Here is a 115,343-nt window from a genome sequence, read left to right as displayed (position 1 = left end):
GCCCGCCTTTAGCATCCGTCTCACCTCTGAAAGTGGTATCCAGTTCTAAACGTACTGGAAGCTGGAATGGATCATAAAAGTCATAACCGATAGCAACCCCGCCGCCAAAAACGCCTTTGGTACGGTCAGGTAACGTTGCATGACCATTGACTATCTCATCCTGGCTGAAGGTTGAGTTGATTCCATAGACATTGACTACGGATGTCCCCGCTTTCCCGGTGATATAGATCCCTTCTTTTGCTGATGCAGTAGCGGACCAGGTTACCACAAGGGGAATGATGCAGACTGCGAAAAAGTTTTTCATTTCAGAACCTGCCTTAACATTGGGCTAAAAGACAAGTTTCACGGTATAGGGGGTGATATAACGATTACATAAACGAAGCCCAAAAAACGGTCTATTGTAACGCTGGGTTTTCTGTAAGCGGGTAAAAAATGAGATGAAGATTTTAAATAACAATACGATAATCGTCGGTATGGAAATCCATCTCCTCGCCAAATTCCCCCACGTACGGTTTCACTTCTACGTTATGTAACGGGTAGTGTGAGATGGTGCGATGCTGTAAGAAAAAGATGAAGATGAATTTGTACCTGTCCTGGATAAAGCCCGTTATCCAGAAATAACGGGCAAAAATATTTACTCAAGTGCCTGGGCGAGATCTTGTTGTACCTGTTGACGCTGTTCTGGTGTTAAGACTTTGCTTAAATCAAAATAATATTTAACCCGATAATAGCGAGCCTGTTGTTCTATGTTACTGAAGGCTGCAAGCTGCTGTTTTACGGCGGCGTCATCCCATTTACCGGATTTAATCACCTCTATCAGCGCACCGTCTTTAATTCCCTTCATAGAAATCTGACTGACGTCGGTTTCCAGTTGTTGGTGAAGTTTTTTGATCCGGGTAATCTGATCGTTTGTCAGCTTCAGATGCTGGACAATAGGATCCTGGGCGGGCAGGGGAGGATTGGGAACAGCGGTGGCGAAAGCGCCAAAAGAAACGCCCGCCAGAGTCGCTGCCAGTAAAGTTGTGCGTACAAAGTTTTTCATGAAGATATCCTGATAAGGGAGTGATTAACCGTTTTTATTACCCACGAATGGCGAGCAATTATCTTAGAGCCTATCCCATTAGGGCTATTTTACTTGCCATTTTGGACCTGGGCAGTGCTCAAAATCCTCACGTACTACGTGTACGCTCCGGTTTTTGCGCGCTGTCCGTGTCCAAACTGGCTGCGCCAATAACGCCTGGTGGGATAGGCTCTTAGTCAGAATACGTTGCCTGCCACATTACGCCACGCGAATTTGTTTTACGGAGAGTTACGGAGTGAAACAATCCCGCCGCGGTGAGCGGCAGGTTGCTTACAAGGTGAATGGATCGGCATCGCGCCAGGCTGGAAATTTTTCGCGATAGTCCTGCAAGGCGACGAGAGAAAGATCGGCATCAATACGTGTCGCCTGGTGTGGTTCGGCGGTGGCGATAATATCACCCTGGGGATTAATGATCCGGCTATCGCCGCGATAATGTAACCCATTGCCATCGGTGCCAACCCGGTTGCAGCCTGCGACATAAGCCTGATTTTCAATAGCGCGCGCTGTCAGTAATGTTTGCCAGTGTAGCGAGCGCGGCGCAGGCCAGTTCGCTACATACAGCGCCAGATCGTAATCATTGCGGTTGCGCGACCATATCGGAAAGCGCAGATCGTAACAGATCAGCGGCAGGATGCGCCAACCGCGCCACTGCACGATGATGCGTTTATCGCCTGCGGCATAATGTTGATGTTCATCCGCCATACGAAACAGATGGCGCTTATCATAGAGATGAACCTTACCTTCCGGTTCAACCAGTAAGAAGCGATTTACGGCGCCGCGCTCAGTTTGTAGCGCCGCGCTGCCGGCAATCAGAGCGTCAGTTTGTCGGGCTTTGGCCTGCATCCACGTAATCACGCTATCTTGCGAAAGTGAGTTATTAGCGGCCTCCATCGCGAAGCCGGTGGTAAACATTTCAGGCAGAACAATCACATCCCGGCCAGATACGAGCTCTAGCTGTCTGTCAAAATGACGCAGGTTTGCCGGGCCGTCCATCCAGACTAAAGGTTGTTGCAACAGAGTAATTTTCAAACCAGACACGATCGGAGCTCCTCATTGAACAGCGTCTTTACACTGTAGCATGAGCAATAATAAAAAAGCGGCAAGAAAAAGCCCCGCGAAAGCGGGGCAGGAAAGATGCGAGACTGATTATGCGGCTTCGACTTTACGCACTTTCTCCGGCAGCTTTACCGGTTTGGTCGCCAGCGCTTCAGGTTCAAAATCATCAACGTTGATACTGCGCAGGCGGCTCTCTTCCGCTTTCGCCAGGATGGCGGCTTCATCTTTATCTATAAGCCCTTTCGCCAGCGCATTGCGCGCCAGTTCATCCAGACGAGTAAACGGCAGATTTTTACCCAGTTCTTTGCAGATGCGCTGGTGGATAGGGTCGGCAGCGATGACATCACGCAGCGCTTCTTCCAGTAAACCGACCGGATTATGTTCGGCGGGTGTCAGATACTGGCCGCGCCCAATGCGTGAACGTGTGGCGTTCGGCACCTGCAGGATCTTCGCCACGGCGTGATCCAGCTTATCAGACGGCGCCAGATAATGACGGCCAGTCGGGAAGATCATCGCGGTGAGCAATCCGGCCACGACGCGGTTCGGGAAGTTCTGCAGCAGATCGTCCATCGCTTGTTCAGCACGATACAGCGCATCCTGTACGCCCCAGTGCACCAGCGGCAGGTCGGCTTCGTGGCGACCTTCGTCGTCGTAACGCTTCAGTACGGCTGAGGCCAGATAAAGCTGACTCAACACATCGCCCAGACGCGCGGAGATACGCTCGCGGCGTTTCAGGCTGCCGCCCAGTACCGCCATTGACACGTCAGACAGCAGCGCCAGGTTTGCGCTCAGTCGGTTCAGATGCTGGTAATAACGCTTCGTGGCGTCGCCGGTTGGCGTATGGCTCGTTAATCCGCGGGTCAGGCCAAGCCAGAAACTGCGAACGGTATTGCTGCCGACATGACCAATATGTTTAAACAACAGCTTATCAAAGGCATTCACATCATTATTCTGCGCTGCGGCCATCTCTTCCAGTACATAAGGATGGCAGCGAATGGCGCCCTGACCAAAGATCATCATGCTACGGGTCAGGATATTCGCGCCTTCCACGGTGATCGCGATAGGCGCGCCCTGGTAAGCACGCGCCAGGAAGTTGCTCTCGCCCAGCATAATGCCTTTACCCCCTGTGATATCCATCGCGTCGATAATTGACTGCTGGCCGCGGTGGGTGCAGTGGTACTTCACGATAGCCGACAGTACCGCCGGTTTTTCGCCCAGCATAATGCCGTAGGTGATTAACGATGCGGCGGCATCCATCACATAAGCGTTACCTGCAATACGCGCCAGCGGTTCCTCAATACCTTCCATCTTGCCGATAGAAATTTTGAACTGACGACGAATGTGAGCATAGGCGCCGGTTGCCAGCGCGACGGATTTCACCCCGCCAGTGGAGTTGGACGGCAGGGTAATACCGCGTCCTACCGACAAACATTCCACCAGCATACGCCAGCCCTGTCCGGCCATTTTGGGGCCGCCGATAATATAATCAATAGGCACGAAAATATCGTTACCGCGGGTTGGACCATTCTGGAACGGAACGTTAAGCGGGAAGTGGCGACGACCAATTTCCACACCCGGCGTTGAGGTGGGGATCAGGGCGCAGGTAATACCCAGCTCTTCTTCTCCGCCTAACAGTCTATCCGGATCGGAAAGCTTAAACGCCAGACCCAACACGGTAGCTATCGGCGCCAGCGTAATGTAACGCTTGTTCCAGGTCAGGCGCATACCCAGCACCTGCTGGCCCTGCCATTCGCCCATGCAAACCACGCCGGTATCCGGAATGGCGCCTGCATCAGAACCTGCTTCCGGGCTGGTCAGCGCAAAGCAGGGGATCTCCTGGCCGCGCGCCAGTCGCGGCAGATAGTGATTCTTCTGCTCTTCCGTACCATAGTGCTGCAATAACTCGCCAGGGCCGAGTGAGTTTGGAACGCCGACGGTGATAGCCAGAATCCCGGAGACGCCGGACAGTTTTTGCAGTACACGGGACTGCGCATAAGCGGAGAACTCCAGCCCGCCATACTCTTTTTTAATGATCATCGCAAAAAAACGATGCTCTTTCAGGTAAGCCCACAGTTCCGGCGGCAGATCCGCCAGTTCATGGGTAATCTGAAAATCGTTCGCCATCCGGCACGCTTCTTCTACCGGACCGTCGAGAAACGCTTGCTCTTCGGCAGTGAGTTGCGGTTGCGGATAGTTGTGCAGTTTTTTCCAGTCAGGCTTGCCCTGGAACAGATCGCCTTCCCACCAGGTTGTACCGGCATCAATCGCTTCTTTCTCAGTGCGCGACATCGGCGGCATGACCTTACGGAAGCCGCGGAACACCGGTGCGGAAATCATTGATTTTCGCATCGGTGTGAGGTTAAACGGCACGAGGATAATGGCCAGAGGAACCAACAGCCAGATGGACCACAGGCCAGCGACGCCAAGTGCGGCGGTCCAGGCGAGCAGAATCAGGCTGCTGAGAAATAAACTCACGCGGTGATAGAACAATGCGCCGAGCAGAACAACCGTAGCGATAATACTCAAAATCATCATAACGAAAAGCTCCCTTGCTTGTAGGAGGTCTGACCACTTGTGATGATTAGGTTGTAGTAGATGTAAAATTTTTTAGCAATGTGTTTACAAAATAATTACAACAAAGCTCACATTGTTGCCGTTTTTGGGGGCACGAAAAATCAAAAGCGTGAGGCGTTAATTCGGCTTATGCTTCTCGCCTGTACTGCTATCCGGTACACTGCATACTGTCATTTACATTCATGCTGAAGGATATCCTCATGTACCAGGATCTTATTCGTAACGAACTGAACGAAGCGGCGGAAACGCTGGCTAATTTTTTAAAAGATGACGCCAATATTCACGCCATTCAGCGCGCGGCGGTCCTGTTGGCTGACAGTTTTAAAGCGGGTGGTAAGGTACTTTCCTGCGGTAACGGCGGCTCCCATTGCGATGCGATGCACTTTGCTGAAGAGCTGACAGGTCGTTATCGTGAAAATCGTCCGGGCTACCCGGCAATTGCGATTTCTGATGTTAGCCATATATCCTGCGTCAGTAATGATTTTGGCTATGACTATATTTTCTCTCGTTACGTTGAGGCGGTAGGGCGCGAAGGCGATGTCCTGTTAGGGATCTCGACGTCGGGTAACTCTGGTAACGTGATTAAAGCGATTGCCGCGGCCCGTGAAAAAGGCATGAAAGTGATTACGTTGACCGGCAAAGACGGCGGCAAAATGGCGGGAACGGCGGATATTGAAATTCGCGTACCGCACTTCGGTTATGCCGATCGTATTCAGGAAATTCATATCAAAGTAATTCATATTTTGATTCAGTTGATCGAAAAAGAGATGGTTAAATAACTATACCCGTCATACTTCAAGCTGCAGGTGCGTTGGTTGCGCTCAGAAACCCCAGTCACATAGTTATCTATGTTCCTGGGGATTTCCTCCCTTACCGCCTTCCTGCAACTCGAATTATTTAGGGTATAGCATATTGTTTTCTTTGATATTTTGAGTTTTGATTGGCTGTAAAAATTACGCCTTCCCGCTTAAGGCGTTTGTGGAGGTGATGTATGTGCGAACTGCTTGGGATGAGCGCCAATGTGCCGACGGATATCTGCTTTAGCTTCACCGGACTGGTGCAGCGTGGCGGCGGAACCGGGCCGCATAAAGACGGCTGGGGAATTACCTTTTACGAAGGAAAGGGCTGTCGCACGTTTAAAGATCCGCAACCGAGCTACCATTCGCCGATTGCGAAACTGGTACAGAATTACCCGATCAAGTCCTGCTCGGTTATCGCCCATATCCGTCAGGCTAATCGCGGTGAAGTGGCGCTGGAAAATACACACCCTTTTACCCGGGAATTATGGGGACGCAACTGGACTTATGCTCATAACGGTCAGCTCAACGGTTATAAGTCGCTGGAAACCGGTAATTTTCGTCCGGTGGGGGAAACCGACAGCGAAAAAGCGTTTTGCTGGCTATTGCATAAATTAACGCAGCGTTATCCCCGCACGCCGGGCAACATGACAGCGGTATTTAAATATATTGCGACACTGGCGACGGTATTACGTGAAAAAGGCGTTTTTAACATGCTGCTGTCAGATGGGCGATATGTGATGGCGTTTTGCTCAACCCATTTGCACTGGATCACTCGCCGGGCGCCGTTTGGCGTAGCCACGCTGGTGGATCAGGATATGGAAATTGATTTCAGTTCACAGACCACGCCAAATGACGTGGTTACCGTGATTGCTACCCAGCCGCTAACGGGGAATGAAACCTGGCAAAAGATTATGCCAGGCGAATGGGCGTTATTTTGCCTCGGAGAGCGTATAATTTGAGGCCAGCTGTGGCTGAACAACTTCGTGACTCAACGGTTTGCTCACGACGTAACGTCCATCAACGATAGAAACAGTTGGCGGCTTATGCGTCTGTTCAAAATAATCGTAGCCGGGTTTTAGCTGCGCCCAGAAATCTTTGTAATAAGAATATTTATGACGCTGCATATTGGCGTCGGTCATCCGGAACGGATAAATACTCACCTGCACGCTCGGCTGACCAAAGACCAGCGCGGCGGTGACAAACTGGAAAATCTCATCAATGCCGCTGTCGGTCATGGCATAGCAGCCGACGGAAACACAGGCACCGTGAATCATCAGATATTTACCATCATAGCCATGCGCGCGATCGTAGGCATTGGGAAAACCAATGTTGATGGCCTTATAAAAACGGCTGTCTGGCTTGAGTTGATTACGCTGAACGCTGTAAAACCCTTCCGGACTTTTAAAATCGCCCTGACGGCGTTTCGGGCCTAACCCGCCGGAATAGTTGCAAATTTTGTAGCTATCAAGCAACTGGTATTGCTCACCCATTTTGACGTAGAGATCAAGAGTGCGCTCTTCTTTAAAAATCTGAATATAGACCGGTGAGCCCATTAACTGCTGCTTATACTCTTTACTGACCGGCGTGACGGGGCTGCTGCTGCTCAGCAAACCGGCAAATGAGACGCACGGCATCAGAAGCATCGCAAGAAAAAATGCGATTTTACGCATACTGCTTGTTCCTTGATAAAACGGTTACACACGCCAGAACGGCAAAAGAGTCCCCAAATCGGAGTAATCTGGATTTGGAGCGCTCACATTAGCACCACGGCAGTTTTTCGCAAGTCCCCGTGTGTACGTTTACAATTTTCCCGCCGCTTTCGTCGTCATACCTTCGAATATGTCGCATTTTTAACGCGAATGTATCTTTGCGCGCAATAAAACATACTGTACACTTAAACAGTATTGTGGGGGCGAGCGATGCGCAAAATCATACATGTTGATATGGACTGTTTTTTTGCCGCGGTAGAGATGCGTGATAATCCGGCGTTACGCGATATTCCCATTGCCATTGGCGGGAGTCGTGAGCGAAGAGGCGTTATCAGTACCGCCAACTATCCTGCGCGCCAGTTTGGCGTACGCAGCGCGATGCCGACTGCCATGGCGCTAAAGCTGTGCCCCCATCTCACCTTACTGCCTGGCCGCTTTGACGCCTATAAAGAGGCTTCGCGGCATGTACGTGACATCTTTTCCCGCTACACTTCACTGATTGAACCGCTCTCGCTGGATGAAGCCTGGCTGGATGTGACTGACAGCCCGCACTGTTATGGATCGGCGACTCTGATCGCCAGGGAGATTCGTCAGACTATTTTCAATGAACTGCAACTCACCGCCTCTGCCGGCGTTGCGCCAGTGAAATTTCTGGCGAAGATCGCCTCCGATCTCAATAAACCGAACGGGCAATATGTTATTACGCCAGCCGATGTACCCGACTTTCTTAAAACGTTGCCGTTAGCCAAAATTCCAGGCGTGGGGAAAGTTTCCGCCGCCAAACTGGAAAATATGGGGTTAAGAACCTGCGGGGATATTCAACAGTGCGATCTGGCGATGCTTCTCAAACGCTTTGGTAAATTTGGCCGGGTATTATGGGAGCGTAGTCAGGGTATTGACGAGCGTGATGTTAACAGCGAAAGGCTGCGTAAATCGGTAGGCGTTGAGCGTACTCTGGCGGAGGATATTCATGAATGGTCGGACTGCGAGGCCATTATTGAGCATTTATATCCGGAGCTGGAGCGTCGTCTGGCTATAGTGAAGCCCGATTTACTGATTGCCCGACAGGGCGTTAAATTAAAATTTAATGATTTTCAGCAAACCACTCAGGAACATGTCTGGCCGCAATTAAATAAAGAAGACTTAATTACCACCGCCCGTAAAACCTGGGACGAGCGTCGCGGCGAGCGCGGCGTACGGTTGGTGGGGCTACACGTAACGCTGCTCGACCCTCAATTGGAACGACAGTTGGTGTTAGGGTTATAAGTCAGGCCATTAAGATTTTATCACTATTACGATTGCGCCATCTAAATTTCAGTATTACTATACCCGCGTTTTCTCATTCTCAATAACTGCAAAGGAGGTTCATCATGACACTTTATTCTCTGAACGCACTTTGCAGACATTTCCAGGATTAATTTTCTCTTATTGCTCTGGATTAGTCTGCCATTTCCTGATTTTTTAATTCATATATGGAATGGTATATGGGCAATTATATTCGTCCTTTATCAGATGTGGTATTTTCTATCGCATCAGATAACCTGTGGATCGAAGATTCCGCGATCCAACAATTATATACGACGGCTAAGTTAACCGGTATGAGACGCGTTATCGGGATGCCAGATCTGCATCCGGGGCGCGGTTACCCTATTGGCGCAGCCTTTTTCTCGCGTGGACGTTTTTATCCGGCGCTGGTCGGCAACGATATCGGCTGCGGCATGGCGTTATGGCAAACGGATATTTTAGGGCGTAAATATAACGCCGATAAACTGGAGAAGCGGCTGGCGTCGCTGACTGACGTGGCGGACGCGCAGTGGCTGGAGGAGAATGTCCCCGCCGCAATGCAGCATCATTCGTGGCGCTCTGCGCTGGGTTCCATTGGCGGCGGCAATCATTTTGCCGAGCTGCAGCAGGTCGATCGCATCGTCGATGCTGATTCGTTCGCTTTGTCGGGGTTGCAAAAAGCGCAGTTATTACTGCTGGTACACAGTGGTTCACGCGGTCTGGGGCAAGCTATCCTGCGTCGTCATGTGGAGGCGTTTTCGCATAACGGTTTGCCGGAAGATAGCGACGATGCGCGCCGCTACCTTGCAGAACATGACGATGCGCTGGCATTTGCCCGCAGTAATCGCGCGCTGATTGCCCGCCGGATACTGCAACAGCTCAAGGCTGAGGGCGAACCGCGGCTGGATGTGGCGCATAACTTCGTTGAACCCTGTACTGTCGCGGGTGAGGCGGGGTGGCTGCATCGTAAAGGCGCTACGCCAGATGGGCAGGGACTGGTGATTATCCCCGGCTCGCGCGGCGATTATAGCTGGCTGGTGAAACCCGTCGTCAGCGAGGAGAGCCTCTTCTCCCTGGCGCATGGCGCGGGGCGCAAATGGATGCGTACCGAGTGTAAAGACCGGTTATCGGCAAAATTTACCCCACGACAGCTCTGCCATACCGGGATGGGCAGCCGGGTGATTTGCCGCGATCGCCAGCTCATTTATGAGGAAGCGCCGCAGGCGTATAAATCCATCGATAGCGTTGTGGATTGTCTGGCAGACGCCGGACTGATTACGCCAGTTGCCTGCCTGCGTCCGGTGCTGACGCTGAAAACCTCAGGGGAGAAAAGCGCATGATCTTACTGCAACTTTCTTCCGCACAGGGACCGGACGAGTGTTGTCTGGCGGTAAAAAAAGCGCTGGATTGTCTGACGAAAGAAGCCGCCAGAGAAAAGGTATCGTTGACACGGCTTGAAACAGAGCCGGGACGATTACCAGACACGCTACGTTCCGCGCTGGTCTCGCTGGACGGCGAAAAAGCTATGGCTTTCAGTAAACGTTGGTGCGGCACGTTACTGTGGATTTGTACCAGCCCGTATCGCCCGCACCATGGGCGAAAAAACTGGTACGTCGGCATTGGGCGCTTTTCCGCCGACGAACACATACAGTCTGATGAGATTCGTTTCGAGACTCTGCGCTCTTCCGGTCCGGGTGGGCAGCACGTTAATAAAACCGACTCGGCAGTGCGGGCCACGCACCTGGCGAGCGGGATTAGCGTGAAGGTTCAGTCGGAGCGCAGTCAACATGCGAATAAGCGTCTGGCCCGGCTGCTGATTGCCTGGCGGCTGGAACAGCAACGGCAAAATGAGTGTGCGGCGTTGAAGTCTGAAAGGCGTCTGTTCCATCATCAGATTGAGCGCGGAAATCCGCTACGGATATTTAAAGGAATGGCGTTTACGCCACAATAATTCGGTGTTACCGGCGCTGTTATCGGGCTGTCTGGCTATTCGCGTGTAGCCGCAGCGCTATTTCAGCGCATCCAGGAGAGCTTATCTGGCAATGGATACCCGATATTCCATATTGATAGCCCGTCCAGAAATGGGACGGGCATTTTAGCGCTTTCTTACTTCGCAGGAATCGCTTTCAGCAATTCGGTCAGCAGAGTCCAGTAGTGGCCGACGCTTTCGATATGTACCTGCTCATCCGGAGAGTGAGGTCCGGTAATGGTAGGTCCAATAGAGACCATATCCATATCCGGATAGGGTTTCTTAAACAGACCGCATTCCAGGCCGGCGTGGATAATCTGGATGTTCGGTGTCTTGTTGAACAGACGCTGATAGGTTTCCCGCACCAGGTGCATGACCGGCGAGTTCGCATCGGGCTGCCAGCCAGGATAGCTGCCTTTTGCTTCGGTTTTCGCGCCAGCCAGCTTGCCCAGCGAATCCAGCATACTCACCACATAATCTTTACCGCTGTCGATAAGAGAGCGAATCAGGCAGTGAATTTCGACATTCGCATCAGACATTGTGACCACGCCAACGTTCAGCGATGTTTCCACTACGCCTTTCGCCACGTCTGAATTGCGGATCACGCCGTTCGGCGTTGCGTTCAGCAGGCGCACAAAGGTATCGCGTGACGGCGCGGTCAATGCGGCTTTATCACTAGCAACCTCATTGAGTTGCAGCGTCAGGTTTTTCTCTTTTTCCGCCAGTTCGTTTTTCAGAATATCCTGGTAAGCATTCACTAATGTTTTCAGAGTGCCTACGTTGTCTGCGGCAACGGCGAGGGTAGCGAACGCTTCGCGCGGAATCGCGTTACGCAGCGTGCCGCCGTTGAAATCGATCAGACGCAGATCCAGTTCTTCTGCGTGCCCGGCCAGGAAACGCGCCAGCAATTTGTTGGCATTGCCAAGGCCGAGGTGAATTTCACCACCGGAGTGGCCGCCTTTCAGGCCTTTCAGGGTTAGCTTAAAGCATGCAAATCCTGCGGGTACAGCTTCACGGGTCAACGGCAGATTAGAGGTAAAATCGATGCCGCCTGCGCAGCCCATATAGATCTCACCTTCTTCTTCAGAGTCGGTGTTGATCAGGATGTCGGCCTGCAACCAGCCGGACTGGAGGCCGAACGCGCCATCCATGCCGGCTTCTTCGGTCATGGTCAGCAGCACTTCCAGCGGGCCGTGGACGACATTATCGTCAGCCAGTACCGCTAACGCAGAAGCCATTCCAATACCATTGTCGGCGCCGAGCGTAGTACCGCGCGCTTTAACCCATTCGCCATCAATATAAGGCTGGATAGGATCTGTAGTGAAGTCGTGAACGGTGTCGCTATTTTTTTGCGGCACCATATCCAGATGCGCCTGTAAAACGACCGGCTTGCGATTTTCCATACCTGCAGTGGCGGGCTTACGGATCAGAATATTACCGACCTGGTCGCGATCCACGTAAAGGCCTTTCTCTTTGGCCCAACTCACAATATGTTCCGCGAGTTGCTCTTCGTGATAGGACGGGTGAGGAATAGAACAGATTTTGGCAAAAATATCCCACAAAGGTTGTGGTGATAACTGAGACAGTTCAGACACGATAAGTCTCCTTGGCGGTGGTCTGAAAAACGTTCTTACAGGCCACAGGGTTAGCGGAATTGATAACTCTTACGAGATGCGACTGAGAATACCACTTTCTCCGCCTGCGGGTAGTATAAAGCATACAAAAAGAGGCGTGGATTCCGCTAAACACTGGTTTTTAGCGCGTCAGGTCTCTATAATCTCGCGCAACTATTTCCCCCTCGAACACTTTTTAAGCCGTAGATAAACAGGCTGGGACACTTCACATGAGCGAAAAATACGTCGTCACCTGGGACATGTTGCAGATTCACGCACGCAAACTGGCGAGCCGCCTCATGCCTTCAGAACAATGGAAAGGCATTATTGCCGTAAGTCGTGGCGGCCTTGTACCGGGCGCACTACTGGCGCGTGAATTGGGCATTCGTCATGTCGATACCGTATGCATCTCCAGCTACGATCACGATAACCAGCGCGAACTGAAAGTGCTGAAACGTGCAGAAGGCGACGGCGAAGGCTTTATCGTCATCGACGATCTGGTCGATACCGGCGGCACCGCCGTCGCGATTCGCGAAATGTACCCTAAAGCGCATTTCGTCACGATTTTCGCTAAACCGGCGGGCCGTCCGCTGGTTGATGATTATGTTATTGATATTCCTCAGAACACCTGGATTGAGCAGCCCTGGGATATGGGTGTGGTATTTGTACCGCCGATTTCAGGTCGTTAATCAGCAGCTTTTCAGAGCGCCCGGCAATGCCGGGCGCTGTTTTATTGGTTACAATAAGCCTCTATGAGTATCCAAGGAGGCTGCACGAATGACACAGGCTAACCTCAGCGAAACCCTGTTCAAACCCCGCTTTAAACATACTGAAACGTCTACCCTTGTCCGTCGGTTCAATCGTGGGTCGCAGCCGCCCATGCAATCCGCGCTGGACGGTAAGAACGTTCCGCACTGGTATCGCATGATAAACCGCCTGATGTGGATTTGGCGCGGCGTTGACCCACGAGAAATCCTTGATGTGCAGGCGCGCATTGTGATGAGCGACGCAGAGCGAACGGATGATGATTTATACGATACGGTCATCGGTTACCGCGGCGGCAACTGGATTTATGAGTGGGCAAAGCAGGCGATGGACTGGCAGCAGAAAGCCTGTCAGGAACAGGACGCCATGCGCAGCGGACGCTACTGGCTTCATGCCTCAACGCTCTATAACATTGCCGCCTACCCGCATTTGAAGGGCGATGAGCTGGCGGAGCAGGCGCAGGCGCTGGCGAATCGCGCCTATGAAGAGGCCGCGCAGCGGTTGCCCGGCTCGTTACGTGAAATGGAATTTGCCGTTCCTGGCGGTTCGCCTGTCACCGCGTTTTTACATATGCCGAAAGGGGATGGTCCGTTTCCGACGGTGCTCATGTGCGGCGGCCTGGACGCCATGCAAACCGACTATTACACCCTGTATGAACGCTATTTCGCGCCGCGCGGTATCGCGATGTTAACGCTTGATATGCCTTCGGTTGGATTTTCATCAAAGTGGAAATTAACCCAGGATTCCAGCTTGCTCCACCAGCATGTGTTAAAAGCGCTTCCTAATGTCCCCTGGGTGGATCATACCCGTGTTGCGGCGTTTGGTTTCCGTTTTGGCGCCAATGTTGCGGTGCGTCTGGCCTATCTGGAAGCGCCGCGTTTGAAAGCAGTGGCTTGCCTGGGGCCGGTGGTCCATGCGCTACTTAGCGATCCGCAACGACAGAGCACGGTGCCGGAGATGTATCTGGATGTGCTGGCCAGCCGTCTGGGTATGCATGATGCTTCGGATGAGGCGCTGCGTGTGGAGCTCAATCGCTATTCGTTGAAAGTACAGGGGCTACTGGGCAGACGTTGTCCTACGCCAATGCTTTCCGGCTTCTGGAAAAACGATCCTTTCAGCCCGGAAGAAGAGTCTCGCTTAATTACAACATCATCTTCAGACGGTAAGCTGATAGAGATCCCTTTTAACCCGGTGTACCGCAATTTTGACCACGCGCTGCAAGAAATTACCGACTGGATTAATCATAGATTGTGTTAATAGATTGATAAATTCTATTGATTTGGTAAAACAGTTGCTTCATTAAAGGAGATCGCAATGACGTTACCGAGTGGACACCCGAAAAGTAGATTGATCAAGAAATTTACCGCGCTTGGCCCCTATATCCGGGAAGGGCAGTGCGAAGACAATCGTTTTTTTTTCGATTGCCTGGCAGTTTGCGTCAACGTGAAGCCCGCGCCAGAGAAGCGTGAATTTTGGGGCTGGTGGATGGAGCTGGAAGCACAAGAGAAACGCTTCACTTATCGTTATCAGTTTGGTTTGTTTGATAAAGAGGGCAACTGGACCGCAGTACCGATTAACGAAACCGAAGTGGTGGAGCGACTGGAATACACGCTACGCGAGTTTCATGAAAAGCTACGCGACCTGCTGATTTCTATGGAGCTGGCGCTGGAGCCGTCTGACGATTTCAACGACGAGCCGGTAAAACTGTCGGCATAACCCTGCTGCCATGCCTGATGGCGTAGCGCCATCAGGCACAATGCGACTTATCAGAACTGGTAGGTCAACCCTATTGCCACAATATCATCGTCATTAATGCCTAACGTGTTATCGCTATCAAGCTGATTGATTTTGTAATCTACAAACGCGGACATATTTTTGTTGAAGTAATAGGTTGCGCCCACGTCAATGTAATTCACCAAATCCTCACTGCCGACGCCCTCAATATCTTTGCCTTTTGACAGCACATAGCCTAATGACGGACGCAGACCAAAATCAAACTGATACTGGATAACTGCTTCGAAGTTTTGGGTTTTATTGGCAAATCCGCCGGAAACTGGCGTCATGTTGCGGGTTTCTGAATAGAAGGTCGCAATATAAATATCATTCGCGTCATACTTTACACCCGTAGCCCAGGCTTCGGCTTTATCGCCCGTACCGCGGCGCTGCAGATTTTGCTCCCTGGTGCGATCGGAGAGAGTATAAGCGCCGCTGACGGCAAAATCGCTGCCGCCGAAATCATAGCTCACGGATGTGCCGAAGCCGTCGCCGTTTTGCTTTTTCACATCGCGATTTTCGTTTTTCCCCTGATACTGTAAGGTAAGATCCAGTCCATCAACGATGCCGAAGAAATCGGTATTGCGGTAAGTCGCCAGCCCGCTGGCGCGTTTAGTCATAAAATTATCGGTCTGGGCGGAAGAGTCGCCGCCGAATTCGGGAAACATATCCGTCCAGGCCTCAACATCGTACAGCGCGCCCAGGTTACGTCCATAGTCAAAAGAACCGATATCTTTTAATTTCAGGCCTGCAAAGGCCAGGCGGGTTTTTTGCTGGGACGAATCACTTTCGGCTTTATTAGCGGCAAACTCAGCTTCCCAGCGCCCGTAGCCGGTCAATTGATCGTTAATTTGCGTTTCGCCTTTAAAACCAAAACGAACGTAGCTTTGATCGCCATCTTTGCTGTCATAATCGCTCATATAGTGCATGGCTTTAACTTTTCCATACACATCAAGCTTATTACCGTTTTTATTGTAAACCTCGGCGGCGTGAACAGATGCTGATGCGATGATACTCACCACTATTGCCAGAGTGCTCTTATTCATTTCCATTCCTGTTTTAATTACGCGCTATGATTTGTCGGGAGACCCGGTAAAAAACAGGAAGGTTTTTAACGTTCGGTAATGAAAGATTTATGACAAAGTGAGAATTTTTTTAAAAAAATATGTTTAATTGTTGCGGTAATAAAATGGTCAAATTCTGCCGCTACGCTTGCTGATCCTGCACAACAAAATTTCACGCTACGCGTACAGGTTGTTGGCAACCGGAGCCAGTCCTGCTAAAACGTTCATTTGGTCTTTATTTCTTATTTTGAACGGCAGAGAATCATGAGTGACAGCCAGACGCTGGTCGTAAAACTCGGCACCAGCGTGCTAACAGGCGGATCGCGCCGCCTGAACCGTGCCCATATCGTAGAACTTGTCCGCCAGTGCGCGCAGCTACACGCCGCGGGACATCGTATTGTTATTGTTACCTCTGGCGCGATTGCCGCCGGACGTGAACATCTCGGCTACCCGGAACTGCCGGCAACAATTGCCTCTAAACAGCTTCTGGCGGCGGTAGGGCAAAGCCGCCTGATTCAACTGTGGGAGCAGTTGTTTTCAATTTACGGTATCCATATCGGGCAGATGCTGTTGACGCGTGCGGATATGGAAGACAGAGAGCGCTTTCTGAACGCCCGCGATACGCTGCGTGCATTACTGGATAACCATATTGTGCCGGTTATCAATGAAAATGATGCCGTTGCGACAGCGGAAATTAAAGTGGGCGATAACGATAACCTCTCCGCGCTGGCGGCGATCCTGGCAGGCGCGGATAAACTGCTGCTGCTGACCGATCAGCAAGGATTATTTACCGCCGATCCGCGTAGCAATCCGCAGGCGGAGCTTATCAAAGATGTGTATGGCGTTGACGATGCGCTGCGCTCTATCGCGGGAGACAGCGTTTCCGGACTGGGAACCGGTGGTATGAGCACTAAGCTTCAGGCGGCAGACGTGGCCTGTCGCGCGGGTATTGATACGATTATTGCCTCAGGCAGTAAACCGGGCGTGATCGGCGATGTGATGGAGGGGATTTCCGTCGGCACCCGTTTTCATGCGCAAGCCTCGCCGCTGGAGAACCGCAAACGTTGGATCTTCGGCGCGCCGCCGGCAGGCGAAATTACGGTTGATGAAGGTGCGACTGCGGCAATGCTGGAACGTGGCAGTTCACTTCTGCCAAAAGGCATCAAAAGCGTGACGGGCAATTTCTCGCGGGGGGAGGTCATCAGAATTTGTAACCTGCAAGGGCGTGATATCGCTCATGGCGTCAGCCGTTATAACAGTGATGCTCTGCGGCGGATAGCCGGCCACCACTCTCAACAAATCGATGCGATTCTGGGCTATGAATATGGCCCGGTCGCTGTTCATCGTGATGACATGATTACTCGATAAGGAACAGGCATATGCTGGAACAAATGGGCATTGCTGCTAAAGCGACGTCGTATAAGCTGGCGCTGCTCTCCAGCTGCGAAAAAAATCGCGTGCTGGAAAAAATAGCCGATGAACTGGAAGCGCAAATGGAAAGTATCCTCAGCGCGAACGTACAAGATGTTGAGCAGGCGCGAGCCAACGGCCTGAGCGAAGCGATGCTGGACCGCCTGGCGCTGACCCCTGCGCGTCTGAAAGCGATTGCTGACGATGTGCGCCAGGTCTGTAATCTCGCCGACCCGGTCGGGCAGGTGATCGACGGCGGTCTGCTGGACAGCGGGCTACGTCTGGAGCGCCGCCGCGTGCCGTTGGGCGTGGTTGGCGTTATCTATGAGGCGCGTCCGAATGTTACCGTTGATGTGGCTTCTTTGTGTCTGAAAACCGGTAATGCGGTGATTCTACGCGGTGGGAAAGAGACGCATCGCACGAATGCCGCAACCGTTCGTGTCATTCAGAAGGCACTGAAAGCTTGCGGTTTACCGGAGGCAGCGGTTCAGGCAATTGATAATCCGGATCGTTCGCTGGTCAATGAAATGCTGCGTATGGATAAGTACATCGATATGCTGATCCCGCGCGGCGGCGCAGGCTTGCATAAACTGTGCCGCGAGCAATCCACAATCCCAGTGATTACCGGCGGGATTGGCGTGTGCCATATTTTTGTCGATAGCAGCGCAGACATCGCCCCGGCGCTGAAGATTATCGTCAACGCCAAAACCCAGCGCCCGAGCACCTGTAACACGGTGGAAACCTTGCTGGTGCATCAGGACATCGCAGAACGCTTTTTGCCTGTGCTGAGCAAGCAGATGGCGGAGGGCGGCGTAACGTTGCATGGGGATGAAACCGTCATGCAGGCACTGCATGGCCCTGCCAAACTGGTGCCGCTGAAACCGGAAGAGCTGGATAACGAGTTTCTGTCTCTGGATCTGAACGTTGTGGTGGTCGAAAATATGGATGGCGCTATCGCCCACATTCGCGAACATGGCACTCAGCACTCCGATGCGATTTTGACGTGTGATATGCATAATGCTGCGCGTTTCGTGAACGAAGTGGATTCCGCTGCGGTTTATGTCAACGCCTCTACCCGTTTTACCGACGGCGGGCAGTTTGGGCTTGGCGCAGAAGTGGCGGTCAGCACGCAGAAATTACATGCCCGCGGTCCGATGGGGCTTGAAGCGCTTACCACCTATAAGTGGATCGGCTTTGGCGATGGTACGATTCGTGCGTAATTAATGTCGAGCGGTGCAAAAATAGCCGGTTGAGTAGCAAGGCTATTGACGCACCGCCCGGTTAGTTTTAACCTTCTATCCCGTGATTCACCCGCGTGAACACACCCTTCTCAGGGCCGATATAGCTCAGTTGGTAGAGCAGCGCATTCGTAATGCGAAGGTCGTAGGTTCGACTCCTATTATCGGCACCATGGACTGCCATCTCAATCAAGTAGTTACAAACTTTTCTTTCATAACAATCTTCTCATTTTCTTTCTCGCGTACTTGTTTTGCATGGTATAGATGTCTATGAGGACGTCAGTCCGGAAAGCATTCGTTCTGCATGGTATGCCTTTCGTTATTCTCAGGGGCTGCTAAGCCTGTGACAACGGGCATCGAAAATAATTTTCGCGGTTATATGATGCGTAATAATAATACGTTCTACACATTAATTGAGTCAGATAATGAAAACGTATGGGATATGTCTGTTGAGGAGAAGGAAACTCAACAGAACAAAGATGCCGTGCAAAAAGAAAAATATCAGCTTAATGCTATTTTTGACAATGGTACATGCTGAATTCTGGCTTGTCTCAGGGATACGACCGTATCCCTGAATATTTCCCATCAAAACTCAGGAATAAAATCACTCTTACTAATATATTTTTCCAGTATGGCGGTATATTGTCGCCAGTTCCCGGAGTCATTGATTACTGCATAATTTATCGATGCTCCCGGCGTTGGCGAGCGTGTTAGCGGCACATCAAGTGCTGTTTTCGGCGCAACCATGATATCGCCGATACTTTTCTTGTCATCCGTCGTTAGTGTTAAACTCATATACCACGAGGTGGGGTTAACTATCCGTATAGTATTTTCTTTAGCAATAAAGCGTAATTTTTTCTCCTCCGCTTCCGTTGGCGCTTTTAATCCGGTCGGGCGAATTAAAATTTTTAGCCGCAAACGAAGCGGTAATACCAGTTTTCGCGGGTGGTTTTTAATGTCATGGGGGAGTGGCGGTATCTGATAAATGTCTAGCCAGAAGAGACTCTCCCGGTCCGTTGCAAGCTGCTGGCGGGAACTCAGGAGCAGGCGAAGCGTTCTCAGTTCTCCTGGCTGCATTTTAAATACCGGCGGCAGCGCCACCAGCGGCGTTTTGCTGTTATCCGGAGAGGCGTCAATGTTTCCGGCGTCGGTCCATACCTGTAACAGCATCGGCGTTGTATTATCATTGGATAATGTCAACGATTGAGCGATATCATCTGAAGCAAAAATAATTCGGGTTCTGTCAATATTAACGGCGGCTTGTGCCGGGCCATACCATCCCGTCAACCCAAGTAGCGTTAATATGACTTTACTGAAAACTAACCACTGCCTGTAATTGCGCATTCACGCTTCCTGCCGTTACTGTTTGTCCGCCGATCGCCTCAAGCGAGGCAGTAAAATCACCGCTATAGGTTTCTACTGAACCGGATGATACCCGTGTGGTTAAATCTTTATAGCCATACCAGCCTCGGGCGTTGCCAGTGCCTGTCTTGATCCGATCGGGTAACAGGTTAATCGGCGTACCGGCATCGTTATAGATGCGGATACCCACTCCGGAGGCTACGCCAGGTTCGCCATAATGGGTGTCCAGTAGCCACGACAGACCACCTGCGGATGTGGTTAGCCCCAGGCGACGCGCCGCCGCCACGGCGGTGGGTTGATTAACGACAAACCCCATTGCGACATTAGCGGCGCTGGTGGACGGGAGGGCACTGGACACAGCGCCGGACTCACATTCCAGGCTGACGTGGAAAGGCGCCTGGCTATTGCCTCCGGCGGCTAATATGCCGACGGCGACAGGGGGAATTTTCACGATCGCAGGATAATCTGTGATTTTACATAACGCGCCGCGAACATAGGTGACGCTATTATATGTACTCCATGCCCCGGGCCAATAGCCGGGCCAACCATAATAATCGCTGGCATGATCCAGTCCCGCTTGGATCCGCTCGGTAATCAAGCCTGGGCCTTTAAAGGCGATATAACCCCGAGGCTGCGTCCAGGTATCTCGGTCCATTGGATTCTGGTAGGCAAAATATTTTCTTGAGTCAATTTTAAACATCTCATATAACACGTTGCTAAACGCGCTGGCAGGAATATAAATATATTTGTCATCCTGAAACCAACTATCTGCGGTAAGTTGGCGTTCTTTCCAGAAACGGCTGTAATATTCGCCGGTACTGAGGTTTGTCATACGGACAGCAACATTACGCTCCACATCATAATAGGCGCCTTCTACTTCGGGAGTAAAAAATGCCCCCGCAAAAGCGCTATCGCCATTTGTCGAATACATCTCATAGAGCTTCCCGGCATCGGCAGAATCGCAGCGGTAAAGTACCTGTTTACTGGAATAGGGCGTGCCGGTGGCGGCCGTCAGGAAGTTACCGATCCCACTGGCCAATAATGTGCCGGAGGGTTGAAATGTTTCACTATTACTGATGCTAATCACCGTTGGCAAACCGATATTACCGGTATTCGTGTCAGTTGCGCCGATCCAGTTTTGCGCCGTGTAGCCCGCTTTTATCGCCGCGGCAGAGAGCGCGCTCTTATCGGTGACTTTGATACATGACGACCATGTTCCGGCGCTGACGAACAGGCTGGTGATAAACAATAGCGTTCGGAAACTAAAAAGCATTGTGCTATTCCTTCTCGCAGATTTTGTTCAGATAGAGAAACGGTTCTTTGGTGTGAAGATCGAGTTGGTAGGCAACCCTGCAACGCTGGTTTGCCCCTGTTCCCCAGCGCACCAGTAGAGAACCCGACGGATGGGCGATACGGGCATAAATCTGCCCACTCTGGCCGACCATGCCGATGTTTGTGCCTTCACCGTTGAAAACATCAGCGCCCATTGGCGGTATGCCGCCATCCGGCATCTTCACGGAGATCAGCACCGCTTTGCCGTTAATAGTGGCGAAATTGACACGCGCGATGGCGCCAGCATAGGGCACAATCTGCTGACTTCCTCCCGTCAGTTCGGCATCGCTGCGCATCTTACGGGTGTCGAGCGTAACGTTATTGACGCGGTAAGGAGATAACGAAGGCAGAATGGCGTAACCAAAGCGATCAACCACAGCGCCCTGGCCATTTTGTACGATCGCGCCCTGCGCGCCATCGGCATGAATAAGCGCAAAGGTATCGCTGGTATAGGGGCCAGCCGTCAGACCTCCAGAGTGAAGTACCAGGGTGCCGGACGCGCCCAGCCCTTCCTGACGATAGTTATCACCCTGGTCATAGTTGGCGCGAAGTGCGCCAAACCGGGTGTTCTGTTGTAGATTACCGCCAAACGTCGTTGGCGCGCTGCTATCGCTATTACTATTGCGATAACGCTCGTAGCCGCCATAAACCGACCATGACAGGTCGCTGTTTTCACCGCTACTGCCGGTCATGGATACGGTTGAGGAACGGCTTTGACTGGACTGGTTATAATTCATGGCGACAGACGTTCTGTTTTCGCCCCAATCCAGCGGTATAGAGACATTAAACGACATTGTGGTTTCGGTATATTTTTGTCGGCTACTCACGTCCAGTGGTTCGTTAACGCCGTGATAAAAGCGATCGTAATCCCAGGTGGTGCGCTGTCGTGCGATATTCACCCCGTAGCTTATATTCCGCCACTGGTTGCTATATCCCATTTGTAGCTGTGTTATACGCGATTGGTTATTGTAGTAGTCTGCGGTGCTGGCGCTGAGGTTAAGCGTGCCAAGCTGTCCTAACGGCTGGCTTACCGTCGCGGACAGGCGATTGCGCTGATGCAGCGTGTCGGAGTAGTAATCAATCCCCGTTTTTGCTTCCCGGCGTACGCCGAGCACGTCCTGAAGATCGCGAAAGCCGTTGGTTGAATAACGATAAGCCGCCAGTACCAGGTTAGTGCCGGTGGTAAACGTTTTGCTGTAACTGAGTTCCGCGCGCCAGCCTTGCTGGCGATCGTTATGCTCTGCGCGCGCATTCGACCAGGTGGCGTTGAGGCCGAATGCGCCCATACCGGTGGCCCAGACGCCGCCCGCCAGCCATGCCTGGTAACGCTGCGCAATTCGTGAACCGAGGTTGAGGGTAATGGTGTTATTAACGCCGTGCTGGAACGTTCCCTCAAAGAAACGATTTTCAATATCGTAGTACTGACGAACCCTGCCGAAGGCCAGCGAATAGTGCCAGTTACCGGGACGTACCGAATCCGGCACGGAAGAATAAGGCACGGTGAAACGTGAGGTTTTACCGCTGGCCTCGATAACCTCTACCTCCAGATCGCCTTGATAACGGGTGTTGTACAGATCGTCAATATAAAATGGGCCCGGCGGAACGTTGGTTTCATAAATCACTTTCCCCAGTTGTTTTACTACCACGTGCGCGCTACTGGCCGCTACGCCCCGAACTTCCGGCGCATAACCGCGTTTGCCCTGCGGGCGCATCCGCTCGTCGGTGACTAGTTTAGCTCCGTTAAAAGACAGACTGCCGAATAAGCTGGAGTCCGTATAGCTATCGCCCAGCGACAGAATACTGTTAATAGACGCGACAGGTCTTTGCACCCAGGTTCGAACGCTATTATAGCGCCAGGCGCTTCCGCTCTGGTTGCTATTGGCATAGCGCAGATTACTTTGATGACGGACCTGCCAAAGTCCAAGGTTAACGCCCATGTTTAAACCGCTCCATAAGTATTGGTAGCGATAATGGCTGTCGGTATTTTCGGTGTGGGTCCAGTTTGTGTTATGGCGTAAAAACAGCGCCAGCGCGCCGCTATCCCACTCTGAAGGGGAGATATAACCGCGCGGTTTGTGCGTAAGTTCGGTCATTGGAATCGTCAGCAACAGGCGAAGCGTGGCGCTATCAAATTGCCAGCCGGCATGAGGTACCCACTCCCTGAGCGGGCGACACTCGGTCGCAGCGTCGGTCGCGGGGAGTGATTTTATCTGTGCCGCTTTCATCACCGATAAGGGCAGACAGGGTTCAGTCTGTTGTCCCTCTTTTACAGCATTAAATCGAATATTAGTGCTCGAGGTTACCAGCGTGCCATTAACGTAAACGTCGGCAAGATAGTCTCCGGAAGGCGTTTGCTGTTCATTAAAACGGGCAATATTTTGTCCGTAAGTGGCCCCCTGAAGTAGCGCAGGATCAAAATAATACTCTTCACCCTGCGCGGAGCCTGAGCAAACTATGGCGATCAATAGCGCAAGGCTTTTGCGGTTCAAATTAATGGTGGGGGACATCGTAGCTCTCGCTTATCCTTGCGCCCAGGTCGTTAACCAAAGTAACGGTGACTGTACCGGAGAAGGATTTGAGTGACCGTTTGCCCGGCAGCCACCAGGTTTGACTGGAAAAAGGGGCAATCATGTCAGCATCCAGGTTATACGAAGCGCCGTTCACTTTTACATTCAGGTTACTTAAAGAGGCAAACCAGGGCTGCGGATTAACAATAACAATACCGCTTTTTCCGGAACCCTTATTTACCGTTTTAATCTGTAGTTTTTTCGCCAGATTATCAGGTTTACCTAGCCCGTCAGGACGATAGAAAAGTTTTATTCTTGAGCGCAGCATCACCAACATTTTATTTTGCCCGCCGTCGCTGCCAATATTCGTTGGTGGTACCTGTAATACGTTAAACCAGAATACTGACTCACGATCCTGCGGCAATTTTTTCGTGTTGTTATAAATTACGCGTACAACCTGGCCTGCTTTGGGTTGAATACGAAATACCGGCGGCGTGGCAATGAACGGCATCGCGCTGCTATTTTCCGGGCTGGTATTCATATCGCCATCGTCAAACCAGGTTTGTACGATATAAGGTATTGCATCATTATTTTTTAACTGCACATCTACGGAGGAGGCTGTTGATGGGTAAATTATTCGGCTACCCAAAATAGTAACGCTCGCCCACGATGCTGTGGCGGGTAGGGCCAGCAATAGAAAAACTATTAAGTAATATAATGCGGAATGTCGGGTATCCATTTTCATCTCAACAACTCCCTGGCGATTGAAAATGGTCTGGCGTTTCAACGCCAGACCGTAGCGACAATTATTTATACGAAACGGCGTATTGAAGGGTGGCAGCGACTGTCCCAGCCTCTGCTTTCCCGGTAGAGTAATACCGCGCGGTATAAGTCGCGCTCGCTTCAGAAGCATTTGGTTCCAGCTGTAGGTCGCCGTCGCCAGTAAAGCCGCCGGTCAGATTGATTGGCTCCCCTGAAGTGTCGAGTAATTGGACTTCAACATTTTTCGCGCTGCCAGTATTACCCAGGTTACCGTTACTGGTGACCTGATTACCGACAAAGACAGTGGAAATTTTTGTTGTTTTGTCCTTAGAGCCGGTACACCCGGACAGCCCAATATCAAACGTTATTGGCCCCGCAGTTTTCCCTTGTTCTGATAAATCTTTAGTACTTACTGTTGGTAATAACACGACGGGTTTAGCCTGATTACCATTAATCACGACAGAGCATGTTTCATCAGAGACTTCCCCTTGAAAGGTGATGGTGTTATCAGAAACAGCCATCGCGCTGCTGGAGACAAGAAGTGAGCCTGTGATCATTGCTAAATACTTTTTCATAGACATATGATAATGTTCCTGTATTAATCTTTACTTTTTCAGGACGAGTGCAATTCGCCTGAATGTTTCGTGCTTATGGAGGAGTGGTAAAAATAACGATCATTAACTCTATTTTTGGATGTGAGCTATACCCTCCTGACTATTGATAATGCGATATAAAACAAACAGACTTATTTCTCTTATCATGAAATAGAGCGATAAGCGCTTTCGTCCATACATCTCATTAGTACAACTGATAGTGTTATCATTTGATTGAGTGTAATCCGATAACAATTCTCTCCGCGTCTGAATAGATAGACTATGTTGCAATACAAACCTGCACATTTTTGCTATGTAAAATCCGCATCAGTTAAACCTCCCGATGGATAATACGATGGTGAGATTAAGGTAAATTTTCTGAAATGTGCTTCTGAAACAGTATAATTAGTCTTACTTTTTTCTTACTTTTGGCCTTTCAGAAGTTTCCTGAGTTTGCGTTAAGGTAAAGAAAAGTGTTCAGATTTACCTATAACTGTTTGATTTGTAATGTGCGGGTAATACTTGTGTCAATTATTGTTTACTATAAGTGAGACTTATAAGTTAAACTCAGGTTAATTAGGGGGCTGAATTCTTTTTTGAGCATGATAATATGTCGTCTGAATGATGGATGCAGTTACCTTTAGGATTGTCATGAATGAAAGCATATTTTTACTTGATAAGCGTGTTGTATTTGATAGTACGAAGATGACCTTATCGCATGGTAATGAGATAATCAGAATATCAGAAGCTGAGACCCATCTGCTTCTTGCTTTTTGGCATGGTCTTTACAAAAAAGAAGATATTATTCATTTTGTTTGGGAAAATCGTGGAGGCTGCGTCTCAGAATCAAGTTACTATAAACTCATTAATCAAATGAGAAATGATTTTAGTAGCATCGGTCTACAGCCATCTGATATCGTAACTCGCCCTCGGGTGGGGGTGTCGCTGTCTGTTGCCATTGAACCTATAAAAAAAATCACCTCCCTCAAGGTGAGTGATGAAAACGTTAAGGGCACCCCGACTCGGGAGAAAATATTTTACAAAATTAAACGTCACAGCGTATTTGTGGTGTTAACAGGAGCCATTCTTCTGGCATTGCTCTATGGTGTATTTACTATATATAAAGCGCCTGTTCGTAACAGCTCTGATAGTTTTTTTACATATCTTGGCGAATATAACGATTATGCAATCTATAAAACAAAAGAGGATAAGGTCACATTAAGTGAAGTAGTTTTTGCTTTTAACTCTCTAAAAATTAAAATTTACCGGCAAAATGGACGCCATCTTTATTATATCAGGGAGCCTAACATGAATATTTTTCTGCAATGCTTAAATCCTGTTGAAATGGCGGTGCCAAAATGTATTACAGTAAAAGAACGTTACTGATTATATTTGTAATATTTATCGCCATTGTCTCAATCGGATCGGTAATAGCGCTTGAGTGGGTAAATCGTGACTCTTATAGAACCAATAATCTTATATGCACGACAAAATCAGAAGCGTATATTGCGCCACGAAAATTGTACATGGATGGTGGACTTGTGCTGGATCTTAAATCCGGCAGGATTACCCTACACTACGATGTTACTACCGATACGAAAGAAAAACGGCTTTTTTTTCGTGACATCTGCATCAGCAAACTGCGCAGAACGGGTATGAAAACATTTACTTTTAAAGTTAATTCAGTTAAGACTTTTGAGTCTGATACTGCTGGCGATTTGTTTTCCTGGTTGAGACTGTTACAGCCTGGTACGATTAATGAGTTAAAGATGGTAAAAATTGGGAAAAATACCTACATGTTTTCGCTTAATCGGCATTTGTATAATGTGTGTACCACCAGTAGTAACGTTGAGTTGTAGCCAATAATCCCTGTATTGATGGGAATTCGTTCCATGATGGTTACGCCTCATCAGGCAGCGAACCTGGTATCAGGCTAACATATTGAATGCGTCTGTATTTTAGATATCTGCTATCGCTTATTTTAACGATAGTATCCTGCACCTGTTGGGTATTGATATTTTCTTGTCTATTTTCGGCACAGGGAGTGCTATCTTGCTATCATTAAGAACGTATAACCTATCTCTCAATATTGCTTTTCTATATTAATGTTACTTTAGTTATCTTATAAAAGCGTACAGTGGCAAAAGGAAGGCCGGTAAGAGGGCAATGATTTGAAAGTAAGAAAGCTATTTCTGATGTTGTTTATTGCCGTTCCACTGATCGTCATGATATTGGTGGGGTTACTCGCGGGTATCTTCCAGCTAAAACGAGATATCGCCGTCAGCGCCAATACGCTGCTGCGGTTTAGCGCGGATATATCAGCCGCCTCCTGGCAAGTCGCCGGAAAAGCCGCCAGACTGGCTGAGAGTTCCTGTACTGACACGCTGAAAGAACTGTCCAGAACGCGGGCCTTCACTCCTTATGTCCGTGACATTGGGTTTCTGGAAAATGGTGATATCACTTGCTCCTTTGTCACAGGAACCGAACGCTATCATTTTTCCCGGCTGGCAGGGCTTTCTTTACCTGCTTCTTATCCGAAACGGTGGTTGCGATCTATCGGTAGTATGGCCGAAGGACCCAATCGCCTTGTTGTGGTTTATGTGAAAAAAGTAGCAGCGAATAAAGCGGCCTTCGTCATTGTGGACTCGCAGTATGTCCAGGAGCTCATGGAGATATTGGCTGCAGAGAGAGCATCAGCCTTTAGCCTGACATTCGGCGCAGGGGAGGCGATTACCAGCGCTGCGACGTTGCGCGGTAAGGCGTTTTTAACGCAGCGGTTCACCTCAACCGATCACACTATCCAGCTGATGGTGCGAACCCCTTTCTCAACGTTATCGGCATACTGGTTACAAAACCTTTTTATTTTTGTTCCGCTGTCATTGTGTCTTTCTGTAGGGATGATGTTGTTCTACAGGCGCTGGTATTTAAAACGTTTATCTCTGGCCCGGGAGATTGCCAGGGGAATAACGCACAATGAGTTTACGGTACATTATCAGCCTGTTTTTAATGTTAAACACGGTAGTTGCGGCGGCGTGGAGGCGCTAATGCGCTGGCCGCAACCGGATGGCCGTTTTATAACCCCGGATATTTTTATTACCGCCGCAGAAAATGAAGGCATGATTATTCCACTCTCTCGTCATCTGTTCGAACTGATTGCTCATGACGTAATAAACTGGACTGTACCGGATGATTTCTATATCAGCGTAAATATATCGCCTGCGCATCTTATGGATGACGGTTTTATACAAGATATAGAGGCGCTCAGGACTCGTTTGGGAACGATAACGCTTATGTTGGAGCTCACCGAGCGTAGCCTGATTGTAGAACCTTCACAGGTCGCAGAAAAACTTTCAACGCTCCGTGAAAAAGGCGTGTTAATAGCGATTGATGATTTTGGGACCGGCTATTGCTCACTCTCCTATCTCCAGCAATTACCTGTAGACTCTCTTAAAATAGACAGAACGTTTATCGATACCATTGATACCAGCAGCGATGATGTTCCTGTCCTGGATACTATCATTACGCTGAGTCAGCGACTGGGGCTTAATGTGGTTGCCGAAGGGGTCAGTACCCAGCACCAATTGCGTTACATCTTAAGCCACGGGGTAGGATTCGTTCAGGGATTTCTTTATGCCAGGCCGATGGGGGCTAATGACTTTATGAGCTGGCTTGGCAAGTCGGCCCAGAGGCAAAATGGTTTACTCAAGGGGGAAAACGGATCCGCGAGCGGCCTGGTGGCTGAATAATACAGGAGCTCGCTACGGAAAAAAATTCAATAGCGCGATATATCCTGGTAATATGTTTATGCCGTGAAGAAACGTGATAGCACTGGGGCGGATATTTTTATGAGTCAGAACAATTATCTGATTGACAAAAGAGTTATTCTTGATTGTGAACGAATGACGCTTTCCTGCGCCGGAGAGTCGATAACGATATCTGAATCGGAACGCAGTTTGCTTATCGCTTTTCATGAAGGCCTTTTTAAAAAAGATGATTTAATTAACTATGTCTGGGGGCGCAAAGGTGTCGTGGTCTCTGATGCCAGTTATTACAAACTGATTAACCAGCTACGAGGATCATTTGATAAAATTGGTCTTAAGGGGGCGTCTGTTGTGACTCGTCCCCGCGTGGGTGTTTTACTCTCAGTTTCCATTGAACCGTTGAGTGATGAGGCGCAAAATACGCCGTTGCCTGCTGTTGCTGAAACAGAATTATCGACGGTTGAAGTGCGACACGATGACACTATTATTACCCCAATACCGGGCGCTGTGAATAAAAAAGATTGGCTCTACTTTTGCCTGGCCGCGCTTCTGATGTTTTTTATGATGTATAAAGTTAAGGGTGAAAATATTGATTACTTTACCCTCCAGGGTTCGTATGATGGATACACTTTTTATAGTGTCGGGCATGATAAAACCCATCTGACGGATATCGTTGAAGCGTACTCTGAGATGAGTAATGAAATACATAAACAAAACGGCAAAATCATTTATTACATTCGCGTTCCTAATACAAATATTTTTGTCCAGTGTCTTAACCAACTTGATATAGCGGAGCCGAAATGCATTTCCATAAAAGAACGTTATTAAGCGTGGCGACGCTTGGTATGTTGGCTGTTTCAGTCGTACTGATGGTAGTTTGGGTACGAAACAGTAACCATAGTTCTATTAATACTAATGAATTTTTATGTACGACAAGAACGGTAACGACGATACAGCCTAAAGATATCCATGCCGATGGCAGTCTTGTTCTTGATTTTAAGATGAAGAGAATTACGCTTCAATATGAAATAAAAACAAAAGATAACGGTATAAAAATATTATACCGGGACGTGTATATGAAAAATTTACATCGAACAGCGCCTGGTGTTTATACGTTCGAAGTATCCCAGGTAAAAGTCTTTGCCACGGACACGGCTGGCGATCTGTTATCATATTTACGGGTTCTGCATCCGGACGCGGCTAATGAGATTCGAATATCTAAAGTGGGTGAGAAAACCTTTTTTTATTCTCTTAATCGGCAGCTTTATAACGTTTGTACCGCGCAGTAGATCTGAATGTTGTCTGAATGCGTCAGAAAGCGAGTTGCGAAATTGCCCTCCGCAAGGGTAAAGGTTAACTTGAATGTTAATTAAAATGTATATAAAACAGTTAGTTATGAATTTTTGACTCTTCGGGAAGGTGACTGATACTCGCTGATAACCTCTCGCAGTCCGCCTGACGGATGTGATGCCAGGATCGGGTCTGAAGCAACTATGAATCCGCCATTAATAAAAAAGTAAGAACTCTGTAAGACTGATTTCATATCCATTATCGAATATATCAGGTTATATTACCTCCGCAGTTGGCATGACTGGTAATAAGCGCATTAGGTGCTCTTAATCTAAATGCTATTTGTGTGCCATAAGTTCCGGTACCGCCTTAATTATATATCAAAAATGGAGTGGTTTTAATGAAAAGACGGTCTTCGTTCCTTGTTTTTTTAGGTTTATTATTAGCGTCACCTTTAGCTTTGGCTAACGATCAGCACACCGTATCGTTTGGTTATGCACAAACTCATCTCAGTTCATTGAAAAATAGCGATAGCAAAGATCTGCGAGGCTTTAATTTTAAATATCGTTACGAGTTTAATGAGACCTGGGGGATGTTAGGCTCATTCACCGCGACGCGCAATGAAATGGAGAACTACACCTGGAAAGAGGGGAAGTTGCATAAAAATGGTTCCGATTCTGTGGACTATGGTTCTTTGATGTTTGGACCAACATATCGTTTTAATGACTATGTGAGCCTGTACGGCAATGCGGGTATAGCGACGATGAAATTTAATAAACACTCAAAAGAAGACTCCTTTGCCTACGGCGCTGGCGTAATATTTAATCCAGTTAAGAGTATATCTATCGATGCATCATGGGAAGCCAGTCGTTTCTTCGCTGTGGATACCAATACATTTGGTGTCAGCGTAGGTTATCGCTTCTGATATTAAAAGTATAAGCGTTACGTTTATGGCAAGGAATTAAAAATAATATGGCGCTGCTACAGAATAGGGATGGTTATGATCGCTCAGGTAATCTTAAGAGGAAGATAAAACACTCACCGTAGCGTTATTCTATTGATGAAATTATGATAAATTCACTATCGGAACAACTTCCGTTAAAAACGATAGGTATAGTTTTAACGGATGATTATTATACTTATTTAGGCATCGCTTCACTCTTTGAGGATGGGAAGTGCTTTATGTTCCCACTCAATGGAGAATATAATTCGTGTCAGATATCAGCTAGCGAAGATATCATAATTATTATTGATGGACGAGTTTTGATTCAGGGGGTCTGGAAAGGTTTTAAGGCGCTCATGCAGCATTATCCACATGCTCGTCGAATCTGGCTCACGCGCAGAGATATTGGAAAACTTTATCCACATGGCTGCGATAGAGATCCTGATATCGATCCCGATTTGGCAAAGCCTGTTTTTATTGAGCATTTCATTAAATACGCTTGTGCAAACGATGTAGCGGTCGGTGAACTTGCGCCGTTGACAAAAAAGGAGGAGGAGTTGTTATGGCACTTTTTATATAAAAAGTCGATGAGTCAGATCGCCAGTAGCTATGGCATGAGTCGTAAGACTTTGTACATTCATAGATTGCGTATCTGTCGTAAATATGGCTTCAAACGCTTTTTCCATTTGCTATTTATTTACCAAAGAAGTCGCCATATCTTCGCATCTAAAATTTGCCGTGTAGACAAAAACGCCGATCAGGCTTGAAGCAAACAAGATGAAAAAGTTAACGATGAGAGAGTGTGAAAGCATCAATCCTACTTTGCTGCTTGCCATTAAGATACTTATCTCGGCGCTTGACGAAAAAACAAAAATAAGGCTCAGAGAGCATATTGAAAAAACTGAACAAGAAATAGCCTCAAGCATACATGATAGCATCATGACAGAGACTTTTCTTCAGCAAATGAAAGACATTCGTTACATCTTAAATATAGTTCCTTGACGGCGTTCAGAAGCAAGAACGCGTTATTATTTAATGATTAATAGACCAGGTATTAGTATGAAAAAGATCTTAGTATGTTTCGTCGGCTTGGCTTTAACCGCATGTAGTGCTAATTCGTTGAATTATGGCGCTGAACAGGTACGGGTGATGACCAGCGAGCCAGGTAAGGAATGCAGCTACTTAGGAGATATCACGGGCAGCCAGGGGAATTTCTTTACCGGTGGCTGGACTTCCAACAGTAACCTGGAAACGGGTGCCCGTAACGATCTGAAAAACAAAGCTTATAAAATGGGCGGCAATACGGTAGTCCTGTTAACCCAGCGTGCAGGCCAGACAGGAAGTTCATGGCACGGTTCGGGCTCAAGCAAACAAACGAATGTCACGTTAAGCGGGAACGTTTATCGTTGCCCTCGTTAACCTTATTTTGCAGGTAATATATGCCTGTTTAGCGCGCGCGCCGCACTGGCGACGCGCGCTATTTGGGCTAACCTTGCTTTTTCTCACTGTATTCCCGCCAACCGCCGCCTAATGCTTTATACAGGTTAATGATATTTAACTGTTGCATGAGACGTGTGCGTACCAGGCGCTGTTGCGCGCCATAAAGCATACGATGGGTATCAAGCAGCGTAAGGTAGTCATCGACGCCTTCCTGAAAACGGAGTCCGGCCAGCTCATAGGCGATTTGACTGGCTTCAACCGCGCGTTGTTCTGATTGCACCTGGTCATTCAGCGTACGCTGTCCCGCCAGACCATCCGCCACGTCGCGAAAGGCTTGCTGAATAACGTTTTCATACCTGGCGATTTCAATCTGTTTTTGGACATGCGCCCTGTCCAGGTCAGCGCGTAATGCGCCGCCGTGAAAGAGAGGCAAGGTGATTTGCGGTAGAAAACGCCAGCTTCCCGATCCCGGTTCAAAGAGCCCGCTAAGAGACGCGCTGGCCGTTCCCGCCGTGCCTGTCAGGCTGATTGTCGGGAAGAAGGCGGCGCGCGCTGCGCCTATTCGGGCGTTTGCGCCGCGCAGCCTGTACTCGGCGGCGCGAATATCCGGGCGGCGTACCAGCAGATCTGACGGTAATCCGCCTGGCAGAGTGGTCGGGATCGCGCCTTCCGTAAGCGTGACCGCCTCGTTTAGTCGACGCGACAGTTCAGGCGTGAGCGGCTGGCCCAACAGCAATTCCAGCGCGTTACGATCCCGCGCCAACTGTCGCGTATACGCCGCGCGATTGATTTCCGCAGAACGCAGCGCGATCTCCGTCATACGCAGATCGAGCTGTGTGGCGTTGCCTGTCCGGGCAAGCTGGGTTGTCAATGTGTATGAACTTTTTTGCGCGGCCAGCGTATCTTCGGTTAAGCGCAGCAGCTCCCGGTCAGCCCGTAGCGTCAGCCAGGCGCTGGCGACTTCGGAAACCAGGCTCATTCGCGCCGCAATGTACGTCTCATCAAGCGCCATATAGGCGGCTAATGCCTGGTCGCTAAGGCTTCGCACTCGCCCCCAGAGATCCAGTTCCCAGGCCGTCGTCGCCCCAGCCATCTCGTAGCGTCGGTTAATCTCAGGCTCGTCCGTGACGCTGAGATCGGCGGGAGTGCGACCGGCGTCCATGGCGGTGGCGATGCCGAGCGTCGGCAGCATCTCCGCGCGCTGAATACGGTATAACGCCCGGGCGGCTTCAACATTGAGCCCTGCCTTGCGTAAATCCCGATTATTGCGTAACGCGATCGCGATCAGTTCCTGTAGAAGCGGATCGTGGAAGAAATCACGCCAGCCAATGTCAGCGGCATCCGGCGCGCCAGAAACGGTTGACGTTGCGTAGGGATAGACCATCGCAGTCGGCGATGCGGGGCGTTCGTGTTTCGGCGCCATCGTACAGCCAGCAAGCGTGGTGACGAAAGCAAGCGTCGCCAGCGTGGCGGTCTGCCGATAGCCTGTAAAAGTGATCTTCATTATGCCATTCCCATCATTATGCTTGCTGATCATGCGAATCAACGCGGTTCTCACGCTTTAATGCCATCCTGCGAACCACCACGTAAAATACAGGCGTCAATAACAGGCCGAAGAGCGTGACGCCCAACATTCCGGCAAACACGGCGATGCCCATCGCATGTCGCATTTCCGCGCCGGCACCCGTCGCGAGTACCAGCGGTACTACGCCTGCGATAAAGGCGAATGAGGTCATCAGGATAGGACGCAGACGCAGGCGTGACGCTTCCAGCACGGCGGTCAGCGGGTCTGCGCCGTCGTGTTCTTTGGCGCGGGCAAACTCGACAATCAAAATGGCGTTCTTGGCCGCCAGGCCGACCAGCACCACGAAACCAATCTGCGTAAAGATATTGTTATCTCCGCCAGATACCCACACGCCGACAATGGCTGAGAGTAATGACATAGGCGCAATAAGCAGGACGGCGAAGGGCAGCGACCAACTGTTGTACTGCGCCGCCAGGATCAGGAAGGCCAACAGCACCGCCAGCGCAAAGATAGCAAGCGCGGAGTTGCCGGCCTGTTTTTCCTGATAAACCAGATCGGTCCATTCGAAGACCATCCCTTCCGGCAACGTTTCACGCACGATCTTTTCAATCGCGTCCGTCGCCTGTCCGGAGGAAAAGCCCGGAGCCGGTCCACCGCTAATATCTACCGAGGGGAAGCCGTTGTAATGGATGATTCTGTCCGGCCCCGACTGGCGCATAATCGTGACGAAAGCGCTAAGCGGGATCATCTCGCCCTTCGCATTGCGGACTTTAAGCAGGCCGATATCCTCTTGTTGCATACGGAATGGCGCATCGGCCTGCGCCATCACCCGCCAGGTGCGGCCAAATCGGTTGAAATCGTTGACGTAAAGCGATCCGAGGTTAATTTGCAACGTTTCAAAGATGTCGGTGAGCGATACCCCCATTGATTTCGCCTTCACCCGGTCGATATCCACCTGTAATTGCGGGGCGTTCGTCTGGAAACTGGCCAGCATATTGGCCAGTTCGGGCGTCTGCATCGCCTTAGACATAATCTCGCTTTGCACCTTTGTCATCGCTTCAAATCCCAGTTCCGCACGATCTTCAATCTGCAATTTAAAGCCGCCCGTCGCGCCAAGCCCTGGAACCGGCGGCGGCGGGAAGATGCCAATAAATCCGTCGGGAATGTGGCTAAATTTGTGCATTAGCTTTCCGGCGATAGCGTTAGCGGAAAGCGAAGGATCTTCACGCTCGTCAAAGGGTTTCAGCATGGCGAACATCAGCGCCGAATTTGGCACATTTACCGGGCCGTTAACCGACAGGCCGGGGAAGACGACGACGCTTTCAACGCCGGGTTCCGCCAGCGCGATAGCGGACATCTGTTTCACGACCGCCTCTGTGCGATCCAACGATGCGCCGCTTGGGAGCTGGGCGATGCCGACGAGATAGTATTTATCCTGCGCAGGCACAAACCCGTTCGGCACCTGATGGAAGCCAAGCCAGGTCAGCCCCACAAAGCCAGCATAGAGCACCATCACAATGACGCTGCTGCGCACGGCCCGACGGACGGCGCTAACATAGCGGTTCGACGCGCTGTCGAAGAAACGGTTAAAGCGATGGAAAAAACCGCCAGTGACCGTGCCCATCAACCGCGTTAGCCAGTCAGCCTTCGCAGTATCGTGGTGCGGTCTTAACAAAATGGCGGCCAGCGCAGGGGAGAGCGTCAGTGAGTTAATGGCCGAAAGGATGGTCGAAATAGCGATGGTCAACGCGAACTGACGATAAAACTCACCCTGCAGGCCCGCCAGGAATGCGGAAGGGATAAAGACCGCCGTTAGCACCGAGGTAATAGAAAGAATGGGACCAGTGACTTCATCCATGGCCTTCTTTGCCGCCTCTCCGGGACTTTTGCCCTGCGAGATATGCCGTTCCACGTTTTCGACCACAACGATGGCGTCATCGACAACGATACCTATCGACAGGACCAAACCAAACAGCGAAAGCGTATTCAGCGAAAAGCCAAACAGGTGCATCAAGGCAAAGGTGCCGACCAGCGAAACGGGAACCGCCACCAGAGGAATAATGGACGCCCGCCAGGTTTGCAGGAACAGCACCACGACAAGGACGACCAGCACGAGGGCTTCCAGCAACGTAATCGCCACCGATTGTAGCGATGCGCGCACGAAGACCGTAGGATCATAGGCAATCCGGTATTCGATATCCTGCGGGAAGTTTTGCTGCAACTCATCCATTTTGCCGCGAATCGCGTTAGAAACGTCAATCGCATTGGCGCCCGGACTTTGAATAATCTGTAACGCTGGCGCCGCTTCGCCATTCAGTAAACTGCGCAGCGTATAGGCATCTGCGCCCAGCGTGACGCGGGCGACATCACGCAGACGCGTCACCTCGCCGTCAGCGCCGATTTTTACCACAATCTCGCCGAACTGTTCTTCGCTGGTCAGGCGGCCCAGCGTGTTTACCGTCATCTGAAAAGCGGCGGAGGCCTCCGGCTGCTGCCCGACGGAACCGGCGGCGACCTGTACGTTTTGTTCCCGCAACGCCGTAACGATATCACTGGCGGTAAGACCGCGGTTGGCGATTTTCGCCGGGTCCAGCCAGACGCGCATGGCGTACTCGCCCGCGCCCCAGACGAGAACATCGCCGACGCCGGGTAAACGTGCCAGCTCGTCGCGAACCTGCCGGATGGCGAAGTTAGACAGGTAAAGCGAGTCATAGCGTTTTTGCGGCGAGACAAGATGGACCACCATCAACATATCGGGGGACGTTTTCTCCGTTACAACGCCAATTCGCTGGACTTCTTCGGGCAGGCGAGGCAGCGCGCGGGATACCCGGTTTTGCACCTGAATTTGCGCCATATCAGGATCGGTTCCCTGTTCGAAGGCGATAGAGATAACCATGCGACCATCAATGGCCATCTGGGTATTCATATACAACATGCCGTCAACGCCGTTGATTACCTGTTCCAGCGGCGCGGCTACCGTATCGGCAATCACTTGCGGGTTAGCGCCGGGGTAGCTGGCGCTAACCTGTACCGTGGGCGGCGTAACGGCCGGATATTCACTCAGCGGCAGTTTTAAAAAGGCGATAGCGCCAGCCAGCAGCATTAACAGCGACAGGACGATGGCGAAGATGGGTCGTGCGATGAAAAAGTGGGTGAATTTCATTGGCGCACCGCCTTCGGCGCACTGTCGCCGTCCGCTTTAGTCAATGTCGCGGTCTGTTTATCGGGCATATTCTGCCGCATCGGCACCAGACGCGGCGCAACGGTCATGCCAGGACGCACCAGCCCCTTGAGGATGATTTTTTCTCCCGGCTGTACTCCCTGTGTAACGACGCGGAGTCCATCGACCATTTGTCCCAGCTCAACCGGACGATACTCCACCTGATTCTCCTTGCCGACGATCAGCACATAGTTTTTGCCCTGATCGGCGCTCACCGCCAGATCGTCAATCAGCACGGTTTCCCGCGGCTCGCCGATGGGCAAACTGATTCGGGCAAACAGGCCGGGAGAAAGCATTCCGTCGGGGTCAGGAATCACGGCGCGCGCCCGGATAGTGCCGGTGCTGCGGTTCATCTGATTGCCCATAAAGTCGAGTACGCCCTGATAAGGCAGCCCGTTATCGGTGGTTAACCCCATGTTGACTACCGGTGGATTTTTGTCGGAGCGGGTATGCCGTAACGCCTTCAGCCAGGTGGCTTCGTCAATATCGAAATACACATACATGGGATTGTGAGACACGATAGTCGTCAGAAGCGTGGCGTTACCCGCTACGCCGCCGCTGACCAGATTGCCCCGGGTCACCAGTATGCGGTCAACGCGTCCGGCAATGGGCGCGGTAATACGGGTCCAGGAGAGTTCAAGGCGCGCTGCGGCGACGGCGGCTTTGGCCGATTGCATCTGCGCCTGTCGCGCATTACGCGTGGCGGTGACATCGTCAGCGTTTTTACGTGATACGGCGCCGCTGGCGACCAGTCGTTGAATGCGATCGAAATCCGCCTGCGCCTGGCGGGCCAGTACTTCAGCCTGACGTAATTGCGCGACGGCGGTGTCGAGGGCGACCTCGAACGGGCGCGGATCGATCTGGAACAGCAGTTGTCCGCGGCTTACCAGACGTCCTTCCGGAACGCTGACGGCGTCAAGGGTTCCTCCCACGCGCGAACGCAGCTCCACGGTCTCCGGCGCGGCCAGAAAACCGGTGAATTCCGCCGTAGGCGCGAGTGTGCGGCTAAGGGCTTTAGCAACCGGTACCGACGGTGGAGGCGGCGCGCTGGCCGGGGGGCCGACGGCGTTGTCTTTATCCCATAGTGCTTCGCCGGCCATGTAAATCACGCCCCCGATGGCGGCGATGACGCCGGCTATCAACATAATTTTGAATGTTCTACGCATGTCGTTTCCCTCTTTACCGCAGCGTGTTGGCCATTCCGCAACGCTGCCGCAGAATTTTTGGCAAAGGCTAGGCGTTACAACGAAGGAAAGGTCAAGCGTTCCTGACGGGTTTTTTCGGGGCGTGGGTCGGCATCGTGGCGTAAATGTCTCGCATCATCCTCTTTTATGAGCCATCTCACATTCTCGCCGAACCGTACAGCCTGAATACGCTTGACCTTCCCACAATGGCAAGCTTTAGGCTTTCTGATACCGAATAGTCAGGATGGGGAAGTCGTCATGAGTCAGTCAGAAAATCGTCACGACACGATAAGCTTGCTTATTGAAGGTATGACCTGCGCGTCGTGCGTCGCTCGCGTTGAAAAAGGTATTAAGGCTGTGCCTGGCGTAACGGACGCTACGGTGAATCTGGCGACGGAGCGCGCCACCGTCCGCGGGACGGCGTCGGCGGAGGCGGTGATCGCGGCGATTGAAAAAACGGGGTATGAGGCGCGACCGGTAGAGACGGCGGGGCAGGGCGAAGACGACTCTGAAGAGAAAAAAGAGGCCGAGCGCGTCAGGCTGAAGCGCGAACTGATTCTCGCCAGCGTGCTGGCGCTCCCCGTTTTTGTGCTTGAAATGGGTTCGCACCTTATTCCTGGTATGCACGAGTGGGTGATAAAAACGATTGGCCTGCAACAAAGCTGGTACTGGCAATTTGCACTGACCCTGTTGGTGCTGACGATCCCCGGTCGCCGTTTTTACCTTAAAGGGTTCCCGGCGCTGGCGCGTCTGGCGCCGGACATGAACTCGCTGGTCGCCGTGGGAACCTCAGCGGCATTCGGCTACTCGCTGGTGGCGACCTTTACGCCCGACCTGTTGCCTGAAGGGACGGTAAACGTCTATTACGAGGCCGCCGCAGTGATTGTCGCGCTTATTCTGCTGGGGCGCTTTCTGGAGGCAAGGGCGAAGGGGCGGACTTCCGAAGCGATTAAACGTCTGGTGGGGCTACAGGCGCGGGTCGCGCATGTGTTACGCGAGGGCCGCATCGTGGATATCCCTGTCGACGAAGTTGTGCTGGGAGACTGTGTGGAGGTTCGGCCAGGCGAGCGGATACCGGTTGACGGCGAAGTGACCGAAGGCCGCAGCTTCGTTGACGAGTCGATGATTACCGGCGAACCGATACCGGTAGAGAAATCCGCAGGAAGCGCGGTGGTGGGCGGTACCGTAAACCAAAAAGGCGCGCTCACGCTGCGGGCGACCGCCGTCGGCGGACAGACCATGCTGGCGCAAATCATTCGTCTGGTGGAACAGGCGCAGGGTTCAAAACTGCCGATTCAGGCCGTCGTGGATAAAGTGACGCTGTGGTTTGTCCCGATGGTGATGCTTATTGCTGCGCTGACCTTTGTGGTATGGCTGGCGTTTGGGCCGTCGCCAGCGCTGACTTTCGCTCTGATCAATGGCGTTGCAGTTCTGATTATCGCCTGTCCTTGCGCGATGGGCCTGGCGACGCCGACCTCCATTATGGTGGGAACCGGTCGTGGGGCTGAAATGGGCGTGCTGTTCCGTAAGGGGGAGGCGTTACAGCTACTCAAAGACGCTAAGGTGGTGGCCGTAGACAAAACCGGGACGCTTACCGAAGGCCGCCCGGTACTGACCGATCTCGACGTGGCCAGTGGCTTTGAACGCCGTGAGGTGCTGGCGAAAGTCGCGGCGGTAGAATCGCGTTCAGAGCATCCGATTGCCCGTGCGATTGTCGTGTCGGCAGAAGAGGAAGGGATCGCGCTACCAGGCATGAGCGGCTTCGAATCGGTGACCGGGATGGGCGTATACGCTACCGTTGCCGGTACGCGTGTTGACGTGGGGGCCGATCGCTATATGCACGAAATTAGCGTGGATATTAGCGGCTTCGCCACCACCGCCGAACGGTTAGGACAGGAAGGGAAATCGCCGCTCTATGCGGCTATTGACGGTCAACTGGCGGCGATTATCGCCGTGGCCGATCCGATCAAACCCAGTACGCCCGCCGCGATTAACGCTTTACATCAACTCGGGATTAAGGTCGCCATGATCACTGGCGATAATGCCCGCACGGCACAGGCTATCGCCAGACAGTTAGGAATTGATGACGTGGTCGCCGAGGTATTGCCGGAAGGGAAAGTCGAGGCGATACGGCGCCTGAAAGCGGCGTATGGGCAGGTGGCGTTTGTCGGCGATGGCATCAACGATGCGCCAGCGCTGGCGGAGTCCGACGTGGGGCTGGCGATTGGCACCGGCACCGATGTGGCGGTGGAATCCGCCGACGTCGTACTAATGTCCGGTAACCTGCAAGGCGTGCCGAATGCTATCGCGCTGTCTAAAGCGACCATCCGCAATATCCACCAGAATCTGTTCTGGGCCTTTGCTTACAATACGGCGCTGATTCCTGTCGCGGCAGGCGCGCTATTTCCGGTCTGGGGCATATTATTGTCCCCGGTATTCGCCGCAGGGGCGATGGCGATGTCGAGCGTGTTCGTGCTGGGCAACGCTTTGCGGCTGCGCCGTTTCCGGGCGCCGATGGCAACCCCATCCGACACATCCACGACCTGAGGAGGAGCGTCATGAACATCGGTAAAGCAGCTAAAGCATCGAAAGTTTCGGCCAAAATGATTCGCTACTATGAACAGATTGGTCTGATTCCCGCGGCAAGTCGGACGGATTCCGGCTATCGGGCCTATACCCAGGCTGATGTTAATCAATTGCATTTTATACGCCGCGCGCGCGACCTCGGATTTTCAGTTGCTGAAATCAGCGACTTACTGAATCTTTGGAATAATCAGTCGCGGCAAAGCGCTGACGTCAAACGCCTGGCGCAGACGCACATTGATGAACTGGACAGACGTATCCAGAACATGCAGCACATGGCGCAAACCCTCAAAGCGCTGATTCACTGCTGCGCCGGCGACGCGCTGCCAGATTGCCCCATTCTGCATACGCTTGGACAACCTGACGATAGCGAGCCGGAGGCGCGTACCGGAGCGGTATTGCGCCGTCCTCGTCGCCACGGACTGGCAAAGCGTCTGTAAGTCCTGAGATTACGCTTGACCTTCCAACACTGGCAAGGCCCAGACTGGCAACAGTTCCCACACAAAAGGAGTTCACCATGCAGTTCCATATTGATGACATGACCTGCGGCGGCTGCGCCAGTACGGTAAAAAAGACGATTCTGACTCTCGATGCTAATGCGACGGTGAGAACCGACCCGGCGACGCGTCTGGTTGACGTTGAAACGTCGCTATCCGCGGAGCAGATTGCCGCCGCCCTGCAAAAGGCCGGTTTCCCGCCGCGCGAAAGGTAATCGGCAATGGCGATCGGTCTGGCGACAGGCCGGTCGCGATACGCTAGCCACGCTTCGCTTTCCTTTGCATGAGAGAATCCCCATAAAAAATGTGACAAATCATGTGCCAGTAAGCTTTGTTAATAATATGTAATGATTTGTCTATTTTTGCTAACATTTTACCTGCTATATACAAAAAGATAACAAATAAGTAGCGCAACGCTACCTTGTTACGTCGCTTTGACGACGGGTGCGCTCCAGCGTTTCGCCGCTTCAAAGCTTGATGTTATTTTTTGATGCAGGACACTACCTATGTACACCCCCCTGAACTGGACGACGACACAACGACATGTGGCGTTTGCCAGCTTTACCAGTTGGATGCTGGATGCGTTTGATTTCTTTATCCTTGTCTTTGTACTTAGCGATCTCGCCGAATGGTTTCACGCTTCCGTATCGGACGTTTCCATTGCGATTATGCTGACCCTGGCGGTACGTCCCATTGGCGCGCTGCTATTTGGCCGAATGGCGGAAAAGTATGGACGTCGACCGATACTGATGCTCAATATTCTGTTCTTTACGGTATTTGAACTGCTTTCCGCCTGGTCGCCCACCTTCATGGCATTTCTGATTTTTCGGGTCATGTACGGCGTGGCGATGGGCGGGATATGGGGCGTCGCGTCATCACTGGCGATGGAAACCATTCCCGATCGTTCGCGTGGCCTGATGTCGGGCATTTTTCAGGCGGGCTATCCCTGCGGCTATCTGTTCGCCTCGGTTATTTTTGGCCTCTTTTACAGTATGGTAGGCTGGCGCGGTATGTTCCTGATTGGCGCCCTGCCTGTTGTCTTGCTGCCTTATATCTGGTTTAAAGTGCCGGAATCCCCCGTCTGGCTGGCGGCCAGAGCGCGTAAAGAGAATACCGCGCTGCTTCCTGTTCTGCGCAAACAGTGGAAGTTGTGTCTGTATCTGGTGCTGGTCATGGCGTTCTTTAACTTTTTCAGTCACGGCACGCAGGATCTCTATCCTACCTTCCTGAAGATGCAGCATGGTTTTGATCCGCATCTGATCAGTATCATTGCGATTTTTTATAACATTGCCGCCATGCTCGGCGGTATTTTCTACGGTACGCTATCGGAACGTATTGGGCGTAAAAAAGCGATCATGATCGCCGCCTTTCTTGCGCTTCCGGTACTCCCGCTATGGGCATTTTCCAGCGGATCATTCACGATTGGCCTGGGCGCGTTCCTGATGCAGTTTATGGTGCAGGGTGCCTGGGGTGTCGTGCCGACCTGGCTGAACGAGCTGGTTCCGGCGAATGCGCGCGCCGTGCTGCCAGGGTTTGTTTACCAACTGGGTAATTTACTGGCGTCGGTTAATGCGACGTTACAGGCCCGCATCGCGGAAACGCATGGTGGCAATTACGGGTTGGCAATGGCGATCGTGGCTGGCGCGGTGGCTATTTTAATCTGTGTATTTGTGGCATTTGGTCGCGAGACCCGGGGAGTCGTCATCTCCGGTACAGATAGCGACGCACTCCCGGAGTCGGCCGTCGGTCATCGCACGTAAACACTACGCTCCTGGCGCATACTGTCGCCGGGAGCACGCCTTCCCCCCGTAGTTTTCACGCCCTTTCAACGAACAACAAAGGTTAATGATGGCATCTGCCTTTCGTGACCATTACAATCATCGCTTACTTTTTTCTTTATAAGAAATTGATTGTTGGACCTTAAAATTGTCAACGGAGCGAAGATATCATGTTGAAAGATAACCAAAAACACAACGAGTCTGTTGCCCCGAATAGCGCCTTTCTGTCTGAGTTACAACGTGCATTACCGGAATTTTTTACCGCCGATCGCTATAACGAGCAGGGCGAACTGATCGCGAAAGGCGGATTTGATCTCGCCAAATTTGAGCGCGCGTTGAAAGCGCGTAATATTGATGAGCTGACTAGCGGTTATCAGATTGATTTTATTGGCAAAGATTACGCAAAAAAACAGGCGGGTGAAAAATCCGTTACCGTTATCGTTCCTGACGTGGAACACAATACTCTGGCAGAAAATAAAAACAGCCATAATCTTTTTCTGACCGGAGATAATCTGGATGTGTTACGCCATCTGCAAAATAATTACGCCGATACCGTCGATATGATCTATATCGATCCCCCTTATAACACCGGATCGGACGGGTTTGTCTATCCCGATCATTTTGAATATAGCGATCGGGCGTTGCAGGATATGTTTGGTCTTAATGATACTGAACTGGCACGTTTAAAATCCATTCAGGGTAAATCGACGCACTCCGCGTGGTTATCTTTCATGTATCCGCGTCTTTTCCTGGCCAGGAAGCTCCTGAAAGATACCGGATTTATTTTTATCTCTATCGACGATAATGAGTACGCCAATCTTAAATTAATGATGGATGAGATTTTTGGCGAAGGCGGATTTGTCACCAATGTGATGTGGAAGCGCAAAAAAGAGATTTCTAACGACTCTGATAACGTTTCCATCCAGGGGGAATACATTCTTGTTTACGCCAAAACCGGTCAGGGCGCTTTACGTTTAGAACCGCTTTCTAAAGAGTATATTCAGAAATCCTATAAAGAACCGACCGAACAGTTTCCAGAAGGGAAATGGCGTCCGGTGCCGTTAACGGTGTCAAAAGGGCTGAGCGGCGGCGGCTATACCTATAAAATTACCACGCCGAACGGTACGGTACACGAAAGACTATGGGCTTATCCTGAAGCCAGTTACCAAAAACTGGTGGCCGATAATCTGGTCTATTTTGGCAAAGATAACGGCGGTATTCCCCAGCGAGTCATGTACGCGCACCACAGTAAAGGGCAGCCAACGACCAATTACTGGGATAACGTCGCGTCGAATAAAGAGGGGAAAAAGGAGATTCTGGATCTCTTCGGCGACAACGTTTTTGATACGCCGAAACCGACCGCATTATTGAAGAAAATTATCAAGCTCGCCATCGATAAAGACGGCGTCGTTCTGGACTTTTTTGCCGGTTCCGGCACTACGGCCCATGCGGTAATGGCGCTGAATGAAGAAGATGGGGGGCAGCGCACGTTTATTCTGTGTACTATCGATCAGGCATTAAGCAATAACACTATCGCGAAAAAAGCAGGTTATAACACTATTGATGAAATCAGTCGCGAGCGAATTACACGCGTTGCGGCGAAGATCCGCGCCAACAATCCCGCGGCCAATAGCGACCTCGGTTTTAAACATTATCGTTTTGCCACTCCGACACAGCAGACGCTGGACGATCTGGATAGCTTCGATATTGCTACCGGCCATTTTATCAATACCAGCGGTCAACTGGCCGCTTTCACCGAGTCAGGATTTACCGACATGATCAATCCTTTTTCCGCCAGAGGATTGGGCGTGCCGGGCGGCGCAAGCGGCGAAGAGACCTTATTAACGACATGGCTGGTCGCCGATGGTTATAAAATGGATATTGACGTACAGACCATTGATTTTTCCGGCTATTGCGCCAGGTATGTTGATAATACGCGCCTGTATCTGATTGATGAACGATGGGGAACCGAGCAGACCCGCGATCTTCTCAACCACATTGGTACGCACCAGCTTCCGGTTCAGACCATTGTCATTTACGGCTACTCTTTCGACCTTGAATCCATTCGTGAACTGGAAATCGGCTTAAAACAGCTTGATCAAAAAGTGAACCTGGTGAAGCGTTATTAAGAGGGGATGATGATGAATATTTTACTGGAAGAACTTCCCCATCAGGAACAGGCGTTAGCGGCGATTCTGGCGAGTTTCACCGGTATCGATCACGCGCAGGCCGATCATAATCACTATGCTAATCCGCTGATTAAGGAACGTTACGACGATAAGGCCAATATTGACGTTAAAATGGAGACCGGGACGGGCAAAACCTATGTCTATACCCGGTTGATGTATGAACTGCATCAGAACTACGGCCTCTTCAAATTTGTGCTGGTGGTGCCGACGCCAGCCATTAAAGAAGGCGCGCGGAACTTTATCACCAGCGATTACGCCAGACAGCATTTTTCACAGTTCTACGAAAATACGCGGATGGAACTTTGCACCATTAACGCCGGTGATTTTAAAGTAAAGTCGGGGCGTAAAAATTTTCCGGCTCAGCTATTAAGTTTTACCGATGCCAGCCGTCGTGATAGCCATACGATTCAGGTTTTGCTGATCAATGCGCAAATGCTCAATTCCGCCAGTATGACGCGAGACGATTACGATCAAACGCTCCTGGGCGGACTGACGTCGCCTGTTAAAGGGCTGCAAATGACGCGACCGGTGGTCATTATTGATGAACCGCATCGTTTTGCGCGAGATAACAAATTTTATCGAGCGATTCAGGCCATTCAGCCGCAAATGATCGTCCGCTTTGGCGCTACCTTCCCGGATATTGTCGAAGGTAAGGGTAAAAATAAATGTGTACGTAAAGATTACTATCGCCGGCAACCGCAGTTTGATCTCAACGCGGTGGACAGTTTTAACGATGGTTTGGTGAAAGGTATTGATATTTATTACCCAAATCTCCCCGAAGAACAGGCCAACAATCGTTATATCGTTGACAGCGTCACGGCAAAGAAATTAATCCTCCGACGGGGGAGCAAAATTGCCGAGGTTGGCGTGGGCGAAAATCTCGCCGATGTCGATGCAGGATTTGAGGGCAGTATTGAATATGCCGGCAGTAAAATGTTGTCGAACGATCTGGAGCTGGAGGCAGGGATGGCGCTGGTGCCAGGAACCTTTGGCGCAAGCTACCAGGAACTGATTATTCAGGACGCCATTGATAAGCATTTTGACACCGAGCAGGCAAATTTCTTACGCAGCAATGAGCCAGAAAATAATGCCCCGCGTATTAAGACCTTAAGCCTTTTCTTTATTGACAGTATTAAAAGTTATCGTGATGACGAAGGCTGGTTGAAAGTCACTTTTGAGCGTTTGCTGAAAAAGAAACTGACGCAACTGATTGACGATTATCAGCGCAAGACCCTGCCGCGAGAAGTGGAGTATCTGTCGTTTCTGCAGGCCACGCTCGCCAGCCTGCACTCGGATAACCAAAACGTCCACGCTGGTTACTTTGGCGAAGACCGCGGAAGCGGCGATGAGGCGATCCAGGCTGAGGTAGATGATATTCTGAAAAATAAAGAGAAGTTGCTCAGTTTTTCAGACCATCACGGCAACTGGGAAACGCGCCGCTTTCTGTTTTCAAAATGGACGCTTCGCGAAGGCTGGGATAACCCGAATGTTTTTGTCATTGCTAAATTACGTTCTTCCGGTAGCGAGTCGAGCAAAATTCAGGAAGTGGGGCGCGGTCTGCGGCTACCGGTAGATGAAAACGGTCATCGCGTTCATCAGGAAGAGTGGCCGTCCCGGCTGTCGTTTCTGATTGGTTATGATGAAAAAACGTTTGCCAGTATGCTGGTTGATGAGATTAATCGCGACAGCAAAGTTCAGCTTAACGAGCAGAAACTGGATGAGGCGATGATCACACTCATCGTCACCGAGCGACAAAAAGTCGATCCTGCGTTTACGGAGCTTCGTTTGCTGGAAGATCTGGATGATAAAAAACTGATCAACCGGAGTAATGAGTTTAAACCCAGCGTAACGCTTAACGGGGAAACTAAAAGTGGTTTTGCGTGGCTACTGGAGTTCTATCCTGAGCTGACGCAGGCGCGGGTGCGAGCGGATCGCATTCGTGACAATAAGCCCGCCTCCCGACTGCGAGTCAGGTTACGCAAAGAGAATTGGGAACAACTTAGCAGTATCTGGGAGCAGTTTTCCCGTCGTTATATGCTGCAATTCGAGCGTAGCGGCGCTTCTCTGGAACAGATTGCCGCCGAGGTGCTGCGCGATCCGGCGCTGTATATACGCCAGAAGCCAAGCCAGGTGCAACAACGGCTGGTATCGAATGAAGATAATGGCCGTTTTGAAGTGGCGCAGCGGGAAGGCGAATTAGCCGCCAGCGAATTTATGGCGGGCATGAAATATGGCCATTTTCTTAAGCAACTGGCGTTACGTACCAGTCTGCCGGTTAACGTCCTGCACCCGGTGTTAATGGCGATGCTGCGTGATGTTTTGCACGGAGATTCACGTTATTTAAGCGAGATCTCGCTGGACAATATGACCCGCGCATTACAGGCGCGGATTAATGCGCATTTTGCGCAGCGCCACGATTATCTGCCTCTCGATTTTCAGGCTTCAACGTCGGTATTTGATTCCACGGCACGGCAGTTCAGAGAGGAGATTAGCGCTGAAATTGTGGGGAAAAATGTGGATGAGAATGCGATAGACGATCCCCGTTCTCTCTATCAAATACCGCCGTTGCGTTATGACAGCGTCGATCCAGAATTGCCGCTATTAAAATACGATTATCCGCAACAGGTTTCTGTGTTTGGCAAACTGCCTAAGCGGGCCATTCAGATCCCCAAATATACGGGGGGCTCTACTACGCCGGATTTTGTGTACCGTATTGAGCGTCAGGACGCCGACAGTGTTTATTTACTGGTTGAAACTAAAGCAGAAAATATGCGCGTAGGCGATCAGGTTATTCTTGATGCGCAACGTAAATTCTTCGATATGCTGCGTCGGCAAAATATCAATGTCGAGTTTGCGGAAGCGACCAGCGCGCCAGCGGTATTTTCTACGATCAATGGCTTGATTGAGGGGAAGGTAAACTAACGGGTTTGAATGGACCTTAACGGTTATCTTTTTGATAGACCATATAAAATGGCCGCCGCGCAGCGAGCGTTGCGGTCATTCTCCCTGTGCTAATCCCCCGTCCCGTAAACCGCGTTGACTTGAAGGTTATCGTTTTACGTCTATTCTTAACTTTCAGCTAAGCGTATTTTGCTGAAATTGCAAATAGTCTTGAGGACGCTGTTTTTTTGTTTTGCCGTTATTTTTATAACGGCCGGGTAGATATTGCCGATTGAATGTAACTAAGGGAGACATGTTATGCTAAATAGATACTACCGTTTCGCTGTCGAAAAAGACGACCCCTCCGAAGCGCCAGAGTCGGGCGATAAGCCTGACAGCCAGCCGCAAAAAAAATCGTAATTTATCTGGATATTCCCCGACGTTTTTACGTTTGGGGAAAATAACCGTTTCGTTTCAACCTGGTTGCGAACAGTGAATATTTTACACGAAGTGACTATATATAAACGGGAGGGAACATGGAGTTTGATGCATTCTTTTTAGCGAGACTCCAGTTTGCCTTTACCGTCTCTTTTCATATTATTTTCCCCGCGATTACGATTGGCTTAGCCAGTTACCTGGTGGTACTGGAAGGTCTATGGCTAAAAACGCGTAATCCTGTCTGGCGCTCGCTCTATCAGTTCTGGCTCAAAATTTTTGCCGTCAACTTCGGGATGGGCGTGGTCTCCGGTCTGGTCATGGCTTACCAGTTCGGAACGAACTGGAGCGGTTTCTCCCAGTTCGCCGGCAGTATCACCGGGCCTTTATTAACCTATGAAGTGCTCACCGCATTCTTCCTGGAAGCGGGATTCTTAGGCGTGATGCTTTTTGGCTGGAACAAAGTCGGGCCGGGCCTGCATTTCTTGTCTACCTGTATGGTGGCGTTGGGCACGTTAATGTCGACGTTCTGGATTCTGGCGTCTAACAGCTGGATGCATACCCCGCAGGGATTTGAAATTCACAACGGTCAGGTGGTCCCGGTGGACTGGGTCGCGGTGATTTTCAACCCGTCGTTCCCGTATCGCCTGTTGCATATGTCCGTTGCGGCGTTTTTAAGTAGCGCGATGTTTGTCGGCGCGTCCGCTGCCTGGCATTTACTGAAAGGTAACGATACGCCGGCTATCCGCCGTATGTTCTCGATGGCGTTATGGATGGCGGTCGTGGTGGCGCCCGTTCAGGCATTGATTGGCGATATGCATGGCCTTAATACTCTGAAGCATCAGCCGGTCAAAATTGCCGCGATTGAGGGGCACTGGGAAAATACGCCCGGCGAGCCAACGCCGCTTACGCTGGTAGGCTGGCCGGATATGGAGGCGGAACGGACCCGATATGCGCTTGAGATCCCGGCGTTGGGCAGTCTGATCCTGACGCATAGCCTGGACAAACAGGTGCCTGCGCTAAAAGATTATCCCAAAGAGGATCGCCCCAACTCTACCGTGGTGTTCTGGTCTTTCCGTCTGATGGTGGGCATGGGCGTACTGATGATCTTCCTGGGGCTGGCCAGCCTGTGGCTACGCTACCGACGCCGACTGTATCATTCGCGGCCCTTTATGCACTTTGCGCTGTGGATGGGGCCGTCCGGGCTTATCGCCATCCTTGCCGGATGGGTGACGACTGAAGTAGGACGTCAGCCGTGGGTGGTCTATGGCCTGCTGCGAACGCGTGATGCGGTTTCCGCGCACAGCACCTTGCAGATGAGCATCAGTTTGCTGGCCTTCTTTGTGGTCTATTCCCTGGTCTTTGGGGTTGGCTATATTTATATGATTCGCCTTATCCAGAAAGGGCCGCAGCCGGCGGAGACACCGACCGCTGAAACCGATGGCAGACCAGCGCGTCCTATCTCTGCCGTGGGAGAATCGCTTGAGCAGGAGAAACGCGAATGACCATCGATCTTCCGGTTATCTGGTTTGCTATTATCGTGTTCGCCACGCTGATGTATATCGTAATGGATGGGTTCGATCTGGGCGTCGGTATCCTGTTTCCGTTTATTCGCGATAAACACGATCGCGATGTTATGGTGAACTCGGTCGCGCCGGTATGGGACGGGAACGAAACCTGGCTGGTGCTGGGCGGCGCCGGGCTTTTTGGCGCGTTCCCGTTGGCTTATGCCGTCATCACCGACGCGCTGACTATCCCGCTGGTGGTTATGCTGCTTGGTCTTATCTTTCGCGGCGTCGCTTTTGAATTCCGTTTTAAAGCCACCGAGTCGCATCGCGCGTTCTGGGATAAATCCTTTATCGTCGGGTCAATCCTGGCGACCTTTGCCCAGGGGGTTGTGGTGGGGGCGGTGGTGAGCGGTTTTCAGGTGGAAGGGCGAACCTTTAGCGGTTCGCAGCTTGACTGGCTGACACCGTTTAACCTGTTCTGCGGCGTCGGTCTGGTCGTCACCTATGCGCTGCTGGGCGCTACCTGGCTGATTATGAAAAGCGAAGATCCACTGCATAGCCGGATGTGCGCGCTGTCGCGCCCGTTGTTGATCGTCTTGTTGTTGGTGATGGGAGGCGTCAGCGTGTGGACGCCGCTCACCCACGACGACATCGCCGAGCGCTGGTTCACGCTGCCCAATTTATACTACTTCCTGCCGGTGCCTGTGCTGGTGTTGGCTTTTAGCGTCTGGCTATGGCGCAGCGTGAAAAAACCAGAATCCCATGCGCGTCCATTTATTCTCACGCTAGGGCTGATTTTTCTGGGGTTCAGCGGGTTAGGCATCAGTATTTGGCCGAATATTATTCCACCGGATATTTCGCTGTATGCCGCCGCCGCGCCGCCGCAAAGTCAAAGCTTCATGCTGGTTGGGGCGCTGATAATCATCCCGATTATTCTGGCTTATACCTTCTGGAGCTACTACGTCTTCCGTGGAAAAGTGCGACATGGAGAGGGATATCACTGATGGTTAAAGTGAAAAAATGGTCGCGGCGAGTCGTATGGATGGTCGCGATATGGTGCGCCAGCGTGCTTCTGCTGGCGGGCGTCGGAATGTTGTTCAGACTGCTCATGACCTCCGCAGGATTTCGCTCCTGACTGATACCCCCCGGACGCGCTTTCGTCTCTGGCGAAAGCGCGTTTTTATCGACAGATCGGCGTTTATCGATCACCTTTGCTCGCCTTATCTCTCCCCTCAATAGCGGTTGATAATTATTCTCATCTTTATTGTCGTTCCCGGGCCGCAGTGATATGGTTACACAGTGGCTAACGCTCTGGTATAACGCAGATAAACGGTATTGATAATGTCTCCGATCTCCTGTCACTCTTCCGCCGCCCCGGCGATGAAAAAGATCTTTTCCGTCAGCGACTTCATCGCGTTTGGCGAGCGTTATGGCATTGATTACCGCTTCCCTGCGTTACCGCAGTATACGCAGAGTAGTCCCGTACTTCATGGCGATATCGAAGAGATAGCGCTTCCCGGCGGGATTTGCATTACACGCTCGGATGTTCACGTGTTACAACCTTATGAAACCACCTCTCGCCATAGCAGTCCGCTGTATATGCTGGTGGTGCTGGAAGGTAACGTTGCGCTGGCTGTCAATGAGCAGACCTTTTTGTTGAGCGCGGGGATGGCGTTTTGCTCGCAACTGAGTGAGCAGCAGACGATACGCGCCCATCACGGCGCAGACAGTAAATTGCGCACCTTATCGCTGGGAATGTACCCGGACGGCGGATGGCGGGAGCGTTTGCCTGTCTCGCTGGCAGACGAGTGGGAAAATAGCGCGGCCTCGGCGAGGGTCTGGCAGGTGCCGGAGTTTCTGCTTTCAGGGCTACGTTATGCGCAGCAGCCCGGACCTCATACGGCGTCACGTCAGTTAATGCTGGAAGGCATCATGCTGCAATTGCTGGGCTATGCGCTAAATCTATGTCAGCCCGCAACGCAAAAACGCGGACTTCCCGTCACCGGTGAATATCAGCGGCTGGAGCTCATTCGGCGTTTACTGGAGCAGACGCCGGAAAAAGCCTACACGCTGAACGAACTGGCGCGTCGGGCGGCAATGAGTCCAAGTAGCCTGCGGTGCAAGTTTCGCCATGCCTATGGGTGTACCGTGTTTGATTATCTGCGCGATTGCCGCCTGGCGCGCGCGCGTCGTTATCTGATGGAGGGATACAGCGTGCAGCAGGCCGCCTGGATGTCAGGCTATCAACATGCCACAAACTTTGCGACGGCATTTCGTCGGCGTTATGGCTGCTCGCCCGGCGAGCTGCGTGACGCGTCTCTGACGGCGTCCCGACACTGTGCGTAACGCGCTCCGCCAGAGCGGTAATATCCGCCGCTAACCCGGTTTTCTGCCGCTTTGGGTGATTTTTTATCATTGCGCATAGGCAATCTGGCGTTACGCATAGTGGTCCGTCATCTCTAAAAGGTAATAATTCTTATTTACAATAAAGATGCCTTTGGAGATGTTCATGTTTGCGACAACGCGTATGGCGCTATTGATAGGCGGAGCTATCGGCGGCGCGACTTTTCCTCTTTTTGCCCAGGAAACCACAAAAAATGATACCGTCATTGTCACCTCGCCCGTTCAGAGTGGCGCGACCAAGCTGGCGACGCCAGATATTGAAACGCCGCAGTCGGTATCCATTATTACCCGCCAGCAGTTTGAAGAGCAGGGCGCAACCAGCGTGCGTCAGGCGGTCAGCTACACCCCAGGCGTATACAGTAATCAGATAGGCGCCTCTAACCGCTTTGATTACATCGTATTGCGTGGTTTTTCGGACGGTAGTCTGGATAACGTCTATCTCGACGGGTTAAAAATGATGGGCGACACCAATTCACACAGTTCGTTGGTGGTTGACCCCTGGTTTCTGGAAGATATTGAGGTGGTACGCGGCCCGGCGTCCGTTCTGTATGGACGTTCATCGCCAGGCGGCATTGTCGCGCTGACGTCGCGAAAACCGGCGTTTGATGCCGGGGGAGAGGTGAAGCTGTTTGCCGGCAATCACAACCAGCGCGGGGCGGCTTTTGATGTGACCGGCCCACTGGATGACAATGAACGTGTGGCGGCGCGTCTTAGCGGTATGACACGTTACGCCGATTCGCAGTTTACCCCCTTGAAAGAGGAACGCTATGCGCTGATGCCGAGCCTGACCTGGCGAATTACCGATCGGACGCGTCTTGATCTTATGGCCTATCTGCACCGTGATCCGCAAGGCGGTAGCCACTCCGGACTGCCTTATCAAGGCACGGTTGTACCTTATAACGGCGGAAAAATTTCTAACACTTTCTTTGAAGGTGAAGATGACTACGACAAATACGATCGCCGTGAAAATATGGTGGGTTATAACATTGAGCATCTGTTCGATAGCGGCTGGTCGGTACGGCAAAAATTGCGCTATTTGCATACCAAAGTGACGTTGAATCAGGTCTATGCCGCAGGTTGGTTGAATGAAACGGCGCTGAATCGCGGCTATTCCGGCTCCGGGGAGAAAATGTCGGCTATCGCGCTGGATAATCAGCTCGACGGTAGCGTGGATACCGGGGCGATTAATCATCGTCTGCTGGTGGGGATCGATTATCAGGATCGCAGTAATCATACTACTGGCTATTATGGCGCGTTTCCGCCGATTGACGCTTTCAACCCTGTTTATGGCGCTCAGCCGGATTACATTACGTTGTATAGCCGTGAAAAACATAAGCTGCGGCAGACCGGATACTATTTACAGGATCAGATGTCATGGGATCGCTGGCGCTTTACGTTGGGCGGTCGTTACGATCGGGTCAGCGTGTCTAACATCGACAAACTTCATGATTCACGCAGCGATCTCGATAAAAACAACGTCAGCACCCGTGCCGCGTTGCTTTATCTGTTCGACAATGGCGTCGCCCCCTATCTCAGTTATTCCACCGCGTTTACGCCGACCAGCTTCGCCGACGAAAACGGCAATGTGCTGGAACCGATGAAAGGCAAGCAGTGGGAGGCGGGGGTAAAATACGAACCGCTGGGGGGGAATAGCCAGTTTAGCGCCGCCGTGTATCGTATTAACCAGACCAATATCGCGACCAAAGAAGAACCTACCGATCCGTACCGCTCGATTGGTGAAATTGAGTCTAAAGGGGTTGAACTGGAGGCCATTAGCCATTTGTCGGATAACGTCCGTTTGCAGGCGGCGTATACCTATACTGATATCCGTTATAAGAAAAGTAGCCCGCAAGAACAGGGTAAGCGCGCGGTTTATGCTCCACGGAACCAGGCCAGCGCCTGGCTAAGCTACGATGTGAAAAGCGGTCTGTTAGAGGGGCTGACTTTGGGCTCCGGCATTCGGTACGTCAACGGCGTGACCAGCGATCGCCTGAATACCCACACGTTGCCGTCCTATACACTGGTCGATATGGTGGTTGGGTATGATTTATCCAGCATTGGGTTAAATGGCTTGAGCGCCCAGCTCAACGTAAATAACCTGACAGACAAACGCTATGTCGCTGCCTGTAATTCGCTCTCTTATTGTTATTTTGGTGCCGAGCGTAGCATTGTAGGCAGCGTGTCATGGGCGTTTTGATAACGCTTATCGTCCGGTAGCAAAGGCTACCGGGCAAACATTAGCGGTGCGTCACGCCTTCATAGAGAAGTCTGAGCGCAAACATCCCGATAATGGCGCCGATAACACGGCTGGCAATGCGCTGTATTCGCCCATAAGCGCGGCGGACTGCGGGGAGCGAAAAGGCCTGGCTGAGAAAAATACGCCAGATAACGGATGACAGCACAATTCCGGCCCAGGCCATTAACCTTGCCCATGTGGGCGTTTCTGCGCTAAGCGTTACGGAAAAAATACTAATAAAAAACAGTACGGTTTGCGGATTGGATAAATCGGTCATTAATCCCCGGCGAAAGAAAATTGTCCACGGGGCGGCAATCGGCGTCTGGAGCGTGCTCATTTGCGGCGTCGCCTGGTCGCGAATACTGTTCCAGGCGAACCATAATAAATAGGCGCCGCCGACAATTTTGATAAGAGAAAATACCGCTTCGCATTGCGTAATGAGCGTCGCCAGACCGAAAAGCCCCAGCCCGGAATAAAAGGCGTCTCCCGTGGCGACGCCCAGGCCGGTGATGACTCCCGCCCGGCGTCCTGATGCGAGGCTGGTTTGCACCACCACAAACAAATTCGCGCCGGGATTAAAAAAGGTTAACACAAACAGACTGACGGTAAGCACAACGGCATGAAACGGCTCCATAGGCAACTCTTCTCTTAGCCTCAAGAAATAACCTTCATCTTATTAATAGTCAAACCAGATGATTGCGAGAGAGATCACAAAGCAGGGGCGTTTTAATCCGCGTTGTTACGCCGACAGAGCGGGGGCTGACTGGATTTTTCCAGCAATCTACACTACTTATTTAATCAGTCCGAACGGCCTTTTTGTTCTGATAAAGCGATGATGGCGTAATAATAAAACGAGGGTTTTGCTATGAAAACTGGCTACAAGGTTATGCTTGGCGCATTAGCGTTTGTCGTGACAAACGTTTATGCCGCAGAAATCATGAAAAAAACGGACTTTGATAAAGTCGCCTCCGAATACACGAAAATTGGCACGATTTCCACCACCGGGGAAATGTCGCCGCTGGACGCCAGAGAAGATTTAATCAAAAAGGCGGATGAAAAAGGGGCGGATGTGGTGGTGCTGACGTCCGGGCAGACAGAAAATAAAATTCATGGTACGGCTGATATTTATAAAAAGAAATAAAAGCGTTGCATCATAAAAATACCCGCCTGGGTTTCCGGCGGGTATTTTTATTCCTGGCAACCGGCATCCGTTTTGCCGGATGACGGCCTGCAGTAAACGTAGCGCCATCAGGCATTCAGGACGCTGTCATTTGTCTTAATTACCCGACTGGTCTTTGGCACCTGCTTTTAAACGACGCCACAGAGTGGTGCGGCTAATCCCCAGATAACGCGCCGCCGCGGTCTTATCGCCCTTAAAGCGCGCCAGTACATCCTGTAACGTGTGCGCATCCACGGTTGAAGGCGTCAGCTCTGCTGTGTTCACCATAAGCTCAGGTAATAACTGCCGCATAAATTGCCTGTCCAGCGTTGGCGCGGGATCGACGCTTAAAAAAAGTGCCAGGCGCTCCATCATATTACGCAGTTCGCGAATATTACCGGGCCAGCGCCAGGCCAGCAAAAGCGGCTGACACTGTGTCAATCCATGACGTATCGATTCGGTAAACGGAATTTCCATCGCCGCCAGCGACTGTTTTAAAAAGTTTTCCGCCAGCGGCAAAATATCAGCCTGCCGCTCGCGCAAAGGAGGAAGCGTCAGACGCAGAATACTCAGGCGATAAAAGAGATCGGGGCGAAAACGTCCTTGCATTATCTCCCGATCCAGATCGCAATGCGTAGCGCTGATCACCCGGACATCCACCGGGATCGGCTGGTGTCCGCCGACGCGAGTGACGGCTTTTTCCTCCAGTACGCGCAAAAGTCGGGTTTGTAACGGCAAGGGCATTTCGCCGATTTCATCCAGAAACAGCGTGCCGCCGTGTGCGATTTCAAACAGCCCCGCCCGGCCTCCTCGTCGTGAACCGGTAAACGCACCCTCTTCATAACCAAACAGTTCCGCTTCCAGCAACGACTCGGTAATCGCGCCGCAATTGACGGCGACAAAGGGAGGGGATGGCTTATTCTGACGGTGAGGCTGGCGGTGAAAAAACGTCTGGTGAATCGCTTGCGCCGCCAGCTCTTTTCCGGTCCCTGTTTCCCCCTGAATCAGCACTGCCGCACGGGAGCGGGCATAGAGTGTAATCGTCTGGCGGAGCTGCTCCATTTGCGGCGACTGGCCGCGTATATCGCCCAGTTCATACCGGGTTTGTAATCCCTTGCCGGGTGGGTAATCCACGCGCTGTCTCCGTGTCAGACGGGTCATATCCAGCGCATCATGGAAAGCCTGACGAACGGTCGCCGCAGAATAAATAAAGATGGCGGTCATTCCCGCTTCTTCCGCCAGATCGGTAATTAATCCCGCGCCGACGACAGCCTCAATACCGTTGGCCTTAAGTTCGTTAATTTGCCCGCGCGCGTCCTCTTCGGTGACATAGCTTCGCTGTTCAAGACAGAGGTGAAACGTTTTCTGAAAGGCAAGTAAAGCCGGAATGGTCTCCTGATAGGTCACGATACCGATAGACGAGGTGAGCTTTCCCGCTTTCGCCAGTGCCTGTAATACATCGAATCCGCTGGGCTTGATGAGGATCACCGGTATTGACAGGCGACTTTTTAAATAGGCTCCATTCGAACCCGCCGCGATAATCGCGTCGCAGCGCTCGGTCGCCAGTTTTTTGCGAATGTAGGTCACCGCCTTTTCAAAGCCGAGTTGAATAGGCGTGATGGTCGCCAGATGATCGAATTCCAGGCTGATATCCCGAAACAGTTCGAACAGACGCGTTACGGAGACCGTCCAGATCACCGGTTTATCGCTATTATCGCGCGGAGCGCTGTGGGCAGTCGTCATCGCAGTAGGTTCATCTTTAAGGGGCGATTTTTTGTTTTAAACGTGTTTCATAAATGTTGCAATGAAACGGAACGATTCGTTTCATGAAACGTTAGCTGACACGTTTTTCTTTTACCTTAATCGCGCTTATTCATAACAGAAATGACTGTAATCACCTGTTTTTAAATCTCATTGTATTTAATTTTCTCGCTGCCTCTTTGCCTGGCATAGCCTTTGCTTTGGTGAATACATCTTGAGTAACAATTTACTAACATGAGGACGAGATATGTCTTTACATTCGCCGGGGCAGGCATTTCGCGCCGCGCTCGCTAAAGAGAATCCATTACAAATTGTCGGCGCGATCAATGCTAACCATGCTCTGTTGGCCCAACGGGCCGGGTATCAGGCTATCTATCTTTCTGGCGGCGGCGTAGCGGCAGGCTCGCTTGGACTGCCGGATCTGGGGATTTCTACGCTGGATGATGTGTTAACCGATATCCGTCGCATCACGGATGTTTGCCCGCTGCCGCTGTTGGTGGATGCGGATATTGGCTTTGGCTCCTCCGCCTTTAATGTCGCGCGGACGGTAAAGTCCATAGCCAAAGCGGGCGCCGCCGCGCTGCATATTGAAGACCAGGTTGGCGCTAAGCGCTGTGGACACCGTCCAAACAAAGCGATCGTCTCGAAAGAGGAGATGGTAGACAGAATTCGGGCGGCAGTGGATGCGCGCACCGATCCGAACTTTGTGATCATGGCGCGTACCGATGCGCTGGCGGTGGAAGGGCTGGAGGCGGCTCTCGATCGCGCGCAGGCTTACGTGGATGCGGGGGCTGACATGCTGTTCCCGGAGGCGATCACCGAACTGTCGATGTACCGCCAGTTCGCCGACGTGGCGCAGGTGCCGATCCTCGCCAACATCACTGAGTTTGGCGCGACGCCGCTGTTTACGACCGACGAGTTGCGCAGCGCACACGTGGCGATGGCGCTCTATCCGCTGTCGGCGTTTCGCGCCATGAACCGCGCCGCAGAAAGAGTCTATACCGTGCTGCGCCAGGAAGGGACGCAAAAGAACGTGATCGACATCATGCAAACCCGCAACGAGCTGTACGAAAGCATCAATTACTACCAGTTCGAAGAGAAGCTGGACGCGCTGTACAGGAATAAAAAATCGTAGCCTGTAGGCCTGATAAGGCGAAGCCGCCATCAGGCAATGCCGGATGGCACTACGTTTATCCGGCTTACACGCCTCAATACCCTACACATTAAAAAAATGACGAGGACACTATGAGCGACACCACGATCCTGCAAAATAATAACCATGTCATTAAGCCCAAAAAATCCGTCGCCTTGTCTGGCGTACCAGCCGGAAATACCGCTCTGTGTACCGTGGGAAAAAGCGGTAACGATCTGCACTATCGCGGTTACGACATTCTCGATCTGGCGGAGCATTGCGAATTTGAAGAAGTCGCGCATTTGCTGATCCACGGAAAATTACCGACCCGCGACGAGCTGAACGCTTATAAAAGCAAGTTAAAAGCGCTGCGCGGATTACCCGCCAATGTCCGTACCGTTCTGGAAGCGTTACCGGCGGCCTCGCACCCGATGGACGTGATGCGTACCGGCGTTTCCGCGCTGGGCTGCACCCTGCCGGAAAAAGAGGGACATACCGTCTCCGGCGCGCGCGATATTGCCGATAAGCTGTTGGCCTCGCTCAGCTCTATCCTTCTTTACTGGTATCACTACAGTCACAACGGCGAACGTATTCAGCCGGAAACCGACGATGATTCCATCGGCGGCCATTTCCTGCATCTGCTGCATGGTGAAAAGCCAACCCAAAGCTGGGAAAAGGCGATGCATATTTCGCTGGTGCTGTATGCCGAGCATGAGTTCAACGCCTCGACGTTTACCAGCCGGGTGATTGCCGGGACCGGCTCGGATGTCTACTCCGCGATTATCGGCGCGATTGGCGCGCTGCGGGGCCCGAAACACGGCGGGGCGAATGAGGTGTCGCTGGAAATTCAACAGCGTTATGAAACGCCGGACGAGGCAGAGGCGGATATCCGTAAACGCGTGGAAAACAAAGAGGTGGTGATTGGCTTTGGACATCCGGTTTACACCATCGCCGACCCGCGCCATCAGGTGATCAAACGGGTGGCGAAACAGCTTTCAGAAGAAGGCGGCTCGCTGAAGATGTACCACATCGCCGACCGTCTGGAAACGGTGATGTGGGAAACCAAAAAGATGTTCCCGAATCTCGACTGGTTTTCGGCGGTCTCCTACAACATGATGGGCGTCCCTACCGAAATGTTCACCCCGCTGTTTGTCATCGCCCGCGTTACCGGCTGGGCGGCGCACATTATTGAACAGCGTCAGGACAACAAGATTATTCGCCCCTCTGCCAACTATACCGGGCCGGAAGATCGTCCGTTTGTCTCGATAGACGATCGTTGCTAACTCACTCTTATTAAAAATAAAACGCAGGAAACGTACCCTATGTCTACCCAAGAACTGAACATCCGCCCGGAATTTGACCGCGAAATCGTCGATATCGTGGATTACGTGATGAACTACGACATCACCTCAAAGGTGGCGTACGACACCGCGCATTATTGCCTGCTCGACACGCTCGGCTGTGGTCTGGAAGCGCTGGAATACCCGGCCTGTAAAAAATTGCTTGGGCCGATCGTGCCAGGCACGGCGGTGCCCAACGGCGCACGCGTGCCGGGCACCCAGTTCCAGCTCGATCCGGTACAGGCAGCTTTTAACATTGGCGCGATGATCCGCTGGCTCGATTTTAACGATACCTGGCTTGCCGCCGAGTGGGGCCATCCTTCTGATAACCTCGGCGGTATTCTGGCGATTGCGGATTGGCTGTCACGCAACGCCGTCGCCGCCGGCAAAGCGCCGCTGACCATGAAACAGGTATTGAGCGGGATGATCAAAGCCCATGAAATTCAGGGCTGCATCGCGCTGGAAAACGCCTTCAACCGTGTCGGGCTTGATCATGTGCTGCTGGTCAAAGTGGCCTCGACCGCGGTGGTCGCTGAAATGCTGGGGCTGACGCGCGATGAGATCCTCAACGCGGTATCGTTGGCGTGGGTCGACGGCCAGTCGCTGCGCACTTATCGTCATGCGCCGAATACCGGTACGCGCAAATCCTGGGCGGCGGGCGATGCGACTTCGCGCGCGGTACGTCTGGCGCTGATGGCGAAAACCGGAGAGATGGGCTATCCCTCGGCGCTCACCGCCAAAACCTGGGGCTTCTACGACGTTTCATTCAAAGGTGAAACGTTCCGTTTCCAGCGTCCTTACGGCTCCTACGTGATGGAAAACGTGCTATTCAAAATTTCTTTCCCGGCAGAATTCCACTCGCAAACCGCCGTCGAAGCGGCGATGACGCTGTATGAGCAGATGCAGGCCGCGGGTAAAACGGCAGCGGATATCGAGAAAGTGACCATCCGCACCCACGAAGCCTGTCTCCGCATTATCGATAAAAAAGGCCCGCTCAATAACCCGGCGGACCGCGATCACTGTATCCAGTATATGGTCGCCGTGCCGTTGCTGTTCGGACGGTTAACCGCGGCGGATTATGAAGACGAGGTGGCGCAGGACAAGCGTATTGACGCCCTGCGCGAGAAAATCGTGTGTTATGAGGATCCGGCTTTTACCGCCGACTATCACGACCCGGAAAAACGTGCTATCGGCAATGCGATCACCGTGGAGTTTACTGATGGCTCACGCTTTGGCGAGGTTGTCGTGGAGTATCCGATTGGTCATGCGCGTCGCCGCGCCGACGGTATTCCGAAGCTTATCGAAAAATTTAAAATTAACCTGGCGCGTCAGTTCCCGACTCGCCAGCAGCAACGCATTCTGGATGTCTCCCTGGACAGAGCCCGCCTGGAGCAGATGCCGGTTAACGAATACCTCGATTTATATGTCATCTGAGCCAGCCAGCAGTAAGGCGTAAGTTCAACAGGAGAGCGTGATGTCTTTTAGCGAATTTTATCAGCGTTCCATTAACGAACCGGAGGCGTTCTGGGCCGAGCAGGCCCGGCGTATCGACTGGCGACAGCCGTTTACGCAGACGCTGGATCATAGCCGTCCACCGTTTGCCCGCTGGTTTTGCGGCGGCACCACTAACTTATGTCATAACGCCGTTGACCGCTGGCGGGATAAACAGCCGGAGGCACTGGCGCTGATTGCCGTCTCATCAGAGACCGATGAAGAGCGTACATTTACCTTCAGCCAGTTGCATGATGAAGTCAACGCTGTGGCCGCTATGCTGCTGTCGCTGGGCGTGCAGCGTGGCGATCGCGTATTGGTCTATATGCCGATGATTGCCGAAGCGCAGATAACCCTGCTGGCCTGCGCGCGCATTGGTGCGATCCATTCGGTGGTCTTTGGCGGTTTTGCCTCGCACAGCGTGGCGGCGCGCATTGACGATGCCAGACCGGCGCTGATTGTGTCGGCGGATGCCGGAGCGCGGGGCGGTAAAATCCTGCCGTATAAAAAGCTGCTTGATGACGCTATTGCGCAGGCGCAGCATCAGCCGAAACACGTTCTGCTGGTGGACAGAGGGCTGGCGAAAATGGCGTGGGTGGATGGGCGCGATCTGGATTTTGCCACGTTGCGCCAGCAGCATCTCGGCGCGAGCGTGCCGGTGGCGTGGCTGGAATCCAATGAAACCTCATGCATTCTTTACACCTCCGGCACTACCGGCAAACCGAAAGGCGTCCAGCGCGACGTCGGCGGTTATGCGGTGGCGCTGGCAACCTCGATGGACACCATTTTTGGCGGCAAGGTGGGCGGCGTATTCTTTTGCGCATCGGATATCGGCTGGGTCGTCGGCCACTCCTATATCGTTTACGCGCCGCTGCTGGCAGGCATGGCGACTATTGTTTACGAAGGACTGCCGACGTACCCGGACTGCGGGGTCTGGTGGAAAATTGTCGAGAAATACCAGGTTAACCGGATGTTTTCCGCCCCGACCGCGATTCGCGTGCTGAAAAAATTCCCGACGGCGCAAATCCGCAATCACGATCTCTCCTCGCTGGAGGCGCTTTATCTGGCCGGTGAGCCGCTGGACGAGCCGACGGCCAGTTGGGTGACGGAGACGCTGGGTGTGCCGGTTATCGACAATTATTGGCAGACGGAGTCCGGCTGGCCGATCATGGCGCTGGCCCGCGCGCTGGACGACAGGCCGTCGCGTCTGGGAAGTCCCGGCGTGCCGATGTACGGTTATAACGTCCAGCTACTCAATGAAGTCACCGGCGAACCTTGCGGCATAAATGAAAAAGGCATGCTGGTGATCGAAGGGCCGCTGCCGCCGGGCTGTATTCAGACTATTTGGGGCGACGATGCGCGTTTTGTGAAGACTTACTGGTCGCTGTTTAACCGTCAGGTTTATGCCACCTTCGACTGGGGAATCCGCGATGCCGAGGGGTATTACTTTATTCTGGGCCGTACCGATGATGTGATTAATATTGCGGGTCATCGGCTGGGGACGCGAGAAATAGAAGAAAGTATCTCCAGCTACCCGAACGTAGCGGAAGTGGCGGTGGTGGGGATAAAGGACGCTCTGAAAGGGCAGGTGGCGGTGGCGTTTGTCATTCCGAAGCAGAGCGATACGCTGGCGGATCGCGAGGCGGCGCGCGACGAGGAAAAAGCGATTATGGCGCTGGTGGACAACCAGATCGGTCACTTTGGTCGTCCGGCGCATGTCTGGTTTGTCTCGCAGCTCCCCAAAACGCGTTCCGGAAAGATGCTTCGCCGCACGATCCAGGCAATCTGTGAAGGCCGCGATCCGGGCGATCTGACAACCATTGACGATCCCGCATCGTTGCAGCAAATTCGCCAGGCGATCGAGGAATAGCCGTAAGCCGATAAGCCGCGTCCGGCAACGGGTTAGCGTCAGCGACTGAATAGTGGGGGGGGGGAACGTCGGGAAAGGGCGGCAGCGCGCCGCCCTGTAACAGAATTAACGCAGAATATTTTTCTCAGCCAGATCCAGCGCGAAGTAACTGAAAATCAAATCGGCGCCGGCGCGTTTAATCGAGCCCAGACTTTCCAGCACGACCTTTTCTTCATCAATGGCGCCAGCCATAGCAGCAAATTTAATCATGGCGTATTCACCGCTCACCTGGTAAGCGCCAAGCGGCAACTCTGTGCGTTCGCGGATTTCACGCAGCACGTCCAGATACGCGCCGGCCGGTTTCACCATTAAGCAATCCGCGCCCTGGGCTTCGTCGAGCAGTGATTCGCGAATCGCTTCACGGCGGTTCATCGGATTCATTTGATACGTCTTGCGGTCGCCTTTTAACGCGGTACCCGCTGCTTCACGGAAGGGGCCGTAGAAAGAAGAGGCGAACTTGGTGGAGTAGGACATTATTGCCGTATCGGTAAAACCGGCGGCATCCAGCGCCTGGCGGATAGCCTGGACTTGTCCATCCATGGCCGCGGAGGGCGCAATAAAATCTGCTCCAGCCGCCGCCGCGATAACGGCCTGCTTGCCGAGGTTGGCCAGCGTCGCATCGTTATCCACACCGTGTTCGCACAACACGCCGCAGTGGCCGTGCGAGGTGTATTCGCAGAAGCAGGTGTCGGACATGACGATCATCTCCGGCACGGTTTGCTTACAGATGCGGGACATTCTTGCCACCAGACCGTCTTCTTTCCAGGTATCGCTGCCGGTGTCATCAGTATGGTGGGAAATGCCGAAGGTCATAACGGAACGAATACCAGCATTTGCGATACGTTCAATCTCTCGCGCCAGCTGCTTTTCCGGGATACGCATTACGCCGGGCATGGCATCAATAGCTTTGTAATCGTCGAGTTCTTCTTCAACAAAGATCGGCAACACCAGGTCGTTCAGGCTAAGTGTTGTCTCTTCAAACATAGCGCGCAGCGCAGCGGATTTGCGCAGGCGGCGAGGGCGATGGATAAGGTCTGTCATGGTCTGCCTGATGTTTGTGGAATCGAAGGCCCAGTATACCTGAATCTGCAGGCAGATGTTTTACGAAAACGGTCCTTAACGTAGCAGGCGCAGCCCCAGCGGCGGCAGAACATGGCGCTTCTTTTATATACCGGAGATTAATACCTCAGGTACTATATCATTTTAAATAAGAATTAGTTTTACGTTGTTTTTAGTTTTATTTCATCGTCATTTAAGTAAATGTGGGTTTTAACATTATTCATATTTATTTTATTTTTCTTTAATCCATATTTATCTCATATGTATTTTATTTTTTTATTTTCTTGTAACCTCATGAAAAAGAATGATTTTTAATTATCTATTTTCCTTTTATTACGTCTTTTTAATTCATGTCCGAATCCGGACTGAGGATAAAGAATAATTGAACCTTTTAGCAATGACGCCGCATAATCCTCCTTGCTAAACATCTATATGTTTTTATGCATTGATAATTGATGGATCAACTATATTACGTCCCTGAGGAGGGATGACAAATGCACTCCTGGAAAAAGAAACTTGTAGTCTCACAATTAGCATTGGCTTGCACTCTGGCAATCACTTCTCAGGCGAATGCTACTACTTACGATACCTGGACTTATTACGACAATCCTACCACCGCGCTTGATTGGAATAATATGGATGCCGCAGGCACTGTTGATGGTAACTATGTAAACTATAGCGGTTTCGTTTACTACAACAATGCCAATGGTGATTTCGATCAGACGTTCAACGGTGACACTGTTAACGGTACGATTTCTACCTATTATCTGAACCATGATTATAATGACGCAACCAGTAATGAGCTGAATATTAGTAATTCAGTTATTCATGGCTCGATTACTTCCATGCTGCCGATTGGTTATTACGATCGTTTTGATACGTTGGATCACGATGGGTATTCTGAATATTATCGGTTCAACAACGGTACTGATACTGTTGACGGAAACTGGTATGACGGTGATGTGTTCACGCTGAACATCGCTAATTCCACCATTGATGATGATTATGAAGCGTTTTACTTCACTGATTCCTATAAGGATGGTGATGTAACTAAGTACACAAATGAAACATTCGATGTCAGCGAAGGCGTGGCGGTGAATCTTGATGTAGAAAGTAACATCAATATTTCCAACAATTCCCGTGTTGCAGGTATTGCCTTGTCTCAGGGAAATACTTACAACAACACTTACACGACGGAATCCCATAACTGGGATAACAATATTAATGTATTTGACTCTACTGTAACTTCCGGTTCAGATTATATCCTGGATAGTGCTTATACTACTGACACTGGTACTTTTGGCACAGGTCACTTTGGCAATTCCGATGAGCCGAGCGATTATACTGGTGCTGGCGACGTTGCATTATCTTTCACTGATGACAATGGTGCTTCAGACTATGCAATGAAGAACAATGTGTACTTCAGTAATTCTACGCTGATGGGTGATGTCAAATTTACCAGTACCTGGAACCTCAATTTCGATGAAGATGGTGATGATACTAACGGTGATGGTGTTCCTGATACCAACCATGGCTGGGCTGATGACGGCCTCAACGTCGACGAACTGAACCTTACACTTGATAATGGCAGTAAGTGGGTTGGTCAGGCGACTTATACTGTTGATACAACGTCCCGTATGTATGATGTTGAAACGAACAGCCTTACTCCAGGCGCAACATTGGAAGATAATGCCTGGAATCGTATCGTTGGTAATGAAGTTTTCCAGAGCGGCGTGTTTAACGTGACGCTGAACAATGGTTCTGAATGGGACACCGTTGGGGACTCGACTGTTGATACTCTGGCTGTAAACAATGGTTCTCAGGTTAATGTTTCTAATTCTGATTTAACATCAGACACCATTAATTTGACTAATGGTTCTTCACTGAACATTGGTGAAGATGGTTATGTTGACACCGATCACCTGACAATTGACTCCTATAGTACTGTTGGTTTGACCGAATCTACTGGATGGAGCACTTATTCCAATCTGTATGCCAATACCATTACTGTAACTAACGGTGGTATGTTGGATGTGAATGTTGGTCAGTTTGATACCGAAGTATTCAGCACTGATAAACTGGAACTGACCAGCGGCAATACTGCTGATCACAACGGTAATGTTGTTTCTGGTGTGTTCAATATCCATAGCAGCGATTATGTTCTGAACGCTGACCTGGTGAACGACCGTACCTGGGATACCACTCAGGCTAACTATGGTTACGGTACTATCGCGATGAACTCTGACGGTCACCTGACCATCAACGGTAATGGCGATATCAACAACGGCGACGAACTGGATAACAGCTCTGTTGACAATGTTGTAGCGGCTACCGGTAACTATAAAGTTCGCATCGACAACGCTACTGGTGCCGGTTCTGTTGCAGATTACAAAGGCAACGAGCTGATTTATGTCAATGACGTAAACACCGACGCAACCTTCTCTGCAGCAAACAAAGCTGACCTGGGTGCTTACACCTATCAGGCTAAGCAGGAAGGCAACACTGTCGTGCTGGAACAGATGGAACTGACCGACTACGCTAACATGGCGCTGAGCATTCCTTCTGCGAACACCAATATCTGGAACCTGGAACAAGACACCGTTGGTACTCGTCTGACCAACGCTCGTCATGGCCTGGCGGATAACGGCGGCGCATGGGTAAGCTACTTCGGCGGTAACTTCAACGGCGACAACGGCACCATTAACTACGATCAGGATGTTAATGGCATCATGGTCGGTGTTGATACCAAAGTTGACGGTAACAACGCTAAGTGGATCGTTGGTGCGGCAGCAGGCTTCGCGAAAGGCGATCTGAGCGATCGTACCGGTCAGGTGGATCAGGACAGCCAGTCTGCCTACATCTACTCTTCCGCTCGTTTCGCAAACAACATCTTTGTTGATGGTAACTTGAGCTACTCTCACTTCAACAACGATTTGTCTGCTAACATGAGCGACGGTACTTACGTTGACGGCAACACCTCTTCTGACGCCTGGGGCTTTGGCTTGAAACTGGGTTATGATCTGAAGCTGGGTGATGCAGGCTACGTAACGCCTTACGGCAGCGTATCCGGTCTGTTCCAGTCTGGCGACGACTACCAGCTGAGCAACGACATGAAAGTTGACGGTCAGTCCTACGACAGCATGCGTTATGAAATCGGTGTAGATGCAGGTTATACCTTCACTTACAGCGAAGATCAGGCGCTGACGCCGTACTTCAAACTGGCTTACGTTTACGACGACTCCAACAACGATGCTGACGTAAACGGCGACTCTATCGACAACGGCGTAGAAGGTTCTGCGGTACGTGTTGGTCTGGGTACTCAGTTCAGCTTCACGAAGAACTTCAGCGCCTACACCGATGCTAACTACCTCGGCGGCGGTGATGTTGATCAAGACTGGTCTGCAAACGTTGGTGTTAAATATACCTGGTAATCATTTTCTCTCAGGAGAAATAAAGGTAATTTAAACTGAAAAATGCCCGTCAAGGACTTGACGGGCATTATTGCAAGGAATGCATATGTTATCTTTAAGCAAGCCACTACAGGAATTCAACAGACTCGATAAATGCCTTTCTAAGCATGGTACGCGTTTCGAGTTTGTTAACGATAAAGAGATTATCTGTTCACCTGATGAAAGTAATACCCATACCTTTGTTATTTTAGAGGGGGTTGTTTCGTTAGTTCGGGGTGATAAAGTTCTTATTGGTATTGTGCAGGCTCCCTTTATTTTCGGCTTAGCCGATGGTGTGGCGAAAAAAGAGGCACAATATAAATTAATTGCGGAGAGCGGTTGCATCGGTTATCGCCTCTCATCATCACAAACTCTCGCCATCATTGAGCAGAACCAACTGTGGCGTGAGGCCTTCTGTTGGTTAGTATGGAAAAGCCAGGTACTGGAACTTCGTGACAAGCAGCTCATTGGTAATAATTCTTACGACCAGATTCGTGCGACGTTAATGACAATGATTGAGTGGGATGAAGAACTTCGCTCACGTATTGGTGTTATGAATTATATTCATCAACGAACGCGCGTATCGCGATCGGTGGTGGCGGAAGTTCTCGCGGCCCTGCGTAAGGGTAATTACATTGAAATGAATAAAGGCAAACTGATCAGTATTAACCGTTTGCCCTCCGAATATTAACAAAAATGTTGCGCCTCGTCTGATATAGCGCGAGGCGCGACGACTCAGGATGCAGGAATAGCAATCGGTTTATTGCCGCTTAACTCAGTAACCAAATCGTTAATCCCGTCGCTCATATTGGTAAAACGAGTGAGGGGGGAACGGGTTACGACCACAAAAGCGCCAATATTATATTGTGGGATCATCGCCATATAGGTAATAAAACCGCCGCCGCCTCCTGTTTTCTGGATAATGCCAGGACGTCCGTCTTTTGGCGCCATATAGACCCAGCCCAGACCGAGCGCGTCGGCTTTACCTGGTACGTCCATCCCGATGATTTTCTTTAACTGTGTGCGCTGATAAATCAACGTTTGCATACGATCGGCCTGATGACTACGGTGATAGAAATCTGACGACAGATACTGTTGCATCCAGCGCATCATATCTCCTGGCGTAGAATAGACCCCGCCGCTGCCAATGGCTGCCAGCGTATTATTACAGGGGCTTGCGCCTTTCTCTGCCACCATCAGACGCTTACACTGATCGGGAGAGGGGGTAAACGTGGTGTCTTTCATTCCCAGCGGGCGGGTAATCTTTTCTTCAAACAGTTGCGTATAAGGTTTGCCGGAGGCGGTCGCCAGCGCGTCGGCTAACAGGTCGAACGCCAGATTGGAATAGGCCGCCTGCGAGCCTGGCGCGACTTTTAACGTTGCTGTGGAGAGCCAGCTCCAGCGTTGTTCGCGGGTTGGCCAGACAAATACCGGACGATGCGCCGCGCCGCCGGGCTGTTCTCGCGGAAGCGCGCTGGTATGGGTCGCTAAGTTGACCAACGTAATCGGCGTGCCTTGATACGTCGGGACATGCGCGCCGGGAGGCGCATATTTGCTGAGAGGGTCGTTTAATTTTACCGTTCCCTGATCGAGCAATTTTACCAACATTTCACTGGTCATTAGCTTGGTGAGCGAAGCGATACGAATGACCGAATCAAGCTGTGGACGAACATTATTGCCCGGTCTGGTGTCACCGAAACTACGAAACACGCGTTGATTGCCGTCGATCACCACCAGCGCCATGCCCGTGGCGCCGCTACCATAAAAGATATGCTCGGCATAACGATCAACGATATCAGAGGCAAAAACCGGATCGGCAATCGGCTGAGCCGCCTGGACAGAAGTAAGTGATGCCGCAAACAGCATGGCAGTAAAAAGCAGACTACGTTTCAACGGTGATGTCCATAAGTGAAATAACGGTGGTTATGCGTATTTATACTACCCGGCGGCACATTGCAAAACGTTAAAGAGAAAAAAGTGGGTGAAAAAACGTAACGGCGGGTTTTCGTGATGAAGAATGTTTACTTTTGTGATAGAGCGCTTGTGATAACCTGATAGCGCCAGCCTGCCTGCTTAGAATGAAACTCGTCGAAACAATTCTGTTGAGCAGAAGTGCGAACTAAGCGTCACAACGTAGGTCACAATGCCTGGTTTAGCCCTTTCATTTGCGTGGGCATGGCGTGATATTGCCGCCGTTACAGCAGCCGTAATAAAGAGAAGAAGTTAGCAGGAGAGCATGATGTTTAAATCTTTTTTCCCAAAGCCAGGGCCGTTTTTCATGTCGGCGTTTGTTTGGGCGCTGATCGCCGTCATTTTCTGGCAGGCGGGAGGAGGAGATTGGGTGGCGCGACTTGTAGGGGCATCCGATGAAGTGCCTATCAGCGCAGCGCGCTTCTGGTCGCTGGACTATCTGATTTTTTATGCTTATTACCTGATTTGCGTGGGATTATTTGCAACGTTCTGGTTCATCTATAGCCCGCACCGCTGGCAGTATTGGTCGATACTTGGCACCTCGCTCATTATTTTTGTCACCTGGTTTTTGGTGGAGGTTGGCGTTGCGGTTAACGCCTGGTACGCGCCGTTCTATGATTTGATTCAAACGGCGCTCAGCTCGCCGCACAAGGTCACTCTTGGTCAATTTTATCATGAAGTGGGGGTGTTTCTCGGTATTGCGCTTATCGCCGTGGTGATCGGTGTGCTGAACAACTTCTTTGTCAGCCACTATGTATTTCGCTGGCGTACCGCAATGAATGAGCACTATATGGCGCACTGGCAGTACCTGCGCCATATCGAAGGGGCCGCCCAGCGTGTACAGGAAGACACCATGCGTTTTGCCTCTACACTGGAGAATATGGGCGTGAGTTTTATCAATGCCATCATGACGCTCATCGCCTTTCTGCCGGTGTTGGTCACCCTGTCAGCGCATGTGCCGGATTTACCCATCGTAGGGCATATCCCTTACGGCCTGGTCATTGCCGCTATAGTCTGGTCATTAATGGGGACGGGCCTGCTGGCGGTCGTCGGGATCAAATTGCCGGGGCTGGAATTTAAAAATCAGCGAGTGGAAGCCGCTTATCGTAAGGAGCTGGTCTACGGTGAAGATGACGCCAGCCGCGCCACGCCGCCAACCGTCCGTGAACTGTTTAGCGCGGTGCGCCATAACTACTTCCGTCTCTACTTTCACTATATGTATTTCAACATCGCGCGCATTCTCTATTTGCAGGTCGATAACGTTTTCGGTTTGTTCCTGCTGTTTCCTTCCATTGTTGCCGGTACGATTACGCTGGGGCTGATGACGCAAATCACCAACGTGTTTGGCCAGGTGCGCGGTTCGTTCCAGTATTTGATTAACTCCTGGACGACTCTGGTGGAGCTGATGTCTATTTATAAACGTTTACGTAGCTTTGAACGCCAGTTGGATGGTCAGCCAGTTCAGGAAGTGAGCCACTCTTTTAGCTAACAGAAGGAAACGTTATGTCGACGGCGTCCCGTCTTTATCCTCTGCCTTTTCTGGCGGTCGCCATATTGGCTGGCTGTAGTAGTCAATCCGGGCAGCCGGTGAGCAAGGGCGAGAAGCCTGTCGACGTGGCAAGCGTAGTACGTCAGAAAATGCCGGCCAGTGTCAAAGACAGAGAGGCCTGGGCGAAAGACATCGCGACAACGTTTAAGAGCCAGGGGCTGGCGCCGACGGTAGAAAATATCTGTTCGGTGCTGGCTGTCGCCCAGCAGGAGTCCGGTTATCAGGCGGATCCTGTCGTGCCGGGGCTAAGTAAAATAGCCTGGCAGGAGATTGATCGCCGTGCTGAACGACTACACATTCCGCTGTTTCTGGTGCACACCGCGCTGAAAATTAACTCCCCTAACGGCAAGAGCTATAGCGAACGCCTGGACACGGTAAAAACCGAAAAACAGCTTAGCGCTATTTTTGACGACTTTATCAATATGGTTCCTATGGGGCAGACGCTATTTGGCTCATATAACCCGGTGCATACGGGCGGCCCGATGCAGGTCAGCATTGCCTTTGCCGAACAGCACGCGAAAGGTTATCCGTGGAAGATGGCGGGTACGGTACGTCAGGAGGTCTTTACGCGCCGTGGCGGATTGTGGTTTGGAACCTACCATTTGCTGAATTACCCGGCGAACTACAGCGCGCCTGTTTTCCGCTTCGCCGACTTCAACGCGGGATGGTACGCCAGCCGTAACGCTGCGTTCCAGAATGCCGTCAGTAAAGCCAGTGGGGTAAAACTGGCGCTGGATGGCGATCTGATTCGTTATAACAGCAAGAAACCGGGCAAAACAGAGTTAGCGGTGCGCAAACTGGCAGGGCAGTTGGGAATGAGTGAGCGCGAAATTCGCAGCCAACTGGAGAAAGGCGATAGCCTGGCGTTTGAAAAAACGGCGCTCTACAAGAAAGTCTATAAACTGGCCGAGGCCAAAACGGGCAAGACGCTTGCGCGGGAAATGTTGCCCGGTATTCAACTGGAAAGTCCGAAGATCACGCGCAAGCTGACGACCGCCTGGTTTGCTAAACGAGTTGATGAGCGGCGGGCGCGGTGTATGGGGCGATAAATTTCGCGCTGGGATATTTTCTCCAGCGCGCTAAGGTTTATTGGTGACGGTGACGCCAGCGTAAAAACGCGGCGATAACGGCGAAAATGAGGCAGCCTGTGAGGAAGGGCACCAGACCAAAAATCGTCCCGACGCCCAGACCAATCTCTACCCGCGGTCGACCTGTATCCTGTACCTGCATCAGATGCTCATAGATGCCCGGCGCATGAACCAGCAGGTTTAAGAGTTGCGCTCCGGCCCAGAAGCAAAACAGTACAAATATGGCGTAAGCAATATTTCCGGGCGTAGAGGAGGTTTCTTGATGCTTCCCGCTGAACAGCGATTTTGAGAGAGTGAAATCAGCCATAAAGACCTCCAGGATGATCGGCTACGATCTGGCGTTATGCCATCGGCTTACTGTGAAGTCTGACAGGTCATTGTGTTTGTCAATATCAGAATCATGGTAATTTCACATACGGAATGTATCCATCGCGTAAATTTTTGTTAGTTGTCACAAAATGATCACTTTTATCAAAATCAATTAACATTTAAGAAATTCCGTATCCCCCACAGACTCGCTCGCCAGAAGTATGCAAAAATACGTTTTTGTTGCTGTTAATACGTCGGAGTCGTTATGCGTTTGCCTGTAAAAATTCGTCGTGACTGGCACTACTATGCCTTCTCTATTGGCCTTATCTTTATTTTGAATGGCGTCGTAGGATTGCTGGGTTTTGAGGCGAAAGGATGGCAAACCTATGGCGTTGGGCTGGTAACGTGGATTATCAGCTTCTGGCTGGCGGGGTTCATCATTCGCCGGCGCGAAGATGATGAGGTAAAAGACGCCCGATAAACGTTGCGCTATCGGGCGTGCGCTATTACATCGTGGTTTTTAAGGCGTTATTCGCCGTATGGCGTTCCAGCGCCAGCTCAATCAGGCGGCTGATCAAATCGGTATAGCCCAATCCGCTCGCCTGCCAGAGTTTTGGATACATACTGATATTGGTAAAACCTGGCAGCGTATTGATCTCGTTAATCACGACCTCATTGTCTGCCGTTAAGAAGACATCGACACGCGCCATACCCGCGCACCCCAGCGTCTGATAAGCCTGGATCGCGATCGCGCGGATCTTGTCATTCACCTCGGAAGGGATCTGCGCAGGCACGACAACTTGTGCGCCGTTATCATCAATATACTTAGTATCGTAGGCGTAAAATTCGCTATTCAGTACGATTTCGCCGCAGGTACTGGCCTGTGGGTTATCGTTACCTAATACGGCGCATTCGATCTCGCGCCCTTTGATCCCTTGCTCCACCACCACTTTATGATCGAATTCGAAAGCCAGCGCGACCGCCTGCTGATATTGCGCTTCGTTAGCGACTTTACTAACGCCGACCGAAGAGCCCTGATTGGCGGGCTTAACGAACAGCGGCAGTCCCAGACGGGATTCAACCTCGGCAAAACTAAACGCGTGACGATTCGTTCGGGTGAGTGTAATAAACGGGGCGATATTCAGTCCTGCATCGCGTAGCAGTCGTTTGGCGACGTCTTTATCCATGCAGGCTGCGGAGCTCAGCACGTCTGAACCGACAAACGGTAAGTTTGCGACGCGCAGCATCCCCTGCAATGAGCCGTCTTCGCCCAGCGTACCGTGGACGATAGGAAAAATAACATCTACCGTCGGTAGCGGCTGCCCGTTCTGGGCGTTAATCAACTGGTGTTGGTGTTTGCCAGGCACCTGGGCCAGACTGATTGCCGAAGGACGTAGCGCGATATGTGCCGGATCGTCTGCATTCTGCAAATAATTTTCCGCATCGTTAACATGCCATTGTCCTGCCTTATCTATCCCTAACAGCACCACGTCGAAGCGGGTTTTATCGATCGCATCAACGATATTTTTCGCTGATTGCAAAGACACTTCATGTTCCGCCGACTTACCGCCAAATACTATTCCTACCCGCAATTTCGCCATCTTAAAAACCCATTCCATCGAATGCAAAGCGTATACATTACCACGACAAAACGCGGGTTTCGCGGGCTTCTGCCATAATGTTTATGGGATGTGAGAACGGAGGCCGCGTGAGAGGTAAGGGTTTTCTGATTATTGTGCTGTTGGGCGGCATTGGCGGACTGGGATATCGTTATCTTCCCTCTTATTATAATCCTTTTGCTCCGCTACAACTTGCCGATCCGCCAGGCTGGATCACTACCTTCAAACTACAGCGCCTTACGCTGTCGCAGTGCCGGGAGCTTTTGACGGCGGCCAATCAACAGGGATTAATTTCATCACAACCTGTTGCGGATAGCACTGGTGAATGTCCCTTGTCCCATGTTGTGCGCGTCAGAGATTTTGGCCAGGTCAAACTGAGCAGCAGTTTTTTAGCCTCCTGCCCGTTGGCGCTGCGCTCCGCGCTGTTTGTCGAACAGCAGGCAAAACCTTTAACAGAAACGTGGATGAAGCGCCGCCTGACCCGCATCGAACATCTGGGCAGCTATGCCTGCCGTAATATTTATCACCGCCCGGATGCGCGTCGCAGTGAACATGCCAGCGCAGAAGCGCTGGATGTCAGCGGGTTTCAGCTATCGGATGGCCGAAAAATCACTGTTCTGCGCGGCTGGGGGCGTGAGGAGACGGGGCCCTGGTTACGCGCTATGTTAAACGCCAGTTGCCATTATTATGGCAATGGACTCGGGCCTGACTATAACGCTGCTCATGCTAACCATTTTCATCTTGGAATGCGGGGCTACGGCGTGTGTCGTTAAAGCATAAACGTCTGCCTTGCGCGGCTATATAATGTGATATGTTTCACAAAAATGATGAACGGGGAGACAAAATAGCAAAGTGTGACGTATCGCACCTCTGGAACCACCAGGAAAATGAGAGCTTGCTAAGCTAACGCGTATTTTCAGCTACTTACCGTTACGAGTCTTATGGAATCCTGGAAAGTTAATCTAATTTCCGTTTGGTTTGGATGTTTTTTTACCGGGCTGGCAATCAGCCAAATCCTGCCATTTTTACCCCTTTATATTTCCCAGCTTGGCGTCTCTTCCCATGAAGCGTTATCAATGTGGTCCGGGTTAACGTTTAGCATCACGTTTCTTATTTCCGCCATTGTGTCGCCGATGTGGGGCAGTCTCGCCGATCGTAAAGGGCGTAAACTGATGCTATTGCGCGCGTCGCTCGGGATGGCGATAGCTATTCTACTGCAGGCATTCGCGACCCATGTCTGGCAACTTTTCCTGCTGCGCGGAATCATGGGGTTAACGTCAGGCTATATCCCCAATGCCATGGCGCTGGTAGCCTCTCAGGTACCGCGCGAACGTAGCGGCTGGGCGCTCAGTACGCTTTCTACCGCGCAAATCAGCGGCGTTATCGGCGGGCCGTTAATGGGCGGCTTTGTCGCGGATCATATCGGGCTGCGGGCGGTATTTCTGATTACCGCCATGCTGTTGGTGGTGAGCTTTCTGGTCACGCTATTTTTAATTAAAGAAGGCGTACGTCCGGTCATCAGGAAAAGCGAACGCCTGAGCGGTAAAGCCGTTTTTGCGTCGTTACCTTATCCTGCGCTGGTGATCAGTTTGTTTTTTACCACGATGGTCATTCAACTCTGTAATGGTTCCATCAGTCCAATCCTGGCGCTGTTTATCAAATCAATGATGCCGGACAGTAATAACATCGCCTTTCTTAGCGGGTTAATTGCCTCGGTGCCCGGTATCTCCGCGCTTATCTCCGCGCCTCGCCTGGGAAAACTTGGCGACAGAATCGGCACGGAAAGAATTCTGATGGCCACGCTTATCTGCGCAGTGCTGCTTTTCTTCGCGATGTCCTGGGTCACCACGCCGTTCCAGTTGGGGCTGTTGCGTTTCTTGTTAGGCTTTGCCGATGGCGCGATGTTACCCGCCGTACAAACGTTATTGGTGAAATACTCCAGCGATCAAATTACCGGACGTATTTTTGGTTACAACCAGTCATTTATGTACCTGGGCAACGTGGTTGGGCCGTTGATGGGCGCGACGGTATCGGCGATGGCCGGTTTCCGCTGGGTTTTTATCGCTACGGCGGCGATCGTGTTGATCAATATTGGGCAACTGACCCTGGTGTTACGTCGTCGGCGTAACGCGCAAAAAGCGAAAGGCCAATAGCGGTGCATCGTAACGGCGCTTCTGCCGTTACGATATGGTTTAAATTAAAAGATATATTCTTTATCCGTGAAGTTTTTCTATAGATGGCATAACCTTAAATTATGATATAGCGTGATTATTGTTTTTTGATGGTTTATTATCGTCTCGTTTTCGGTCTGAGAAACGTTTCGCTGCGGCGACAGTGATAATTATTTGTGTAAAGTTCTTCCTGTATCATAAAAATAGTACTTTCAGCCTCTAGGCAGTGGTTCTTCATAGTGATAACGTCACCCTGGAACTAATAAGGAAATATGGTCATGAAAAATCTCATAGCAGAGTTGTTGCTTAAGCTAGCCCAAAAAGAAGAAGAGTCGAAAGAACTGGTTGCTCAGGTAGAAGCGTTAGAGATTATCGTCACAGCAATGTTACGTAACATGGCGCAAAACGAGCAGGAGATGTTGATACGTCAGGTAGAGGGGGCACTTGAAGGCGTAAAGCCGGATGCCAGCGTTCCTGATCACGATACGGAATTGCTGCGCCAATATGTAAAAAAGTTGCTGAGACACCCCCGGCACTAATCGTATTTAAAACAACACAGTTGTTATAACGTTACTTTTATAAAATAGCCCTGGCCGCTTCGTTTTTATTTTGCTCTGTATTAACCAGAAGAAAATAAAAACGAAGCGGCTATGGTAATAACAGTGTAACGCTATGCGCTGTTCTTCTGCATCCTGCCAGTGTGACTGTGGATAATCGAATTGCACATTAGCCTACGGTTTGTCAATCAATAAAACATCTATTGCTCACGGTAAGTAATACTTTTACAACCGGGTGGTATTTTTGCCAGTAACAGCCAGACTTATATAAAGTCCCTGGGATATTTCCCAAAGGGACAACGTGTAATGTGTACACTGACAAAAGGATGGTGCTATGAAAATAACATTACTGGTGACTTTACTTTTTGGCCTGGTCTTTTTAACCGCCGTCGGCGCAACCGAGAAACCGTTAACGCCGCAACAGCAGCGCATGACAACCTGTAATCAGCAGGCGACAGCGCAAGCGTTGAAAGGCGATGCGCGTAAAACCTACCTTAGCGACTGCCTGAAAAACAGTAAGTCAGCCCCTGGCGAGAAAAGCCTGACGCCGCAACAGCAGAAAATGCGTGAATGCAATGTTCAGGCGACGGAACAATCCCTGAAAGGCGATGACCGTAGCAAGTTTATGAGCGCCTGCCTGAAAAAAGCGGCGTAGTGCTATCGGGTGAGCCCTGAAAAACACTCACCCGAAATTTCATACTCCCTCCATGCGCTCTGTTTCTATAATTTGGGAAAATTGTTTCTAAATGTTCCCAAAAATAATGAATGATGAAAATTTTTACCGAAAAGCAGTTGAACAGGCGGTAGCGCCGCCTGACCCTCCTGATGATCGTCAGCGCTCCGGGTTGCGCTTCGCCCGGCGCATCAGGCTACCGCGCGCGGTGGGGTTAGGGGGGATGTTTTTACCGGTGGCCGCCGTGTTAGTGACGCAACCTGTCTTTGGCGGCTGGTGGCTGTTGCTGGTCGGCTGGTCTTTTGTCTGGCCGCATCTGGCGTGGCAGTGGTCGGCGAAAGCCCTTGATCCGCTACGTCAGGAAATTTACAACCTGAAAGTGGATGCGATCCTCTCCGGCATGTGGATCGCGCTGATGGGCGTCAATATGTTGCCTGCCGCCGCGCTGTTTATGATGATGAGCATGAATCTGATGGGGGCTGGCGGGCGGCAGCTATTCACTGCCGGAATGGGGCTTTTGCTGGCGTCATGTCTGGTGACGTTGCAGCTTACCGGGCTACCCGTCGCTATGCGAAGCTCGTCGCTGGAAGTTACGCTCTCTTTGCCCGTCATTATGTTGTATCCGCTTCTGTTCGCCTGGGTAAGTTACCAAACGGCCATTAAATTAGCGGAACATAAGCGACGCTTGCAGGCGATGAGCTCGCGGGATGGCATGACCGGCGTCTATAACCGACGCCACTGGGAAATTTTATTACGTAATGAATTCGATCACAGTCGACGCCACCATCGGGAGGCGACATTGTTGATTATCGACATCGATCATTTTAAGAGCATTAACGACACCTGGGGACATGATGTTGGGGATGAGGCTATTATCGCCCTGACGCGTCAATTACAGATAACGCTACGCGGGAGTGATATTATCGGGCGCTTTGGCGGCGACGAATTTGCGGTGATTATGTGCGGAACGCCGGCAGACAGCGCGATTACCGCCATGTCGCGAGTGCATGAACGGCTAAATACCTTACGCTTGCCGGGCGCGCCGCAGGTCATGTTACGTATCAGCGTGGGCGTGGCGCCGTTAACGCCACAAATCGGTCATTATCGGGAATGGCTAAAGTCTGCGGATATGGCGCTTTACAAAGCAAAGAATGCCGGACGTAACCGCACCGAAGTGGCGGCATGACGTCCAGCCGGGCTTCAGGATTTACTGAGCGCCTCTGATTTTTCCATACACTTCGTCATCGCTTCTATTACCGCAGCGCGGAAGCCACGTTCTTCCAGAACGCGTACGGCTTCAATCGTCGTTCCGCCAGGCGAGCACACCATATCTTTCAGTTCGCCGGGATGTTTTCCGGTTTCGAGTACCATTTTCGCCGATCCCATGACGGCCTGCGCGGCGAATTTATAAGCCTGAGCGCGAGGCATACCGCCCAGAACGGCAGCGTCCGCCATCGCCTCGATAAACATAAAGACATAGGCCGGCGAAGATCCGCTCACGCCAACCACCGGATGGATCATCGGCTCAGCAATCACTTCCGCCTCGCCAAAGCAGCGGAAAATATTCAGGACATCAGCCGTATCTTCCGGTGTGACCAGCGCGTTGGGCGTGACGGAGGTCATTCCTGCGTTAACCAGCGACGGCGTATTCGGCATAGCGCGAATGATTTTACGGTCGTGTCCCAGCGCGCGCGCAAGCTGATCAAGCGTTACGCCTGCGGCGATAGAGACCACCAGAGAGTCTTTGTTCAGGCTGGAGGAGATTTCACTGAGCACTTTCACCATAATGCCCGGTTTTACCGCGCCGAAAACGATATCCGCGACCTGAGCGACCTCCTGCGCGCTTTGCGCCGCATTAATGCCGTACTGGTCATGCAGGGCGGCAACTTTATCGGGGGAGGGGGTGTAGACCCAGATCTGACCGGGAAGTACCTGACCGCTGGCAATCAGTCCGCCAAGAATAGCCTTGCCCATATTACCGCAGCCAATAAAACCGATTTTCTTCTCCATCTCGTCACTCCCTATGTTTGTGTGTTATGGGGAATGGTTAGCTTAACGCGGATTGAAAACGGGCAGAAGGAGAAACAGCACTTTGATGAAAGACAAAAGCGCGAGACAATAAAAGATTGTATACCGTACGGGAGACATTATGACCATCTGGGTGGATGCGGATGCGTGTCCGAATGTCATTAAAGAAATTTTGTACCGCGCCGCCGAGCGGATGCAGTTGCCGCTTATTCTGGTTGCCAATCAGGCCTTGCGTGTGCCGCCTTCGCGTTTTATCCGCACGCTCCGCGTGGCCGCCGGGTTTGACGTGGCGGACAATGAAATTGTGCGTCAATGCGAAGCGGGCGATCTGGTGATTACCGCGGATATTCCGCTGGCGGCTGAAGTGCTGGAAAAAGGCGCTGCGGCTCTTAATCCCCGGGGAGAACGCTATAGCGACGCCACGATTCGCGAACGTCTGACGATGCGTGACTTTATGGACACGCTACGCGCCAGCGGCGTACAAACGGGGGGACCAAACACTCTCTCGCCGCGCGATCGTCAGCATTTTGCCGCCGAGCTGGATAAGTGGTGGCTGGAAAGCCAGCGTAAAAAATAAATCGTGTAATGAAAAATTTACAGTTTATTCATTTCTGATTCTTGCTATAGTACTAATATTGTGACTTTAGTACTTTAATGTAAATTATTGTTTACATTTATGCGTTGTACTAGTTAGATGATATGATTATAACATTGCTGCTATCAAATCCTGCGTATGCGCAGTTCCTGGGGGAACGCCTGCTATGATGCAACCTCTTTATCTTGTTGGCCCGCGGGGCTGTGGGAAAACCACCATCGGTATGGCGCTGGCGCAGGCAACCGGTTTTCGGTTTGCAGATACCGACCGCTGGCTGCAATCGCACGTGCAGATGAGCGTCGCTGATATCGTTGAAAAAGAAGGCTGGGGAGGGTTCCGCGCCCGGGAAACCGCGGCCCTGGAAGCGGTAAGCGCGCCTTCGACTGTTGTGGCGACGGGGGGCGGTATTATTCTCACGGAGTATAACCGACGTTATATGCACCGTGTTGGCGTAGTGATTTATCTGTGCGCGCCGGTATCCACGCTGGTTAACCGGCTTGAGGCTGAACCTGAAGCGGATCTGCGCCCGACCCTCACCGGCAAGCCGTTGAGCGAAGAGGTTCGGGAAGTGCTTGAGCAGCGTGACGCGTTGTATCGCGAAACGGCGCATTACATTATTGACGCGACGAAAACGCCGGCCCAGGTCGTTTCTGAAATTATTGCGGCGTTGCCGCCGTCGACGCAACGGTTACAGGGAGATGTCTATACTTAACGCTCACCCAGAATAAAGGAAACGCTATGCCAACCAGACCACCTTATCCGCGGGAAGCTTATATCGTCACCATTGAAAAAGGCACGCCGGGCCAGACGGTGACGTGGTATCAGCTACGGGCTGACCATCCGAAACCTGATTCGCTCATCAGCGAGCATCCGACCGCAGAAGAAGCGATGGATGCGAAAAAACGTTACGAAGATCCGGATAAATCATAGACGCATGAAGCACTCGGAAGGGATTCCGGGTACCCCTAAATTGTATCTCCATCACATTCTTGAAACATTTATACTGGCAACTAAAACCGTAAATTAAGCGATAACAATACAATATTGGAGTTATTTGGAATCTTTACACAATACGTTGCTCATCTGCTGCTACGCTTTCTGAGATTTGTAGGGCAGGTAGCGCGGTGAGCGTGTGAATATTTGCCCGGGAATTACGACGAAGTAATAAGGTGGAATAAAAATGAGTGCGTCGTTGGCAATCCTCACAATCGGCGTTGTGCCAATGAGCGAAGTGTTACCGCTTCTGACGGAATACATCGACGAACAACACATCACCCATCATAGCCTGCTGGGAAAAATGAGCCGGGAAGACGTTATGGCGGATTACGCTGTAGAGCCTGGCGACGATCCGCTTTTGACGTTGCTGAATGATAACCAGATAGCCCATGTTTCCCGCCAGAAGGTGGAGCGAGATTTACAGAGCGTTGTCGAGGTGCTGGATAACCAGGGTTATGATGTCATTATACTGATGAGCACCGCGGCGATTAAAAGTATGGCAGCCCGTAATTCTATTTTGCTTGAACCGCTGCGTATTATCCCACCGCTTGTCGCCTCTATTGTGGATGGACATCAGGTGGGCGTGATTGTGCCTGTTGCAGAACTTCTGGCGGCCCAGGAGAAAAAATGGCAGGTATTGCAAATGCCGCCGGTGTATTCGCTGGCGAATCCGGTTCACGGTTCTGAGCAACAGTTAATTGATGCCGGACAGGCGCTACTGGATCAAGGCGCGGACGTCATTATGCTGGATTGTCTGGGTTTTCATCAGCGTCATCGGGATATTTTACAGCAGGCGCTGGATGTGCCGGTTTTACTCTCTAATGTTTTGATTGCGCGGTTAGCTTCAGAACTGCTTGTCTAATTTTACGTGACAGGCCGAACGTCAGGACTCTATATTGGGTGTTAATTTAATAATGAGACGGGGCCTGATTATGCTACAAAGCAATGAATACTTTTCCGGGAAAGTGAAGTCTATTGGATTTACCAGCAGTAGCACCGGCCGGGCCAGCGTTGGTGTGATGGCGGAAGGGGAGTATACCTTTGGCACCGCCGAACCCGAAGAGATGACGGTTGTGAGCGGCGCGTTGAAGGTACTGTTGCCGGGAACTGTCGAATGGAAAGTGTATACAGCCGGTGAGGTGTTTAACGTGCCTGGCCACAGCGAGTTTCATCTACAGGTCGCTGAGCCCACCTCGTATCTGTGCCGCTATTTGTAACGGTGAGTCCCCTCTCCGGCGGAGAGGGACCCTCTGGTTAGCGCTGCGCTTCGCCGCCTAATCCTTCCACCAGGCTTTGAATCAGCGCCGCCAGCTCGCCGGTCATCAGGATAAAGTCCGCGTCAAAACGTTGGGCAAAATCTTCCCGGTCGATATCTTCGTTCTGATCGCGCAGCTCGTCGCAGAATTTCAGACGCTTAATGGAGCCGTCGTCGCACATGACGAATTGAATACGCTGCTGCCAGTCGAGCGCCAGCTTCGTGACCACTTTACCCGCTTCAATATGAACGGCGATCTCGTCGCTGACCAGATCCTGCTTTTTCGCGCGGATCACGCCGCCATCTTCCAGCATCGCTTTCAATTCGGCTTCGTCCAGCAACTGGAAACCCTGAGCGACCGTACCGGAGCGCACCCACTCGGTGAGCGTCAGCTCAATCGGGTTTTCCAGCGCCAGCGGGACGACCGGCAGCGAGCCAAGACTTTTACGCAGTAGCGCCAAAGTATCTTCCGCTTTTTTCGCGCTGGCGCAGTCAACCATAATCAGGCCGTTAACGGTATCAATCCACATCATTGTCTGACTGAAGCGGCTAAACGCGCGCGGCAGCAACGAATGCAACACTTCATCCTTCAGGGAATCTTTTTCCGTCTTCTTCAGCTTGCGTCCCTGATCGGCTTCCAGTTTCTGGATTTTCGCCTCCAGTGCCTGTTTGATCACTGGCGATGGCAGGATTTTCTCTTCTTTGCGCGCGCAAATAATAATTTGGCCATTGGCGGTGTGCGTTAACGCATCGCTGTGAGAGCCCATCGGCGGAACCCAGCCCATTTTGGCCATATCCTGGCTACCGCATGGGGTAAACGTCATTGAGGTGAGCTGTTTCTCCATCTCTTCGGCGCGTAATGTAATATCGCGGCTAAGACGGTAAACCATTAAATTTTTGAACCACAGCATGATAATTTCCACGGCCTTGTCGTTAAATCCAGGCGGTATAGTAACGAATTGTCGGCAGGCTTGCATTGCCAATCAGAACGGTGAATTCTACCCTGTTGATATTCCCAAAAAATGAGGAGCGGTATGTGCGTATTGGTATCGATTTAGGCGGCACAAAAACGGAAGTCATTGCGCTTGATGATGCAGGAGAGCAGCGGTTTCGCCATCGTCTGCCTACGCCGCGGGAGGATTATCAGCAAACGACAGAAACCATCGCTACGCTGGTCGACATGGCGGAACAGGCGACCGGCCAGACCGGTAGCGTCGGCATTGGCATTCCCGGTTCTCTCTCGCCTTACACCGGCGTGGTAAAAAACGCTAACTCTACGTGGCTTAACGGCCAGCCGTTCGATAGCGATGTGAGCCGTCGTCTGAAGCGTGAAGTGCGGTTAGCCAACGATGCCAATTGCCTGGCGGTATCAGAGGCGGTGGATGGCGCGGCGGCGGGGGCGCAAACGGTATTTGCGGTGATTATCGGTACCGGGTGTGGTGCGGGCGTAGCGCTAAATGGCCGGGCGCACATCGGCAGCAACGGTACGGCAGGTGAATGGGGCCACAATCCGTTGCCGTGGATGGATGACGATGAGTTGCGTTACCGCGAAGAAATTCCCTGTTATTGCGGTAAACAAGGCTGTATCGAAACCTTTATTTCCGGTACGGGATTTGCCACGGATTACCAGCGTTTGAGCGGTAAAGCGCTAAAAGGCGATGAGATTATTCGTCTGGTCGACGCGCAGGACGCCGTGGCGGAACTGGCGTTAAGCCGTTATGAGCTGCGGCTGGCGAAAGCATTATCTCATGTCGTGAATATTCTGGATCCGGATGTCATTGTGCTGGGCGGCGGTATGAGCAATGTTGAGCGCCTGTACAAGACGGTTCCGTCGCTGATGAAATCGTTTGTTTTTGGCGGCGAGTGCGAGACGCCGGTACGTAAGGCGCTGCATGGCGATTCAAGCGGCGTGCGCGGCGCGGCCTGGCTGTGGCCGCTGGCGTAACGTTTCTAGCCGGATGGCGTCATCCGGCAACCGGCGTGACCGATGGCTGCTTGTGTTTTAGACGTCCGTATACCAGCAACGACGACATGGCGGAAAACGAGAGCAGGGCGGCGGGAAGCGCCACATAGTGGTACGCAAAACCTAGCGTCAGCATCAGCCCGCCGCACCAGGCGCCAATCGCGCTACCGAGATTAAAGGCGATTTGCCCTCCCGCCGCGCCCAGCAGTTCGCCGCCTTTGGCGTTTTGCAGCAGCAGGATTTGCAGCGGCGCAGAGAGCGCAAACAGACCAGCGCAGCAGATAAACGCGAAAGTCAGCGATGCTGTTTTGTATCCGCTGAAGAAAAAGAGCGCCATGAGAGAGAGCACGATAATGAGGTCAGTCACTACCGCGATGCGCAGTGGAGTATATCTGCCGGAGAGTTTGCCGCTTAACAGATTGCCTAACACCATCCCCAGCCCGACCAGCATCATAATAAACGTCATGCTCGTCTCCGAAAAACCGGAGATGTACATCATAAATGGCTTGATATAGCTGAACCAGGCAAAAACGCCCGCATTGCCGAACATCGTGGCGGCGAAAATGAGCCACGGCGCGGGGCTACGCAAGAAGTGGAACTGCTCGCGCAGGCTGCCTTGGGCTTTGTCGCGAATATCCGGCACCCAGAAGAAAATCGCGGTGAGCACGGCGATGTTGAAAACCGCGATCAATAAAAAGGTGTAGCGCCAGCTAAATTCCTGGCTCAGGTAAGTGCCGACCGGAATGCCCACCAGATTCGCCACCGTCATCCCTGAAACCATACCCGCGACGGCGGCGGTGACTTTCCCGGGGCGGATAATCTTTGACAGGACAATGGCGCCGACGCCAAAAAAGGCGCCATGCGGAAAGCCGGAAACCAGTCTGCCGACGGCGAGCATCAGATATGACGAGGAAAAGGTAAATATGGCATTGCCCATCACGCACAGCGTGACCAGAAACAGCAGTATATGTTTAAGCGAAAAGCGGCTGGAAAAGAGCGCCATAACAGGCGCGCCCAGCACGACGCCGAAGGCGTAAAACGAGATCATATGCCCGGCGGCGGTAATCGTTATCCCGACATCGCGTGCCAGCTCCGTCAGCACGCCCATAATGCCAAACTCGGCCATCCCCAGTCCGAACGTACCCAGCGCCAAAGAAAAAATAACTTTTTTCATACCACCTGCCGAAAATAAAGGCGCATGTTGCGCGCTGTGGCTGTGAATTGTCACAGCCAATCAACGTATAGCTTGCGGATAAGCGCGAGGTAATACCATTCCTTATCCGTCTTTGTGTATTCATTATTATGCTATGTCATGACGGTATGCTGTGCGCAGGATGACACTCGTGTTACTCCACGGCAAACGCTTTGTCCAGTTTGCTATAACCAAGCCCATTGATTTTTTTCACTTTTATCTGCACGGGGATACGTTCTTTCATGGCTTCCACGTGGCTAATCACACCGATGGTCTTCCCGCTGGCATTCAGCGCGTCGAGCGCATCCAGCGCGGCGTCCAGCGTTTCGCTATCAAGCGTGCCGAAGCCTTCGTCGAGGAACAAAGAATCAATGCGCGTTTTATGGCTGACCAAATCTGATAACGCCAGCGCCAGCGCCAGGCTGACCAGGAAGCTTTCGCCGCCTGATAACGTTCGCGTATCGCGCACGGCGTCGGCCTGCCAGGTATCGACAACCTCCAGTTCCAGCGCGTCGCTGGCTTTGCGCTGCAATAAATAGCGGCCATGCAGGCGGGTGAGCTGATGATTCGCCAGCCAGACCAGATTATCCAGCGTCAATCCCTGGGCGAATTTGCGGAACTTATCACCTTCTTTAGAGCCGATCAGCTCATTGAGATAGCCCCAGTCTTCCACTTGCTGAGAGGCTTGTTTCATTTCCGCCATCAGCGCCCGTTGGCGCTGCCGATTATCTGCATCCTGTTTAATTTGCTGGCGGATTTCCCCCTGGCGTGTCGTGTTTTCACGCAGTTGTTGCGCCAACTGCGCCAGCCGCTGCGCGAGCTGCTCCGCCGTACACGTTGGGTCCAGACCGGCGGGCGGCTGTTGCTGATGGTCAGCCAGCGCCTGCGCGGACTGCGCGCTTAACGCCTTCGCTTGTTGTAGCTGACTTTCCAGCGTTTGTTGTTGTTTTTCCAGACGGGTCACGGTCTCTTCATCCAGCAACGCCGCCAGGAACGTTGCCTGGCTGTCAAAAGGGCTATTTTTTAACGCCGCATCAAAGTGCGCTATCGCCTCGGCGGCGCGCTGCTGGTCCTGCGTCGTCTGTTCCTGCAGGGTTTGCAACTGGCTTTGTAATGACACGCACTCATCATGCGCCTGCCGCCAGTTATCCAGCGGCACGTCGTCGTCGGAATCCGCGGTATCCGTTTGCGGTAGCGTCTCCAGCAACGGGGCAAGCCTGTCGATCTGCATTTGCAAATCCGCGAACTCTGTCTGACGCTGTTGCCATATTTTCGCTTCGTCGGCGCGCTCATTCAGCCACGAAGCCTCGTCTTCTGGCGCAGGAAGGGAAAGCGTATACTGCGCCAAATCAGCCGTCAGCGAGGCCTGACGCTGCGCAATCTGCGCGGTAAAGCGCGCTACCTGTTCAGTATGCGCCGCGATTTGCGTTTGTAGAGCATGACGCTGGCTGAGCTGATCCAACTGTTGCTCATGCTCTTCCGCGGCAGTCAGCCAGCCAGCGAGGTTTTCTTGCGGCTGGAGCTGAACGCCCAGCGTAGCGCACAGCGTTTGCCATTCTTCAGTAAGCGCTTGCTCCTCCTGCAACAACGACTGCGCCTCGCTTTCATCCCGCTGTAATTGTTGCGTTAAGGCATCTAACTGTCCTCGCAGCGCCGCGCCTTCTTCCGCCAGCGTTTTGACCTCTTTTTCCAGCGCGTCGCGGCGGGTTTGATTCGCGCTCAGCTCCAGCGCCTGATAGGCGGCGATGGCGGGGTGCGTCGTCGAGCCGCAAAGCGGACACGGCTGGCCGGACTGTAAGTGCGCCCGCTGGCTTTCCAGATCTTTGATGCGCGCCTCCTGCTCGCAAATAGTGCGAACGTCCGCAAGCTCCTGCGCTTTAGTCTTATAACTCAGGCGCTTATCCGCCAGACGTTGGGTGTATTGCGCCTGCTCCTGATGATGACGCGCGATAGCTGCCTGTAGCTGCGCCTGACGCTTTTGTTTCGGGACAATTTGCCCCTGAAGCGCGGCGAGACGATGGCGTAGCGGACGCTGTCGGGTATGCAATGCTCTGGCTTCCGCCAGCGCCTGTGGCGTGAGGTCGAGCGTGAGCGGCGGTAGCGCATCACGCTGACGCGTATCGCTCAGCAACTGCTGTTGCCATTGGCTCAGTTGCGCCCGGTCGTGGGATTGTTGTGTTAACAATGCTCGCCAACCCGCCAGTTCGCTGCGCCAGACGCGGATGCCGTCGTGTTCCGCCAGCCATGTCTTCAACCGCTGCCCTGTGGCGTTCAGTTGGGTGAATTGTCGATGCGCGCAGGCGCGGATACGCTGGCGCAGGCGATACGCACTTTGTAAGCGAGCATTCACTTCATCACTGTGTTGGCGAACACGCTCAACGGCGCGGGTTTGTTCCTGAATGCGCTCCCAATGCGGGCGCAACTGGCGAGCAGGTTGCGCCAGCGTCAGCGCCGCGAGCTGCGGCTGCGCTTTTTCTCGCGCCTCTTGCGCCGCGTACAGCGCCTGCTGCCGGGCGTGTAATTCAGTGTGGAGTTCGTTTTTTCGGGTCAGCCAGTGAAGGTGCTGCTGCTGTCCCTGCTGGTCGGCCAGCAGGCGTTTCTCTTCGTCAGTAAGCGCCTGCAAACTGGCTTCCAGTTGCTGTAACTGTTCGTCCGCCAATAGGGCGACGCCGCTGGCCTGCGCTTGTAACTTTTCCAGTTCGAGACGGGCTGATTTATGTTTTTCAAATACCTGTGCGGAGATCTGCCCGTAAATCTCAGTGCCGGTGAGCTCCTCCAGAAGCTCTGCGCGCTCTTTCGCTTTGGCGTTAAGAAAGGCGGCGAACTGCCCCTGTGATAACAACATCGAACGGGTGAAGCGCCCGTAGTCCAGCCCGGTCAACGTGGCGATCATCTCCAGTTTATCCTTTACCTTATCGGCAAAGATCTTTCCGTCTGAACACCGCGCCAGCTCCACGCGTGGGGCCTGGAGATTGCCGTCAGGCTGATTTCGGGCTCGGTTCTGGCTCCAGAACGCGCGCCAGGCCTCGCCTTTTACCTCAAACTCCACTTCGGCCAGACATTCCGCCGTATCGCGCGTCATCAAATCGTTTTGCGACTGCGATACCGTATTCAGGCGCGGCGTTTCGTGGTATAGCGCCAGGCAGATGGCGTCAAGCAAGGTGGTTTTTCCCGCGCCGGTCGGGCCGGTAATGGCGAATAACCCGTTACTGGCAAACGGTTCGGCGGTAAAGTCGACCTTCCATTCACCTTTCAGCGAGTTCAGGTTTTTCAGACGCAAACTGAGAATTTTCATGCCTCATGCTCCTCATTCAACGCGTAGAGCGTGCTGGAAAAGAGCTGATTCAGGCGCTCGCGCTGCGGGGGATCTAACGCTTCCAGCGCCAGACGCCGCGCAAAAACCTCCTCCACGCTAAGCTCGCTTAATGTTTCCCGCCGCTCGTTCGCCAGCGAGCGCTCGCGCTGTTCGCGGCTACGGCGCACCAGTAATACCTCTACGGGTAGCGACTCCGTTAGCGTCTGTATTCTGCGTTGGATATCGTGCAGATAATCATCGGTGGTGATTTCAATATCCAGCCAGACGGGGGGTGATTGCTCCACGCCGCGCCACTGCTCAAGCTGTTCGGTAATTGACGCCAGGTCGCCTTTTAAAACCGCCAGCGGTTGAGTCACGGGGACAGCCAGACTTTCGGTACTTTGCCATTTCCCCTGCTCGAAGGTCACCAGATGCACGCATTTGCTTTTGCCGCACTCATCAAAGCTGAGGGCGATGGGTGAGCCGCAATAGCGGATATGCTCTGTGCCGCCGACACATTGCGCGCGGTGAATGTGTCCCAATGCGATATAATCCGCTGGGGGGAAATGCTGCGCCGGAAAGGCATCCAGCGTACCGATATAAATGTCGCGAACCGCATCGCTTTTGCTGGCGCCGACGGTGGTTAAATGCCCCGTCGCGATAACCGGCAGCTTTCGTTCGCCGCGTAGCTGGCACGCTTCCCGATATTGCTGTTGATAATAATCGGCAATCGCATGAAGAAGTTGCTGCTGTTTCTCGCTGCCGGATAATCCCGCCTGACTGGTAAGAATGTCGCGCGGGCGCAAAAAGGGAATGGGGCACAGTACGGCGCCTGGAGAACCGTCGCGACGATGAAGTAGCTGCGGCGCATAGCCCGCGCTGGCGATCACGGTTGTATTGAGAAACGCCAGAATGTCGCGTGACTCGTTTAGTGTGGCGACGGAATCATGATTACCGGCCAGCACCACCAGATGACAGCCCGTTTGCTGTAAATTAACGACGAAACGGTTATAAAGTTCTCGGGCATAGCTTGGCGGCGAACCGGTATCAAAAATATCGCCAGCGACAATAATGGCATCCACCTGATGGGCCTGCGCGATCTCCAGCAGCCAGTCCAGAAAAGCCTGATGCTCCGCGGCGCGGCTTTTACTATAGAAATTTTGTCCCAGATGCCAGTCAGAGGTGTGGAGGATGCGCATAATTGTTCCATGCAAAAAAAGCGTGAACGGGATTATACACGTCATCCCCTCCATTTTTGGGCGCAATTTACCGCCGGTACACGGTAATGCACGGTTTCACCGGTGTCATAAATCATCAACATGCTGTCAATGCCGCCTTTTTTTTTCATAAATCTGTCATAAATCTGACGCATAATGGCGCGGCATTGATAACTAACGACTAACAGGGCAAATTATGGCGAGACGTATTCTGGTCGTAGAAGATGAGGCGCCGATCCGTGAAATGGTGTGCTTCGTGCTCGAACAAAATGGCTTTCAGCCCGTAGAAGCCGAAGATTATGACAGTGCGGTGAATAAACTTAATGAACCCTGGCCGGATCTCATCCTTCTTGACTGGATGTTGCCCGGCGGGTCAGGGTTACAGTTTATTAAACATCTCAAACGTGAAGCCATGACCCGGGATATTCCCGTGGTTATGCTGACCGCAAGAGGTGAGGAAGAAGATCGCGTGCGCGGACTGGAAACCGGCGCTGACGATTACATTACCAAGCCGTTTTCCCCCAAGGAGTTGGTGGCGCGCATTAAAGCCGTTATGCGGCGCATCTCGCCGATGGCGGTCGAAGAGGTGATCGAGATGCAGGGACTGAGCCTTGATCCCGGCTCTCACCGCGTGATGACCGGCGACAGCCCGCTGGATATGGGGCCGACCGAATTTAAATTACTCCATTTCTTTATGACGCACCCGGAACGGGTTTACAGTCGCGAGCAGCTACTCAATCATGTCTGGGGCACCAATGTGTACGTTGAAGACCGGACGGTCGACGTGCATATTCGCCGTTTGCGTAAGGCGCTGGAGCACAGCGGCCACGACCGGATGGTGCAAACGGTACGCGGGACAGGGTATCGTTTTTCGACCCGCTTTTAATGCCTTTTCCGCCAGTAGAACACAGGTTTCTGGCGGAGAAGGCTTTCCATTCTTGAGGGAGTATGACGCGTGCTGGAACGGCTGTCATGGAAAAGGCTGGTGCTGGAGCTGGTGCTCTGTTGCATCCCCGCGCTTATCCTTAGCGCTTTTTTTGGTTATCTGCCGTGGTTTTTACTGGCGGCGGTGACGGGACTGCTTGTCTGGCATTTCTGGAATTTATTACGCCTCTCCTGGTGGCTTTGGGTCGACAGAAGTATGACGCCGCCGCCGGGACGGGGAAGTTGGGAACCGCTATTATACGGTTTACACCAGATGCAGTTGCGAAATAAGAAGCGTCGTCGCGAGCTGGGGAACCTGATTAAACGTTTTCGCAGCGGCGCGGAGTCGCTGCCTGATGCCGTGGTACTGACCACAGAAGAGGGCGGCATTTTTTGGTGTAACGGTTTGGCGCAACAGATACTGGGGCTACGCTGGCCGGATGACAACGGGCAGAATATTCTCAATCTACTGCGTTATCCGGAGTTTACCCAGTATTTAAAAACGCGTGATTTCACCCGTCCGCTTCATTTGGTGCTCAATACCGGGCGGCATCTGGAGATCCGCGTCATGCCTTATACCGATAAACAACTCCTGATGGTGGCGCGCGATGTGACGCAAATGCATCAGCTTGAAGGCGCCAGACGTAACTTTTTCGCCAACGTTAGCCATGAGTTGCGTACGCCCTTGACGGTATTGCAAGGCTATCTGGAAATGATGCAGGAACAGGCGCTGGAGGGGGCGACGCGAGAGAAAGCGCTGCATACGATGCGCGAGCAAACGTATCGTATGGAAGGGCTGGTAAAACAACTGCTTACGCTGTCTAAAATTGAGGCGGCCCCGGCGCTGTTATTAAATGAAAAAGTGGATGTACCGATGATGCTGCGGGTCGTGGAGCGTGAAGCGCAGACGCTCAGCCAGCAGAAACATACCTTTACGTTTGAGGTCGACGATAGTCTTAGCGTTCTGGGCAATGAAGAGCAGCTACGTAGCGCGATCTCAAACCTGGTGTATAACGCAGTAAACCATACGCCGGCGGGAACGCATATTACGGTGAGCTGGCGACGTGCCGCGCATGGCGCTGAATTTTGCATTCAAGATAACGGTCCGGGGATTGCTGCCGAGCATATTCCTCGTCTGACCGAACGCTTCTACCGCGTCGATAAAGCGCGTTCGCGGCAAACGGGCGGCAGCGGCCTGGGATTGGCGATTGTGAAACATGCGTTGAATCACCATGAAAGCCGCCTTGAAATCGACAGTTCGCCTGGCAAAGGAACGCGATTTAGCTTTGTGCTGCCGGAACGTTTAATTGCCAAAAATAGCGATTAATTGCCTTTCGTAAGTATAACTTTCCATAAGCCAGCGGATGCTGGCTTATTTTCTTTGCAGTTAAGACGGGCTCGTTGAAACATTCAACGTTTGGTGATTTTTTGTTCGCATGATTAGCCATAACTTTTTCATGAGAATGGTGTTTTATTCTGGTTGTAAATTTCATATCGCTATATTCATCTGGTTTTTAGATCCCACCTTGCTTTAAAACGTTATAAGCGTTTAAATTGCGCTTCAGGTGCTGTCATTACGACTGCATTTGCGCGGTAAATCGAAAAACAATTCTTCGCCGCATCGGTCCGGGAGCTTTTCCCGCTGAAATTGATAAAAAACGCCGCTTTATAATCCTCCGGGAAAGGCAAAAATTTTAATGTTTACAACATCACCATCCACAGGCAGTAAGACTTTATGACCCATCAGTTAAAATCGCGCGATATCATCGCCCTGGGCTTTATGACATTTGCGCTGTTCGTTGGCGCAGGCAATATTATCTTTCCTCCTATGGTCGGTTTGCAGGCGGGTGAACACGTCTGGACAGCCGCTATTGGCTTTCTGATTACCGCCGTGGGGCTACCGGTTCTTACTGTTGTGGCGCTGGCGAAAGTCGGCGGCGGGGTAGACAGCCTCAGTACGCCGATTGGTAAAGTGGCGGGACTCCTGCTGGCGACCGTTTGCTATCTGGCCGTCGGGCCGTTATTTGCGACGCCGCGTACTGCGACGGTGTCGTTTGAGGTCGGTATCGCTCCGTTGACCGGCGATTCTGCAATGCCGTTGCTGATTTACAGCGTGGTCTATTTCGCTATCGTTATTCTGGTTTCCCTCTATCCGGGTAAACTGCTGGATACGGTAGGGAATTTCCTGGCGCCGTTGAAAATTATTGCGCTGGTCATCCTGTCCGTCGCGGCTATCGTTTGGCCTGCCGGCCCAATCAGCAACGCCCTGGACGCTTATCAGAATGCGGCCTTTTCTAACGGATTTGTGAACGGCTATCTGACGATGGATACGCTGGGCGCGATGGTGTTTGGTATCGTTATTGTGAACGCGGCGCGTTCTCGCGGCGTGACCGAAGCGCGCCTGTTGACGCGTTACACGGTCTGGGCCGGCCTGATGGCGGGCGTGGGGCTGACGCTGCTTTACCTTGCCTTGTTCCGCTTAGGTTCTGACAGCGCGACGCTGGTCGATCAGTCAGCGAACGGCGCGGCGATTCTTCATGCCTACGTTCAGCATACCTTTGGCGGCGCGGGAAGCTTCCTGCTGGCGGCGCTGATCTTTATCGCGTGTCTGGTGACGGCGGTGGGGCTGACCTGCGCCTGCGCTGAGTTTTTCGCGCAGTATATTCCGCTGTCTTACCGTACGCTGGTCTTTATTCTCGGCGGCTTCTCTATGGTGGTGTCAAACCTTGGACTGAGCCATCTGATTCAAATCTCCATTCCGGTGCTGACGGCTATCTATCCGCCGTGTATCGCACTGGTTGTATTAAGTTTTACCCGCTCATGGTGGCATAATTCCACCCGCATCATCGCGCCGGCCATGTTTATCAGTCTGCTTTTTGGTATCCTTGACGGCATCAAAGCATCTGCCTTTGGCGATATGCTGCCAGCCTGGAGTCAGCGTTTGCCGCTGGCGGAACAGGGACTGGCGTGGTTGATGCCAACGGTGGTGATGGTGATCCTGGCGATTATCTGGGATCGCGCGGCGGGTCGGCAGGTGACCTCCAGCGCTCACTAAAATCGCTGACATATGTGTACACCACGGGGCTTAACGCCCCGTGGTTTTTTATTGTGTTGATAGGTCAGAAATTGATGGAAAGCAATAATAAGCTAAAGCGTGGGCTGAGCACCCGGCACATTCGCTTTATGGCATTAGGTTCGGCAATCGGCACCGGCCTGTTTTACGGCTCGGCGGACGCCATCAAAATGGCGGGGCCGAGCGTGCTGTTGGCCTATATTATTGGCGGGGTCGCGGCATATATCATTATGCGCGCATTGGGGGAAATGTCCGTTCACAACCCTGCCGCCAGCTCATTTTCGCGCTATGCGCAGGAAAACCTCGGCCCGCTTGCGGGCTATATTACCGGCTGGACCTACTGTTTTGAGATCCTGATCGTCGCCATTGCCGACGTGACCGCGTTCGGCATTTACATGGGAGTCTGGTTCCCCGCCGTGCCGCACTGGATTTGGGTGCTTAGCGTGGTGCTGATCATTTGCGCCATCAACCTGATGAGCGTCAAGGTGTTCGGCGAGCTGGAGTTTTGGTTCTCCTTCTTCAAAGTCGCCACCATTATTATCATGATTGTCGCGGGTATCGGCATTATTGTGTGGGGAATTGGCAACGGCGGGCAGCCCACCGGCATTCATAACCTGTGGAGCAACGGCGGCTTCTTCAGCAATGGCTGGCTGGGAATGATCATGTCGCTGCAAATGGTGATGTTCGCTTACGGCGGGATTGAGATTATCGGTATCACCGCCGGGGAAGCGAAAGACCCGGAGAAATCCATTCCGCGCGCCATTAACTCAGTACCGATGCGTATCCTGGTATTTTATGTCGGCACGCTGTTCGTCATTATGTCTATCTATCCGTGGAATCAGGTCGGCACAAACGGCAGCCCATTTGTGCTGACGTTCCAGCATATGGGGATTACCTTTGCTGCCAGCATTCTGAACTTTGTGGTATTGACCGCCTCGCTTTCCGCTATCAACTCCGATGTGTTTGGCGTAGGGCGTATGCTGCATGGTATGGCGGAGCAGGGGAGCGCGCCGAAAGTCTTTGCTAAAACGTCACGCCGTGGTATTCCGTGGGTCACTGTGCTGGTGATGACGATTGCGCTGCTGTTTGCGGTTTATCTGAACTACATCATGCCGGAAAACGTCTTCCTGGTGATTGCTTCGCTGGCGACGTTTGCGACGGTATGGGTATGGATTATGATCCTGCTGTCGCAAATCGCCTTCCGTCGTCGTTTACCGCCGGAAGAGGTAAAAGCGCTGAAATTTAAGGTGCCGGGCGGTGTCGTCACGACGATAGCGGGTCTGATTTTCCTGGTCTTCATTATTGCGCTTATCGGCTACCATCCGGATACCCGCATCTCACTGTATGTGGGCTTCGCCTGGATAGTTCTGCTGTTGATTGGCTGGATGTTTAAACGCCGTCGCGACCGTCAATTGGCGCAGGCGTAGTCGTTTTTCTCTGCCTTATCCGGTCTGCAGGCAACAGTAGGCCGGATAAGCGGAGCCGCTTCTCCTCCTGGAGTCTCCTCCCCTAATAAACCCCTGGATGATGAGTTATCCTTTAAATCTCTATGGCAAGGTGGCCCCATTTTCAGTAGAGGGGATACGAGATGTTGAATGCCTGGCACTTACCGGTTGCCCCATTTGTGAAGCAACATAACGACAAATTAACCATTACGCTGTGGCTGAGCGGAGAAAATCCGCCGTCTCGCGTGACGTTGCGCTCAGAATTCGATAATGAAGAAATCTCACTGGCGATGCGCAAACAGCGCCGCCAGCCGCAGCCGGGCGTGACGGCGTGGCGAGCGACGCTCAATATCGCGTTAGGGCAACCCCGTCGCCGTTACAGCTTTAAATTGCTTTGGCATGATCGCCAGCTTTGGTTTACGCCACAGGGATTTAGCTGTTTTCCGCCTGCGCGTTTGGAGCAATTTGCCGTTGATGTGCCGGATAGCGGGCCGCAGTGGATCGCCGATCAAATTTTTTATCAGATCTTCCCGGATCGTTTTGCCCGCAGCGCGACGCGTGAAGCCGATCAGGACCGGGTGTATTTCCACCATGCTGCCGGTCACGACATCGTGCGTAAAGGGTGGGATGAACCGCTCACCCCCCAGGCGGGCGGTTCCACCTTTTACGGCGGCTGTCTGAATGGCATTTGTGAGAAGCTGCCGTATCTGAAAAAACTGGGCGTCACAGCGCTATATCTGAATCCGGTATTTACCGCGCCGAGCGTCCATAAGTACGACACGGAAGATTATCGCCATGTCGATCCGCAATTTGGCGGCGATCGGGCGCTGCTACGCCTGCGGCGTGAAACCCAGGCGCAGGGCATGAGGCTGGTGCTGGATGGCGTGTTTAATCATAGCGGCGACTCGCATGCGTGGTTTGACAGGCATAACCGCAGCACTGGCGGCGCGTGCCATCACCCGGACTCGCCGTGGCGCGACTGGTACTCCTTTTCACCACAAGGCGTGGCGCTGGACTGGCTGGGTTATCCGAGCCTGCCGAAACTCGATTATCAATCAGAAACGCTGGTGGATGAGATCTATCGCGGTGAGGACAGTATCGTTCGTCACTGGCTAAAGGCTCCGTGGAATATGGACGGCTGGCGGCTGGATGTCGTACATATGCTGGGCGAGGCGGGCGGGGCGCGCCATAATTTGCAGCACGTTGCCGGCATTACCCGGGCGGCAAAAGAGGCGCAGCCTGAAGCCTATATTGTGGGGGAACATTTCGGCGATGCGCGGCAGTGGCTACAGGCCGATGCGGAAGATGCCGCCATGAATTATCGCGGCTTCACCTTCCCGCTGTGGGGATTTCTCGCCAATACTGATATCGCTTACGAACCACAGCATATCGATGCCCGGACCTGTATCGCGTGGATGGATAACTACCGCGCCGGGCTGTCACATCAGCAACAACTGCGTATGTTTAATCAACTCGACAGCCATGATACTGCGCGCTTTAAAACCCTGCTGGGTAAAGACGCGGCGCGCCTGCCGCTGGCGGTGGTCTGGCTGTTTACCTGGCCCGGCGTGCCATGTATTTATTACGGCGATGAAGTGGGCGTGGACGGTGCAAATGACCCCATGTGCCGCAAACCGTTCCCGTGGGATGAACGCAAGCAGGACGGCAACTTGCTGGCGCTGTACCAGCGTATGGCGAAACTGCGTCAGCGCAGTCTGGCGCTGCGTCGTGGCGGATGCCAGGCGCTGTATGCCGAAGGTGACGTAGTGGTATTCGTGCGGGTTTATCAGCAGCAGCGGGCGCTGGTGGCGATTAACCGGGGCGAGGCCTGTGAAGTAGTGCTGGAAGCGTTGCCGTTGCTGAACGTGGCCGGATGGCAATGTAAAACGGGGAGCGGTGACATCCGCAAGGGAAGACTTAGTTTACCCGCGATTTCCGCGACGGTATGGATGAATCGTTGAGGCGAGGTGGTTCGTAACACCGCACGCATAAAAAAGGCTCGCATTCGCGAGCCTTTTATCAATGCACTGACTTACAGGCTGGAAATGTTCTCAGCCAGGTATTTAGCCACGCCGTCCGGAGAGGCGTTCATGCCTTCTTTGCCTTTTTCCCACTGCGCCGGGCAGACATCGCCGTGCTCTTCGTGGAACTGCAGCGCGTCGACCATACGCAGCATTTCGTCGATGTTACGACCCAGCGGCAGATCGTTTACGACCTGGTGGCGAACAATACCGTTAGCGTCAATCAGGAAAGAGCCGCGCAGCGCAACGCCTTCGTCCGGATGTTCGATACCGTAAGCTTTCTGAATTTCACGCTTCACGTCAGCAACCATTGCGTATTTCACCGGGCCAATGCCGCCTTTATCGACAGGGGTGTTACGCCATGCGTTGTGGACGAACTCAGAGTCGAAAGAAACGCCGACCACTTCAACGCCGCGCTTCTGGAATTCTTCATAACGTTTATCGAAGGCGATCAGCTCAGACGGGCAAACAAAAGTGAAGTCCATCGGCCAGAAGAACAGAACGGTTGTTTTACCATTGGTGTGCTGTTTGAAGTTGAATTTATCAACAATCTCACCGCTACCCAGTACCGCCGCAGCGGTGAAATCCGGGGCCTGACGAGTAACCAGTACCATAATAATTCTCCTGCAATATTAAGGGTTTTAGAACGCAACGCGGGCAGTATAGGGAGGGCGAAGCGACAAAACAATGCGGTCTTGACAATCAATGAGACAGCTTTTGCCTATCGATCGGGTCATTATAAATCGTAATGATGACCCCTTTATGACAGCGAACCATCTTTCTGCCAACGGCGGATCTGACGCACGCCCTCGCTATCAGGCCGTCACAGCGCTTTGCGGGCGGCCTGTGCCATCATACGCGGATAAAAATGCCAGAAGCGCTCTTCTAACGCGTCGTAGTGCGCGTCCAGATCGTACCAGGAATCACGCAAGGCATCCAGCCGGGGACGGCGATTCGCCATGCCATTCAGCACGTTTTGAATGAAATCCATATCGCGATACCGCTCTAACCATTTTTCTGACCAAAGATAATCATTCAGGTTGACAAAGCGCGGCGGGGAGTCGGGCAGAATCGTCGCGACCTGCGCATGGGCGTAGCCGACAAACGCCTGAAGTGGAAAATCAGGGGAGATTTGCGTCCAGTGGCGCGATAAAAAATGATCCCACATGACGTCCAGCGTAATGGGCGCCACGCGCCGCGTTTCATGGCGGAACCACTCTCGCGCCTCACGAACTTCCGGCAGGTTGTCGGTCATGACGTCAATACGCCGATGCATATAAATACCCTCTACGACGTCAGGAGGATAATGTGTTGCCGGGTTACCGCGGACAAAATCGGCCAGCAGATTACCGGAAAGCGAGCTGTCGGCAAGGTGCGCCAGATGCAGGTGAGCAAGAAAATTCATTATTGATTCTCTGTCCAAAAAGCGGGTAACGGTTGCAGCGGGAACGCCCCGGCACTAGACTACCCGCCTCTTATTTTAGTCTGAGTCAGAGTCATGCGCGTTACCGATTTTTCCTTTGAACTACCCGAATCCCTGATTGCCCACTACCCACAGCCGGAACGCAGTCGCTGCCGTTTGCTGTCATTAGAGGGGCCGACGGGCGCGCTGACGCACGGTACTTTCACCGATCTGCTCGATAAGCTCAACCCTGGCGATTTGCTGGTCTTCAATAATACCCGCGTGATCCCGGCGCGGCTCTTTGGCCGTAAAGCCAGCGGCGGCAAGATAGAAGTGCTGGTCGAACGTATGCTCGATGATAAACGCATCCTGGCGCATATTCGCGCTTCTAAAGCGCCAAAACCGGGTACGGAACTGCTGCTGGGCGACGACGAAAGTATTCACGCGACCATGACCGCGCGTCACGGCGCTCTGTTTGAAGTTGAGTTTAATGACCCGCGTCCGGTGCTGGATATTCTTAACGCCATCGGCCATATGCCGTTGCCGCCGTATATCGACCGTCCGGACGAGGACGCCGACCGCGAACTGTACCAGACGGTCTACAGTGAAAAACCGGGCGCCGTCGCTGCGCCGACGGCCGGGCTGCACTTTGATGAGCCGCTGCTGGCGGCGCTTCGTGAGAAAGGTATCGAAATGGCGTTTGTTACGCTACACGTAGGCGCGGGCACTTTCCAGCCGGTGCGTGTCGATACCATTGAAGATCATATCATGCACTCCGAATATGCGGAGGTGCCGCAAGAGGTGGTCGACGCGGTGCTGGCGGCGAAAGCGCGCGGCAACCGGGTTATCGCCGTCGGCACCACCTCGGTACGCTCGCTGGAAAGCGCGGCGCAGGCGGCAAAAAGCGATTTGATAGAGCCATTCTTCGGCGATACGCAAATCTTTATTTATCCAGGTTATCAATACAAAGTGATTGATGCGCTGATCACCAACTTCCATCTGCCGGAATCGACGTTGATTATGCTGGTTTCCGCATTTGCCGGTTATCAACACACCATGAATGCCTATAAGACTGCGGTAGAACAAAAATATCGCTTTTTTAGCTACGGGGACGCGATGTTTATCACGTACAATCCGCAGGCTATTTTTGAGCGTCCGTAAGAAGGCTATCTCACTTGCCATTTTGACGCCGGGCAGTGCTCGCCATCCTCACGTACTGCGTGTACGCTCCGGTGGCTGTGCGCTGGCCGACCCCAAACTGGCTGCGCCGATGACGCCTTCGGGAATTTATTAGCTATGGAATCATTCCGTAGCGAGTCGTTAAACGTCGGACTGTTTTTCTGACGCAGGAGTGATAATGAAATTTGAGTTAGATACCACCGATGGTCGCGCGCGTCGCGGTCGTCTGGTGTTTGATCGTGGCGTAGTGGAAACGCCTGCTTTTATGCCTGTGGGTACTTACGGTACCGTGAAAGGCATGACGCCGGAAGAAGTGGAAGCGACCGGCGCGCAGATTATTCTCGGCAACACTTTCCACCTGTGGCTGCGCCCGGGTCAGGAAATCATGAAGCTGCATGGCGATCTGCACGATTTTATGCAGTGGAAAGGGCCGATTCTCACCGATTCCGGCGGCTTCCAGGTTTTCAGCCTCGGCGATATTCGTAAGATTACCGAGCAAGGCGTGCACTTCCGTAACCCGATCAACGGCGATCCGATTTTCCTCGATCCGGAAAAGTCGATGGAGATCCAGTACGATCTCGGTTCCGATATCGTGATGATCTTTGATGAATGTACGCCGTATCCGGCAGACTGGGACTATGCTAAACGCTCGATGGAGATGTCGTTGCGTTGGGCGAAGCGTAGCCGCGACCGTTTTGATAGCCTTGGCAATAAGAATGCGCTTTTTGGCATCATTCAGGGCAGCGTTTACGAAGATTTACGCGATATCTCGGTGAAAGGTCTGGTAGAGATTGGCTTTGATGGCTACGCTGTCGGCGGTTTGGCTGTCGGTGAGCCGAAAGCAGATATGCACCGCATTCTGGAGCACGTTTGCCCGCAGATTCCGGCTGACAAACCGCGTTACCTGATGGGCGTGGGTAAACCGGAAGATCTGGTGGAAGGGGTGCGTCGCGGTATTGATATGTTTGACTGTGTCATGCCAACGCGAAATGCCCGTAATGGTCATCTGTTTGTGACCGACGGCGTGGTGAAGATTCGTAATGCAAAGCATAAAAGCGACACCAGCCCGCTTGACGCCGAGTGCGATTGCTACACTTGTCGCAATTATTCACGCGCTTACTTGCATCATCTCGACCGTTGCAACGAAATATTAGGTGCGCGTCTCAATACCATTCATAACTTGCGTTACTACCAGCGTTTGATGGCGGGTTTACGCAAGGCTATTGAAGAGGGTAAATTAGAGAGCTTCGTAACCGAGTTTTACCAACGTCAGGGGCGACCCGTTCCACCTTTGAACGTTGATTAATTTTAATAATGAGGGAATTTGAATGAGCTTTTTTATTTCTGATGCGGTAGCGGCAACAGGTGCTCCGGCGCAGGGCAGCCCGATGTCTCTGATTTTAATGCTGGTGGTGTTTGGTCTGATTTTCTATTTCATGATCCTGCGCCCGCAGCAGAAGCGCACCAAAGAGCACAAAAAGCTGATGGACTCCATTGCGAAAGGTGATGAAGTTCTGACGAATGGCGGTCTGGTCGGTCGAGTGACCAAAGTAGCGGAAGCCGGCTACATTGCCATCGCGCTGAATGACACCACGGAAGTGGTTATCAAACGTGACTTCGTAGCTGCCGTTCTGCCGAAAGGCACCATGAAGGCGCTGTAATATTTCGTTTTCCCAAAGGGAACTGCCGTGTTAAACCGTTATCCTTTGTGGAAGTACATCATGCTGGTCGTCGTGATTATCGTCGGCCTGCTTTACGCACTTCCCAACCTGTATGGTGAGGATCCGGCTGTTCAAATCACTGGCGTGCGCGGCGTCGCCGCCAGTGAGCAAACGCTGATCCAGGTCCAGAAAACGTTACAAGAAGAAAAAATTCCCGCTAAGTCTGTGGCACTGGAAGAGGGCGCTATTCTTGCGCGCTTCGACACCACCGATACCCAGCTACGCGCCCGTGAAGCGCTGATGAGCGTGCTGGGGGATAAATATGTCGTGGCGCTTAACCTTGCGCCGGCTACGCCGCGCTGGTTGGCGGCTATTCACGCCGATCCGATGAAGCTCGGTCTTGATCTGCGCGGCGGCGTTCACTTCCTGATGGAAGTGGATATGGATACCGCGTTAGGTAAACTCCAGGAACAAAATATCGATAGCCTGCGCAGCGATCTGCGTGAAAAAGGCATTCCTTATACCACCGTTCGTAAAGAAAATAATTATGGGCTGAGCATCACGTTCCGTGACAGCAAAGCGCGTGATGAGGCGATCGCCTATCTGACGCCGCGTCATCGTGACCTGGTGATTTCCAGCCAGAGCGGCAATCAACTTCGCGCGGTAATGACCGATGCGCGCCTGAGCGAAGCGCGTGAATACGCCGTTCAGCAGAACATTAATATTCTGCGTAACCGTGTTAACCAACTGGGCGTCGCGGAGCCTGTCGTACAGCGTCAGGGCGCAGACCGTATTGTGGTTGAGCTGCCGGGTATCCAGGATACCGCTCGTGCGAAAGAAATTCTCGGCGCGACCGCGACGCTGGAATTCCGTCTGGTGAATACCAACGTTGACCAGGCCGCTGCTGCTGCCGGGCGCGTACCGGGTGATTCCGAAGTGAAACAGACCCGCGAAGGTCAGCCGGTGGTATTGTACAAACGCGTGATCCTCACCGGCGACCATATCACCGACTCGACGTCCAGCCAGGATGAATATAACCAACCGCAGGTTAACATCTCGCTGGATAGCGCAGGCGGCAATATCATGTCTAACTTCACTAAGGACAATATCGGCAAACCGATGGCGACCCTGTTTGTGGAGTATAAAGACAGCGGTAAGAAAGACGCTAACGGTCGCGCCGTACTGGTGAAACAGGAAGAGGTGATTAACATTGCCAACATCCAGTCTCGGCTGGGTAACAGCTTCCGTATTACCGGTATCAGCAACCCGAACGAAGCGCGTCAGCTCTCGTTGTTGCTGCGTGCGGGCGCCCTAATTGCGCCGATTCAGATCGTTGAAGAGCGCACCATTGGCCCGACTTTGGGTATGCAAAATATTAAGCAGGGCCTGGAAGCCTGTCTGGCCGGTCTGGTGGTCTCCATCCTGTTCATGATCTTCTTCTATAAGAAGTTTGGTCTGATTGCGACCAGCGCGTTAGTGGCTAACCTGGTGTTGATTGTCGGTATCATGTCGCTGTTGCCGGGGGCAACGCTCAGTATGCCGGGGATTGCGGGTATTGTGTTAACCCTTGCGGTGGCGGTCGACGCCAACGTTCTGATTAACGAACGTATCAAAGAAGAGTTGAGTAATGGCCGCACGGTACAGCAGGCGATAAACGAAGGCTATGCCGGCGCGTTCAGTTCCATCTTCGATGCGAACATCACGACGCTGATTAAAGTCATCATTCTGTATGCTGTCGGTACCGGGGCAATTAAAGGATTCGCGATTACGACCGGTATCGGTGTGGCGACGTCGATGTTTACCGCGATTATCGGTACGCGTGCTATCGTAAACCTGCTATATGGCGGCAAGCGCGTCACTAAGCTGTCAATCTGAGGAGTGCGATGTGGCACAGGAATACACTGTTGAACAACTAAACCACGGCCGTAAAGTCTATGACTTTATGCGCTGGGACTTCTGGGCATTCGGCATCTCCGGGCTGTTGCTGATCGCGGCCATTGTCATTATGGGCGTACGCGGGTTTAACTGGGGGCTGGATTTCACCGGTGGTACGGTAATTGAAATCACGCTGGAAAAACCGGCTGAAATGGACGTGATGCGCGAAGCGCTGCAAAAAGCGGGCTATGAAGAGCCGCAGTTGCAGAACTTTGGCAGCAGTCACGACATTATGGTGCGTATGCCGCCAACCGAAGGCGAAACCGGTGGTCAGGTGCTGGGTAGCAAAGTGGTGACGATCATTAATGAAGCCACCAACCAGAACGCGGCCGTGAAGCGTATTGAATTCGTGGGGCCAAGCGTGGGTGCCGATCTGGCGCAAACCGGCGCTATGGCGCTGCTGGTGGCGTTGATCTCTATCCTCGTTTATGTCGGTTTCCGCTTTGAGTGGCGACTGGCGGCAGGGGTGGTCATCGCGCTGGCGCACGACGTGATCATTACGCTGGGGATACTGTCGCTTTTCCATATCGAGATTGACCTGACCATTGTGGCATCGTTGATGTCGGTGATCGGTTACTCGCTGAACGACAGTATCGTGGTCTCTGACCGTATTCGTGAAAACTTCCGCAAAATCCGTCGCGGGACGCCTTACGAAATCTTTAACGTGTCGCTGACCCAGACGCTACACCGCACGTTGATTACCTCCGGTACGACGTTAGTGGTAATTCTGATGCTGTACCTCTTCGGCGGTCCGGTACTGGAAGGCTTCTCGCTGACGATGCTGATCGGTGTCTCTATTGGTACGGCATCTTCTATCTATGTCGCATCGGCGCTGGCGCTGAAACTCGGTATGAAGCGCGAGCATATGCTGCAGCAGAAAGTCGAAAAAGAAGGGGCGGATCAGCCGTCCATTCTGCCGTAAGCTGGCGTTAACATGACTGAAAAAAGCCGCAACATCGCAGGGTGCTGCGGCTTTTTATTATCCAGAATAAACTCGATTGCATGAGGAACTATCATGGCTATCATCCCAAAAAACTACGCGCGCCTGGAAAGCGGCTATCGTGAAAAAGCGCTGAAGCTGTTTCCGTGGGTGTGCGGACGTTGTTCCCGTGAGTTTGTGTATTCAAATCTGCGTGAGCTGACGGTGCATCATATCGATCATGACCACACCAATAATCCGGAAGACGGCAGCAACTGGGAGCTATTGTGCCTCTACTGCCACGATCACGAGCATTCCAAATATACCGAAGCCGATCAGTATGGTTCGACGGTCATTGCCGGGGAAGATGCGCAAAAAGATGTCGGCGAGGCGACTTATAACCCGTTTGCCGATCTGAAAGCGATGATGAACAAAAAGAAATAAGCAGGCTGCTGACAAAGTTGTTGGTGCTGTTGAATGTTAGGTTACGCTTCGCTCCACCCAACGGAATCCGCAATATAAATGAATTATTGGTTTTCGTAGGTCGGATGCAATCTGACATTTTTTCAGCCCCGGAGTTTGTCGCCAGCCCCAAACGTCCTGTAACGCATACATTGTCACTGGAATCCCGATCGCAAGGTTGGGATTTTTTTGTTTTTAATTCATGCCGATACTGGCGAGCAGAGTAGAATCAGCGGTAAGCCGGGGCAACCCGGTGAGGCGCAATGTTGCGGGGGCTTGATCCCCGGTGGCCTTGTCGCTGGAAAGAGAAAACCCCCGCACATTGTTCGGTATTCACCGGCAACATTACGGGGGCTAACTTGACCCTAGACAAGTTGAGGATAGCCGCGAACCGTTGCCATTGCAACAAAGGCGGCAATATGACGCTCACAGAGTTGAGCATTACTATCTGGCACGATCTGGCGGCACCAACGCTGGTCGGGATTGCGACAGGTCTGTTTTTAGGCTGGTGGCATCGCCGGAAGTAATGTGAAGTGGGCGCGACTCGCCGCCGCATGGCAGCATGCGCCCGAAACGGGCCAGAGGGCGACCTCTGGCCTTTTTTGCAGGTTTAGAAGTTGTAACCCACGACCAGGTAGCCGCCCCAGCCGGTAGATTTCGCGCTGAAATCGCCATCGCCCCAGTTCAGTTTTGCGCCATTCTGCCACTGTCCGCCGTTATGGAAGTAACGCGCAACGACCGAGTAGTGCCAGTGATCGTAGTTCAACGCCAGGATATGGCTGGAAGCGATGGAGTTGCTGGTACGGTTCGGATCGTCGCCTAAATCAGATCCCCAGTCAAAGTTGGTAAAGCCGATATAGCTCAGTTTGCCGCCCCACAGATCGGTGATGGGGACGAAGTATTTCACTTTGAAACGGTAGCCGTCCCATTCGTTTTCATTGGACGCGCCGTAGTTTTGCCACTGATATTTCGCATACACGTTCAGCGACAGGCCCATCGGCAGGCCGGTGTCGATATCGGTCCCCAGACCCATATACCACGTGCTCTGGCGGCTGGCTTTGTTATCGCCCATATCGTAGATGTAGTTGTTGGCGAAATACCACTCTTTAAACGGGCCGAAGCTCAGGTCTGCGCCGGTCAGCTTATCAATCGAGAAACGCGGTTCGATTTCCATGAACAGCGGAGAACCGTCGGACCAGATACCTTTATCGTTGCCGTTACCCCAATCAAAGGTTTTGGGAATATCGATATAGCCGTAGAAATCAAACCAGTCTTTTTTGGCAAATGCTTCATATTCCAGATAGACGTCGTTGTTCAATTTCGGCGAGAAACGGGTATGGTAGCTGCCTACCACGTTTACGCTCTGGTGCCACCAGTCGGACAAATACTGCGGCTGATCATTTTCTGCTGCGTTAGCAGTAAAAGATGAGGTGAGCGCCAGCGCTGCGCTGACTGCGAGTAAAGTTTTTTTCATATGTATGCCACTGTTTGAAATCCCTTACGGGAGTGAAAAGAACGCAATTTGCGTTTCTAAATATTTCGTGTTTCTGCGGAGCCTATTATAAAAATCATTGCTCACAAAAATATGTCTTGTTTCACATATCTATCATTTACGTAATCGATTGCGTTCACGTTTGCGCATTTTAGGTGCGGCGACAGTACTGTCTTTCATGAATATTACCAATCTATGTCATAAATGACGAAAATGTCAGTAGGGCAACAAAAGTCGCGCGGGGGATGTTGCGGAACGCACAAAACGCTCCGCCAGAACGTTTATTGATTAACAGGCTGAATATCATGGATGCGAATGAAGCCTAACTGCGCCGGAGTGATCCCCTTCAACGGTAACGAAATATTGACATCACTGGGCGCCAGCAAGCTGGCAGGGGCATTTACCAGAAGGCTCTGTGCATTCACCTCCTGATAGTTCTCCGTAGTGCCCTGAATTTGCCCGTACTCTACGGTAGCGCTGAATGCCGGCAGCGGATCGCGGGACTCGCCCTGAATGCGTAACGTTGCGTGAGCGCCGTCTGCGACAGGCGTAATCTCCAGCAATGTCATACGTAGCGTACCGATCTGACTCTCCAGCCGGGCAGGCGTATTGGCGCCAGGCAACAAATAGACGCCGCGGGTTGACTCCGCATTCAGCTTATTTTGTTGGGTAATTTTTACCGTTTCCTGATTCAGTTGGGTCATCTCTTTATTCAGGGTGCTAATGCTTTGATGCATCTGGCGAACTTCGCTCTGCGGCGCGCAGGCGGTCAGGCTCAAGAGACTTCCCACCAGGAGAATTCTTAGGTAACGTCTTGTCATGTCGATCATTTCCTTCGTGGTCCGATAGCGTAATGGTAGTGCGCTATACGCACAAAGGCACCGATCCTTTATCTCAAAAGCGCTCCGCCTTTGTTGTCGCGCCAGTTCAGGGTAAAATAGTGTTTTCTAAATCATCTGGTCAGGACGCCGTATGCATTGCCCATTTTGTTTCGCCGTAGATACCAAAGTCATTGACTCTCGTCTTGTAGGCGAGGGCTCGTCCGTGCGCCGCCGTCGGCAGTGTCTGGTGTGTAATGAACGCTTTACGACCTTTGAAGTGGCTGAACTGGTCATGCCGCGCGTGATAAAAAGTAACGATGTGCGCGAACCCTTTAATGAGGATAAGCTGCGTAGCGGCATGTTGAGAGCGCTGGAAAAAAGACCCGTCAGCGCAGATGATGTTGAAATGGCATTGAACCATATTAAGTCACAATTACGTGCCACTGGGGAGCGTGAAGTTCCCAGCAAGATGATTGGCAACCTGGTCATGGAGCAGCTGAAAAAACTCGATAAAGTCGCGTATATTCGCTTTGCCTCCGTCTATCGCAGTTTCGAAGATATCAAAGACTTTGGCGAAGAAATCGCTCGCCTACAGGACTAAGCCATGCAGGATGAGTTTTACATGGCGCGAGCGCTCAAACTGGCGCAGCGTGGACGTTTCACCACTCACCCGAACCCTAATGTCGGCTGTGTCATTGTTAACAATGGCGACATCGTCGGCGAAGGTTATCACCATCGCGCCGGAGAGCCGCACGCCGAGGTTCATGCGCTGCGGATGGCGGGCGCAAAAGCCAAAGGCGCAACCGCCTATGTCACGCTTGAACCCTGTAGCCATCATGGGCGAACGCCGCCATGTTGCGATGCGCTGATTGCGGCCGGCGTCGCGCGCGTGGTCGCCGCGATGCAGGACCCGAACCCACAGGTCGCCGGGCGCGGACTGTATCGTCTGCAACAGGCGGGTATTGCGGTCAGCCACGGGTTAATGATGAGTGAAGCGGAGGCGCTCAATAAAGGCTTCCTCAAACGGATGCGTACCGGATTCCCTTATCTTCAGCTTAAACTGGGCGCCTCCGTGGATGGACGGACGGCGATGGCCAGCGGCGAAAGCCAGTGGATCACCTCGCCGCAGGCCCGGCGCGACGTTCAGCGCTTGCGTGCGCAAAGCCACGCTATCTTAACCAGTAGCGCGACGGTATTGGCTGACGATCCGGCCTTGACGGTGCGTTGGGCGGAGTTAGACGCCTCTACGCAGGCGTCTTACCCGCAGGAAAATCTGCGCCAGCCGGTGCGAATTGTTATCGACAGCCAAAACCGGGTAACGCCTGCGCATCGTATTGTGCAGCAGCCTGGCGAAACGTGGATTGCGCGTACCCAGGAAGATAGCCGCACGTGGCCCGATGCGGTTCGTACTATCAGCGTACCAGCGCACAACGGACATTTGGATCTGGTTGTGCTGATGATGCAGTTAGGCAGGCAGCAGATTAATAGCATATGGGTTGAAGCCGGACCGGGGCTGGCGGGCGCGTTGCTGCAAGCCGGGCTGGTGGATGAACTGATTGTCTATGTCGCGCCTAAATTGTTGGGAACCCAGGCGCGGGGATTATGCGAATTGCCGGGGCTTGAGAAGCTCGCCGACGCGCCGCAATTTACCTTCAGCGAAATACGACATGTCGGCCCGGATGTTTGCCTGCATATGGTGAGCGCATGAGTTCTCCCGTCGAAAGGGGAGCAGCGCTCAAATTATTATGATAAAATCCGCCCCCCTGCGGGGCCAAATGAACCCTGGAAGAGAGAATATGAACATTATTAAAGCTAACGTTGCAGCCCCTGACGCTCGCGTCGCCATCACTATTGCGCGTTTCAATCAGTTTATCAACGACAGCCTGCTGGATGGCGCGGTTGATGCCCTGACGCGTATTGGTCAGGTAAAAGATGATAATATTACCGTAGTGTGGGTGCCTGGCGCCTATGAACTGCCGCTGGCGACCGATGCGCTGGCGAAAAGCGGTAAATATGACGCCGTGGTTGCGCTGGGAACCGTGATTCGCGGGGGGACTGCGCACTTTGAATATGTGGCAGGCGGCGCCAGCAATGGCCTGGCAAGCGTTGCCCAGGACAGTGGCGTGCCGGTAGCCTTTGGTGTTCTGACCACCGAGAGTATTGAACAAGCCATCGAACGTGCTGGTACAAAAGCCGGTAATAAAGGCGCAGAAGCTGCGCTGACCGCGCTTGAAATGATTAATGTATTGAAAGCCATTAAGGCCTGATTTTTTGTAAGGGGAATTCCGTGAAACCTGCTGCTCGTCGCCGCGCCCGTGAGTGTGCCGTCCAGGCGCTTTACTCCTGGCAGTTGTCCCAGAACGACATCGCTGATGTTGAATACCAGTTCCTGGCGGAACAGGACGTAAAAGACGTCGACGTTCTCTATTTCCGTGAACTGCTATCCGGGGTGGCGACTAACAGCGCGTACCTGGATGGTTTAATGAAACCGTATCTGTCCCGCCTGCTTGAAGAGCTGGGACAGGTTGAAAAAGCCGTGCTGCGTATTGCGTTGTTTGAGCTGTCAAAACGCAGCGATGTGCCTTATAAAGTGGCCATCAACGAAGCGATTGAACTGGCGAAAACCTTTGGCGCTGAAGACAGCCACAAATTCGTCAACGGCGTACTGGATAAAGCAGCTCCGGTGATTCGTCCTAACAAAAAGTGATTCACAGGCCGGAAAGATAGCGGGCGATCGATACCCGCCGTCTCCGGCCTTTTCTTTTTTTCTGCTGAGGCATAACGTATGGCATGTGGCGAGTTTTCCCTGATTGCCCGTTATTTTGACCGTGTAAGAAGCTCTCGTCTTGATGTTGAAACCGGTATTGGCGACGATTGCGCGCTCCTGAATATTCCTGAAAAGCAGACCCTGGCGATCAGTACCGATACGCTGGTGGCGGGCAACCACTTCCTCCCCAATATCGATCCTGCCGATCTGGCTTATAAAGCGTTGGCGGTGAATTTAAGCGATCTGGCCGCGATGGGGGCCGACCCGGCCTGGTTAACGCTGGCGTTAACGTTGCCGGAAGTGGATGAGCCGTGGCTGGAGGCTTTTAGCGACAGTCTGTTTGCGCTATTGAATTACTACGATATGCAGCTCATTGGCGGGGACACCACGCGTGGACCGCTGTCGATGACGCTGGGTATCCACGGTTATATCCCGGCAGGGCGCGCACTCAAGCGATCTGGCGCGAAGCCGGGCGACTGGATTTATATCACCGGTACGCCGGGCGACAGCGCTGCCGGGCTGGCGGTTTTGCAAAACCGGCTACAGGTGTCGGAGGAGACAGACGCTCACTATTTAATTCAACGGCATTTACGCCCGACGCCGCGTATTTTACACGGCCAGGCGCTGCGTGATATCGCCAGCGCGGCTATCGATCTTTCCGATGGTTTGATTTCCGATCTGGGGCATATCGTCAAGGCCAGCGGCTGTGGGGCAAGAGTAGATGTTGATGCGCTGCCAAAATCCGATGCGATGATGCGCCATGTTGATGACGGGCAGGCGCTGCGTTGGGCGCTTTCCGGCGGCGAAGACTATGAGCTGTGCTTTACGGTGCCGGAACTGAACCGTGGCGCGCTGGATGTCGCCATTGGTCAACTGGGTGTTCCCTTTACCTGCATAGGTCAAATGAGCGCAGATATTGAAGGGCTGAATTTTGTACGTGACGGAATGCCTGTCACCTTTGACTGGAAAGGATATGACCATTTTGCCACGCCATAAAGATGTTGCGAAAAGCCGCCTGAATTTGCGCAATCCGTGGCATCTGCTCGCTATCGGCTTTGGCAGCGGGCTGAGCCCCGTGGTGCCGGGCACGATGGGCTCGCTGGCGGCGATCCCCTTCTGGTATCTGATGACGTTTCTGCCGTGGCAGCTTTATTCGCTGGTCGTGATGTTTGGGATCTGCATTGGCGTTTATCTTTGCCATCAGACGGCGAAAGATATGGGCGTACACGACCACGGCAGTATTGTCTGGGATGAATTTATCGGTATGTGGATAACGCTGATGGCGTTGCCGACGACGGACTGGCAGTGGGTGGCTGCCGGGTTCGTTATTTTCCGCATTCTGGATATGTGGAAACCCTGGCCGATCCGTTGGTTTGATCGCAACGTGCACGGCGGCATGGGGATTATGATCGATGATATCGTCGCCGGGGTGATATCCGCCGGCATACTGTATTTTATCGGTCATCACTGGCCGCTCGGTATTATTTAAAGGGTTTGCCGGATGGCGGCGTAAACACCTTATCCGGCCTAACCCCGAACAATATGTCGATTTCACAGGCCCGATAAGCGTCGCGCCATCGGGCAATGGCGGATTATTTAAATCCCACCACCGGATGCTGTTTGTACGGTGTTTCGAGTTCGGCAATCTGCTCCGGTTTGAGCGTTAAATCAACGGCATTCAGCAACTCATCTAACTGCTCTTCACGCGAAGCGCCGATAATCGGCGCGGCGACGCCTCGTTTGCTGAGTAGCCAGGCCAGCGCGACCTGCGCTCGCGTTGCGCCAAGCGCCTCGCTGACGCCAGCCAGCCGTTCCGCTATTTGCGCATCATTTTTATCGCTTTCAGCGTATAAATTTTTACCCACGTCATCCGAGACCAGCCGGGCCGTGGTTTCTCCCCAAGGGCGAGTTAAGCGTCCGCGCGCCAGCGGACTCCACGGAATCACGGCAACGCCTTCCTGCCAGCACAGCGGTAGCATCTCTCGCTCTTCCTCGCGGTAGATCAGGTTATAGTGATCCTGCATGGTGACAAACGGCGCCCAGCCGTGTTGTTTTTGTAGCGCCAGCGCCTGGGCAAATTGTGAGGCGTGCATTGAGGAAGCGCCGATATAGCGGGCTTTACCCGCCTTCACCACGTCGTTTAGCGCTTCCAGAGTTTCTTCTATTGGTGTGGTGTAATCCCAGCGGTGGATTTGCAGGATATCGACATACTCCATTCCCAGACGGGCGAGGCTATCGTCAATAGAGCGCAGGATTTGCGCGCGGGACAATCCTTCCGGCAGATCGCCGACGCGATGGAAGACTTTCGTCGCTACCACCACCTCGTCGCGCCGGGCGAAATCACGCAGCGCGCGACCGACAATCTCTTCGCTGCTGCCGTCGGAGTAGCTGTTGGCGGTATCAAAAAAGTTAATGCCGCCCTCAAGGGCGCGCTTGATGATGGGACGGCTGCTCTCTTCGGGAAGCGTCCAGGCGTGATTGCCGCGACTCGGCTCGCCGAATGTCATGCAGCCCAGACAAAGGCGGGATACCCGAAGATCTGTATTTCCTAACGTGTTGTATTGCATGACTCCGCTCCTGTTATACCCGTCACTCTTCAAGCATAGCAGGAGCAAAGAGGGGATTATGCCAGCCAGGCCTTGATTTTGGCTTCAATGCCTGCGGCGTCGAGCCCCAGTTCCGCGCGGGCTTCTTCCTGCGTTCCTTGCGGGATAAAGAAATCCGGAAGGCCGATATTCAGCACAGGTACAGGTTTACGATGGGCCATTAGCACTTCGTTTACGCCGCTGCCAGCGCCGCCCATAATGGCGTTTTCTTCCAGCGTCACCAGCGCGTCATGCTGCGCGGCCATCTCCAGAATTAACGTGTCGTCCAGCGGCTTAACAAAGCGCATGTCGACCAGCGTGGCGTTCAGCGCTTCGGCGACTTTCGCCGCCTCAGGCATTAAGGTGCCAAAGTTCAGAATCGCCAGTTTTTCGCCATGACGCTTCACAAGGCCTTTACCAATAGGCAGTTTTTCCAGCGGGGTTAGCGCCACGCCCTGCGCATTACCGCGTGGATAACGTACTGCCGTCGGGCCGTCGTTATAGTGATACCCGGTAAATAACATCTGGCGACATTCGTTTTCGTCGCTTGGCGTCATGATCACCATATCCGGGATGCAGCGCAGATAGGAGAGATCGAACGCGCCCTGGTGTGTTTGTCCATCCGCGCCAACGATACCGGCGCGATCGATGGCGAACATGACCGGCAGTTTCTGGATAGCGACGTCATGGATGACCTGATCGTAGGCGCGTTGCAGGAAAGTAGAGTAGATCGCCACGACGGGCTTATAGCCGCCAATCGCCAGGCCTGCGGCGAAGGTGACGGCATGCTGCTCGGCGATGGCGACGTCAAAATAGCGATCCGGGAATTTACGTGAAAATTCCACCATGCCGGAACCTTCGCGCATTGCCGGGGTGATCGCCATCAGCTTGCTGTCTTTGGCGGCGGTTTCACACAGCCAGTCACCGAAGATTTTTGAATAACCTGGCAGACCGCCGCTGCTTTTCGGCAAACATCCGCTGGAAGGATCAAATTTAGGCACCGCATGGAAAGTGATCGGATCTTTTTCCGCGGGCTCATAGCCGCGGCCTTTCTTGGTCATGATATGCAGGAACTGCGGGCCTTTCAGGTCGCGCATGTTCTTCAATGTGCTGATAAGCCCCATGACATCGTGACCATCGACCGGCCCGATGTAGTTAAAGCCCAGCTCTTCGAACAGTGTGCCCGGCACAACCATGCCTTTAATATGTTCTTCGGTACGCTTGAGCAGTTCTTTAATTGGCGGTACGCCGGAGAAGACCTTTTTTCCGCCTTCGCGCAGAGAAGAGTAAAGCTTACCGGAAAGTAGCTGCGCCAGATGGTTGTTGAGCGCGCCGACGTTTTCCGAAATCGACATCTCATTGTCGTTCAGAATGACCAGCATGTCGGGCCGGATATCGCCTGCGTGATTCATTGCTTCAAACGCCATACCGGCGGTGATGGCGCCGTCGCCTATCACACAGACGGTGCGGCGATCTTTGCCTTCTTTCTCCGCCGCCACGGCAATGCCGATACCGGCGCTGATGGAGGTGGAGGAATGCCCAACGCTCAGCACATCGTATTCGCTTTCTCCGCGCCACGGGAACGGGTGCAGACCGCCTTTCTGGCGAATGGTGCCGATTTTGTCGCGACGACCGGTAAGGATTTTATGTGGATAAGCCTGGTGTCCAACATCCCAGATTAGCTGGTCAAACGGGGTGTTGTAGACATAATGCAGCGCCACGGTAAGTTCTACCGTGCCCAGTCCGGAAGCGAAGTGCCCGCTGGAACGGCTTACGCTGTCGAGTAAGTAGCGGCGTAGCTCGTCGCAGAGTTTCGGCAGAATCTCTTTCGGTAACAGTCGTAACTCCTGGGTGGAGTCGACCAATGCCAGGGTAGGGTATTTGGCTATATCAAAACTCATCGCAAGCTCATTGGATATGGGGTTTATTTATCACGCTGGATTATGTAGTTCGCTAGCGCTTCCAGTGCCGAGGTGTCCAGTGATTGCGCGGCCAGCTGATGTAACGACTGACGGGCGTCCTCTATCAGGTCCCGGGCTTTATTCCGGGCTTGCTCAAGACCCAGAAGTGCAGGGTAGGTACTTTTGCCAAGCTGCTGGTCTGCGCCCTGACGTT

The 115,343-nt window shown here is 52.3% G+C and carries 102 protein-coding genes, 1 tRNA gene and 3 pseudogenes (2 of these 106 cut by a window edge); 73 read left to right on the top strand and 33 right to left on the bottom strand.

Annotated elements, in window-relative coordinates; translation table 11 throughout:
• From pagN to fadE, 4 genes are all read right to left on the bottom strand, one after another.
• Window positions 1–304 carry the 5' end (the start) of an adhesin/invasin protein PagN gene (pagN, locus tag NA389_RS09105; RefSeq protein ID WP_000787612.1) on the bottom strand. 416 nt of this gene lie to the left of the window's left edge, so only the first 304 of its 720 coding nucleotides appear in the window; its start codon is at window positions 302–304; its stop codon lies beyond the left edge, outside the window.
• Between the two features lie 330 nt (window positions 305–634).
• On the bottom strand, window positions 635–1,042 hold the full coding sequence (locus tag NA389_RS09100; protein ID WP_000788200.1) for a Spy/CpxP family protein refolding chaperone: 408 nt from the start codon (window positions 1,040–1,042) through the stop codon (window positions 635–637).
• A gap of 309 nt (window positions 1,043–1,351) precedes the next feature.
• Entirely contained in the window at window positions 1,352–2,119 is a 768-nt protein-coding gene (locus NA389_RS09095; RefSeq protein WP_000015789.1) for an amidohydrolase, read from the bottom strand.
• Window positions 2,120–2,227: 108 nt separating this feature from the next.
• Entirely contained in the window at window positions 2,228–4,672 is a 2,445-nt protein-coding gene (gene fadE, locus NA389_RS09090) for an acyl-CoA dehydrogenase FadE (protein WP_000973041.1), read from the bottom strand.
• Between the two features lie 239 nt (window positions 4,673–4,911).
• On the opposite strand from fadE, the gene lpcA reads away from it, so the two are divergent.
• Both lpcA and NA389_RS09080 read left to right on the top strand, forming a co-directional pair.
• Window positions 4,912–5,490, top strand: a complete 579-nt coding sequence (gene lpcA, locus NA389_RS09085) for a D-sedoheptulose 7-phosphate isomerase (protein WP_000284051.1) — start codon at window positions 4,912–4,914, stop codon at window positions 5,488–5,490.
• Between the two features lie 212 nt (window positions 5,491–5,702).
• Entirely contained in the window at window positions 5,703–6,470 is a 768-nt protein-coding gene (locus tag NA389_RS09080; RefSeq protein WP_000333387.1) for a class II glutamine amidotransferase, read from the top strand.
• Here the strand turns inward: NA389_RS09080 and dpaA are convergent.
• Window positions 6,441–7,181 (bottom strand): peptidoglycan meso-diaminopimelic acid protein amidase, encoded by a 741-nt coding sequence (gene dpaA, locus NA389_RS09075; protein ID WP_001225658.1) that lies wholly within the window; start codon window positions 7,179–7,181, stop codon window positions 6,441–6,443. The genes NA389_RS09080 and dpaA overlap by 30 nt on opposite strands.
• A gap of 249 nt (window positions 7,182–7,430) precedes the next feature.
• Here dpaA and dinB point away from each other — a divergent pair, with 249 nt between their 5' ends.
• From dinB to prfH, 3 genes are all read left to right on the top strand, one after another.
• Complete coding sequence (dinB, locus tag NA389_RS09070; protein WP_001226198.1) at window positions 7,431–8,486, top strand: DNA polymerase IV; 1,056 nt, start codon at window positions 7,431–7,433, stop codon at window positions 8,484–8,486.
• Window positions 8,487–8,704: 218 nt separating this feature from the next.
• Window positions 8,705–9,844: an RNA ligase RtcB family protein gene (locus tag NA389_RS09065; RefSeq protein WP_000528908.1), complete on the top strand. Its 1,140-nt coding sequence runs from the start codon at window positions 8,705–8,707 to the stop codon at window positions 9,842–9,844.
• The gene (gene prfH, locus NA389_RS09060) at window positions 9,841–10,455 is read left to right on the top strand and encodes a peptide chain release factor H (protein WP_000602093.1); all 615 of its coding nucleotides are present in this window, start codon (window positions 9,841–9,843) and stop codon (window positions 10,453–10,455) included. Before NA389_RS09065 ends, prfH begins: the two co-directional genes overlap by 4 nt.
• Before the next feature lie 155 nt (window positions 10,456–10,610).
• Here prfH and pepD read toward each other — a convergent pair whose 3' ends face one another.
• Window positions 10,611–12,068, bottom strand: a complete 1,458-nt coding sequence (gene pepD, locus NA389_RS09055; protein ID WP_001292978.1) for a cytosol nonspecific dipeptidase — start codon at window positions 12,066–12,068, stop codon at window positions 10,611–10,613.
• A gap of 248 nt (window positions 12,069–12,316) precedes the next feature.
• Between pepD and gpt the strand changes: the two genes are divergently transcribed.
• From gpt to crl, 3 genes are all read left to right on the top strand, one after another.
• A complete protein-coding gene (gene gpt, locus NA389_RS09050; RefSeq protein ID WP_001292018.1) occupies window positions 12,317–12,775 on the top strand; it encodes a xanthine phosphoribosyltransferase in 459 nt (152 codons plus the stop codon).
• An 88-nt stretch (window positions 12,776–12,863) separates the two neighbouring features.
• Window positions 12,864–14,108 carry an esterase FrsA gene (gene frsA, locus NA389_RS09045; protein ID WP_000189586.1) on the top strand — a complete coding sequence of 415 codons (1,245 nt, stop codon included), beginning with the start codon at window positions 12,864–12,866 and terminating at the stop codon, window positions 14,106–14,108.
• A gap of 57 nt (window positions 14,109–14,165) precedes the next feature.
• Window positions 14,166–14,567, top strand: coding sequence for a sigma factor-binding protein Crl (gene crl, locus NA389_RS09040; protein WP_000174693.1), 402 nt, complete (start codon window positions 14,166–14,168; stop codon window positions 14,565–14,567).
• 50 nt (window positions 14,568–14,617) lie between these two features.
• Here crl and phoE read toward each other — a convergent pair whose 3' ends face one another.
• On the bottom strand, window positions 14,618–15,670 hold the full coding sequence (gene phoE / locus NA389_RS09035) for a phosphoporin PhoE (RefSeq protein ID WP_001043657.1): 1,053 nt from the start codon (window positions 15,668–15,670) through the stop codon (window positions 14,618–14,620).
• Window positions 15,671–15,952: 282 nt separating this feature from the next.
• Between phoE and proB the strand changes: the two genes are divergently transcribed.
• From proB to NA389_RS09015, 4 genes and pseudogenes are all read left to right on the top strand, one after another.
• The gene (gene proB / locus NA389_RS09030) at window positions 15,953–17,056 is read left to right on the top strand and encodes a glutamate 5-kinase (RefSeq protein WP_001285275.1); all 1,104 of its coding nucleotides are present in this window, start codon (window positions 15,953–15,955) and stop codon (window positions 17,054–17,056) included.
• An 11-nt stretch (window positions 17,057–17,067) separates the two neighbouring features.
• Window positions 17,068–18,318 carry a glutamate-5-semialdehyde dehydrogenase gene (proA, locus tag NA389_RS09025; RefSeq protein WP_000893245.1) on the top strand — a complete coding sequence of 417 codons (1,251 nt, stop codon included), beginning with the start codon at window positions 17,068–17,070 and terminating at the stop codon, window positions 18,316–18,318.
• A gap of 115 nt (window positions 18,319–18,433) precedes the next feature.
• Window positions 18,434–18,509, top strand: a tRNA-Thr gene (locus NA389_RS09020).
• Between the two features lie 143 nt (window positions 18,510–18,652).
• Window positions 18,653–18,874: pseudogene (locus tag NA389_RS09015) on the top strand (hypothetical protein); the annotation flags it as partial.
• Window positions 18,875–18,921: 47 nt separating this feature from the next.
• On the opposite strand, the gene stbE reads toward NA389_RS09015, so the two are convergent.
• From stbE to NA389_RS08990, 5 genes are all read right to left on the bottom strand, one after another.
• The gene (gene stbE / locus NA389_RS09010; RefSeq protein ID WP_001247021.1) at window positions 18,922–19,680 is read right to left on the bottom strand and encodes a fimbrial biogenesis chaperone StbE; all 759 of its coding nucleotides are present in this window, start codon (window positions 19,678–19,680) and stop codon (window positions 18,922–18,924) included.
• On the bottom strand, window positions 19,646–20,971 hold the full coding sequence (gene stbD, locus NA389_RS09005; protein ID WP_000899084.1) for a fimbrial usher protein StbD: 1,326 nt from the start codon (window positions 20,969–20,971) through the stop codon (window positions 19,646–19,648). The genes stbE and stbD overlap by 35 nt, the downstream gene beginning before the upstream one ends.
• Before the next feature lie 4 nt (window positions 20,972–20,975).
• Window positions 20,976–23,537, bottom strand: coding sequence for a fimbrial outer membrane usher protein (locus tag NA389_RS09000; protein ID WP_079917103.1), 2,562 nt, complete (start codon window positions 23,535–23,537; stop codon window positions 20,976–20,978).
• The gene (gene stbB / locus NA389_RS08995) at window positions 23,521–24,282 is read right to left on the bottom strand and encodes a fimbrial biogenesis chaperone StbB (protein ID WP_000781489.1); all 762 of its coding nucleotides are present in this window, start codon (window positions 24,280–24,282) and stop codon (window positions 23,521–23,523) included. The genes NA389_RS09000 and stbB overlap by 17 nt, the downstream gene beginning before the upstream one ends.
• A 61-nt stretch (window positions 24,283–24,343) precedes the next feature.
• Window positions 24,344–24,880: a fimbrial protein gene (locus NA389_RS08990; RefSeq protein WP_000062033.1), complete on the bottom strand. Its 537-nt coding sequence runs from the start codon at window positions 24,878–24,880 to the stop codon at window positions 24,344–24,346.
• A gap of 663 nt (window positions 24,881–25,543) precedes the next feature.
• Here NA389_RS08990 and NA389_RS08985 point away from each other — a divergent pair.
• From NA389_RS08985 to NA389_RS08945, 9 genes and pseudogenes are all read left to right on the top strand, one after another.
• Window positions 25,544–26,278: a winged helix-turn-helix domain-containing protein gene (locus tag NA389_RS08985; RefSeq protein WP_001005860.1), complete on the top strand. Its 735-nt coding sequence runs from the start codon at window positions 25,544–25,546 to the stop codon at window positions 26,276–26,278.
• Window positions 26,251–26,551: pseudogene (locus tag NA389_RS08980) on the top strand (hypothetical protein). The gene NA389_RS08985 and the pseudogene NA389_RS08980 overlap by 28 nt, the downstream one beginning before the upstream one ends.
• A 512-nt stretch (window positions 26,552–27,063) precedes the next feature.
• On the top strand, window positions 27,064–28,638 hold the full coding sequence (locus NA389_RS08975) for an EAL domain-containing protein (RefSeq protein ID WP_000868296.1): 1,575 nt from the start codon (window positions 27,064–27,066) through the stop codon (window positions 28,636–28,638).
• Window positions 28,639–28,737: 99 nt separating this feature from the next.
• Entirely contained in the window at window positions 28,738–29,481 is a 744-nt protein-coding gene (locus tag NA389_RS08970; RefSeq protein ID WP_000081363.1) for a transcriptional regulator, read from the top strand.
• Entirely contained in the window at window positions 29,454–29,942 is a 489-nt protein-coding gene (locus NA389_RS08965; protein ID WP_000545417.1) for a hypothetical protein, read from the top strand. Before NA389_RS08970 ends, NA389_RS08965 begins: the two co-directional genes overlap by 28 nt.
• Before the next feature lie 401 nt (window positions 29,943–30,343).
• Window positions 30,344–30,868, top strand: coding sequence for an Ail/Lom family outer membrane beta-barrel protein (locus NA389_RS08960; RefSeq protein WP_000830237.1), 525 nt, complete (start codon window positions 30,344–30,346; stop codon window positions 30,866–30,868).
• Window positions 30,869–31,011: 143 nt separating this feature from the next.
• Window positions 31,012–31,653 (top strand): helix-turn-helix transcriptional regulator, encoded by a 642-nt coding sequence (locus tag NA389_RS08955; protein ID WP_000610824.1) that lies wholly within the window; start codon window positions 31,012–31,014, stop codon window positions 31,651–31,653.
• Window positions 31,654–31,663: 10 nt separating this feature from the next.
• Complete coding sequence (locus NA389_RS08950) at window positions 31,664–31,888, top strand: membrane protein (protein ID WP_000737124.1); 225 nt, start codon at window positions 31,664–31,666, stop codon at window positions 31,886–31,888.
• A gap of 57 nt (window positions 31,889–31,945) precedes the next feature.
• On the top strand, window positions 31,946–32,305 hold the full coding sequence (locus NA389_RS08945; protein WP_000722978.1) for a DUF4156 domain-containing protein: 360 nt from the start codon (window positions 31,946–31,948) through the stop codon (window positions 32,303–32,305).
• Window positions 32,306–32,372: 67 nt separating this feature from the next.
• Here NA389_RS08945 and mdsC read toward each other — a convergent pair whose 3' ends face one another.
• The 3 genes from mdsC to mdsA are packed head-to-tail and all read right to left on the bottom strand — an operon-like array spanning window position 32,373 to window position 38,237.
• Window positions 32,373–33,830, bottom strand: coding sequence for a multidrug efflux transporter outer membrane subunit MdsC (gene mdsC / locus NA389_RS08940; RefSeq protein WP_141023847.1), 1,458 nt, complete (start codon window positions 33,828–33,830; stop codon window positions 32,373–32,375).
• Between the two features lie 16 nt (window positions 33,831–33,846).
• Complete coding sequence (gene mdsB, locus NA389_RS08935; protein ID WP_000673156.1) at window positions 33,847–37,014, bottom strand: multidrug efflux RND transporter permease subunit MdsB; 3,168 nt, start codon at window positions 37,012–37,014, stop codon at window positions 33,847–33,849.
• Window positions 37,011–38,237, bottom strand: a complete 1,227-nt coding sequence (gene mdsA, locus NA389_RS08930) for a multidrug efflux RND transporter periplasmic adaptor subunit MdsA (protein ID WP_001254849.1) — start codon at window positions 38,235–38,237, stop codon at window positions 37,011–37,013. Before mdsA ends, mdsB begins: the two co-directional genes overlap by 4 nt.
• 276 nt (window positions 38,238–38,513) lie before the next feature.
• On the opposite strand from mdsA, the gene golT reads away from it, so the two are divergent.
• The 13 genes and pseudogenes from golT (at window position 38,514) to foxA (ending at window position 54,725) form a co-directional block, all read left to right on the top strand.
• On the top strand, window positions 38,514–40,802 hold the full coding sequence (golT, locus tag NA389_RS08925; protein ID WP_079917105.1) for a gold/copper-translocating P-type ATPase GolT: 2,289 nt from the start codon (window positions 38,514–38,516) through the stop codon (window positions 40,800–40,802).
• Window positions 40,803–40,813: 11 nt separating this feature from the next.
• Window positions 40,814–41,278, top strand: a complete 465-nt coding sequence (gene golS / locus NA389_RS08920; RefSeq protein ID WP_001020583.1) for an Au(I) sensor transcriptional regulator GolS — start codon at window positions 40,814–40,816, stop codon at window positions 41,276–41,278.
• A gap of 77 nt (window positions 41,279–41,355) precedes the next feature.
• Complete coding sequence (golB, locus tag NA389_RS08915; protein ID WP_001159470.1) at window positions 41,356–41,550, top strand: gold resistance metallochaperone GolB; 195 nt, start codon at window positions 41,356–41,358, stop codon at window positions 41,548–41,550.
• Window positions 41,551–41,841: 291 nt separating this feature from the next.
• Window positions 41,842–43,095, top strand: coding sequence for an MFS transporter (locus tag NA389_RS08910; RefSeq protein WP_000288504.1), 1,254 nt, complete (start codon window positions 41,842–41,844; stop codon window positions 43,093–43,095).
• 188 nt (window positions 43,096–43,283) lie between these two features.
• The gene (locus tag NA389_RS08905) at window positions 43,284–45,242 is read left to right on the top strand and encodes a site-specific DNA-methyltransferase (protein ID WP_000910359.1); all 1,959 of its coding nucleotides are present in this window, start codon (window positions 43,284–43,286) and stop codon (window positions 45,240–45,242) included.
• Between the two features lie 9 nt (window positions 45,243–45,251).
• Window positions 45,252–48,224 (top strand): type III restriction-modification system endonuclease, encoded by a 2,973-nt coding sequence (locus tag NA389_RS08900; protein WP_077905978.1) that lies wholly within the window; start codon window positions 45,252–45,254, stop codon window positions 48,222–48,224.
• 276 nt (window positions 48,225–48,500) lie between these two features.
• Window positions 48,501–48,602 (top strand): small effector SsaA, encoded by a 102-nt coding sequence (ssaA, locus tag NA389_RS08895; RefSeq protein WP_000934834.1) that lies wholly within the window; start codon window positions 48,501–48,503, stop codon window positions 48,600–48,602.
• Between the two features lie 116 nt (window positions 48,603–48,718).
• A complete protein-coding gene (locus NA389_RS08890; protein ID WP_000393715.1) occupies window positions 48,719–50,122 on the top strand; it encodes a cytochrome ubiquinol oxidase subunit I in 1,404 nt (467 codons plus the stop codon).
• Window positions 50,119–51,129, top strand: coding sequence for a cytochrome d ubiquinol oxidase subunit II (gene cydB, locus NA389_RS08885; protein ID WP_000151047.1), 1,011 nt, complete (start codon window positions 50,119–50,121; stop codon window positions 51,127–51,129). Before NA389_RS08890 ends, cydB begins: the two co-directional genes overlap by 4 nt.
• Complete coding sequence (locus NA389_RS08880) at window positions 51,075–51,260, top strand: DUF2474 domain-containing protein (RefSeq protein ID WP_305954967.1); 186 nt, start codon at window positions 51,075–51,077, stop codon at window positions 51,258–51,260. The genes cydB and NA389_RS08880 overlap by 55 nt, the downstream gene beginning before the upstream one ends.
• A pseudogene (locus tag NA389_RS08875) lies at window positions 51,179–51,371 on the top strand (hypothetical protein). The gene NA389_RS08880 and the pseudogene NA389_RS08875 overlap by 82 nt, the downstream one beginning before the upstream one ends.
• A 95-nt stretch (window positions 51,372–51,466) precedes the next feature.
• Window positions 51,467–52,471 (top strand): ferrioxamine uptake transcriptional regulator FoxR, encoded by a 1,005-nt coding sequence (gene foxR, locus NA389_RS08870; protein WP_000074602.1) that lies wholly within the window; start codon window positions 51,467–51,469, stop codon window positions 52,469–52,471.
• A 145-nt stretch (window positions 52,472–52,616) separates the two neighbouring features.
• Window positions 52,617–54,725, top strand: coding sequence for a ferrioxamine B receptor FoxA (gene foxA, locus NA389_RS08865; RefSeq protein WP_001127721.1), 2,109 nt, complete (start codon window positions 52,617–52,619; stop codon window positions 54,723–54,725).
• A gap of 40 nt (window positions 54,726–54,765) precedes the next feature.
• Here foxA and NA389_RS08860 read toward each other — a convergent pair whose 3' ends face one another.
• Window positions 54,766–55,398, bottom strand: coding sequence for a LysE family transporter (locus NA389_RS08860; RefSeq protein WP_000433126.1), 633 nt, complete (start codon window positions 55,396–55,398; stop codon window positions 54,766–54,768).
• Window positions 55,399–55,629: 231 nt separating this feature from the next.
• Here NA389_RS08860 and yahO point away from each other — a divergent pair, with 231 nt between their 5' ends.
• Window positions 55,630–55,905: a DUF1471 family periplasmic protein YahO gene (gene yahO / locus NA389_RS08855; protein ID WP_000848026.1), complete on the top strand. Its 276-nt coding sequence runs from the start codon at window positions 55,630–55,632 to the stop codon at window positions 55,903–55,905.
• 135 nt (window positions 55,906–56,040) lie between these two features.
• Here the strand turns inward: yahO and prpR are convergent, their stop codons facing one another.
• A complete protein-coding gene (gene prpR / locus NA389_RS08850; protein WP_000205267.1) occupies window positions 56,041–57,666 on the bottom strand; it encodes a propionate catabolism operon regulatory protein PrpR in 1,626 nt (541 codons plus the stop codon).
• Between the two features lie 265 nt (window positions 57,667–57,931).
• On the opposite strand from prpR, the gene prpB reads away from it, so the two are divergent.
• From prpB to prpE, 4 genes are all read left to right on the top strand, one after another.
• The gene (gene prpB / locus NA389_RS08845; RefSeq protein ID WP_000052222.1) at window positions 57,932–58,819 is read left to right on the top strand and encodes a methylisocitrate lyase; all 888 of its coding nucleotides are present in this window, start codon (window positions 57,932–57,934) and stop codon (window positions 58,817–58,819) included.
• Between the two features lie 110 nt (window positions 58,820–58,929).
• Window positions 58,930–60,099, top strand: a complete 1,170-nt coding sequence (gene prpC, locus NA389_RS08840; protein ID WP_001285878.1) for a bifunctional 2-methylcitrate synthase/citrate synthase — start codon at window positions 58,930–58,932, stop codon at window positions 60,097–60,099.
• Between the two features lie 39 nt (window positions 60,100–60,138).
• A complete protein-coding gene (locus NA389_RS08835; protein ID WP_000107074.1) occupies window positions 60,139–61,590 on the top strand; it encodes a bifunctional 2-methylcitrate dehydratase/aconitate hydratase in 1,452 nt (483 codons plus the stop codon).
• Between the two features lie 40 nt (window positions 61,591–61,630).
• A complete protein-coding gene (gene prpE, locus NA389_RS08830) occupies window positions 61,631–63,517 on the top strand; it encodes a propionate--CoA ligase (protein WP_000010222.1) in 1,887 nt (628 codons plus the stop codon).
• Window positions 63,518–63,622: 105 nt separating this feature from the next.
• On the opposite strand, the gene hemB is transcribed toward prpE, so the two are convergent.
• The gene (hemB, locus tag NA389_RS08825; RefSeq protein WP_000130724.1) at window positions 63,623–64,597 is read right to left on the bottom strand and encodes a porphobilinogen synthase; all 975 of its coding nucleotides are present in this window, start codon (window positions 64,595–64,597) and stop codon (window positions 63,623–63,625) included.
• Between the two features lie 512 nt (window positions 64,598–65,109).
• Here hemB and NA389_RS08820 point away from each other — a divergent pair.
• Both NA389_RS08820 and iprA read left to right on the top strand, forming a co-directional pair.
• Window positions 65,110–68,046 (top strand): autotransporter outer membrane beta-barrel domain-containing protein, encoded by a 2,937-nt coding sequence (locus tag NA389_RS08820; protein ID WP_000556521.1) that lies wholly within the window; start codon window positions 65,110–65,112, stop codon window positions 68,044–68,046.
• Between the two features lie 85 nt (window positions 68,047–68,131).
• Window positions 68,132–68,755, top strand: a complete 624-nt coding sequence (iprA, locus tag NA389_RS08815) for a hydrogen peroxide resistance inhibitor IprA (protein ID WP_000950236.1) — start codon at window positions 68,132–68,134, stop codon at window positions 68,753–68,755.
• A gap of 44 nt (window positions 68,756–68,799) precedes the next feature.
• Here iprA and ampH read toward each other — a convergent pair whose 3' ends face one another.
• On the bottom strand, window positions 68,800–69,957 hold the full coding sequence (ampH, locus tag NA389_RS08810; protein ID WP_000830780.1) for a D-alanyl-D-alanine-carboxypeptidase/endopeptidase AmpH: 1,158 nt from the start codon (window positions 69,955–69,957) through the stop codon (window positions 68,800–68,802).
• A 346-nt stretch (window positions 69,958–70,303) separates the two neighbouring features.
• On the opposite strand from ampH, the gene sbmA reads away from it, so the two are divergent.
• Window positions 70,304–71,524, top strand: a complete 1,221-nt coding sequence (gene sbmA / locus NA389_RS08805) for a peptide antibiotic transporter SbmA (protein ID WP_000477022.1) — start codon at window positions 70,304–70,306, stop codon at window positions 71,522–71,524.
• Between the two features lie 14 nt (window positions 71,525–71,538).
• A complete protein-coding gene (gene yaiW, locus NA389_RS08800) occupies window positions 71,539–72,633 on the top strand; it encodes a surface-exposed outer membrane lipoprotein YaiW (RefSeq protein ID WP_000100995.1) in 1,095 nt (364 codons plus the stop codon).
• 37 nt (window positions 72,634–72,670) lie between these two features.
• Here the strand turns inward: yaiW and NA389_RS08795 are convergent, their stop codons facing one another.
• Complete coding sequence (locus tag NA389_RS08795; RefSeq protein ID WP_000763137.1) at window positions 72,671–72,979, bottom strand: YaiY family protein; 309 nt, start codon at window positions 72,977–72,979, stop codon at window positions 72,671–72,673.
• A gap of 267 nt (window positions 72,980–73,246) precedes the next feature.
• Here NA389_RS08795 and NA389_RS08790 point away from each other — a divergent pair, with 267 nt between their 5' ends.
• Window positions 73,247–73,462 (top strand): DUF2754 family protein, encoded by a 216-nt coding sequence (locus NA389_RS08790; RefSeq protein ID WP_001239240.1) that lies wholly within the window; start codon window positions 73,247–73,249, stop codon window positions 73,460–73,462.
• A 25-nt stretch (window positions 73,463–73,487) separates the two neighbouring features.
• Here the strand turns inward: NA389_RS08790 and ddlA are convergent, their stop codons facing one another.
• Window positions 73,488–74,582: a D-alanine--D-alanine ligase gene (ddlA, locus tag NA389_RS08785; RefSeq protein WP_001096588.1), complete on the bottom strand. Its 1,095-nt coding sequence runs from the start codon at window positions 74,580–74,582 to the stop codon at window positions 73,488–73,490.
• 77 nt (window positions 74,583–74,659) lie between these two features.
• Here ddlA and NA389_RS08780 point away from each other — a divergent pair, with 77 nt between their 5' ends.
• From NA389_RS08780 to adrA, 5 genes are all read left to right on the top strand, one after another.
• The gene (locus NA389_RS08780) at window positions 74,660–75,373 is read left to right on the top strand and encodes an extensin-like domain-containing protein (RefSeq protein ID WP_000480786.1); all 714 of its coding nucleotides are present in this window, start codon (window positions 74,660–74,662) and stop codon (window positions 75,371–75,373) included.
• Between the two features lie 168 nt (window positions 75,374–75,541).
• A complete protein-coding gene (locus tag NA389_RS08775) occupies window positions 75,542–76,753 on the top strand; it encodes a multidrug efflux MFS transporter (protein ID WP_000446773.1) in 1,212 nt (403 codons plus the stop codon).
• 296 nt (window positions 76,754–77,049) lie between these two features.
• Window positions 77,050–77,310, top strand: a complete 261-nt coding sequence (iraP, locus tag NA389_RS08770) for an anti-adapter protein IraP (protein ID WP_001518423.1) — start codon at window positions 77,050–77,052, stop codon at window positions 77,308–77,310.
• A 352-nt stretch (window positions 77,311–77,662) separates the two neighbouring features.
• Window positions 77,663–77,983 carry a phosphate starvation-inducible protein PsiF gene (gene psiF / locus NA389_RS08765; protein ID WP_000705162.1) on the top strand — a complete coding sequence of 107 codons (321 nt, stop codon included), beginning with the start codon at window positions 77,663–77,665 and terminating at the stop codon, window positions 77,981–77,983.
• A 91-nt stretch (window positions 77,984–78,074) separates the two neighbouring features.
• Entirely contained in the window at window positions 78,075–79,187 is a 1,113-nt protein-coding gene (gene adrA, locus NA389_RS08760) for a diguanylate cyclase AdrA (protein WP_000484091.1), read from the top strand.
• Window positions 79,188–79,201: 14 nt separating this feature from the next.
• Here the strand turns inward: adrA and proC are convergent, their stop codons facing one another.
• A complete protein-coding gene (proC, locus tag NA389_RS08755) occupies window positions 79,202–80,011 on the bottom strand; it encodes a pyrroline-5-carboxylate reductase (protein ID WP_000412193.1) in 810 nt (269 codons plus the stop codon).
• Between the two features lie 139 nt (window positions 80,012–80,150).
• Here proC and NA389_RS08750 point away from each other — a divergent pair, with 139 nt between their 5' ends.
• From NA389_RS08750 to ppnP, 5 genes are all read left to right on the top strand, one after another.
• Window positions 80,151–80,606 (top strand): YaiI/YqxD family protein, encoded by a 456-nt coding sequence (locus NA389_RS08750; protein WP_000158137.1) that lies wholly within the window; start codon window positions 80,151–80,153, stop codon window positions 80,604–80,606.
• A gap of 184 nt (window positions 80,607–80,790) precedes the next feature.
• On the top strand, window positions 80,791–81,336 hold the full coding sequence (gene aroL, locus NA389_RS08745) for a shikimate kinase AroL (RefSeq protein WP_000983570.1): 546 nt from the start codon (window positions 80,791–80,793) through the stop codon (window positions 81,334–81,336).
• A 26-nt stretch (window positions 81,337–81,362) separates the two neighbouring features.
• The gene (yaiA, locus tag NA389_RS08740; protein ID WP_001143161.1) at window positions 81,363–81,554 is read left to right on the top strand and encodes a protein YaiA; all 192 of its coding nucleotides are present in this window, start codon (window positions 81,363–81,365) and stop codon (window positions 81,552–81,554) included.
• Window positions 81,555–81,804: 250 nt separating this feature from the next.
• A complete protein-coding gene (locus NA389_RS08735) occupies window positions 81,805–82,482 on the top strand; it encodes an AroM family protein (RefSeq protein ID WP_001276437.1) in 678 nt (225 codons plus the stop codon).
• A 70-nt stretch (window positions 82,483–82,552) separates the two neighbouring features.
• Window positions 82,553–82,837 carry a pyrimidine/purine nucleoside phosphorylase gene (ppnP, locus tag NA389_RS08730; RefSeq protein WP_000941953.1) on the top strand — a complete coding sequence of 95 codons (285 nt, stop codon included), beginning with the start codon at window positions 82,553–82,555 and terminating at the stop codon, window positions 82,835–82,837.
• Between the two features lie 37 nt (window positions 82,838–82,874).
• On the opposite strand, the gene rdgC is transcribed toward ppnP, so the two are convergent.
• The gene (gene rdgC / locus NA389_RS08725; RefSeq protein ID WP_000964307.1) at window positions 82,875–83,786 is read right to left on the bottom strand and encodes a recombination-associated protein RdgC; all 912 of its coding nucleotides are present in this window, start codon (window positions 83,784–83,786) and stop codon (window positions 82,875–82,877) included.
• A 125-nt stretch (window positions 83,787–83,911) separates the two neighbouring features.
• Between rdgC and mak the strand changes: the two genes are divergently transcribed.
• The gene (gene mak, locus NA389_RS08720) at window positions 83,912–84,820 is read left to right on the top strand and encodes a fructokinase (protein WP_001219286.1); all 909 of its coding nucleotides are present in this window, start codon (window positions 83,912–83,914) and stop codon (window positions 84,818–84,820) included.
• Window positions 84,821–84,839: 19 nt separating this feature from the next.
• On the opposite strand, the gene araJ is transcribed toward mak, so the two are convergent.
• From araJ to sbcD, 3 genes are all read right to left on the bottom strand, one after another.
• A complete protein-coding gene (araJ, locus tag NA389_RS08715) occupies window positions 84,840–86,012 on the bottom strand; it encodes an MFS transporter AraJ (RefSeq protein ID WP_000755634.1) in 1,173 nt (390 codons plus the stop codon).
• A gap of 172 nt (window positions 86,013–86,184) precedes the next feature.
• Window positions 86,185–89,325 (bottom strand): exonuclease subunit SbcC, encoded by a 3,141-nt coding sequence (sbcC, locus tag NA389_RS08710; RefSeq protein WP_001667152.1) that lies wholly within the window; start codon window positions 89,323–89,325, stop codon window positions 86,185–86,187.
• Window positions 89,322–90,524: an exonuclease subunit SbcD gene (gene sbcD / locus NA389_RS08705; RefSeq protein ID WP_001221242.1), complete on the bottom strand. Its 1,203-nt coding sequence runs from the start codon at window positions 90,522–90,524 to the stop codon at window positions 89,322–89,324. Before sbcD ends, sbcC begins: the two co-directional genes overlap by 4 nt.
• 214 nt (window positions 90,525–90,738) lie before the next feature.
• On the opposite strand from sbcD, the gene phoB reads away from it, so the two are divergent.
• The 5 genes from phoB (at window position 90,739) to malZ (ending at window position 97,945) form a co-directional block, all read left to right on the top strand.
• Window positions 90,739–91,428, top strand: a complete 690-nt coding sequence (gene phoB, locus NA389_RS08700; RefSeq protein ID WP_000113921.1) for a phosphate response regulator transcription factor PhoB — start codon at window positions 90,739–90,741, stop codon at window positions 91,426–91,428.
• A 69-nt stretch (window positions 91,429–91,497) separates the two neighbouring features.
• Window positions 91,498–92,793 (top strand): phosphate regulon sensor histidine kinase PhoR, encoded by a 1,296-nt coding sequence (phoR, locus tag NA389_RS08695; RefSeq protein ID WP_000893642.1) that lies wholly within the window; start codon window positions 91,498–91,500, stop codon window positions 92,791–92,793.
• Window positions 92,794–93,201: 408 nt separating this feature from the next.
• On the top strand, window positions 93,202–94,521 hold the full coding sequence (brnQ, locus tag NA389_RS08690; RefSeq protein WP_000149625.1) for a branched-chain amino acid transporter carrier protein BrnQ: 1,320 nt from the start codon (window positions 93,202–93,204) through the stop codon (window positions 94,519–94,521).
• A 74-nt stretch (window positions 94,522–94,595) separates the two neighbouring features.
• A complete protein-coding gene (proY, locus tag NA389_RS08685) occupies window positions 94,596–95,966 on the top strand; it encodes a proline-specific permease ProY (protein ID WP_001537837.1) in 1,371 nt (456 codons plus the stop codon).
• 161 nt (window positions 95,967–96,127) lie between these two features.
• Entirely contained in the window at window positions 96,128–97,945 is a 1,818-nt protein-coding gene (malZ, locus tag NA389_RS08680; RefSeq protein ID WP_079917106.1) for a maltodextrin glucosidase, read from the top strand.
• 71 nt (window positions 97,946–98,016) lie between these two features.
• Here the strand turns inward: malZ and NA389_RS08675 are convergent, their stop codons facing one another.
• A complete protein-coding gene (locus NA389_RS08675; protein ID WP_000244731.1) occupies window positions 98,017–98,619 on the bottom strand; it encodes a peroxiredoxin in 603 nt (200 codons plus the stop codon).
• Between the two features lie 209 nt (window positions 98,620–98,828).
• Entirely contained in the window at window positions 98,829–99,410 is a 582-nt protein-coding gene (gene acpH, locus NA389_RS08670) for an ACP phosphodiesterase (protein WP_001009858.1), read from the bottom strand.
• A 93-nt stretch (window positions 99,411–99,503) separates the two neighbouring features.
• Between acpH and queA the strand changes: the two genes are divergently transcribed.
• The 7 genes from queA to NA389_RS08635 all read left to right on the top strand — a co-directional run bounded on the left by queA (window position 99,504) and on the right by NA389_RS08635 (window position 106,090).
• Entirely contained in the window at window positions 99,504–100,568 is a 1,065-nt protein-coding gene (gene queA / locus NA389_RS08665; protein ID WP_001266524.1) for a tRNA preQ1(34) S-adenosylmethionine ribosyltransferase-isomerase QueA, read from the top strand.
• A 196-nt stretch (window positions 100,569–100,764) separates the two neighbouring features.
• Entirely contained in the window at window positions 100,765–101,892 is a 1,128-nt protein-coding gene (gene tgt / locus NA389_RS08660) for a tRNA guanosine(34) transglycosylase Tgt (protein WP_000667305.1), read from the top strand.
• Between the two features lie 22 nt (window positions 101,893–101,914).
• Window positions 101,915–102,247 (top strand): preprotein translocase subunit YajC, encoded by a 333-nt coding sequence (yajC, locus tag NA389_RS08655; protein ID WP_000007628.1) that lies wholly within the window; start codon window positions 101,915–101,917, stop codon window positions 102,245–102,247.
• 27 nt (window positions 102,248–102,274) lie between these two features.
• Window positions 102,275–104,122 carry a protein translocase subunit SecD gene (gene secD, locus NA389_RS08650; RefSeq protein ID WP_000934811.1) on the top strand — a complete coding sequence of 616 codons (1,848 nt, stop codon included), beginning with the start codon at window positions 102,275–102,277 and terminating at the stop codon, window positions 104,120–104,122.
• A gap of 10 nt (window positions 104,123–104,132) precedes the next feature.
• The gene (secF, locus tag NA389_RS08645; protein WP_000046629.1) at window positions 104,133–105,104 is read left to right on the top strand and encodes a protein translocase subunit SecF; all 972 of its coding nucleotides are present in this window, start codon (window positions 104,133–104,135) and stop codon (window positions 105,102–105,104) included.
• Between the two features lie 93 nt (window positions 105,105–105,197).
• Window positions 105,198–105,545: an HNH nuclease YajD gene (yajD, locus tag NA389_RS08640; RefSeq protein WP_000974818.1), complete on the top strand. Its 348-nt coding sequence runs from the start codon at window positions 105,198–105,200 to the stop codon at window positions 105,543–105,545.
• Window positions 105,546–105,982: 437 nt separating this feature from the next.
• On the top strand, window positions 105,983–106,090 hold the full coding sequence (locus NA389_RS08635; protein WP_000176312.1) for a type I toxin-antitoxin system toxin Ldr family protein: 108 nt from the start codon (window positions 105,983–105,985) through the stop codon (window positions 106,088–106,090).
• 83 nt (window positions 106,091–106,173) lie between these two features.
• On the opposite strand, the gene NA389_RS08630 is transcribed toward NA389_RS08635, so the two are convergent.
• Window positions 106,174–107,037, bottom strand: coding sequence for a nucleoside-specific channel-forming protein Tsx (locus NA389_RS08630; protein WP_000752021.1), 864 nt, complete (start codon window positions 107,035–107,037; stop codon window positions 106,174–106,176).
• 299 nt (window positions 107,038–107,336) lie between these two features.
• A complete protein-coding gene (locus NA389_RS08625; RefSeq protein WP_000198486.1) occupies window positions 107,337–107,876 on the bottom strand; it encodes a DUF3251 domain-containing protein in 540 nt (179 codons plus the stop codon).
• Window positions 107,877–108,027: 151 nt separating this feature from the next.
• Between NA389_RS08625 and nrdR the strand changes: the two genes are divergently transcribed.
• The 6 genes from nrdR to pgpA all read left to right on the top strand — a co-directional run bounded on the left by nrdR (window position 108,028) and on the right by pgpA (window position 112,132).
• A complete protein-coding gene (nrdR, locus tag NA389_RS08620) occupies window positions 108,028–108,477 on the top strand; it encodes a transcriptional regulator NrdR (protein WP_000543533.1) in 450 nt (149 codons plus the stop codon).
• A gap of 3 nt (window positions 108,478–108,480) precedes the next feature.
• On the top strand, window positions 108,481–109,584 hold the full coding sequence (ribD, locus tag NA389_RS08615) for a bifunctional diaminohydroxyphosphoribosylaminopyrimidine deaminase/5-amino-6-(5-phosphoribosylamino)uracil reductase RibD (RefSeq protein WP_001150219.1): 1,104 nt from the start codon (window positions 108,481–108,483) through the stop codon (window positions 109,582–109,584).
• Between the two features lie 88 nt (window positions 109,585–109,672).
• Window positions 109,673–110,143, top strand: a complete 471-nt coding sequence (ribH, locus tag NA389_RS08610; RefSeq protein WP_001021370.1) for a 6,7-dimethyl-8-ribityllumazine synthase — start codon at window positions 109,673–109,675, stop codon at window positions 110,141–110,143.
• A 20-nt stretch (window positions 110,144–110,163) separates the two neighbouring features.
• The gene (gene nusB, locus NA389_RS08605; protein WP_000801129.1) at window positions 110,164–110,583 is read left to right on the top strand and encodes a transcription antitermination factor NusB; all 420 of its coding nucleotides are present in this window, start codon (window positions 110,164–110,166) and stop codon (window positions 110,581–110,583) included.
• A gap of 78 nt (window positions 110,584–110,661) precedes the next feature.
• Window positions 110,662–111,639 carry a thiamine-phosphate kinase gene (gene thiL, locus NA389_RS08600; protein WP_000752146.1) on the top strand — a complete coding sequence of 326 codons (978 nt, stop codon included), beginning with the start codon at window positions 110,662–110,664 and terminating at the stop codon, window positions 111,637–111,639.
• Window positions 111,617–112,132 (top strand): phosphatidylglycerophosphatase A, encoded by a 516-nt coding sequence (pgpA, locus tag NA389_RS08595; protein ID WP_000154056.1) that lies wholly within the window; start codon window positions 111,617–111,619, stop codon window positions 112,130–112,132. The genes thiL and pgpA overlap by 23 nt, the downstream gene beginning before the upstream one ends.
• A gap of 103 nt (window positions 112,133–112,235) precedes the next feature.
• Here the strand turns inward: pgpA and NA389_RS08590 are convergent, their stop codons facing one another.
• The 3 genes in view from NA389_RS08590 to ispA are tightly spaced (at most 56 nt apart) and all read right to left on the bottom strand, a layout consistent with a single transcriptional unit that may run on beyond the window.
• Window positions 112,236–113,210, bottom strand: a complete 975-nt coding sequence (locus NA389_RS08590; RefSeq protein ID WP_001199858.1) for an aldo/keto reductase — start codon at window positions 113,208–113,210, stop codon at window positions 112,236–112,238.
• Between the two features lie 56 nt (window positions 113,211–113,266).
• A complete protein-coding gene (gene dxs / locus NA389_RS08585) occupies window positions 113,267–115,129 on the bottom strand; it encodes a 1-deoxy-D-xylulose-5-phosphate synthase (protein ID WP_000006768.1) in 1,863 nt (620 codons plus the stop codon).
• Between the two features lie 23 nt (window positions 115,130–115,152).
• A protein-coding gene (ispA, locus tag NA389_RS08580) for a (2E,6E)-farnesyl diphosphate synthase (RefSeq protein WP_000348072.1) crosses the window boundary here: on the bottom strand, window positions 115,153–115,343 show its end. 709 nt of this gene lie beyond the right edge of the window; only the last 191 of its 900 coding nucleotides appear in the window; its start codon lies off the right edge, out of view; the stop codon is at window positions 115,153–115,155.

The organism is Salmonella sp. NW645, from assembly GCF_051703725.1.
Lineage (GTDB): Bacteria > Pseudomonadota > Gammaproteobacteria > Enterobacterales > Enterobacteriaceae > Salmonella > Salmonella enterica.
The sequence above is the reverse complement of the archived record's forward strand: the minus strand, read 5'-3'. Positions and strand labels throughout refer to the sequence as shown.

Coding starts and splice junctions, on each gene's coding strand:
- golT (WP_079917105.1), top strand. CDS start 38,514: ATGAGTCAGTCAGAAAATCGTCACGACACGATAAGCTTGCTTATTGAA.
- NA389_RS08910 (WP_000288504.1), top strand. CDS start 41,842: ATGTACACCCCCCTGAACTGGACGACGACACAACGACATGTGGCGTTT.
- NA389_RS08630 (WP_000752021.1), bottom strand. CDS start 107,037: ATGAAAAAAACTTTACTCGCAGTCAGCGCAGCGCTGGCGCTCACCTCA.
- brnQ (WP_000149625.1), top strand. CDS start 93,202: ATGACCCATCAGTTAAAATCGCGCGATATCATCGCCCTGGGCTTTATG.
- frsA (WP_000189586.1), top strand. CDS start 12,864: ATGACACAGGCTAACCTCAGCGAAACCCTGTTCAAACCCCGCTTTAAA.
- golS (WP_001020583.1), top strand. CDS start 40,814: ATGAACATCGGTAAAGCAGCTAAAGCATCGAAAGTTTCGGCCAAAATG.
- NA389_RS08780 (WP_000480786.1), top strand. CDS start 74,660: ATGTTTATGGGATGTGAGAACGGAGGCCGCGTGAGAGGTAAGGGTTTT.
- stbB (WP_000781489.1), bottom strand. CDS start 24,282: ATGAAAATGGATACCCGACATTCCGCATTATATTACTTAATAGTTTTT.
- NA389_RS08860 (WP_000433126.1), bottom strand. CDS start 55,398: ATGGAGCCGTTTCATGCCGTTGTGCTTACCGTCAGTCTGTTTGTGTTA.
- proC (WP_000412193.1), bottom strand. CDS start 80,011: ATGGAGAAGAAAATCGGTTTTATTGGCTGCGGTAATATGGGCAAGGCT.
- NA389_RS08735 (WP_001276437.1), top strand. CDS start 81,805: ATGAGTGCGTCGTTGGCAATCCTCACAATCGGCGTTGTGCCAATGAGC.
- mdsC (WP_141023847.1), bottom strand. CDS start 33,830: ATGAAGATCACTTTTACAGGCTATCGGCAGACCGCCACGCTGGCGACG.
- dinB (WP_001226198.1), top strand. CDS start 7,431: ATGCGCAAAATCATACATGTTGATATGGACTGTTTTTTTGCCGCGGTA.
- golB (WP_001159470.1), top strand. CDS start 41,356: ATGCAGTTCCATATTGATGACATGACCTGCGGCGGCTGCGCCAGTACG.
- araJ (WP_000755634.1), bottom strand. CDS start 86,012: ATGAAAAAAGTTATTTTTTCTTTGGCGCTGGGTACGTTCGGACTGGGG.
- ribH (WP_001021370.1), top strand. CDS start 109,673: ATGAACATTATTAAAGCTAACGTTGCAGCCCCTGACGCTCGCGTCGCC.
- psiF (WP_000705162.1), top strand. CDS start 77,663: ATGAAAATAACATTACTGGTGACTTTACTTTTTGGCCTGGTCTTTTTA.
- crl (WP_000174693.1), top strand. CDS start 14,166: ATGACGTTACCGAGTGGACACCCGAAAAGTAGATTGATCAAGAAATTT.
- yajD (WP_000974818.1), top strand. CDS start 105,198: ATGGCTATCATCCCAAAAAACTACGCGCGCCTGGAAAGCGGCTATCGT.
- sbcD (WP_001221242.1), bottom strand. CDS start 90,524: ATGCGCATCCTCCACACCTCTGACTGGCATCTGGGACAAAATTTCTAT.
- dxs (WP_000006768.1), bottom strand. CDS start 115,129: ATGAGTTTTGATATAGCCAAATACCCTACCCTGGCATTGGTCGACTCC.
- ppnP (WP_000941953.1), top strand. CDS start 82,553: ATGCTACAAAGCAATGAATACTTTTCCGGGAAAGTGAAGTCTATTGGA.
- phoB (WP_000113921.1), top strand. CDS start 90,739: ATGGCGAGACGTATTCTGGTCGTAGAAGATGAGGCGCCGATCCGTGAA.
- mdsA (WP_001254849.1), bottom strand. CDS start 38,237: ATGCGTAGAACATTCAAAATTATGTTGATAGCCGGCGTCATCGCCGCC.
- NA389_RS09065 (WP_000528908.1), top strand. CDS start 8,705: ATGGGCAATTATATTCGTCCTTTATCAGATGTGGTATTTTCTATCGCA.
- adrA (WP_000484091.1), top strand. CDS start 78,075: ATGTTCCCAAAAATAATGAATGATGAAAATTTTTACCGAAAAGCAGTT.
- gpt (WP_001292018.1), top strand. CDS start 12,317: ATGAGCGAAAAATACGTCGTCACCTGGGACATGTTGCAGATTCACGCA.
- queA (WP_001266524.1), top strand. CDS start 99,504: ATGCGCGTTACCGATTTTTCCTTTGAACTACCCGAATCCCTGATTGCC.
- NA389_RS08945 (WP_000722978.1), top strand. CDS start 31,946: ATGAAAAAGATCTTAGTATGTTTCGTCGGCTTGGCTTTAACCGCATGT.
- nrdR (WP_000543533.1), top strand. CDS start 108,028: ATGCATTGCCCATTTTGTTTCGCCGTAGATACCAAAGTCATTGACTCT.
- prpC (WP_001285878.1), top strand. CDS start 58,930: ATGAGCGACACCACGATCCTGCAAAATAATAACCATGTCATTAAGCCC.
- lpcA (WP_000284051.1), top strand. CDS start 4,912: ATGTACCAGGATCTTATTCGTAACGAACTGAACGAAGCGGCGGAAACG.
- proA (WP_000893245.1), top strand. CDS start 17,068: ATGCTGGAACAAATGGGCATTGCTGCTAAAGCGACGTCGTATAAGCTG.
- NA389_RS08970 (WP_000081363.1), top strand. CDS start 28,738: ATGAGTCAGAACAATTATCTGATTGACAAAAGAGTTATTCTTGATTGT.
- cydB (WP_000151047.1), top strand. CDS start 50,119: ATGACCATCGATCTTCCGGTTATCTGGTTTGCTATTATCGTGTTCGCC.
- rdgC (WP_000964307.1), bottom strand. CDS start 83,786: ATGCTGTGGTTCAAAAATTTAATGGTTTACCGTCTTAGCCGCGATATT.
- proB (WP_001285275.1), top strand. CDS start 15,953: ATGAGTGACAGCCAGACGCTGGTCGTAAAACTCGGCACCAGCGTGCTA.
- yajC (WP_000007628.1), top strand. CDS start 101,915: ATGAGCTTTTTTATTTCTGATGCGGTAGCGGCAACAGGTGCTCCGGCG.
- NA389_RS08675 (WP_000244731.1), bottom strand. CDS start 98,619: ATGGTACTGGTTACTCGTCAGGCCCCGGATTTCACCGCTGCGGCGGTA.
- prpB (WP_000052222.1), top strand. CDS start 57,932: ATGTCTTTACATTCGCCGGGGCAGGCATTTCGCGCCGCGCTCGCTAAA.
- hemB (WP_000130724.1), bottom strand. CDS start 64,597: ATGACAGACCTTATCCATCGCCCTCGCCGCCTGCGCAAATCCGCTGCG.
- NA389_RS09080 (WP_000333387.1), top strand. CDS start 5,703: ATGTGCGAACTGCTTGGGATGAGCGCCAATGTGCCGACGGATATCTGC.
- malZ (WP_079917106.1), top strand. CDS start 96,128: ATGTTGAATGCCTGGCACTTACCGGTTGCCCCATTTGTGAAGCAACAT.
- NA389_RS08775 (WP_000446773.1), top strand. CDS start 75,542: ATGGAATCCTGGAAAGTTAATCTAATTTCCGTTTGGTTTGGATGTTTT.
- NA389_RS08750 (WP_000158137.1), top strand. CDS start 80,151: ATGACCATCTGGGTGGATGCGGATGCGTGTCCGAATGTCATTAAAGAA.
- pgpA (WP_000154056.1), top strand. CDS start 111,617: ATGACCATTTTGCCACGCCATAAAGATGTTGCGAAAAGCCGCCTGAAT.
- NA389_RS08635 (WP_000176312.1), top strand. CDS start 105,983: ATGACGCTCACAGAGTTGAGCATTACTATCTGGCACGATCTGGCGGCA.
- NA389_RS08905 (WP_000910359.1), top strand. CDS start 43,284: ATGTTGAAAGATAACCAAAAACACAACGAGTCTGTTGCCCCGAATAGC.
- NA389_RS08790 (WP_001239240.1), top strand. CDS start 73,247: ATGCGTTTGCCTGTAAAAATTCGTCGTGACTGGCACTACTATGCCTTC.
- iraP (WP_001518423.1), top strand. CDS start 77,050: ATGAAAAATCTCATAGCAGAGTTGTTGCTTAAGCTAGCCCAAAAAGAA.
- aroL (WP_000983570.1), top strand. CDS start 80,791: ATGATGCAACCTCTTTATCTTGTTGGCCCGCGGGGCTGTGGGAAAACC.
- ssaA (WP_000934834.1), top strand. CDS start 48,501: ATGCTAAATAGATACTACCGTTTCGCTGTCGAAAAAGACGACCCCTCC.
- ddlA (WP_001096588.1), bottom strand. CDS start 74,582: ATGGCGAAATTGCGGGTAGGAATAGTATTTGGCGGTAAGTCGGCGGAA.
- prfH (WP_000602093.1), top strand. CDS start 9,841: ATGATCTTACTGCAACTTTCTTCCGCACAGGGACCGGACGAGTGTTGT.
- NA389_RS08820 (WP_000556521.1), top strand. CDS start 65,110: ATGCACTCCTGGAAAAAGAAACTTGTAGTCTCACAATTAGCATTGGCT.
- NA389_RS08950 (WP_000737124.1), top strand. CDS start 31,664: ATGAAAAAGTTAACGATGAGAGAGTGTGAAAGCATCAATCCTACTTTG.
- NA389_RS08795 (WP_000763137.1), bottom strand. CDS start 72,979: ATGGCTGATTTCACTCTCTCAAAATCGCTGTTCAGCGGGAAGCATCAA.
- NA389_RS09000 (WP_079917103.1), bottom strand. CDS start 23,537: ATGTCCCCCACCATTAATTTGAACCGCAAAAGCCTTGCGCTATTGATC.
- NA389_RS08590 (WP_001199858.1), bottom strand. CDS start 113,210: ATGCAATACAACACGTTAGGAAATACAGATCTTCGGGTATCCCGCCTT.
- yahO (WP_000848026.1), top strand. CDS start 55,630: ATGAAAACTGGCTACAAGGTTATGCTTGGCGCATTAGCGTTTGTCGTG.
- NA389_RS08625 (WP_000198486.1), bottom strand. CDS start 107,876: ATGACAAGACGTTACCTAAGAATTCTCCTGGTGGGAAGTCTCTTGAGC.
- NA389_RS08900 (WP_077905978.1), top strand. CDS start 45,252: ATGATGAATATTTTACTGGAAGAACTTCCCCATCAGGAACAGGCGTTA.
- prpE (WP_000010222.1), top strand. CDS start 61,631: ATGTCTTTTAGCGAATTTTATCAGCGTTCCATTAACGAACCGGAGGCG.
- NA389_RS08960 (WP_000830237.1), top strand. CDS start 30,344: ATGAAAAGACGGTCTTCGTTCCTTGTTTTTTTAGGTTTATTATTAGCG.
- foxR (WP_000074602.1), top strand. CDS start 51,467: ATGTCTCCGATCTCCTGTCACTCTTCCGCCGCCCCGGCGATGAAAAAG.
- mdsB (WP_000673156.1), bottom strand. CDS start 37,014: ATGAAATTCACCCACTTTTTCATCGCACGACCCATCTTCGCCATCGTC.
- ribD (WP_001150219.1), top strand. CDS start 108,481: ATGCAGGATGAGTTTTACATGGCGCGAGCGCTCAAACTGGCGCAGCGT.
- yaiA (WP_001143161.1), top strand. CDS start 81,363: ATGCCAACCAGACCACCTTATCCGCGGGAAGCTTATATCGTCACCATT.
- acpH (WP_001009858.1), bottom strand. CDS start 99,410: ATGAATTTTCTTGCTCACCTGCATCTGGCGCACCTTGCCGACAGCTCG.
- stbE (WP_001247021.1), bottom strand. CDS start 19,680: ATGCGCAATTACAGGCAGTGGTTAGTTTTCAGTAAAGTCATATTAACG.
- foxA (WP_001127721.1), top strand. CDS start 52,617: ATGCCTTTGGAGATGTTCATGTTTGCGACAACGCGTATGGCGCTATTG.
- tgt (WP_000667305.1), top strand. CDS start 100,765: ATGAAATTTGAGTTAGATACCACCGATGGTCGCGCGCGTCGCGGTCGT.
- dpaA (WP_001225658.1), bottom strand. CDS start 7,181: ATGCGTAAAATCGCATTTTTTCTTGCGATGCTTCTGATGCCGTGCGTC.
- proY (WP_001537837.1), top strand. CDS start 94,596: ATGGAAAGCAATAATAAGCTAAAGCGTGGGCTGAGCACCCGGCACATT.
- phoE (WP_001043657.1), bottom strand. CDS start 15,670: ATGAATAAGAGCACTCTGGCAATAGTGGTGAGTATCATCGCATCAGCA.
- NA389_RS08890 (WP_000393715.1), top strand. CDS start 48,719: ATGGAGTTTGATGCATTCTTTTTAGCGAGACTCCAGTTTGCCTTTACC.
- NA389_RS08955 (WP_000610824.1), top strand. CDS start 31,012: ATGATAAATTCACTATCGGAACAACTTCCGTTAAAAACGATAGGTATA.
- sbmA (WP_000477022.1), top strand. CDS start 70,304: ATGTTTAAATCTTTTTTCCCAAAGCCAGGGCCGTTTTTCATGTCGGCG.
- yaiW (WP_000100995.1), top strand. CDS start 71,539: ATGTCGACGGCGTCCCGTCTTTATCCTCTGCCTTTTCTGGCGGTCGCC.
- NA389_RS09100 (WP_000788200.1), bottom strand. CDS start 1,042: ATGAAAAACTTTGTACGCACAACTTTACTGGCAGCGACTCTGGCGGGC.
- NA389_RS08990 (WP_000062033.1), bottom strand. CDS start 24,880: ATGTCTATGAAAAAGTATTTAGCAATGATCACAGGCTCACTTCTTGTC.
- stbD (WP_000899084.1), bottom strand. CDS start 20,971: ATGCTTTTTAGTTTCCGAACGCTATTGTTTATCACCAGCCTGTTCGTC.
- prpR (WP_000205267.1), bottom strand. CDS start 57,666: ATGACGACTGCCCACAGCGCTCCGCGCGATAATAGCGATAAACCGGTG.
- sbcC (WP_001667152.1), bottom strand. CDS start 89,325: ATGAAAATTCTCAGTTTGCGTCTGAAAAACCTGAACTCGCTGAAAGGT.
- fadE (WP_000973041.1), bottom strand. CDS start 4,672: ATGATGATTTTGAGTATTATCGCTACGGTTGTTCTGCTCGGCGCATTG.
- NA389_RS08965 (WP_000545417.1), top strand. CDS start 29,454: ATGCATTTCCATAAAAGAACGTTATTAAGCGTGGCGACGCTTGGTATG.
- NA389_RS08835 (WP_000107074.1), top strand. CDS start 60,139: ATGTCTACCCAAGAACTGAACATCCGCCCGGAATTTGACCGCGAAATC.
- thiL (WP_000752146.1), top strand. CDS start 110,662: ATGGCATGTGGCGAGTTTTCCCTGATTGCCCGTTATTTTGACCGTGTA.
- NA389_RS08985 (WP_001005860.1), top strand. CDS start 25,544: ATGAATGAAAGCATATTTTTACTTGATAAGCGTGTTGTATTTGATAGT.
- iprA (WP_000950236.1), top strand. CDS start 68,132: ATGTTATCTTTAAGCAAGCCACTACAGGAATTCAACAGACTCGATAAA.